This window comes from Acinetobacter sp. YH12142 (assembly GCF_013418435.1).
GTDB classification, from domain to species: domain Bacteria; phylum Pseudomonadota; class Gammaproteobacteria; order Pseudomonadales; family Moraxellaceae; genus Acinetobacter; species Acinetobacter amyesii.
The window spans coordinates 173,014-288,356 of record NZ_VPCB01000002.1; the positions used below are offsets into that span (position 1 = coordinate 173,014).

Annotated in this window: 121 protein-coding genes, 4 tRNA genes and 2 pseudogenes (1 of these 127 running past the window's edge); 37 read left to right on the forward strand and 90 right to left on the reverse strand. The window is 40.0% G+C overall.

Annotated elements, in window-relative coordinates:
• Positions 1–35 precede the first annotated feature (35 nt).
• Together FTU77_RS02570 and FTU77_RS02575 are read right to left on the reverse strand one after the other, a co-directional pair.
• Positions 36–815, reverse strand: a complete 780-nt coding sequence (locus FTU77_RS02570; RefSeq protein ID WP_180054486.1) for a TIGR03915 family putative DNA repair protein — start codon at positions 813–815, stop codon at positions 36–38.
• A gap of 9 nt (positions 816–824) precedes the next feature.
• Positions 825–2,084: a putative DNA modification/repair radical SAM protein gene (locus FTU77_RS02575; RefSeq protein ID WP_180054488.1), complete on the reverse strand. Its 1,260-nt coding sequence runs from the start codon at positions 2,082–2,084 to the stop codon at positions 825–827.
• Between the two features lie 213 nt (positions 2,085–2,297).
• On the opposite strand from FTU77_RS02575, the gene FTU77_RS02580 reads away from it, so the two are divergent.
• The gene (locus tag FTU77_RS02580) at positions 2,298–3,341 is read left to right on the forward strand and encodes a nitronate monooxygenase family protein (RefSeq protein ID WP_180027046.1); all 1,044 of its coding nucleotides are present in this window, start codon (positions 2,298–2,300) and stop codon (positions 3,339–3,341) included.
• Positions 3,342–3,561: 220 nt separating this feature from the next.
• Here the strand turns inward: FTU77_RS02580 and dusB are convergent, their stop codons facing one another.
• Positions 3,562–4,581 (reverse strand): tRNA dihydrouridine synthase DusB, encoded by a 1,020-nt coding sequence (gene dusB / locus FTU77_RS02585; protein WP_257222171.1) that lies wholly within the window; start codon positions 4,579–4,581, stop codon positions 3,562–3,564.
• A 128-nt stretch (positions 4,582–4,709) separates the two neighbouring features.
• On the opposite strand from dusB, the pseudogene FTU77_RS15935 reads away from it, so the two are divergent.
• A pseudogene (locus tag FTU77_RS15935) lies at positions 4,710–5,065 on the forward strand (site-specific integrase); the annotation flags it as partial.
• 16 nt (positions 5,066–5,081) lie between these two features.
• Here the strand turns inward: FTU77_RS15935 and FTU77_RS02590 are convergent.
• Positions 5,082–5,429 (reverse strand): hypothetical protein, encoded by a 348-nt coding sequence (locus tag FTU77_RS02590; RefSeq protein ID WP_168377460.1) that lies wholly within the window; start codon positions 5,427–5,429, stop codon positions 5,082–5,084.
• A gap of 563 nt (positions 5,430–5,992) precedes the next feature.
• Between FTU77_RS02590 and FTU77_RS02595 the strand changes: the two genes are divergently transcribed.
• Entirely contained in the window at positions 5,993–6,367 is a 375-nt protein-coding gene (locus FTU77_RS02595) for a hypothetical protein (RefSeq protein ID WP_180054490.1), read from the forward strand.
• 309 nt (positions 6,368–6,676) lie between these two features.
• On the forward strand, positions 6,677–6,847 hold the full coding sequence (locus tag FTU77_RS02600; RefSeq protein WP_180054363.1) for a hypothetical protein: 171 nt from the start codon (positions 6,677–6,679) through the stop codon (positions 6,845–6,847).
• A 92-nt stretch (positions 6,848–6,939) separates the two neighbouring features.
• Here the strand turns inward: FTU77_RS02600 and FTU77_RS02605 are convergent, their stop codons facing one another.
• Together FTU77_RS02605 and FTU77_RS02610 are read right to left on the reverse strand one after the other, a co-directional pair.
• On the reverse strand, positions 6,940–7,107 hold the full coding sequence (locus FTU77_RS02605) for an acyl-CoA thioesterase (RefSeq protein WP_373683444.1): 168 nt from the start codon (positions 7,105–7,107) through the stop codon (positions 6,940–6,942).
• 161 nt (positions 7,108–7,268) lie between these two features.
• Positions 7,269–7,451, reverse strand: a complete 183-nt coding sequence (locus tag FTU77_RS02610; RefSeq protein WP_168377709.1) for a hypothetical protein — start codon at positions 7,449–7,451, stop codon at positions 7,269–7,271.
• A gap of 276 nt (positions 7,452–7,727) precedes the next feature.
• On the opposite strand from FTU77_RS02610, the gene FTU77_RS02615 reads away from it, so the two are divergent.
• The 3 genes from FTU77_RS02615 (at position 7,728) to FTU77_RS02625 (ending at position 9,909) form a co-directional block, all read left to right on the forward strand.
• Entirely contained in the window at positions 7,728–8,933 is a 1,206-nt protein-coding gene (locus FTU77_RS02615) for a DUF1615 domain-containing protein (protein WP_180003816.1), read from the forward strand.
• A complete protein-coding gene (locus FTU77_RS02620) occupies positions 8,900–9,529 on the forward strand; it encodes an HAD-IB family hydrolase (RefSeq protein WP_180027043.1) in 630 nt (209 codons plus the stop codon). Before FTU77_RS02615 ends, FTU77_RS02620 begins: the two co-directional genes overlap by 34 nt.
• Positions 9,530–9,705: 176 nt before the next feature.
• On the forward strand, positions 9,706–9,909 hold the full coding sequence (locus tag FTU77_RS02625; protein ID WP_078188800.1) for a hypothetical protein: 204 nt from the start codon (positions 9,706–9,708) through the stop codon (positions 9,907–9,909).
• Positions 9,910–9,990: 81 nt separating this feature from the next.
• Here the strand turns inward: FTU77_RS02625 and FTU77_RS02630 are convergent, their stop codons facing one another.
• Complete coding sequence (locus tag FTU77_RS02630; RefSeq protein ID WP_168377711.1) at positions 9,991–11,085, reverse strand: acyl-CoA desaturase; 1,095 nt, start codon at positions 11,083–11,085, stop codon at positions 9,991–9,993.
• An 11-nt stretch (positions 11,086–11,096) separates the two neighbouring features.
• The gene (locus FTU77_RS02635; RefSeq protein WP_180022037.1) at positions 11,097–12,164 is read right to left on the reverse strand and encodes a ferredoxin reductase; all 1,068 of its coding nucleotides are present in this window, start codon (positions 12,162–12,164) and stop codon (positions 11,097–11,099) included.
• Positions 12,165–12,332: 168 nt separating this feature from the next.
• On the opposite strand from FTU77_RS02635, the gene fabR reads away from it, so the two are divergent.
• A complete protein-coding gene (fabR, locus tag FTU77_RS02640) occupies positions 12,333–13,007 on the forward strand; it encodes an HTH-type transcriptional repressor FabR (RefSeq protein ID WP_372491111.1) in 675 nt (224 codons plus the stop codon).
• 62 nt (positions 13,008–13,069) lie between these two features.
• On the opposite strand, the gene FTU77_RS02645 is transcribed toward fabR, so the two are convergent.
• Together FTU77_RS02645 and FTU77_RS02650 are read right to left on the reverse strand one after the other, a co-directional pair.
• Positions 13,070–13,867, reverse strand: a complete 798-nt coding sequence (locus FTU77_RS02645) for an alpha/beta fold hydrolase (protein WP_180054492.1) — start codon at positions 13,865–13,867, stop codon at positions 13,070–13,072.
• 106 nt (positions 13,868–13,973) lie between these two features.
• Positions 13,974–14,237: a PAAR domain-containing protein gene (locus FTU77_RS02650; protein WP_078193592.1), complete on the reverse strand. Its 264-nt coding sequence runs from the start codon at positions 14,235–14,237 to the stop codon at positions 13,974–13,976.
• A gap of 512 nt (positions 14,238–14,749) precedes the next feature.
• Here FTU77_RS02650 and FTU77_RS02655 point away from each other — a divergent pair.
• Positions 14,750–15,187 carry a hypothetical protein gene (locus tag FTU77_RS02655; protein WP_180054494.1) on the forward strand — a complete coding sequence of 146 codons (438 nt, stop codon included), beginning with the start codon at positions 14,750–14,752 and terminating at the stop codon, positions 15,185–15,187.
• 111 nt (positions 15,188–15,298) lie between these two features.
• Here FTU77_RS02655 and rapA read toward each other — a convergent pair whose 3' ends face one another.
• The 7 genes from rapA to FTU77_RS02690 all read right to left on the reverse strand — a co-directional run bounded on the left by rapA (position 15,299) and on the right by FTU77_RS02690 (position 23,402).
• A complete protein-coding gene (gene rapA, locus FTU77_RS02660) occupies positions 15,299–18,136 on the reverse strand; it encodes an RNA polymerase-associated protein RapA (protein WP_180003802.1) in 2,838 nt (945 codons plus the stop codon).
• Between the two features lie 141 nt (positions 18,137–18,277).
• The gene (locus FTU77_RS02665) at positions 18,278–18,922 is read right to left on the reverse strand and encodes an RluA family pseudouridine synthase (RefSeq protein WP_180003800.1); all 645 of its coding nucleotides are present in this window, start codon (positions 18,920–18,922) and stop codon (positions 18,278–18,280) included.
• Between the two features lie 133 nt (positions 18,923–19,055).
• The gene (locus tag FTU77_RS02670; RefSeq protein ID WP_180003798.1) at positions 19,056–19,760 is read right to left on the reverse strand and encodes a phosphopantetheine-binding protein; all 705 of its coding nucleotides are present in this window, start codon (positions 19,758–19,760) and stop codon (positions 19,056–19,058) included.
• Between the two features lie 189 nt (positions 19,761–19,949).
• The gene (locus FTU77_RS02675; protein WP_180003797.1) at positions 19,950–20,366 is read right to left on the reverse strand and encodes a heme-binding protein; all 417 of its coding nucleotides are present in this window, start codon (positions 20,364–20,366) and stop codon (positions 19,950–19,952) included.
• 102 nt (positions 20,367–20,468) lie between these two features.
• Entirely contained in the window at positions 20,469–21,767 is a 1,299-nt protein-coding gene (gene hemL, locus FTU77_RS02680) for a glutamate-1-semialdehyde 2,1-aminomutase (RefSeq protein WP_180003795.1), read from the reverse strand.
• Between the two features lie 35 nt (positions 21,768–21,802).
• Entirely contained in the window at positions 21,803–22,423 is a 621-nt protein-coding gene (thiE, locus tag FTU77_RS02685; RefSeq protein ID WP_078188828.1) for a thiamine phosphate synthase, read from the reverse strand.
• A 595-nt stretch (positions 22,424–23,018) separates the two neighbouring features.
• Positions 23,019–23,402 carry a DUF962 domain-containing protein gene (locus FTU77_RS02690; protein ID WP_180002975.1) on the reverse strand — a complete coding sequence of 128 codons (384 nt, stop codon included), beginning with the start codon at positions 23,400–23,402 and terminating at the stop codon, positions 23,019–23,021.
• A 321-nt stretch (positions 23,403–23,723) separates the two neighbouring features.
• On the opposite strand from FTU77_RS02690, the gene FTU77_RS02695 reads away from it, so the two are divergent.
• Together FTU77_RS02695 and FTU77_RS02700 are read left to right on the forward strand one after the other, a co-directional pair.
• Positions 23,724–25,184, forward strand: a complete 1,461-nt coding sequence (locus FTU77_RS02695) for an inorganic triphosphatase (protein ID WP_180003176.1) — start codon at positions 23,724–23,726, stop codon at positions 25,182–25,184.
• 224 nt (positions 25,185–25,408) lie between these two features.
• Complete coding sequence (locus FTU77_RS02700) at positions 25,409–25,840, forward strand: hypothetical protein (protein ID WP_168378945.1); 432 nt, start codon at positions 25,409–25,411, stop codon at positions 25,838–25,840.
• Between the two features lie 66 nt (positions 25,841–25,906).
• Here FTU77_RS02700 and FTU77_RS02705 read toward each other — a convergent pair whose 3' ends face one another.
• Together FTU77_RS02705 and FTU77_RS02710 are read right to left on the reverse strand one after the other, a co-directional pair.
• Positions 25,907–26,110, reverse strand: coding sequence for a hypothetical protein (locus FTU77_RS02705; protein ID WP_180054496.1), 204 nt, complete (start codon positions 26,108–26,110; stop codon positions 25,907–25,909).
• Between the two features lie 460 nt (positions 26,111–26,570).
• Positions 26,571–27,203: a hypothetical protein gene (locus tag FTU77_RS02710; protein WP_180054498.1), complete on the reverse strand. Its 633-nt coding sequence runs from the start codon at positions 27,201–27,203 to the stop codon at positions 26,571–26,573.
• 107 nt (positions 27,204–27,310) lie between these two features.
• On the opposite strand from FTU77_RS02710, the gene FTU77_RS02715 reads away from it, so the two are divergent.
• Positions 27,311–27,712, forward strand: coding sequence for a DUF3144 domain-containing protein (locus FTU77_RS02715; RefSeq protein ID WP_180007294.1), 402 nt, complete (start codon positions 27,311–27,313; stop codon positions 27,710–27,712).
• 172 nt (positions 27,713–27,884) lie between these two features.
• Positions 27,885–28,949: an amidohydrolase gene (locus FTU77_RS02720; protein WP_180054500.1), complete on the forward strand. Its 1,065-nt coding sequence runs from the start codon at positions 27,885–27,887 to the stop codon at positions 28,947–28,949.
• 81 nt (positions 28,950–29,030) lie between these two features.
• Here FTU77_RS02720 and FTU77_RS02725 read toward each other — a convergent pair whose 3' ends face one another.
• Positions 29,031–31,799 carry a pitrilysin family protein gene (locus tag FTU77_RS02725; RefSeq protein WP_180054502.1) on the reverse strand — a complete coding sequence of 923 codons (2,769 nt, stop codon included), beginning with the start codon at positions 31,797–31,799 and terminating at the stop codon, positions 29,031–29,033.
• A 149-nt stretch (positions 31,800–31,948) separates the two neighbouring features.
• Positions 31,949–32,770 (reverse strand): PhzF family phenazine biosynthesis protein, encoded by an 822-nt coding sequence (locus FTU77_RS02730; RefSeq protein WP_180054504.1) that lies wholly within the window; start codon positions 32,768–32,770, stop codon positions 31,949–31,951.
• A gap of 104 nt (positions 32,771–32,874) precedes the next feature.
• On the opposite strand from FTU77_RS02730, the gene FTU77_RS02735 reads away from it, so the two are divergent.
• Both FTU77_RS02735 and gloB read left to right on the forward strand, forming a co-directional pair.
• Positions 32,875–33,483 carry a flavin reductase family protein gene (locus tag FTU77_RS02735; protein WP_180054506.1) on the forward strand — a complete coding sequence of 203 codons (609 nt, stop codon included), beginning with the start codon at positions 32,875–32,877 and terminating at the stop codon, positions 33,481–33,483.
• Positions 33,484–33,592: 109 nt separating this feature from the next.
• Positions 33,593–34,324 (forward strand): hydroxyacylglutathione hydrolase, encoded by a 732-nt coding sequence (gene gloB / locus FTU77_RS02740; protein WP_180054508.1) that lies wholly within the window; start codon positions 33,593–33,595, stop codon positions 34,322–34,324.
• Positions 34,325–34,415: 91 nt separating this feature from the next.
• Here the strand turns inward: gloB and FTU77_RS02745 are convergent, their stop codons facing one another.
• A complete protein-coding gene (locus tag FTU77_RS02745; protein ID WP_171525918.1) occupies positions 34,416–34,640 on the reverse strand; it encodes a hypothetical protein in 225 nt (74 codons plus the stop codon).
• A 481-nt stretch (positions 34,641–35,121) separates the two neighbouring features.
• On the opposite strand from FTU77_RS02745, the gene FTU77_RS02750 reads away from it, so the two are divergent.
• Entirely contained in the window at positions 35,122–35,325 is a 204-nt protein-coding gene (locus tag FTU77_RS02750; protein ID WP_078188846.1) for a hypothetical protein, read from the forward strand.
• Between the two features lie 307 nt (positions 35,326–35,632).
• Here FTU77_RS02750 and FTU77_RS02755 read toward each other — a convergent pair.
• The 6 genes from FTU77_RS02755 to FTU77_RS02780 all read right to left on the reverse strand — a co-directional run bounded on the left by FTU77_RS02755 (position 35,633) and on the right by FTU77_RS02780 (position 38,528).
• Positions 35,633–35,717 (reverse strand) — tRNA-Leu (locus tag FTU77_RS02755).
• Positions 35,718–35,790: 73 nt separating this feature from the next.
• Positions 35,791–35,875: transfer RNA gene (locus FTU77_RS02760), tRNA-Leu, on the reverse strand.
• Between the two features lie 36 nt (positions 35,876–35,911).
• Positions 35,912–35,985 (reverse strand) — tRNA-Trp (locus FTU77_RS02765).
• A 37-nt stretch (positions 35,986–36,022) separates the two neighbouring features.
• Positions 36,023–36,107, reverse strand: a tRNA-Leu gene (locus FTU77_RS02770).
• 107 nt (positions 36,108–36,214) lie between these two features.
• A complete protein-coding gene (locus FTU77_RS02775; RefSeq protein ID WP_180054510.1) occupies positions 36,215–37,039 on the reverse strand; it encodes a protein kinase in 825 nt (274 codons plus the stop codon).
• Positions 37,017–38,528, reverse strand: a complete 1,512-nt coding sequence (locus tag FTU77_RS02780; RefSeq protein ID WP_180054512.1) for a DUF3336 domain-containing protein — start codon at positions 38,526–38,528, stop codon at positions 37,017–37,019. Before FTU77_RS02780 ends, FTU77_RS02775 begins: the two co-directional genes overlap by 23 nt.
• Positions 38,529–38,717: 189 nt before the next feature.
• Here FTU77_RS02780 and FTU77_RS02785 point away from each other — a divergent pair, with 189 nt between their 5' ends.
• Positions 38,718–39,596, forward strand: coding sequence for an ATP-binding protein (locus tag FTU77_RS02785; protein WP_180054514.1), 879 nt, complete (start codon positions 38,718–38,720; stop codon positions 39,594–39,596).
• Between the two features lie 153 nt (positions 39,597–39,749).
• Here FTU77_RS02785 and FTU77_RS15940 read toward each other — a convergent pair whose 3' ends face one another.
• The 3 genes from FTU77_RS15940 to tsaD all read right to left on the reverse strand — a co-directional run bounded on the left by FTU77_RS15940 (position 39,750) and on the right by tsaD (position 42,219).
• On the reverse strand, positions 39,750–40,634 hold the full coding sequence (locus FTU77_RS15940; RefSeq protein WP_373684060.1) for an esterase-like activity of phytase family protein: 885 nt from the start codon (positions 40,632–40,634) through the stop codon (positions 39,750–39,752).
• Between the two features lie 6 nt (positions 40,635–40,640).
• Positions 40,641–41,078, reverse strand: a complete 438-nt coding sequence (locus tag FTU77_RS15945) for a hypothetical protein (protein ID WP_252725838.1) — start codon at positions 41,076–41,078, stop codon at positions 40,641–40,643.
• Between the two features lie 124 nt (positions 41,079–41,202).
• The gene (gene tsaD / locus FTU77_RS02795) at positions 41,203–42,219 is read right to left on the reverse strand and encodes a tRNA (adenosine(37)-N6)-threonylcarbamoyltransferase complex transferase subunit TsaD (RefSeq protein ID WP_078193616.1); all 1,017 of its coding nucleotides are present in this window, start codon (positions 42,217–42,219) and stop codon (positions 41,203–41,205) included.
• A gap of 146 nt (positions 42,220–42,365) precedes the next feature.
• Here tsaD and rpsU point away from each other — a divergent pair, with 146 nt between their 5' ends.
• On the forward strand, positions 42,366–42,581 hold the full coding sequence (rpsU, locus tag FTU77_RS02800) for a 30S ribosomal protein S21 (protein WP_001136722.1): 216 nt from the start codon (positions 42,366–42,368) through the stop codon (positions 42,579–42,581).
• 39 nt (positions 42,582–42,620) lie between these two features.
• A complete protein-coding gene (locus FTU77_RS02805; RefSeq protein WP_078193617.1) occupies positions 42,621–43,067 on the forward strand; it encodes a GatB/YqeY domain-containing protein in 447 nt (148 codons plus the stop codon).
• Positions 43,068–43,181: 114 nt separating this feature from the next.
• On the opposite strand, the gene FTU77_RS02810 is transcribed toward FTU77_RS02805, so the two are convergent.
• The 14 genes from FTU77_RS02810 to FTU77_RS02875 all read right to left on the reverse strand — a co-directional run bounded on the left by FTU77_RS02810 (position 43,182) and on the right by FTU77_RS02875 (position 56,738).
• Positions 43,182–43,739: a GNAT family N-acetyltransferase gene (locus tag FTU77_RS02810; protein WP_180054516.1), complete on the reverse strand. Its 558-nt coding sequence runs from the start codon at positions 43,737–43,739 to the stop codon at positions 43,182–43,184.
• Between the two features lie 46 nt (positions 43,740–43,785).
• A complete protein-coding gene (locus FTU77_RS02815) occupies positions 43,786–44,145 on the reverse strand; it encodes a hypothetical protein (protein WP_111885700.1) in 360 nt (119 codons plus the stop codon).
• Positions 44,146–44,266: 121 nt separating this feature from the next.
• Positions 44,267–45,706: a M48 family metalloprotease gene (locus FTU77_RS02820; protein WP_180022454.1), complete on the reverse strand. Its 1,440-nt coding sequence runs from the start codon at positions 45,704–45,706 to the stop codon at positions 44,267–44,269.
• Between the two features lie 85 nt (positions 45,707–45,791).
• Positions 45,792–46,763 carry a D-glycerate dehydrogenase gene (locus FTU77_RS02825; RefSeq protein WP_180054518.1) on the reverse strand — a complete coding sequence of 324 codons (972 nt, stop codon included), beginning with the start codon at positions 46,761–46,763 and terminating at the stop codon, positions 45,792–45,794.
• A 20-nt stretch (positions 46,764–46,783) separates the two neighbouring features.
• Positions 46,784–47,431, reverse strand: a complete 648-nt coding sequence (locus FTU77_RS02830; protein WP_180054521.1) for a hypothetical protein — start codon at positions 47,429–47,431, stop codon at positions 46,784–46,786.
• Positions 47,432–47,603: 172 nt separating this feature from the next.
• Positions 47,604–49,493, reverse strand: coding sequence for a M48 family metalloprotease (locus tag FTU77_RS02835; RefSeq protein ID WP_180023879.1), 1,890 nt, complete (start codon positions 49,491–49,493; stop codon positions 47,604–47,606).
• Positions 49,494–49,584: 91 nt separating this feature from the next.
• Positions 49,585–51,123, reverse strand: coding sequence for an amidophosphoribosyltransferase (gene purF, locus FTU77_RS02840; protein ID WP_078193623.1), 1,539 nt, complete (start codon positions 51,121–51,123; stop codon positions 49,585–49,587).
• A gap of 24 nt (positions 51,124–51,147) precedes the next feature.
• Positions 51,148–51,735 (reverse strand): CvpA family protein, encoded by a 588-nt coding sequence (locus FTU77_RS02845; protein ID WP_078188866.1) that lies wholly within the window; start codon positions 51,733–51,735, stop codon positions 51,148–51,150.
• Between the two features lie 5 nt (positions 51,736–51,740).
• Positions 51,741–52,742, reverse strand: coding sequence for a quinone-dependent dihydroorotate dehydrogenase (locus tag FTU77_RS02850; protein WP_180054523.1), 1,002 nt, complete (start codon positions 52,740–52,742; stop codon positions 51,741–51,743).
• 90 nt (positions 52,743–52,832) lie between these two features.
• On the reverse strand, positions 52,833–53,312 hold the full coding sequence (gene gspM / locus FTU77_RS02855) for a type II secretion system protein GspM (RefSeq protein WP_180054525.1): 480 nt from the start codon (positions 53,310–53,312) through the stop codon (positions 52,833–52,835).
• The gene (gene gspL, locus FTU77_RS02860; protein WP_180054527.1) at positions 53,312–54,451 is read right to left on the reverse strand and encodes a type II secretion system protein GspL; all 1,140 of its coding nucleotides are present in this window, start codon (positions 54,449–54,451) and stop codon (positions 53,312–53,314) included. The genes gspM and gspL overlap by 1 nt, the downstream gene beginning before the upstream one ends.
• 27 nt (positions 54,452–54,478) lie before the next feature.
• The gene (locus tag FTU77_RS02865) at positions 54,479–54,934 is read right to left on the reverse strand and encodes a phosphoglycerate mutase family protein (RefSeq protein WP_180054529.1); all 456 of its coding nucleotides are present in this window, start codon (positions 54,932–54,934) and stop codon (positions 54,479–54,481) included.
• Positions 54,935–55,013: 79 nt separating this feature from the next.
• Positions 55,014–56,087: an NAD(P)H-dependent glycerol-3-phosphate dehydrogenase gene (locus FTU77_RS02870; protein WP_180007311.1), complete on the reverse strand. Its 1,074-nt coding sequence runs from the start codon at positions 56,085–56,087 to the stop codon at positions 55,014–55,016.
• 60 nt (positions 56,088–56,147) lie between these two features.
• Complete coding sequence (locus tag FTU77_RS02875) at positions 56,148–56,738, reverse strand: nitroreductase family protein (RefSeq protein ID WP_171525909.1); 591 nt, start codon at positions 56,736–56,738, stop codon at positions 56,148–56,150.
• Between the two features lie 212 nt (positions 56,739–56,950).
• Here FTU77_RS02875 and FTU77_RS02880 point away from each other — a divergent pair, with 212 nt between their 5' ends.
• On the forward strand, positions 56,951–57,340 hold the full coding sequence (locus FTU77_RS02880; protein WP_078188876.1) for a hypothetical protein: 390 nt from the start codon (positions 56,951–56,953) through the stop codon (positions 57,338–57,340).
• 129 nt (positions 57,341–57,469) lie between these two features.
• Here FTU77_RS02880 and rhlB read toward each other — a convergent pair whose 3' ends face one another.
• Both rhlB and FTU77_RS02890 read right to left on the reverse strand, forming a co-directional pair.
• Positions 57,470–58,621, reverse strand: coding sequence for an ATP-dependent RNA helicase RhlB (gene rhlB / locus FTU77_RS02885; protein ID WP_180003018.1), 1,152 nt, complete (start codon positions 58,619–58,621; stop codon positions 57,470–57,472).
• Between the two features lie 99 nt (positions 58,622–58,720).
• A complete protein-coding gene (locus tag FTU77_RS02890; protein ID WP_005014923.1) occupies positions 58,721–58,933 on the reverse strand; it encodes a cold-shock protein in 213 nt (70 codons plus the stop codon).
• A 415-nt stretch (positions 58,934–59,348) separates the two neighbouring features.
• Between FTU77_RS02890 and FTU77_RS02895 the strand changes: the two genes are divergently transcribed.
• The 6 genes from FTU77_RS02895 to FTU77_RS02920 all read left to right on the forward strand — a co-directional run bounded on the left by FTU77_RS02895 (position 59,349) and on the right by FTU77_RS02920 (position 62,897).
• Positions 59,349–59,543 carry a sulfurtransferase TusA family protein gene (locus FTU77_RS02895; RefSeq protein WP_078189214.1) on the forward strand — a complete coding sequence of 65 codons (195 nt, stop codon included), beginning with the start codon at positions 59,349–59,351 and terminating at the stop codon, positions 59,541–59,543.
• A 142-nt stretch (positions 59,544–59,685) separates the two neighbouring features.
• Positions 59,686–60,555: an RNA polymerase sigma factor RpoH gene (rpoH, locus tag FTU77_RS02900; protein ID WP_078188879.1), complete on the forward strand. Its 870-nt coding sequence runs from the start codon at positions 59,686–59,688 to the stop codon at positions 60,553–60,555.
• A 169-nt stretch (positions 60,556–60,724) separates the two neighbouring features.
• Complete coding sequence (locus FTU77_RS02905; protein WP_180054531.1) at positions 60,725–61,090, forward strand: DUF423 domain-containing protein; 366 nt, start codon at positions 60,725–60,727, stop codon at positions 61,088–61,090.
• A gap of 57 nt (positions 61,091–61,147) precedes the next feature.
• Complete coding sequence (gene thiS, locus FTU77_RS02910; RefSeq protein ID WP_111885686.1) at positions 61,148–61,345, forward strand: sulfur carrier protein ThiS; 198 nt, start codon at positions 61,148–61,150, stop codon at positions 61,343–61,345.
• A gap of 12 nt (positions 61,346–61,357) precedes the next feature.
• Positions 61,358–62,143, forward strand: a complete 786-nt coding sequence (locus tag FTU77_RS02915; RefSeq protein WP_180041316.1) for a thiazole synthase — start codon at positions 61,358–61,360, stop codon at positions 62,141–62,143.
• Positions 62,144–62,324: 181 nt separating this feature from the next.
• Positions 62,325–62,897: a hypothetical protein gene (locus FTU77_RS02920; RefSeq protein ID WP_180054533.1), complete on the forward strand. Its 573-nt coding sequence runs from the start codon at positions 62,325–62,327 to the stop codon at positions 62,895–62,897.
• A 66-nt stretch (positions 62,898–62,963) separates the two neighbouring features.
• Here the strand turns inward: FTU77_RS02920 and FTU77_RS02925 are convergent, their stop codons facing one another.
• Entirely contained in the window at positions 62,964–63,575 is a 612-nt protein-coding gene (locus FTU77_RS02925; protein ID WP_078188886.1) for a glutathione binding-like protein, read from the reverse strand.
• A 215-nt stretch (positions 63,576–63,790) separates the two neighbouring features.
• On the opposite strand from FTU77_RS02925, the gene FTU77_RS02930 reads away from it, so the two are divergent.
• The 3 genes from FTU77_RS02930 to trmB all read left to right on the forward strand — a co-directional run bounded on the left by FTU77_RS02930 (position 63,791) and on the right by trmB (position 68,355).
• On the forward strand, positions 63,791–65,233 hold the full coding sequence (locus FTU77_RS02930; protein ID WP_180054535.1) for a SulP family inorganic anion transporter: 1,443 nt from the start codon (positions 63,791–63,793) through the stop codon (positions 65,231–65,233).
• A gap of 289 nt (positions 65,234–65,522) precedes the next feature.
• The gene (locus tag FTU77_RS02935) at positions 65,523–67,463 is read left to right on the forward strand and encodes a sensor histidine kinase (RefSeq protein WP_180054537.1); all 1,941 of its coding nucleotides are present in this window, start codon (positions 65,523–65,525) and stop codon (positions 67,461–67,463) included.
• A gap of 175 nt (positions 67,464–67,638) precedes the next feature.
• Positions 67,639–68,355 (forward strand): tRNA (guanosine(46)-N7)-methyltransferase TrmB, encoded by a 717-nt coding sequence (gene trmB, locus FTU77_RS02940; protein ID WP_180023891.1) that lies wholly within the window; start codon positions 67,639–67,641, stop codon positions 68,353–68,355.
• A gap of 130 nt (positions 68,356–68,485) precedes the next feature.
• On the opposite strand, the pseudogene FTU77_RS02945 reads toward trmB, so the two are convergent.
• The 6 genes and pseudogenes from FTU77_RS02945 to FTU77_RS02970 all read right to left on the reverse strand — a co-directional run bounded on the left by FTU77_RS02945 (position 68,486) and on the right by FTU77_RS02970 (position 75,836).
• Positions 68,486–70,074: pseudogene (locus FTU77_RS02945) on the reverse strand (GMC family oxidoreductase).
• Between the two features lie 214 nt (positions 70,075–70,288).
• The gene (locus FTU77_RS02950) at positions 70,289–70,972 is read right to left on the reverse strand and encodes a class I SAM-dependent methyltransferase (protein ID WP_180054539.1); all 684 of its coding nucleotides are present in this window, start codon (positions 70,970–70,972) and stop codon (positions 70,289–70,291) included.
• Positions 70,973–71,034: 62 nt separating this feature from the next.
• Positions 71,035–71,811 carry a Rossmann-like and DUF2520 domain-containing protein gene (locus FTU77_RS02955; RefSeq protein ID WP_180054541.1) on the reverse strand — a complete coding sequence of 259 codons (777 nt, stop codon included), beginning with the start codon at positions 71,809–71,811 and terminating at the stop codon, positions 71,035–71,037.
• A 225-nt stretch (positions 71,812–72,036) separates the two neighbouring features.
• The gene (locus tag FTU77_RS02960; RefSeq protein ID WP_180003031.1) at positions 72,037–72,249 is read right to left on the reverse strand and encodes a hypothetical protein; all 213 of its coding nucleotides are present in this window, start codon (positions 72,247–72,249) and stop codon (positions 72,037–72,039) included.
• 348 nt (positions 72,250–72,597) lie between these two features.
• Entirely contained in the window at positions 72,598–75,207 is a 2,610-nt protein-coding gene (gene pepN, locus FTU77_RS02965) for an aminopeptidase N (RefSeq protein ID WP_180054543.1), read from the reverse strand.
• Positions 75,208–75,560: 353 nt separating this feature from the next.
• Positions 75,561–75,836 (reverse strand): hypothetical protein, encoded by a 276-nt coding sequence (locus tag FTU77_RS02970; protein ID WP_078193640.1) that lies wholly within the window; start codon positions 75,834–75,836, stop codon positions 75,561–75,563.
• 494 nt (positions 75,837–76,330) lie between these two features.
• On the opposite strand from FTU77_RS02970, the gene FTU77_RS02975 reads away from it, so the two are divergent.
• The 3 genes from FTU77_RS02975 (at position 76,331) to thiM (ending at position 78,781) form a co-directional block, all read left to right on the forward strand.
• A complete protein-coding gene (locus FTU77_RS02975) occupies positions 76,331–76,594 on the forward strand; it encodes a hypothetical protein (RefSeq protein ID WP_078193641.1) in 264 nt (87 codons plus the stop codon).
• 148 nt (positions 76,595–76,742) lie between these two features.
• Positions 76,743–77,900 (forward strand): hypothetical protein, encoded by a 1,158-nt coding sequence (locus FTU77_RS02980; protein WP_180054545.1) that lies wholly within the window; start codon positions 76,743–76,745, stop codon positions 77,898–77,900.
• A gap of 11 nt (positions 77,901–77,911) precedes the next feature.
• A complete protein-coding gene (thiM, locus tag FTU77_RS02985; protein WP_180054547.1) occupies positions 77,912–78,781 on the forward strand; it encodes a hydroxyethylthiazole kinase in 870 nt (289 codons plus the stop codon).
• A gap of 94 nt (positions 78,782–78,875) precedes the next feature.
• Here thiM and FTU77_RS02990 read toward each other — a convergent pair whose 3' ends face one another.
• The 3 genes from FTU77_RS02990 to FTU77_RS03000 all read right to left on the reverse strand — a co-directional run bounded on the left by FTU77_RS02990 (position 78,876) and on the right by FTU77_RS03000 (position 82,077).
• Positions 78,876–79,427 carry a DUF3828 domain-containing protein gene (locus FTU77_RS02990; protein ID WP_180054549.1) on the reverse strand — a complete coding sequence of 184 codons (552 nt, stop codon included), beginning with the start codon at positions 79,425–79,427 and terminating at the stop codon, positions 78,876–78,878.
• Between the two features lie 19 nt (positions 79,428–79,446).
• Positions 79,447–80,175, reverse strand: a complete 729-nt coding sequence (locus FTU77_RS02995) for a hypothetical protein (protein ID WP_180022471.1) — start codon at positions 80,173–80,175, stop codon at positions 79,447–79,449.
• 381 nt (positions 80,176–80,556) lie between these two features.
• The gene (locus FTU77_RS03000) at positions 80,557–82,077 is read right to left on the reverse strand and encodes a transporter associated domain-containing protein (RefSeq protein WP_078193645.1); all 1,521 of its coding nucleotides are present in this window, start codon (positions 82,075–82,077) and stop codon (positions 80,557–80,559) included.
• Positions 82,078–82,694: 617 nt separating this feature from the next.
• Here FTU77_RS03000 and FTU77_RS03005 point away from each other — a divergent pair.
• On the forward strand, positions 82,695–83,159 hold the full coding sequence (locus tag FTU77_RS03005) for a MarR family winged helix-turn-helix transcriptional regulator (RefSeq protein ID WP_180003047.1): 465 nt from the start codon (positions 82,695–82,697) through the stop codon (positions 83,157–83,159).
• A gap of 21 nt (positions 83,160–83,180) precedes the next feature.
• Here FTU77_RS03005 and FTU77_RS03010 read toward each other — a convergent pair whose 3' ends face one another.
• Positions 83,181–83,840 carry an SOS response-associated peptidase family protein gene (locus FTU77_RS03010; RefSeq protein ID WP_180007386.1) on the reverse strand — a complete coding sequence of 220 codons (660 nt, stop codon included), beginning with the start codon at positions 83,838–83,840 and terminating at the stop codon, positions 83,181–83,183.
• Positions 83,841–83,878: 38 nt separating this feature from the next.
• Here FTU77_RS03010 and FTU77_RS03015 point away from each other — a divergent pair, with 38 nt between their 5' ends.
• Both FTU77_RS03015 and FTU77_RS03020 read left to right on the forward strand, forming a co-directional pair.
• Positions 83,879–84,502 (forward strand): hypothetical protein, encoded by a 624-nt coding sequence (locus FTU77_RS03015; RefSeq protein ID WP_180054551.1) that lies wholly within the window; start codon positions 83,879–83,881, stop codon positions 84,500–84,502.
• Between the two features lie 207 nt (positions 84,503–84,709).
• On the forward strand, positions 84,710–84,865 hold the full coding sequence (locus tag FTU77_RS03020) for a hypothetical protein (protein WP_180054553.1): 156 nt from the start codon (positions 84,710–84,712) through the stop codon (positions 84,863–84,865).
• A gap of 82 nt (positions 84,866–84,947) precedes the next feature.
• Here the strand turns inward: FTU77_RS03020 and FTU77_RS03025 are convergent, their stop codons facing one another.
• The 5 genes from FTU77_RS03025 to FTU77_RS03045 all read right to left on the reverse strand — a co-directional run bounded on the left by FTU77_RS03025 (position 84,948) and on the right by FTU77_RS03045 (position 92,000).
• Positions 84,948–86,390: an aldehyde dehydrogenase family protein gene (locus FTU77_RS03025; RefSeq protein ID WP_180054555.1), complete on the reverse strand. Its 1,443-nt coding sequence runs from the start codon at positions 86,388–86,390 to the stop codon at positions 84,948–84,950.
• 111 nt (positions 86,391–86,501) lie between these two features.
• Positions 86,502–86,978: a hypothetical protein gene (locus tag FTU77_RS03030; protein ID WP_180054557.1), complete on the reverse strand. Its 477-nt coding sequence runs from the start codon at positions 86,976–86,978 to the stop codon at positions 86,502–86,504.
• 88 nt (positions 86,979–87,066) lie between these two features.
• On the reverse strand, positions 87,067–89,229 hold the full coding sequence (locus FTU77_RS03035; RefSeq protein WP_180054559.1) for a malate synthase G: 2,163 nt from the start codon (positions 89,227–89,229) through the stop codon (positions 87,067–87,069).
• A gap of 527 nt (positions 89,230–89,756) precedes the next feature.
• Positions 89,757–90,908, reverse strand: coding sequence for a cell division protein ZapE (zapE, locus tag FTU77_RS03040; protein WP_180054561.1), 1,152 nt, complete (start codon positions 90,906–90,908; stop codon positions 89,757–89,759).
• Between the two features lie 84 nt (positions 90,909–90,992).
• Entirely contained in the window at positions 90,993–92,000 is a 1,008-nt protein-coding gene (locus FTU77_RS03045; protein ID WP_111885051.1) for an AraC family transcriptional regulator, read from the reverse strand.
• Between the two features lie 157 nt (positions 92,001–92,157).
• Between FTU77_RS03045 and FTU77_RS03050 the strand changes: the two genes are divergently transcribed.
• Both FTU77_RS03050 and FTU77_RS03055 read left to right on the forward strand, forming a co-directional pair.
• Entirely contained in the window at positions 92,158–93,687 is a 1,530-nt protein-coding gene (locus tag FTU77_RS03050; RefSeq protein WP_180040271.1) for an NAD(P)/FAD-dependent oxidoreductase, read from the forward strand.
• 48 nt (positions 93,688–93,735) lie between these two features.
• On the forward strand, positions 93,736–94,644 hold the full coding sequence (locus FTU77_RS03055; RefSeq protein ID WP_180040244.1) for a lysine exporter LysO family protein: 909 nt from the start codon (positions 93,736–93,738) through the stop codon (positions 94,642–94,644).
• Positions 94,645–94,721: 77 nt separating this feature from the next.
• On the opposite strand, the gene pyrF is transcribed toward FTU77_RS03055, so the two are convergent.
• From pyrF to murU, 27 genes are all read right to left on the reverse strand, one after another.
• The gene (gene pyrF, locus FTU77_RS03060; RefSeq protein ID WP_180054564.1) at positions 94,722–95,402 is read right to left on the reverse strand and encodes an orotidine-5'-phosphate decarboxylase; all 681 of its coding nucleotides are present in this window, start codon (positions 95,400–95,402) and stop codon (positions 94,722–94,724) included.
• Between the two features lie 242 nt (positions 95,403–95,644).
• A complete protein-coding gene (locus FTU77_RS03065; RefSeq protein WP_078188931.1) occupies positions 95,645–96,010 on the reverse strand; it encodes a lipopolysaccharide assembly protein LapA domain-containing protein in 366 nt (121 codons plus the stop codon).
• A gap of 24 nt (positions 96,011–96,034) precedes the next feature.
• Positions 96,035–96,337 (reverse strand): integration host factor subunit beta, encoded by a 303-nt coding sequence (locus FTU77_RS03070; protein ID WP_067767464.1) that lies wholly within the window; start codon positions 96,335–96,337, stop codon positions 96,035–96,037.
• A gap of 162 nt (positions 96,338–96,499) precedes the next feature.
• Positions 96,500–98,179, reverse strand: a complete 1,680-nt coding sequence (gene rpsA, locus FTU77_RS03075; RefSeq protein ID WP_168378903.1) for a 30S ribosomal protein S1 — start codon at positions 98,177–98,179, stop codon at positions 96,500–96,502.
• 107 nt (positions 98,180–98,286) lie between these two features.
• Complete coding sequence (gene cmk, locus FTU77_RS03080; RefSeq protein WP_180022534.1) at positions 98,287–98,970, reverse strand: (d)CMP kinase; 684 nt, start codon at positions 98,968–98,970, stop codon at positions 98,287–98,289.
• A gap of 17 nt (positions 98,971–98,987) precedes the next feature.
• Positions 98,988–99,419, reverse strand: coding sequence for an SRPBCC family protein (locus tag FTU77_RS03085; RefSeq protein ID WP_180054566.1), 432 nt, complete (start codon positions 99,417–99,419; stop codon positions 98,988–98,990).
• Between the two features lie 26 nt (positions 99,420–99,445).
• Positions 99,446–99,997, reverse strand: a complete 552-nt coding sequence (tadA, locus tag FTU77_RS03090) for a tRNA adenosine(34) deaminase TadA (protein WP_180007334.1) — start codon at positions 99,995–99,997, stop codon at positions 99,446–99,448.
• Positions 99,998–100,004: 7 nt separating this feature from the next.
• Entirely contained in the window at positions 100,005–101,126 is a 1,122-nt protein-coding gene (locus FTU77_RS03095; RefSeq protein ID WP_180010307.1) for an enoyl-CoA hydratase/isomerase family protein, read from the reverse strand.
• Positions 101,123–101,836: a uracil-DNA glycosylase gene (gene ung, locus FTU77_RS03100; protein WP_168378900.1), complete on the reverse strand. Its 714-nt coding sequence runs from the start codon at positions 101,834–101,836 to the stop codon at positions 101,123–101,125. Before ung ends, FTU77_RS03095 begins: the two co-directional genes overlap by 4 nt.
• A gap of 36 nt (positions 101,837–101,872) precedes the next feature.
• The gene (locus tag FTU77_RS03105) at positions 101,873–102,469 is read right to left on the reverse strand and encodes a 6-carboxytetrahydropterin synthase (RefSeq protein WP_168378899.1); all 597 of its coding nucleotides are present in this window, start codon (positions 102,467–102,469) and stop codon (positions 101,873–101,875) included.
• 130 nt (positions 102,470–102,599) lie between these two features.
• Complete coding sequence (gene gspK / locus FTU77_RS03110) at positions 102,600–103,547, reverse strand: type II secretion system minor pseudopilin GspK (protein WP_180054568.1); 948 nt, start codon at positions 103,545–103,547, stop codon at positions 102,600–102,602.
• Between the two features lie 39 nt (positions 103,548–103,586).
• Positions 103,587–104,216, reverse strand: coding sequence for a type II secretion system minor pseudopilin GspJ (gene gspJ, locus FTU77_RS03115; protein WP_168378949.1), 630 nt, complete (start codon positions 104,214–104,216; stop codon positions 103,587–103,589).
• 46 nt (positions 104,217–104,262) lie between these two features.
• Positions 104,263–104,655 carry a type II secretion system minor pseudopilin GspI gene (gene gspI, locus FTU77_RS03120; protein WP_078188947.1) on the reverse strand — a complete coding sequence of 131 codons (393 nt, stop codon included), beginning with the start codon at positions 104,653–104,655 and terminating at the stop codon, positions 104,263–104,265.
• On the reverse strand, positions 104,645–105,202 hold the full coding sequence (locus FTU77_RS03125; RefSeq protein WP_180054569.1) for a type II secretion system protein: 558 nt from the start codon (positions 105,200–105,202) through the stop codon (positions 104,645–104,647). Before FTU77_RS03125 ends, gspI begins: the two co-directional genes overlap by 11 nt.
• 9 nt (positions 105,203–105,211) lie before the next feature.
• Complete coding sequence (locus FTU77_RS03130) at positions 105,212–105,826, reverse strand: TetR/AcrR family transcriptional regulator (RefSeq protein ID WP_168378896.1); 615 nt, start codon at positions 105,824–105,826, stop codon at positions 105,212–105,214.
• A gap of 42 nt (positions 105,827–105,868) precedes the next feature.
• Positions 105,869–106,642 carry a TatD family hydrolase gene (locus FTU77_RS03135; RefSeq protein WP_180054571.1) on the reverse strand — a complete coding sequence of 258 codons (774 nt, stop codon included), beginning with the start codon at positions 106,640–106,642 and terminating at the stop codon, positions 105,869–105,871.
• A gap of 31 nt (positions 106,643–106,673) precedes the next feature.
• Positions 106,674–107,015 carry a PilZ domain-containing protein gene (locus FTU77_RS03140; RefSeq protein WP_111885061.1) on the reverse strand — a complete coding sequence of 114 codons (342 nt, stop codon included), beginning with the start codon at positions 107,013–107,015 and terminating at the stop codon, positions 106,674–106,676.
• 15 nt (positions 107,016–107,030) lie between these two features.
• Positions 107,031–108,014, reverse strand: a complete 984-nt coding sequence (locus tag FTU77_RS03145) for a DNA polymerase III subunit delta' (protein WP_180054574.1) — start codon at positions 108,012–108,014, stop codon at positions 107,031–107,033.
• A gap of 13 nt (positions 108,015–108,027) precedes the next feature.
• Positions 108,028–108,789 carry a 3-deoxy-manno-octulosonate cytidylyltransferase gene (gene kdsB, locus FTU77_RS03150; protein WP_180054576.1) on the reverse strand — a complete coding sequence of 254 codons (762 nt, stop codon included), beginning with the start codon at positions 108,787–108,789 and terminating at the stop codon, positions 108,028–108,030.
• Between the two features lie 3 nt (positions 108,790–108,792).
• A complete protein-coding gene (lpxK, locus tag FTU77_RS03155) occupies positions 108,793–109,806 on the reverse strand; it encodes a tetraacyldisaccharide 4'-kinase (RefSeq protein ID WP_180054578.1) in 1,014 nt (337 codons plus the stop codon).
• 3 nt (positions 109,807–109,809) lie between these two features.
• Positions 109,810–111,537 (reverse strand): lipid A export permease/ATP-binding protein MsbA, encoded by a 1,728-nt coding sequence (gene msbA / locus FTU77_RS03160; RefSeq protein WP_180054581.1) that lies wholly within the window; start codon positions 111,535–111,537, stop codon positions 109,810–109,812.
• A complete protein-coding gene (locus FTU77_RS03165) occupies positions 111,537–111,959 on the reverse strand; it encodes a biopolymer transporter ExbD (protein ID WP_180022523.1) in 423 nt (140 codons plus the stop codon). Before FTU77_RS03165 ends, msbA begins: the two co-directional genes overlap by 1 nt.
• 13 nt (positions 111,960–111,972) lie before the next feature.
• Positions 111,973–112,614, reverse strand: coding sequence for a MotA/TolQ/ExbB proton channel family protein (locus FTU77_RS03170; protein ID WP_180054584.1), 642 nt, complete (start codon positions 112,612–112,614; stop codon positions 111,973–111,975).
• A gap of 31 nt (positions 112,615–112,645) precedes the next feature.
• Positions 112,646–113,533, reverse strand: a complete 888-nt coding sequence (locus FTU77_RS03175) for a ParB/RepB/Spo0J family partition protein (RefSeq protein WP_168378888.1) — start codon at positions 113,531–113,533, stop codon at positions 112,646–112,648.
• Positions 113,530–114,312, reverse strand: coding sequence for a ParA family protein (locus tag FTU77_RS03180; protein WP_078188958.1), 783 nt, complete (start codon positions 114,310–114,312; stop codon positions 113,530–113,532). The genes FTU77_RS03175 and FTU77_RS03180 overlap by 4 nt, the downstream gene beginning before the upstream one ends.
• A 24-nt stretch (positions 114,313–114,336) precedes the next feature.
• Complete coding sequence (gene rsmG, locus FTU77_RS03185; protein ID WP_168378887.1) at positions 114,337–114,969, reverse strand: 16S rRNA (guanine(527)-N(7))-methyltransferase RsmG; 633 nt, start codon at positions 114,967–114,969, stop codon at positions 114,337–114,339.
• Between the two features lie 84 nt (positions 114,970–115,053).
• Positions 115,054–115,343 carry the final stretch of an N-acetylmuramate alpha-1-phosphate uridylyltransferase MurU gene (gene murU, locus FTU77_RS03190; protein WP_180054586.1) on the reverse strand. 400 nt of this gene lie beyond the right edge of the window, so only the last 290 of its 690 coding nucleotides appear in the window; its start codon lies beyond the right edge, outside the window — the gene reads right to left on this strand; its stop codon occupies positions 115,054–115,056.

A 115,343-nucleotide genomic window follows, 5' to 3' on the forward strand; every position in this document is an offset into this window, starting at 1 on the left:
AATCATTATGCCCGAAATAGCCAGATGATTCGCACTTAAATTACTTTCTCATTCATATAACGCCAATAACGACGTGGCACATACTGCACATGTAATTTCATATTACGTCGGGCTTCAATATTGACACTTCTAAAATAATCTTTCCAAAGCTGATCATACAAAACCTCATCATCATCCAGTTCGATATTAAAGGATTGACTATGGCCTGATTGTATTTGCCTATCTATGGTTGTGGCATCCATATCCACTTGATGCACCAGTTTTAAATCATAATAAATGCCATAATTGCGTTTTTCATCGTAAATCAGCCAACGTTGATCTTGATAGCGTGATTTAAAATGCCGTTCGATCAAAGGCAATACATTAAAGTCAGGTGAGACTAAACTGATAAACAAGCCATCCTGACATTTTTTAAAGCGCACAAAAGCTTCCATTCGGTGCTTTTCACGCCCCACTTGCTTCGCCCATTGGCTCATCCCTAATACATCAGCATGACCATAGTTTTTAGACACATCACGCTGTTGCTGGAACACATAAATCGCAAAATTAAAACAATGTTGAAAAGCCTGCTGCTGCTCGGATAAAAACGCATAATAAAACTGCTTCAAAGCACTTTCAGATGCTTTAAGCTTTAATCCTTGCCATACCCGCTGTGCTTGTTCATCGTGACTAGCCACATCAATGACTTCGGCGAAAAGACCTGCCTGCACTTGCCCATCTGTACAAATCTGAATGTCAAATTGCTTAAATTGAAAGGCCCGAAAAACACAACTTAACAATCCTGTCATCGTGCCATCAAAGACATAAATACTCACGACTGTATCCTAAAAACCGAAGTTCAATTGTGGAGAAATTTGCTGCGTATATTTCGACTGGCCACTTTGCAAAATCTGCTGACGTATTTGATGTGGCTGTTGATCTCGAATAAATTTGGGAGAATCTTCACAGCGTATAAAATGTTGTGCTCTGTTGTAGGAAATACCCATACGTTTTAATTGGTCGATATGGATTTTCCCAAAACGTCGTGCTTGAACAATTTTTTGAGCAGAACGTACACCAATACCCGGCACACGTAAGATCATTTGATATTCAGCACGATTGATATCCACGGGAAATTGCTCGGGATGACGCAGTGCCCACGCTAATTTAGGGTCAATATCCAATTCTAAATTTGGATGCTCTTCATCGACCAATTCCGTCGCTTCAAACCCATAAAAACGCATCAACCAATCACTTTGATACAGCCGATTTTCTCGTAATAAAGGTGGCGCAGACCCCACAGCTGGCAGCGCACGCTCCTCTTCATTAATTGGAATATAACCCGAGTAATACACACGCTTGAGCTTAAACTCTTTGTAATGACGGTCTGCCATCAGTATGACATCACGGTCAGACTCTTGATGTGCGCCCACCACCATTTGCGTCGTTTGTCCTGCGGGTACAAATTTAGGAACTGTGCGTATTATTTTTCGTTCATCTTTGAATTGAATCAAACGATCTCGCACGATACCTAAGTCTTTTTGGACTTCGACATGACTTTTTTCAGGTGCAAATTTTTTTAAACCATCTTCTGTCGGCATTTCTAAATTAATGCTCATACGGTCAACATATAAACCTGCTTCGGTAATGATTTCCTGAGATGCCCCCGGAATGGTCTTCAGATGAATATAACCATTAAAATTTTCTTCTAAACGCAGCTTTTTCACCACTTGCAACATGCGCTCCATGGTGTAATCCGCTGATTTAAAAATCCCCGAACTTAAAAATAGCCCCTCAATATAGTTCCGACGATAAAAATTCATGGTCAAATCGACCACTTCCTGTACCGTAAATGCTGCGCGCTTTACGTCGTTACTTCGACGGGACACACAATATGCGCAGTCAAAAATACAGACATTGGAAAATAGAATTTTTAATAACGAAACACAGCGACCATCTTCGGTATAGCTATGGCAAATGCCGTTTCCAGTATTACCCAGACCTTTGTCTTTATTTTGGCGCTTACTACCACTCGAAGAACATGAGACATCATATTTGGCAGCATCGGCTAAAATTTGCAGTTTTTCACGGATACGTTCAGACATGGGAGAATTATAAATTTAAAGTGAACACAGCATTATTTTAAAAGGATCCACCTCAAAAGTCGGGTCATACATCATCAATACGACATGAGGTGTCGCTTAATTTTAAGCACAGCATTGGTGCAGGCTCCAGGCCATTTCGATATGAAATAACGAATATTATTTGCTTAATTTCACTCGCTTGGGCAAAGTAATTAGAGTGATTGGAGTATGCACATGACTTTATTAGAAAAACTTGGCATCAAACACCCTATATTTCTTGCCCCGATGGCAGGTGTTTCTACACCTGAGCTTGCTGCAGAAGTGTCAAATCAAGGTGGGCTTGGTTCACTGGGTTTAGGTGCAAGCAGTGTTGAGAATGCACGTCAGCAAATATTACAAACTCAAGAACTTACTGACCAACCTTTTCAGGTCAATTTTTTTTGTCATGACACTGTAGAACTCGATGAACAAGTTGCTGCTAAATGGATCATGCAATTTAAGTCACGCTTTGCCCAATATAATGCAGAAGCTCCAGAAGCACTCAACTGTATTTATCCAAGCTTTAAAGACAATGACCAGTTTCTAAACCTCGTATTGGAAACGCGCCCTAAAGCGGTGAGTTTTCATTTTGGTATTCCACATCCACATCAAATCCAAGCCTTGAAACAAGCGGGTATTTTGACTCTAGTTTCTGCAACCAACTTAGCAGAAGCTAAACTGATCGAAGCTGCAGGCATTGATATCGTGATTGCTCAAGGTATTGAAGCTGGTGGTCACCGTGGCATTTTCAATGAAAACTTTGATAGCAGCGTTAAGACTCGTGATTTGGTTCAGCTCTTGAAACGCCATATTCAATGCCCCGTTGTTGCTGCTGGCGGCATTATGAATGGACATCAGGCCTATCAAATTATGGAGTTGGGTGCAGATGCTGTTCAATTGGGCACTGCTTTTGTGCAATGCAAAACATCAAATGCAAATGAGGCTTATCGCAAAGCACTATTTGATGCGCCCATCACGCAGATTACATCAAGTATTTCAGGCCGGCCTGCACGTGGCATTATCAATAACTGGCACACAGATATTGATACGCCGACTCGCCCAACCGTTCCGGCTTACCCATATAGCTATGATTTAGGCAAACAATTACATGCAGCAGCCAGCAAGCATGGCGTACATGAATATGGTGCATTTTGGGCAGGAACTAATGTCTCTCAAATACGTGAATTGGAAGCACCCGACTTGATCAATCAATTGGTTTTAGAAATGCGCTTTAACTAAGACCTCGCTCAACGCATCATTTAAACATGAATGCCTAATAAAAAGCCCTCAACATTGAGGGCTTTTTATGTGCAATTTAGGCTGTCATCGATGCACAATTTAAATATTTGTTTTAGATCATTTGAATAAAGTTAGTTAAATCTATTTCAAATAAATCTAACTAGCTTAAATCGACTTACTTTGTATCACATTGCACAGATCCATTTCGATTGGCTTTAAGTTATTTGGTTTCAAGCAAATTGACCTGATCAACTTGAACATCACTCATGATCTGACCATGATCGAGTAAGTGATTAAAATAGTTTTCGACGACTTTATATTGATCTGCTGTAGATTCAACTTTATACATATTTTGGCGGAACTCATTACTAGAGCGTAAACCCTTTGTGTACCAAGCAATATGTTTACGTGAAATTCGACAACCTGAATATTCACCATAAAAACCATATAATTCAGACAAATGTCCGAGCAATACGTCACGAACTTCCATAATACTTGGCGCAGCCATATGCTCACCTGTCGTCAGGTAATGTCCAATTTCACGGAATATCCATGGGCGACCTTGAGCTGCGCGACCAATCATGACTGCATCGGCACCAGTATAATCCAATACATATTTGGCTTTTTCAGGTGTATCAATATCACCATTGGCAATCACAGGAATATTGATCAACGATTTCACATCTTTAATTAAGCTATAACGCGCCGTATTCAGATACATATCTTCACGTGTACGACCATGAAGCGCCAATGCAGCAATCCCAGCTTCTTCGGCACGTTTCGCAACGCGCATAATGTTTTCATGACCATTGAGATAGCCCAAACGGGTTTTTAAGGTCACGGGCACATCAACTGCATCAACCACAGCATCTAAAATGCGAGCCACTAAGTCTTCATCTTTGAGTAGTGCAGAACCTGCTAACTTATTACAGACTTTCTTCGCCGGACATCCCATATTAATGTCGACAATTTGCGCACCATTTGCCACTTGATAGCGAGCGGCTTCAGCCAGTTCAGCTGGATCTGACCCTGCAATTTGGGCAGAAATAGGCGCTATTTCACCATCAAAATTGGCACGATAAAGACTCTTTTTACTCATGCGTAGTGTCTTATCTGCCGTCATCATTTCACTGACCGCATGACCTGCACCAAAGTATTTGCAAAGTGTACGAAATGGGCGATCTGTAACCCCTGCCATAGGTGCCACCCACAGTTTTCTCTCGATGGGACGATCGAACAATTCTTGAATGACATTGTTTTTACTCAAAATCTTTAACCTCGTTTAACTTCGTTTAGTCGCTCCGTATTGACTTTTAATGCTCTTTAGTTGCACCTATTTGCATCACGAAATTTCAATGTTGCAAATTCATAGGTACAGTCACTAAGCGACAAACAAAAGACGGTACAACTCGGTATAGAGCTCAAGTCCGCGTACAACTTCAAGGCTACCCAGAATTCAAGCAATCCAAAACATTTAGCTAAAAGTCTTTGGCTGATGAGTGGATTAAACGCGCAGAGGCAGAAATTGAATTGCACCCTGAAAAAATGTTGAACCCTGAGGTGCAACTTAAGCAAAAACACTCAGAGAATTCATATTTCAGTATTTGGATGAGGCGGACAGTTTTGCTAGGACAAAAACAGGAGCACTACAGCATATCGCTAGTTTAGATATTTCTGAAAAGAATATCTATTATTTAACGCGACAAGACTTTTCTGATTACGCCGCTTCTTATAAAAGTATTAATCTTTCTGAACACCAACATTATCTGCATCAAATTCTAATGACATTTTCTCATATAGCTTGCTTTCAGCTGCATCTAAGCGAGCTTTTGCGGCAGCTAATGGTTTCCGGTAATAAAGATAGCTTTTCATATCTTTATCACAGCTATCCAGTTTTTCCTCACAATCACTATCATTCCTTTTGGCTTCTCTAGACTCTCTGATTATTCTGTTGTAATTATTTTTGGCTTCGTACCATTTAAATTCAATTACATTATGAGCATTTGATGGTTCATCTTTAGCATAGCAGTTCACTGATGCTAGGAAGCAAATTGTTATTCCGTTAATAATTTTGGTTAGATAATGCACTTTTGATGCTCGTTAAATTGGATGTTATTGTAAATAGTAACGTAATCTAACCCACCTGCCATAGGTGCCACCCACAGTTTTCTCTCGATGGGACGATCGAATAATTCTTGAATGACAGGATGTTGACTCAATGTTTTAACCTCTAGCTATATTTAGCAAATGATACCCGAACCACATTCGAAATCTTCCAAGCCACTTTTACAATGCAAAATTCAAATCTATGTTCGCAAAATCTGTTGAGCGTAAAAACGTTTCATGGCAATGATTACGCAATTGAATGATGACAATGAACATCAACATCGTTCAACGCTTAAATTGAGGAATTTGAAGCTTCGGAATTGGACGGCAAATTTGCAATGCGATAGTTTAGTAATTCCAAACAAAAATTTCTACGCTTTTGCTTAAGAGTCGTTGAAACTTATGCATCATCCATGTAGTTAACACACTATCGATTCAACATCAGACTTTCTGCGTATCTGCCCGTACAGGTGTTACTATAGAGGGATACTGCTAAAATCATTGAAAACTTAAATCTATAAATTCACATCAGTGAGTTGAACTTTATGAAAAAATTGAAAATTCTCTCTTTTATATTTTTCGCTACCATATTGACTGCCTGCCAACAACCCAATGACGATGCGGCTGCAGCTGAAAGCCAAAACGCTGATTTAACAACGGAACAAGCGACTCAACAATTTGAGCAGTCAGATGCGCAAATCAGTCAATACCTTGATGTTTTAGATGCCCCAAGAATATCGATCAAGGAAAAAACCCAAGTCTTATGTCATGACTACCCTCATGAATATAAAACCAACTATATGCCTGCCATGCTCAAACTCGCAGCCCAAGATTATACTCAAGATAAAATGTTAAATGATTTGAAGATTGCACAGGACTATTACAAAGTAAAACTCAAAATTGAATGCCCTGCTGAATAATCTCCTTTTCATCATGGCGTCATATTTCAGCGATAAATTGTAATTAAGCGAAAAGTGGGTAAGTTTCGCTGTAATAACAACGTAAAATATACTTCCCGATTTATTCGGGTTTTTCTTTTTAAAGCTTTCAAATAATAAATGGCAATTGAATGGCACATTTTATTTTGTGATGGATTTCAAGCCATTGATTTATTGTGATAAATTTTCGTCAAAGTTCACAATCTAGCCACATAACACCCATTTTAATTACACTTTTCTCATGATTAATACATTAAGTTGTTTTTCCAAAAATAGACTGAAGATTGAATCATGAAAACTTTAAATAAAGCACTTTTTGCTGCACTTATCTCGACGGCGGCTGCAACTACATTTGCTGCTGAAGAACAAAAAGTTGAAGCTGCTGCATCTGAAGCTCAAACAACTGAAGTTGCTCAAGACGCAACTGAAGCGGCACCTGCTTCTGAAGCTGTTGCAAAATAATTGAGCAAAAATTTAAAAGCCCACAGATAGTGGGTTTTTAAATTCACAGGCATTTTTAAGTCTTTCGCAGCTTTCAATGAATTTGACTTCAATTATTTAAAATATAAACGTTGAATTTGACGTGCCCGCCGGTTTAAACCCAATACTTTTTTTCTTTGTAAAATGTCTTCTTCACTAAATCCCAAGTGCTGGATTAATTCAGACATAGCTAAATCTGCATGTTCGATCAACACGGCATCTTGTTCAGTTGACCAAATCACGTTTGATACCTTTAATTTGTGCTGGCGTTTTAAATTTCTCATTTGCACAGTATAAAATACTTTAGACACATCAACAAAAAGCCCACCCGATGTGAGCTTTTTGCACAGACTGAGTATTCATCATCTATTGGATTGAAAAATAGATTTACTGAACGATGATGTTAAAGATTTTCATCCTTCGTGATCATCACTGAGGTTAAAATTGGAACAGCAAAACAAGGTAGTAAGAGTAAGATCCAATATTCCACCATCGGTTTAGCCACAACAAAGTTAATAATGATTGCCCCCAATACCATAACTAACGCAATCAAACCTAAGAAACGACTGAAAAATTTAGCTGGCATAATAATCCCCTTAAAAAATTATGGATTTCAGCTAGTATATACCTTCATTTTTTATAATCTGTTGAAAATGATATTGGAATATTCATCTATTTAGCTCAAAAAGCATTCTTTTTCCAATCATCCTGACAGAACTGCTTGTTTTTACACGCGTAGATCTCCATAAATAGATTGACAGTCCCCTATGAGGCATATACATATTTATTCATTACTTATGTATTTTGCATAGTATACTGCTCCTGCTTTGTCGCCCCCATATGGCTGAGTTTATTGGAAAATATGAACAAAACTTTTTCGACCACATTATGCTTTAAATCCCTTTCTGTACTGGCTTTATCCATTGGCTTGGCTGCCTGTGGTAATGGTTCATGGTGGAGCAAAGATGAACCCACTATGGAAGCAGAACAGATTAAAAAAGCCATTCCACCTCGCGTGAATGAACGTCTTTCATGGGCCAATGATATCTATGACATTAGTGATCAGCTCGGTATTCCGACCACGAAAGAAAATGTCTGTACGATTGTTGCTGTGGTCGATCAAGAGTCCAATTTTGTTGCTGACCCACATGTGCCGGGACTCGGTGAAAAAGCCGTTAAAGAAGTTCAAGATCGTCTTGAAGAAAAGTTTAAAGATAAATTGGGTGATGGCATCGGTGGTACAGTCGCTGGCTATTTCCAAGATGTGTTAAAAAATCAGCCAAGTCCAGAAGATAACTATTTGAGCCAAATGCGCCGTGTTCAAACTGAACGTGAACTAGACGAACTATATCGTGAAATTTTTGACTATATGTCTAAACATTATCACGTGAGTGCATTAACAGGCGCAGCGAAACTGGTTGGACAAGATATTGGTGAAAAGCTCAACCCAATTACCACTTTGGGTTCGATGCAAGTCCATATAGGCTATGCCAAAGACCACAAACGCCAAGGTGGAAATATTGCTGCACTGCGTACAGACATGTATAGCCAATATGGCGGTTTGTATTATGGCATCCACCGTTTAATGATGTATCCAGCTGAATATGACAAACCAATTTATCGTTTTGCAGATTATAACTCGGGTCGTTATTCGAGTCGTAATGCGGCATTCCAAAGCATGTTAAATGACTTAACCCCTGCTGAGCTCGGCTTAGATGGTGACCTCTTGCTTTATAATAAAGATGGTTCTCCACGTTCAGCAAAAAGCCAGTCTGAAACCGCGCTGATTGCCGTTTTTGCAGAAAACAATGTGATCGCGACGCCACGTCAAATTCGTTCAGATCTTAAAAAAGAAAAAGATCAGGACTTTGAAGATACTTTGACGTATAAAGCGGTCAAAAAATTGTACCAAGAAAAGACTGGTAAAGAACCGTTTTACGCCATGATGCCTGAAGTCGTAATTTCGGGGCCAAAATTAAGCCGTGATTACAATACCAATTGGTTTGCCACACGAGTCGATGGACGTTATCAAACATGCATGCGCCGCATCAAAAACCTAAAACTTTAGCCTTATTTGATTTTGACGGAACCCTGTGTAATAAAGACAGTTTTACAGGGTTCATCTTCTATTCCCTGCCTAAAAGGCATATCGTGCGCCAAGGGATTAAAATTCTTCCTTGGATTCAAGGCTATTATCTCAAGCTATATCCTGCACATGCAATGCGTCCTCGCCTATATGCCGCAATGTTTAGCCAAGCCAATCATGAGCACATTTTAAATCAAGCAGCGCAATATGCTGAACATTTGATGGCAGAACTCAATCCTTCACTGTATGAACAATTACAGCAACACCAAAAACGCGGTCATGAAGTCGTTTTAGTTTCGGCCTCCGTCGATTTATATCTTAAACCTGTGGCTGAAAAGCTCGGGGTCAAACTGATTTGTACCGAAACAGCAGCCAATGACCAAATACTGACTGGTTTGTATCAAACCTTAGACTGTAGTGGTGAGCAAAAGAAAATTCGCGTTTTGGAGCAATTTAACCTTCAAGACTATGAGCATGTTTATGCCTATGGAAATAGCGATGAAGACCTCGCCATGTTTGAATTGGCCACCCACCATTTCATGAATGGACAGGATAAGTGCCTACCAGAACTCGACTAAAGTCGAGTAATTTAGTTTGTTTTATTAATCAAAGTTAACAATCACAAACTTAAATTTAAGTCGCTCTAATATATGGGTAAATTTTGAAAATTCTGCTTTTATTTTGACTTTATAGTGTGCTATTTTTCTCATTAATTAGAAATAATGCGGTCAAATATTAAAAGCGGGAAAAGAATATGAATCAATTCAATCCACCGAAATATGTCAAAGGCCTCCATATTAAATTTGGCGAAAATCCATTTGTACTCCTTGCTCAATTTGCCTTCTCAGCCACTCGCCAGATGTGGACGAAAGAAGAAATTGAATTGGTCATTCGTATGGCTAAAAAAGGAAATTATATGAATTTGATTAAGATCCTCAAATTACATATCAAAAAGTAAAATAGATATTTCCCCAAAGTTAATATAAAAAAGCCATGCAATTGCATGGCTTTTTTTCCCGTAAATTTAGTGTAGCGTTTATTACTTTTTAAATGGAAATGCATATTTCACAATACGTTTTAGTACACTGCCGTACTGTTTCACTAAGCTTGCGTTGTTATAGTTCAAACCATATTTTTCACATACGGCCTGTACTTTTGGCGCCATTTTACGATAACGACGCGCAGGAACATCTGGGTATAAATGGTGTTCGATCTGATGGCTTAAATGCCCTGTCAAAATATGAAATGCTTCTGAACCGGTAAGGTTTGAAGAACCACGAATTTGACGCATGTACCAATGTCCACGGCTTTCATTTTCAAGTACTTTTTTCGGGAAAACTTCAACATCTTTGGTAAAGTGACCACAAAAAATAATACTAAACGTCCAAATATTACGAAGACCATTCGCCACTAGGTTCCCTGTAAGCACCGGTAATGCTGCAGGCCCTGCAATAAGCGGGAAGAACACATAGTCTTTAAATAATTGCTTGCCGATTTTGGCTTGCATTGGTTTCCATTCTTCTTTGGTTTGCTGTTTTGTTTTGCGACCTTTAAAGTATTTACCCAATTCAAGGTTTTGAATGGCAACACCCCATTGGAACAATAAGCAAAATGGAATGCTATAAATCGGTTGTAATAGATAGCCCGGCTTCCAACGCTGTTCTGGGAACAAACGAACGAGACCATAACCAATATCATCATCCATACCTTTAATGTTGGTATAGGTATGATGTTTAAAATTGTGAGTTTGGCGCCAGTTATCTGCTGTCCCTACGATATCCCATTCGTAGGTCTGACCATTGAATTTAGGATCATTCATCCAGTCATATTGACCGTGCATGACATTATGACCCAATTCCATGTTTTCCATGATTTTGGCAAAACCTAAAAGACCTGTGCCCAAAATCCACGCTGGTGGGAACCAACCTGCAAACAATAAAGCACGACCCGCCATAGATGAATAACGAACTGTCGAATACACACGGCGAATGTATTTCGCGTCTTTTTCACCTAAGTCATCTAAAACTTCTTGCTTAATCGCATCAAGCTCACGCGCAAGTTCGTCTAATTGCGATTGGGTTAACTCACGGTTTTTGGGATTTTTAAAATATTCAATTTTTACAGGCATGTTCATATTTTTCTACCTTATAAATCAATAACAAGATCTGACTGTGCTGAGTTCACACAAATTTTGAGTAAATTACCCGGCTCTGTATTTTGGCTACCATTGACCATATTTTTAGTCGAACCTTCCACTTTATTGCAGGCACATTTATTACAAATGCCCATACGGCAACCGTGATTTAGTTTGATATTTTGCTGCTCAAGACTGGCTAAAATTGATTGGCCTTTTGGAATACTGACGGTTTTATTGGATTGTGTAAGTGTGACATTCACAAAGCCAATCTCATCCGTTGCAATTGGGCTCATGCTAAATGCTTCACTCATAAAGCATTGTGCATGATCAAATAACGCTTCGGCCTGAGTGACGAAACCCGATGGACCACATGCAAACACAGTACTGTGCTCAATGTCGTCAATTTGAGCAGCGTGAGCGGCATTTAATCGTGGATCAGCAACTTCTTCTTGGGTAAAGAAAATTTGAAATTTAAAGTTTGGATATTGATTTGCCAAAGCTTCGAAGCGTAATTTGAATGCGGCATCATCGTGATACTTAACCCAATACATTAACTGAATTGGTTGCTCCGCAATTTTCTTGGTTTTGCTCATCGTTTTCAACAAACTTAACATTGGCGTAATACCACTACCCGCAGCCAATAGTAGCAACGGCGCAGAATTTGACACCAAAGTCATATCACCAAAAGGCTGACCAAATTCTAAGATATCGCCCACTTGCGCTTGTTCTACGAGCCAAGTACTCACAATACCCGTATTCACTTTTTTTACACTAAGCAATACGTGTTGATCATCTAACTGAGTCAAACTATAAGTACGTTCGTAACGGATACCATTTACGCGAGCAAAAACAGGATGATGCTGACCAGCTTCGCCAATTTTAAATAAACGGTTCACCTGTATGGTTAGGCTGACCATCTCATTTGCTGCATTTTCTTTTTGTACAATTTTGCCGAGTGCCTGATTACCAGACCATAACGGATTAAATTTCTGCAACCAGAAATTTACCGCATTGACGTCTACAACACTGTCTTTGATTGCGTTTAAAGGCTTTTTCGCTTTTTCGAGTACATGCATAATCAAATACAACTCATGGGAGGTTTTTAATTATTATACACATGTATATATATTTGTATATACGCTTGTGCATTTAATCGACATTTTCACAAAAGCTATTAGCAGACGCTATAATATGTTAATGTTTTTAATCTATTAAAAAATATGACTCAGTCTGCACAGACGAATATGGTTAACATGTACCAGGAAGAATTACATTCTGAAGCTGAAACTCCACTTGCAGTTCGCACTGTAGGCCGTAAAGCAACGATTACCAAGGAAGAACTGTTTCAGGCAGCGCTTAATTTAATTGGTCCACAAAAAAGTATTTCATCACTGAGTTTGCGTGAAGTTGCACGTGAAGCTGGCATTGCTCCAAATAGTTTTTATCGTCACTTCAAAGATATTGATGAATTAGCCATTGAGTTGATTGATCGAGCTGGCGGTGTGTTACGTCAAATTTTGCATGAAGCACGCCTTCAGGCATCACGCCAAAGCAGTATTATTCGTAGTTCAGTTGAAGTATTTATTCAGCAGCTAGATGCCGATGAAGGCAACTTAAGCCTGTTGCTTCGTGAAGGCTATACTGGTTCGCATTCCTATAAAAATGCAGTTGAGCGTCAACTTAACTATTTCCAACAAGAATTAAGAGAAGATTTAATCGTCCTAGAACGTTTAAATCAGAGTAAGTTGGCTCATCCTGACATCGTGGCACGTGGTATTACCCAATTGGTGTTTAACATGGGTGCAAAAGTCATTGATCTACCGACAGAACAACGCAAAGAAGTTGCCGAACAAACCATGATTATGATTCGTATGATCCTGGAAGGCGCTCGCCATTTAGATGAAGCACAGATTCGCTAAAAATTAGCGGTCAAAAAAAGGAGACGTTCAGGTCTCCTTTTTTATGAGCAAAATTTATTTTTCTAATGCTGTAAGTACTGCATGACGTGTAGCGCTGTCTGTTTCGGCTGCTCAAGTGGAAACATGTGCCCACCATCAACCACACTATAATCTATACCATAGGTTTTCTTCATTCCGTCAGGCAAACCTTGTTTATAAAAATGGCTGTTATCTGCCGTGATCAGGTGTACAGGCATTTGAGGGGCTTTTCGTGGAGTACGCCACCACCATGCAGGCACTGTACGGAAGATTTGCGCTTCCACGGCTTTTGGAATGCTGAGGGTCACGCCACCGCGTTTTTCATCAGCGCGAACACCTTGTGCAAAATAATCCTCAAAACATTGCGGATCAAAACTTTTAAATAAACGATTATTCCGTAGTGCCGTATAGGCTTCATCCAAATTTGGCCAATGGTCATTACGCTTCAATGTAATTGCCGCCGGGGTAAGTTTATCGACAGCTTTGAGCTTTAATTTTTGCATACCTTCAAAAATGGCAGACTTAGGACCGATTACGAAAGGTGGATCCATAATAATCAGTTGTGAAAACAAATCTGGACGTTTATAAGCCGCCATCAGGGTGACTAAAGAGCCAAAAGAATGCCCAAGCCCAATCACTTTTTGTTTTGGAAATTGGTGCTCGATATCTGCTATGACTTGATCGACCAAATATCGCCAATCTTTGGTGATCGGATAGCGCTCATCCATACCAATAAGCGGAATCACCTTCACATCAAATTGCGGTGCAAAGTAGGATAAAAACTTTCGATAACTTGCAGCAGGAATACCATTGGCATGGGTAAAATGGATCGCGCTTTTCATCTAAAACTCATCCAATCAACTGATGATGCCACATCATAAAGAGATCAATACGATTTAAACAGGACTCAATGAGTTTATCTAGATGACCTCAAAGTCAGTTTGCAGATTATTTTTGTGAACCGACCATTGATTGATTCGGTAAAAATGTTGCGCCACAAGTGGTTTTATCTCCAGCAACCACAACACCTCGCCCCTTTACCGTTGTACTTTGATCTGCCGCGATCGCAGCCACAGTCGAATTACATTTCGGGCAATAATGTTTCATGCCGTTTAAATGCACCGCAATACCATTAATCACAAATGAAGGTTCACATTCTGAAACCACACCACCGTGTGACGTTTTACTACCTAAAGTAATTAAGGATTTCATATTTTTATTTTCTTCTAACGAACCGCTGAAATTTGAAGCATTTTAACGGAACTGCCCTCAACTCGCCAGCATCGACGTATAAATTTAACCAAGCCAAAACTTTACTTAACTAAATCATCAAAACACGACATTAAGACAGTTCGTGATCAATCATTTAAGTATGATGCTATCGCTATATGTCCGAATACATTTAATAATTTCACTTTCATAATTCAATCGACACCAACAACGACAGTTTATGTCGCGATGCCGATTCTTTTACTAATCAAAGCATGTATATTGGGTCTAGCAATGAGCATGAAGCATAGCGCCCTATTTTACAATTTCAGTATTTAACTGAGCTTCGAATCAGAACAAGGTGTGTTTCTACACCATGATTAACTTTAGATCGTTCATAGATTGAACACATTATTCAAAACCATTTTTAGAAAATTTTAGATTCGATAAATAGCACCATTTCATTTTATAGCGCCGATAAATAAAGCATAACCATTCTATTTTCAGGAGGTTTTATGATTTTAATAAATGACTTTGATTTAACTCAACCGCAAAAAGTCATCGTGTTAGACCATACACTGGATGAAACAACCCTATTAACAGAAATACTGGCCTTGTGTAAGACCGCAGACCCAGAGCTGATCGTGGCGGCAAGCAAAGAAGCTGATTTAGTCTTACGTTTATTACCTGAAATACATGATTATTGCGGTGCCATTGCCTTAAAACAGCCGCTATGTAATGACATCAATTTTGATTTACTTACTGCTCATTATGCAACACGCAGCCAAGCAGAACGAAGTACGATCCAAATTCAGTTAGCAAAAAATCATCCGGACTATACAAAGCTCGATGGCATATTTTATATGTTGGATGAACATGAAGATTTTGATCAAGCTGTAGAATTGCTGAAGAATAGTTACTTTTTTTATGCCGATGTCGACAATTTAGATTAAAAATAAACAATACAAAACCTAGACTTAGCTTAAATCTGTCGTGATTGATTTTGTAGTTATAAATATAGCTATAAAAAAAGCACCCGAAGGTGCTTTTTTGAGAATTTAAAATTATGGCTTAACCACTACCATAATTTGAATCGCTTCTGGTGTAACCGCCAGACCATCAAGCAGCGTTAAACCTTCTTTTTGCAGTTTTTGTAAACGTGCAATTTCGTCTTCACGAATACTTGGGTTGAACTGCTTCAAATAAGTTAAACGGTCAATTTCATATTGCCATTTGCTACCGTAGATTTCTTTGGCTTGTTGTTTAAAGCCCGGTAATGCACCACGAGCAATTTCAAGCGCTTGCGTATAACGCTGTTCAATGACATCACGACGCGCCTTAACCACTTGGCGGCAACTGTTGCCATCAAGATGATGTAAATAAGGACGTAAAATTTCAGGTGCAATTTTTTGCGATAAATCCTGACCTTTTTCGCTCAGTAATACACGAACCAACTGTTGTGGCAAACTTGACGGCAAATTCAATGCTTTCGGTGCAACGACATCGACTTTAAACCACACTTCCATTAACACAGAACCTTGCGGTAAAGCGGCCGATTTCAATACAGCAACGTTGGTACTACCAAAGCCTTGCGTATTAATCATTTCCATCACACTTTCAGTGAATGGATGCTCAAGTGTTAAATATTGAGCATCTTCACGGATCTGTGCTTGGTCACGATAGAACGTCGCCGTCATACCTTCTTCGTCCAAAGTCAGACCTTGAACTTGCATTTGATCCGTTGGCTTGATGATCACGGTACCATTACTTTGCTCATCAAAATCAATGTTTGTAGACGCCATAAAGCGTTTCATAAACATTGGCAAAGTCGTGTTGTCATCATAATCTTCAAGTGCAGTCACAATTTCTTGTGCCACGATTGGACGGCAAGAGTTGTATTCAAGTAAACGGTCACGACCTTCTTGAAGTTCAGCTTCAAGCGCTTCACGTTGTACACTCACCGCTTCGAGCAGATCTTCAAACTCTTGGCCTTTATCTGCCAACAAACAATCTTTCAGATTGACGATGAAGTTTTCTTGTAAGGTTTGCGCAGTCGGCGAGATATTACAGAAAATATTTAATGCTTCGTTATACCAACGGAACATACGCTCTTGAGCAGTACCAACCAGATAAGGCACATGAATTTGAATACGATTTTCTTGACCAATACGGTCTAAACGACCAATACGTTGTTCAAGTACATCTGGGTTTGCAGGCAAGTCAAACAAAACTAAGTCCGATGCAAACTGGAAGTTACGACCTTCAGAACCAATTTCTGAACATAGTAAAATTTGCGCACCGTATGACTCTTCAGCAAAGTAAGCTGCTGCTTGGTCACGCTCTAATAAGCTCATGCCTTCATGGAACATCGCTGTACGAATACCCGCATGCAAACGAAGTACATTTTCTAAAGACTCAACCACTGGACCACTACGTGCAATCAATAACACTTTTTTGTGTTTCAGATCTGTACGCAGACGTTCCATCAACCACATCACACGTGGGTCGGTTTCCATCCACGAGCCATCAAGCTGCGCTTCTTCAGGCCACATTTGTTCACGTAGTTTGCCATCTTTAGACCAGTTTTCTGGTGCAGGTAATGGTGCAGGCTGACAGTCACGACCTGGGAAGCCTTGAATCGCTTCACGGGTATTACGGAATAAAATACGACCAGTACCATGACGGTCTAATAATTCGTGAATGGCACGGAAGCGTTGTTCTGGCTCGTCAGTAATTCGATGACCTAATAGGCTTTCAATCGCTGCCAAATGCCCTTCTTCGAGTGGGAGATCAGACATAAGCACTTCAGCAATTTTAGCTGTTTGGTGATACTGCTCTTCTTCATCCAAGAAACGATCAAGCGAACTAAAACGTTGTGGATCAAGTAGACGTAAACGAGCAAAGTGACTTTCCACACCTAATTGTTCAGGTGTTGCGGTTAATAACAAGACACCCGGAGTTTTTTCAGCAAGTTCTTCAACAAGGTCATAACGGTCATTGCCGCCTTCTTCTTCTGACCACATTAAATGATGGGCTTCATCGACCACGAGCAAATCAAAACCAGCTTCAAGCGCTTGTTCACGCAAGTCATCATGGTCGATCATCAAATCGACACTCGCAATGATGCATTGTTCAGTTAAGAATGGGTTGAGGTCTGGATCGTGTTCTTTAATCGAAGCTGTACGCGTCAAGTCAAATAATGAGAACTCAAGATTGAAACGACGACGCATTTCAATCATCCATTGATATTGCAATGAATCAGGTACTAAGACCAAGATACGTTCTGAACGACCCGTTTTGAGTTGCTGATGAATGATCAGACCGGCTTCGATGGTTTTACCCAGACCAACTTCGTCAGCAAGTAATACACGTGGAGCAAAACGTTTACCCACTTCATGCGCAATATACAGTTGGTGTGGAATGAGACCCACACGTGAACCTACCAAGCCACGTAGAGGGCTAGACTTCATATTGGCTTGAAGAAGCAGTGCTTCGATACGCAGGTCATACCATTCTTTATAGTCCACTTGGCTTGCAAGCAAACGATCTAATGGTTTTGCTAACTGAATACTTGCACCAATACGTGTTTCATTCAGTGCTTTACGCTCTTCTGTGCCATCGGCAAGTTTACGTACCGCGTTATAACGAACCACACCACCACGGTCTTCAAGAGATTCAACAGTCCAAATTTGACCTTCTTGGTCTTGGACTTCGTCATTTACATTGAAAACAATACGAGATAAAGGTGCATTGTGACGGGCATAGACACGAGTTTCATCACTTTTCGGGAATAAAATGCTGACCGATCGCTCATCAACATCAATAAGAACACCTAAACCCAGTTCCGTTTCTGTATCTGATAACCAACGTTGACCAATAGCAAACTGCTGCAATTTTTCCACCTTTTTCTCAAGTTCGGTCTGAAAATATTATGCTCAAACTGTGAACGTTATTTGAGCAAAAATCTAGACCATAAAGCAATATATTTTGACATAAAGCCCACTAAATAGTGAGCAGAATTCTTAGGGATTTAAATGATTTTCCTAAAATGGTACGGGACAGTGAAATTCCACTGTTTGCTCAGTTTCAGGATGGTTAAAACTCAAGCGCTCAGCATGTAAACATAAGCGCGGCATCAGCTGCTGTTGCTCAGGTGTTGCATACAAAGTATCACCTACAATAGGATGACCTAAATATTGCATATGAACACGAAGCTGATGTGATCGACCGGTAATAGGCGTTAACACTACACGTGTTACGGCTTGCCCCTGAATCTCAAAATGTTCAGTGGCTTTCCAATGCGTAAGCGCAGGCTTATTGTGTGCAGGATCGGCAATATGCAGTGGCGGATGTTCTGGGTCATATATGACCGGTACATCGACAGTACCTTCACCTTCGAGCGTACCCGCAACCAATGCCTGATATGTTTTTGAAGTTTGACGTTCTTGGAACTGGCGTGAAATTCGATTTTGCCCTTGACGGGTTAATGCAAAAACCAAAATACCTGAGGTATCACGATCCAAACGATGGATGAGCAAGGTATTCGGTTCAATTTTTAATAATCGATTGATAACACAGTCTTGTAAATCTGCTGTTTTTCCCGGAACTGTGAGTAAACCTGCTGGTTTATGGATCACCATAAAGTCAGTGTCACGATGTATCAGGTGTTCGGTTAGAAAATTACTCAAAGTTCAATCCAGTTCTGATCTCGAAAAACAAGGCGGCAATAATAAAAAGCTTAGCCAACAATTACAATGCACAAAGGCATATTTCCCGACGTATTTTCCGATTTAGAACAAAAATAATTCCAATTGGCTTTGTTTAGTCTGTACTGAGCAATTTTTCTAGCAATGCTTTTAGACTTGCATCATCTAAAAAGTCTTCATAACGGATGTTAGCACCATTGGCACGCCACAACCCAATTAAGCTGACCATGGCAACGGAATCTAGTCCATAACTGCGTAAATCCAATAAGGGATCTATTTCCAATGCCTCCATATCTAGCTGTTCTGCGATAGCCAATAATATGCCTTTGGCTGACAAGACGAATTCAGTTGGTGCTGACAGATTCCAAAGCCGCATCAAATTATAACTACTCATGTGATGAATCCCTTGGCCTGACATGGAGTCCACCCACTGAATATGCTGCTCCTGATTATTCATCGCAATCGCATCATCAACGATACAGATTTGCTCTGTTACGCTATATAGATGCGGCAAGATCTGTTTCAGCATAGGCGTGATTTGCCCTGCAAAGATGAGCTGCGGGTGTGTTGTTGCATATTCACCGAGCTGCGGCATGCCTTGAAGTAAATCATCACCATATAAATCGACAATAGGAATCTCTAAGGCTTTGGCTTTATTGGTCAGCTGGATAATATTTTCCATCAGCTGCGTATCCTGTATACCCTGCTGCATGCGTAGATTTTGCAGTCCTGCTAATACCAATACTGACTGTGTTGAAGACAGCTGCCATTTTGCTTGAGATGGTGAAAATTGGATTTTTTTAGGCATGGGATAAAGCATGGGAGGCTCTAAAAAATATTTAACGATTCTATGGATAGGCTTTGTTGCATAAATATGTAAGCATCTGATTTAAATAAATTTAATTTTGGATCAAAAAATAATCAAAACCTTTAAAATCATATAGTTATGAAATCTTTGTGCAACAAAGCCGATAAATTGCTAAAATTCAATTTAGTTAAACTAAAACAATCATCCTGCTTGCATCAAAAACTTCTCAATCGCCTGCTGTGCAATTTCTGCATCCTGAAATGACTTTACCCCAGACACGCCCATTGCACCCACCAATTGCCCTTCGTACATAATCGGCTCACCGCCTTCCAGCATGCCTGAAAAGGTATCCATGGTCAGAAAACCCATCTGACCACTTTTGATGATGTCTTCAAATAACTTTGAAGGACGACGGCTAATGGCTGAACATTTGGCTTTTTCTAAGCATAGATTTGCTGTCATTGGCGATGCACCATCCATTCGTTTCATCGCCAATAAATTGCCTGTATCATCCATTACCGCAATGCTGACATTAAAACCATTTTCTACTGCATAAGTATGTGCTGTGTTTAGTAAAAATTCTGCATCTGCTAAAGTTAAATAATGCTTGGTTTTCATTTAAAAATCCTTTTCTTAAAAAACTGAACTTATAACAACAAAAAAGCCCACAGCAGGCTGCGGGCTTTATTCTAAAGCAGAATTTACCGATTTAAATGAAAATTACTTCATTTCAGCAAAAACTTCTTTCGCCATTTCAATTGTAAATGCGATATCTTCATCGCTATGCGCGCTTGAGAAGAACCCTGCTTCAAATGCAGACGGTGCAAGGTTAACACCACGTTTCAGCATGCCATGGAAGAAAGCGCGGAACGCATCTACATCACATTTCAAAATTGAATCAAAACCAGTGATTTCAGTTTGATCTGTAAAGTAAATACCAAACATTCCACCTACTTGCTGCGTAAAGAACGGAATGCCCGCTTCGTCTGCAGCTACCTGTAAACCAGCAAGCAAACCTGCCAATTTTTCAGTCAAAGTTTCATAGAAGCCCGGCTGACGCAAATGTTTAAACATCTCAATACCGGCACGCATAGCCAATGGGTTACCAGACAATGTACCTGCTTGATAGACTTTGCCAAGAGGTGCAATGCATTCCATCACTTCACGCTTGCCGCCAAATGCACCCACAGGCAGGCCAGCACCAATAATTTTACCTAAAGTGGTTAAATCAGGTGTTACGCCATAATGCGCTTGCGCACCGCCAAGACCTACACGGAAACCTGTCATTACTTCATCAATGATAAAGACTGAACCATGCTCATCACACACATCGCGAATTGCTTGCAAGAAACCATCTATCGGTTTAACCAAGTTCATGTTGCCTGCAACTGGCTCGACAATTACACCTGCAATTTCTGAACCGAATTTTGCAAAGCATTCTTTCAGCATGGCGATGTCATTGTATGGCAGTGTTAAAGTGTGTTTGGCAAAATCAGCCGGAACACCTGCAGAAGTTGCTTCACCCTCACCCTTTGTCAACAAGCCTGAGCCTGCTTTCACTAAAAGCGAATCTGAGTGACCGTGGTAGCAGCCTTCAAATTTTACAATCTTGTCACGGCCAGTGTAGCCACGAGCAAGACGAATTGCTGTCATGGTTGCTTCTGTCCCTGAGTTGGTCATACGCACCAGCTCAATAGACGGCATAATTTCGCAAATAATATCCGCCAATGTCGTTTCATGCACAGTTGGCGCACCAAAACTTAAACCATCAACAGCCGCTTCTTGAACCGCTTTAATAATGTCGGGCTGCGCATGACCTAAAATCATTGGGCCCCAAGAGCCGACATAGTCGACATAGCGTTTTCCGTCTACGTCATAGAGATATGCGCCTTGCGCTTTTTCGATAAATACCGGTGTACCGCCTACACCATTAAATGCGCGTACAGGAGAGTTTACGCCGCCAGGAATATGCTTGCTGGCTTGTTTAAATAATTGTTCTTGCTTAGCAGATAAGCTCATAAAAATTCTCTACTTATTCAATCTAAAAAATAAAATTAAGCTTGTTCAGCAAAAAGCTCAGACCATTCATAAACACGACTGCTTACAGCAGACATTGAACGACCTAATACATCACTAATCACAGCACAAAGATCAGCACCCGCTTCAATCACTTCAGCAGAATTTTCTACAGTTAAACCACCAATTGCACAAATAGGTACATTTAGTTTCGCTTTGGCTTGTTTTAGCGTTTCTAAGCCAATATTGCCTGCTTCAGGCTTAGTTTCAGTCGCAAAAATGGCGCCAAAAGCCACATAGTTTGCACCGTCTGCAATCGCCTGCTCAGCCAGTTCTAAAGAATTATTACAGCTTCGACCGATCAAAACATTTTTAGGTAAACGTGCTACAGCTTCAGCAATTGAACCATCATCTTGCCCTAAATGTACACCCACACCATATTGAACTGCAGTTTCTAAATCGTCATTAATAACAAAAGGCACTTTGTACTGATTACACATATTTTTCATGTATTCAATTTCATAAGCCTGATCTTCTTTTGCCACTTTTTTACGGCGATATTGCAAAACAGCGACTTCATAAGTCGCCATCGCGCCTTCAAGTTTGGCTAAAAGCAATTCGATAGGATCATCATTGGTAATGAGGTATAAACCACGCATAGTTCAATCACAACTTAAAACTTTTGAATATTATAGCGATTAGGTCTATGAAATGTTGCTTGGGGCATAAAATTTTAATATTTTCCCGCTGTGAAAGTTATATTCCTTTTCACAAGACTGCTTATATAAATGTTTAATTGAATTGTCTGTAAAAAATGGCAAAAAATACCTATTTTCAGGTATAGAACAAAACTGATACAAATTATTTAATACTGCAACAGAAGAACACAAAACGCAGCGCATAAAAACACAACACTTTATAAAAATAATAATGAGTAACCTATTAGACTTTTTGGTGCTTGGTAAGAAACGTTTTGGGGAGCGTTCAGAGCATCAAAAAGTCTAGCCTATTTTTTTTGTGAACATTTTTGTGGTTAAATCTTTCAAACAATAGACCTTTTCTAAGGCCATAAAAAAAGCCTAGAGAAGGTCACTCTAGGCTTGGAAAACTGGGGTTTATCGTCTATTTATCTTTCAGATAAACAGTGAATAAACAATATGAACATTATTAGACTAATCACTCTAAACTTACAAGTCATTTACCCAAAAAACTACACCAAAATCAATAAAAATTAAACGTTTGATTAATAAATAATTAACTATCAATCTTATCTAAATTACGGTCTTTTAAGCTTAAGTTCCCCTTCACAATATCAGACAGCATGCGCCAATCGGAAATAAAGCTGTATAAAGGCTGCTTGAAACTTGCCGGCTTATTTTTTTCAAAGAAAAAATGTCCGACCCATGCACAGGCATAGCCTGAAACCAGACCATAAGCAAAATACTTTGGTTGTTTTTTTAAAATTGCTTTCGTGAAGAAATAGAGTCCTATACTGCTGCCTGTGGCATGTAAACGTCGGCTCATGATATTTCGATGTTCAGTCAAATAAAATCGATAAAATTGCGAGTAGTCACGAATAGGCAACTGAAATTCGGGCTTTAAATCTCGATTAAACTCGGGTTGTACTTGTGAATTCATGTTGTGCTCATCCTGAACTTATTTTAATCAACATAGCTTAAAATTCGTCCGCGTTAAAGGCGTAAAATTTTATTTTGATCCCATGAAAGTCGAACCATTGTGAATTATACAATTGATGGAATATCCATCTTTTAAAACTTTTCTTAGTCCAAAAGCAGAGTTTTCAAATCCGTCAAGTCTTACTTCTCAACTGTTTTTCGCTACAATCGATACGCGTTTAACTCATAGAAAATTTACGCACATTTTAGTTTTTCATTTTTATAAAAATTTAAAGATCGCTTCATGCCAGATCATGAAGTTGTGACATCAGGACAGAAAACCATGGTTGAAGTTGAATTAAAGTTCCAGATTCCAGAAGCACGTCGAACTGCATTATTAAAAGCACTCGATCCAAAAAAATCGGAACAAATTCAACTTAAAGCTAAATATTTTGATACCCCAGATCGACAAATGGCCCAGCAGCATGCAGCCTTGCGTCAACGTTTAGAAGGAACGCGCTGGATTCAAACCTTGAAAGCTGCTGGTAAAAGTCACATTGAACGGTTTGAACATAATTTAGATTTGGGTGAACTTGAACAAGCCCCTGCCCTAGATTTATCTGTTTATAGCAATGAAGCTGAAGTTCAGTCGGTTTTAAAAACCACTTTAGGTGATCAGCAAGATTCGCTACAACTTCAGTTTGAAACTGAGATTCTGAGAACTTATCGCGTCATAGAGTTTGAAGATGCCAAGATCGAAGTTAGCTTAGATATCGGCTGTATCCGTAGCAACAATACAGAAACAGAGGTTCACGAAGTTGAATTTGAACTTAAAAGTGGCTCTATTCAATCACTCCTTGCCTTTAGTTTTGAATGGGTTAAAAAGTACCATTTGTGGTTAGATGTTCGTAGTAAAGCTGAAATTGGAAATTTGCTGGCATTGAATCAAACTGTGAGTCCAGCAGTTGAGGCTAAAGAATTTCAACTCAGTAAAAAAGACACTGCCGCAAAAAACTTACGACTTTTAATTGCACAGGAAATGCAGCACCTTCTGCCTAATATTGCCGCAATTTCTGCAGGTGTTGCTCAGGCCGAGCACATTACACAAGCTCAAAAAGCACTCCATCATTTACAATTAACCATTTCGCTGTTTAAAGATTGGAACAGCGATATCGTTGAAAAATGGGCTGTGCAATTGGGCGCATTTAAACAGCAGTTTGAACAATTACACCATTTTGAGCACATGCAAAATACCTTGGGTGGCTTTTTACAAAACCCAACGACCTCAGAAAATTTAACCAAAGATATTTTGTATGCCAAAGAGAAGTTAGGCAATTTGGTTAAATCGACTCAAAATGTGCATCATTATCTTGAGCTTTTAATGTTTAGTTTGAAAGTCGATGAAGCACCGCAACAACATGATTTTAAATGGTATGCTCAAACTACCCTTCAAAACCAATATAAAGCCCTGCAAGAGGCTTTAAATGATGCCGACATTAACAATTTTGAAAGCTTAGATGTGCTTTCTCAGCGCATACAAGAGCTTAAATTTAGCTTCCCAATTTTGACGTCTATTTATGATGTAAAAAACTTGCAGAAATATAGTAAAGCGCTCAATGATGCACAAGTCGCGGCTCAGGAATATCAAGTCCTTTCCTCTTCTGCACAATATATTCAGCAAACAGAGCTGGAAGCTAGTGATTGGTTTGTTCTCGGCTGGTTGACTGCAAAACAAGAGGTTTATGCAGATAAGCTATTAGAAGCGACCGAGCAATTCCTTGTCAGTCGAAAACTCATTAAATAAAACCTAAGGGAGATTCAATGAGTCTCCCTTTTTTATTTGTATCCTACATTGTCATATAGATATTCATTTGTTGAACATTCAGGTTCATAGTCGGCTATTTTCAATTCATCATTTCCTTAGTTTGACTCAGTTACATTGAAATATTTTGAGAACCTATTATTTTTGTTTTCTGGATAAAAACTTTTAAAATAAGCTATCTGAAAACTTAGATTCAGGGTGGTTTTATGTTGAAAAGTCACATACCTGTAATTTATCCCCTATTTTCATTTTCACTTATTTTTATATTTTTCCCAATACTGAGTGCTTGTAGTGAACAACATAAGCCTGTGCAAAGTACCGAATTAAGGCGCACGGCATCCTTACAAGTCGAAAAGCCGCTTTCTCCAACTCAAAACTTTGATCAGACACGACGAACCTTTAAAGTCCTGCGCAATAATAATGAGGACTATGGTGATGAGTCTTACCAAATCAAAACCGATGCTGGCACACTGAGTATTTACAGCATGAACTTGAATCCGCAACAAGGTCAGTTACTGTCAAGCGTCAAGTCTGGAGAATGTCTCACCCTATCGAGTCAAAGCGACAATTTGATTGCGGTTGATGGTTATATCAGTGTGATGGAATTGGGTGACATTAAAATTCACCCTTGCAAATGAACTTCAACTTAGTATTTGCATAATAGTCATTCAAAAAACTAAGAAAATTGCCTTAAGGCTACGCTGCTATTGGGGGTTTAATTCATAATCTATACTGATTTGACCTTGTGCTAATAACCCCCATGATTTCATCGCATTACTCACCATGCGCTGTAATTGTGTCAAGGCCATACCGTCACGTGCTTGTATGGTCATCCCTTGCAATAAGGTCATATAAAAATCAGTCAATTGCTCTGCATGAGCCAAACTTTCAATTTCGGCATTTGCCATAGTGGCTATTTTCACATTAGGGCGTGGATTACATAATCCAAAGCATCCTTGTGCAGCGAACTAAATTCACGTTCTAAGTAATATCGTCAACATATTTAATTAACTGATGTTACGCACGTAAAAGTAATTACGCATTTTTAAAATGATTTTTAAGTCTATTCGACGGAGTCTTACATCTAGGGTTTAAATAAAGGGATTAGCCTTCGGCTGGAAGTACTTTTGTTTCGGCAAAATGAGAAGCGAAGCTTCGCAAGGAAACCATCTTGCGGAGCAATGCTCCTCACCGCAAAACTCGTTCACTAGCGTCTACTTATTCAAAGTATCGCAAAAACATCTTTAAATAGATGTAGTTCTGTCTCAAACACTTGCGGATGACGTTGCCGCGTATCGCTCTTTTATTTGAATCAAATGGCGCTTCTGATGTTACTGCGTAACATCAGTAATTAACGATATTTATTAATTAACGATATTTCCCAAAGATTTTCCACGTATTGTTATCTGCTAAAGGGTCACTATAGCTATCACTACGGGCTTTACGTGGTTTGTCACGGGCATCCACCAATTTAAAGTCGTTTTCGACACTGAGTACAATGCCATTCACATAAAAACGGGTACGGGTATAATCACTTTGCCCATGTTGAAATACATAGGTTCTGAGGTCAATAAATTCACGGTGTGCGACTAAAGCTGCCGTGTCATCGCTGTCCAGCCATAGTCGCATCGCTTGAATTTGATCAGCTTCAAACTGCCCACATTTTTCAACTAAGCTGGCAATACCCCGAAAGGTTTTAGATTCTTTCGCCCGTGTTTTGTTGATTCGAATACGATCCACATGAAAATAAAAAAGCGGCAGATTCAAATGACTCGGCAAATGGACTGCATCGAGGACTTCATCTTCCATAAAGGGCTGAAATAAGTCCTGAGCACGTTCAATTAAGCCAGTCCACTGCGCATAATATTCGGCTACTTCAGACGCTGTACCATAATAAATGGGCAGCCCTTCTACATTGGCTAAGGTTGAGGGCGGCCAAACATTTTGTCGAAGTAATCCAATATCACTTTTCAGACTTTGCACTGCGATTGCATCTTGCATGAAGCATTCCATTTTACTTAGGCTATTTTTTAGATTAAGTCAAAGGTTTAGTTTCTGCAAGGCTTTGCCTATAATACTGCATTAGATTTTTATGCTAGGACACATTCATGGTTCAAAAGATTGAAGCTACTGATGTAACCGAAGAAGAAGCGTTGAATGCAGCTTTCTTTGAACGTGCGGATGAATTTATTAAACAAGCCAATGAATTTTGTCGTGTTGAAAAAGGTTCTCAAGTTAAACCTGCAGAAATGCGCGGCCAAGTGAGTGCTGCCATGTTATTTGGTACTGCTCGCTTTAATACTTGGGTTGCTGCAAATGGCTTCAAAGATGGCAAAGAAATGCGTGATGCCAAAGATCAAGTGATGTCTTATATTCTTCAACAATTTCAAATGATGCTTGAAGATAATTATGATGAATATTGCGAACAGTTTGAAAACTATCTTCGCTTCCGTCATAACGAAGAATTCCATGCAAATAAGCATGATGACCACCACGATCATCAGCATTAATCAAAAGCCCTTCGGGGCTTTTTTTATACAACTTCTCTTTCACAAAGCTTTGATTTAATATTCAGTCATAACGTTGTATTTTCATCATTCAAACTATTTTCAGTACCTTGCGTATTCGGAAATACAATGAAATACGCAAGAAATGGACATGGTTTTAAGGACAAGGATAGCAATGCAGACGCTCGATTTTGCCATCGTGGATTCACATATACATCAATGGGATCCATACAATACCCCACATGCCGCTTCACTTGCCGTGAAATTATTGGGTAAACATCCCTACTTGCTCGACAAAATGATGCGCTTAGTTAAGCCGCAAGAGTTAATTGACACAGTTGGTTTAACCAAACATGTGACGACACCGTATTTGCCTGAAAATTATAAGCAAGATGCAGGACATTATCTGGTCGATCAAATCGTACATGTAGAAGCGAGCTGGCATGACCATAAAGGCAAAGGGGTGGTTGGTGAAACAAAGTTTATTGAATCTTTAGACTTTAATGCTCAAAAGATTAAACTTGGCGCCATAGTCGGCACTGCAGACCCATGTGACAGTAGTTTTAAGAAAATTCTTAAAATGCATAAACAAGCTTCCCCACATTTTCGTGGCATACGAAAAATGGCAGCTGTACATGAAGACCCAAAAGTTCATGCATGGACCAATGAGCCCCATCTCTATACCAATAAAAAATTTATGAAAGGTTTTGAAGCTCTTGCTCAAATGAATTTAAGTTTTGATGCATGGGTTTATTCAGACCAAATTCGTGATTTAACCGCTTTAGCACGTGCTTTCCCTGAAACATCTATCGTTCTGGATCATTTTGGGACACCTGTCGGTGCCTTTGGACCTGTCGGCTCACATACAGGCTTAACCCAAACTTCACGTGACAATATCTTGTTTCGTTGGAAAGATGATTTAGCTGAACTGGCAAGTTGCCCAAATGTTTATACCAAAATGTCTGGATTATTCATGCCGGTGCTGGGTCATCAGTTTCATAAAGAACAACGCCTTGCATCCAAACAAGAGATTTTCGATTGCGCCTTTCCGCTTATTTCTCATGCTCTACAATGCTTTGGGAAATACCGTGTGATGTTTGGCTCTAACTTCCCGATGGATAGTGTGAGTGCATCCTTGGTGAATATTATTGACGCCTTTTCAGATGCGGTCGCGAGTTATGATCATGATGCACTGACTTTAGTCTTCCAACAAAATGCCCGTCAGTTCTACCGCCTATAAGTTCGTTAAGATAATCTTACAATCAAGTCATACAATGCAGCTCAAAAAAAATCCTCCAGATGGAGGATTTTTTTATTAAGTTTATTTTTGAGTAGATTTTACAGCTTGACCATATTGGTCAGCCATCACCTCAACCAAACGCTCAGGTTGAATATATTTTTTGATGACAGCATTAACATCCGCTTTGGTCAAACTAGCAATGCGTTGATCACGCTTTTCACGATAGTTTAAATCACGACCTTTTTCTAACTGTGGAATCAACATGCTATGAATGCGACGGTCATCTTCAAGTGCAGTTAAACGCTTTTTCAAAATACTGGCTTTGGCTGCTTCTACTTCCTGTTCCGTCACGCCATTTTTCAATAAGTCTTGCAACACTTTATGAACAGACTGAGAAACTTGTGCTGATTTACCCGCAGTGTAGTTTGCATCAATACTCAGTACACCTGAATTCACCCATTCATCAAAATTAATGTCTGCACTAAAACCATAAACCAGTGCATTCTTTTCACGTAACTCTTGAGCTAAACGTGAAGACAACTGTGAATCACCAAGTATGTGGCGTAATACTTGTAGTGCAGGAGAATCGGTATGCTCTACACCTACAGGTAGAGTCATAATGGCTTGGTAACTACCAAACTCACGCTGTTCAGACAATGCATGCACTTTCTGTGCAGGATACGCTGTAAATGTAGACTCTAAGCGTTGATATGGCTCGCTGGTTTTCCAATCTGCAAATTCTTTTTTCAGAATTTTTTCTATTTGCTTGGTATCAAAATCACCTGTTACCGCAATTTGTGCATGCTGTGTTTTAAAGAATTTTTGATGTAACTGCTGCACTTGATCACGTGTAGCCGACTCAATTTGTTTTTTCGCAAGTTCAGGTTCGAAGTGATAACGAATATCCCCCGGCTGATAGATCTCGACAATACGCGACAGTGTCATTGCAGCAACGGTATCCGGCTCTGTATAAGGTCGATCCAAACTCGATAAACTTTGCGCTTTAATTAAATCAAATTGTGACTGTTCAAATGCTGGATTTTTAATAACATCAATAACATATTGCAAAAAATCAGCAAATTTTTCTTTACGTGCAACCACCTGAATCATGAGACCATTATCATTTGCACTAACCGTTGCACCACCACCGACATCAATAATTTTATCGGCAATTTGCTGCAAACTTTGATCTTTAGATGCACGGAACATGAGATAAGCTGTCAAATCTAGCAACTCACCTTTATTCATTAAGCTTTTCGCTGTACCAAAATCCAATGCAATCGTAGCATAGGTCTTGTCGTCACGTGTTTTAGTTGGAAACAATGCATACTGAATGCCGTTTTTAAATTTAGCTCGTAGAATCTGTTTTTCTTTCTGATTTAAATATTGCTTAGACTCTGCAACATATTGCTTCACTTCAGCACGATAAACACTCGCATCTTTCAATGGCTCTTCTGCAGGCGCTTGCTGATCTAAAGTTTCAGCAGGTTTTGACGCAGCCTGTTGCTGTGCTTTCTTTTGATCTTCAGGTGTAGGCAGAATATTTCCTGTGACACGGTATTCGGGCTTTAGAAAGTCCTTATACACCTGATTCACGTCGCTTACATTCAGCTTTTGTACTTTATCTAAGTCTCGGAAATATTGAGACCAGTCCCCGTTATAAGCCACAGTATAAGAACTGAGACGTTCGCCAAGAGCCGTAGCGCTATTCTTAACATTGTCAGCCATATTTCGAGTCAAGCTTTTAACACGGTTTAGCTCGACGTCATTAAAGGCTTTATTCTGCTCTACACCTTGTGCCAGACTGGTTGCCACTTTGTTAGCATCATGACTTGGGCCATATATCGCCCCCATAAACACCAAATTAAAATCTTTATCTAACCATGTGGTGGATTGAACTGCGGTTGCTGTCCCTGTTTCCACCATGCTTTGATACAAATGCCCACTTGGCTGTAAGGTATACAAAGTTGGAGATACCGCCAAAGCGGTTTTAATCGGTTCGACTGCACCATTTAAATAAATATTAAATTTACCAAAGTCACTGCCCTTATGAACTGTAAATTCGCGTTGCTTTAATTTCGTTCCATCTAATTTAGGGACTTTGGCCTGTTCAGGAATTTGGCGTGCGGCAATTGGGCTAAATTGTTGATCAATTTGTTTTAATACAGCAGCTTTATCAAACTTACCAGAAATCACCATCACTGCATTATTTGGCGCATACCAACGGCGATAGAACTGGTTTAATTCGTTCATATTGATGGATTGAAGTTCTTTCAAATCACCTATCGGTAAGCGGCCTAAAGATTGATTGCCATAGGCTTCTTTTAAAACTTGGTCGATTAACACTGAAAATGGCTGATCTAAACGAATTTCACGTTCACGCTTAACGATATCAATTTCTGTCGGTACAAATTTTTCCTGAAGTACCAATTTGTCCATCCGTTCTGCTTCTAAATGCAAAACTTGATCGATTGAACTTTGTTCAGGACGAATCACATTGGTGTATTTCGTTGAATAATAATCCGTACTGGCATTGGTCATCAGCGTGAATTGGTCTAAGCGACGCTGAAATTCATCACCTTTGACATTTTCAGTGCCTTTAAAGGCCAAATGTTCGAGCAAATGTGCCAAACCACCTTTGTCCGCAGGGTCATTTAAAGAACCCGTGAAATACACCGTATTCATAAACACTTTGCTTTCTTTATCGTTTTGCGCCAAAACCACACGAAAACCGTTATCTAATTTATATTCTTCAATGGCTTGTTCAGTTTTAACCAATACAGGTTGAGCAAAGAGGCTTGTACTTAAACCTGCAAAAAAAAGTGAAAGCGTTAAATGTTTAATACGCATGTAATTCAAGTGTCCTTTATATTTAGTATCGATCAGCGCAGTGCTGTCGATCAGATTGGTTTTGATTTTATGCTGAGCTTTTCAGGATTAATAGTTACTTTTTATTAAATACATGCCGCAGATTTCGACAGCATGTATTTGATTTATGTTCAGATATAAATGTCCGACTGCATATACAAACACGCATAGCCTGAGATTTCTATACGGTCATTTTCAAGCATTTGACAGTGTAGTTCACCACCACGACTTGATGCTTGATATGCCAAGATCTGACTTTTTTGTAGACATTCTGCCCAAATGGGCACAATTCCGGTATGAATAGAACCCGTAACAGGATCTTCATTGATGCCATTACCCGGTGCAAAATAGCGTGAAATACAGTCATATTGCTGGGCTGCCGCAGTGATTGCAACATCAGTAATCGTACCCGGCGCGGTAATTGCGGTGCGGATTTTGCCGAGTCGTTTTAAAATTTCAAAATTCGGTTGTTCATCCAAAACCTGTTGAGCCGTTTCATATTCCACGATATACGCCTGCGCATTCAGATAAACCTGCTTAAAAGGTTGACTCAACCCTAGACGTAGCTCTTCAGGATATTCGCTCACGACCTGTGCCCGACGCACAGGGAAATTCATCAGAATTTTTCCATCTTCAGCTTTATTTACGCTAAAAATACCGAGATTTTTGACATGAAATTGGATGTTTTTTTCTACAGTATAAAACTCAAAAAGCACATAACTGCTGGCCAATGTCGCATGTCCACAAAAATCCACTTCAGTGGTCGGCGTAAACCAACGAATTTCATAATTGCTGCTGTCGATTTTTTTCACAAATGCAGTTTCAGACAGATTATTTTCCAAAGCAATCTGTTGCATCAAGTGTTCATCTAACCATTCATCCAACACCAAAACCGCCGCTGGGTTGCCTTTAAATAACACTTGGGTAAATGCGTCCACTTGATACATTTTCATTGATAGAACTCCTGATTTAGTGATTTATATTAAAGGCTTTTGAAAATATTTCATGCGTTATATGCTATGTAACAACACTTTTTAATAAAACATCTAAGTTTTAGATGCACTTAAATATAGGTACAATTTTGAAAACGCATATTCACCCTGTTCCTTTAGAAAAATCATACCGACTTTTAAATCATGGGCCGACTGTGCTCGTCTCTGCTCAGGATCAAACCCATACTGGTGTCATGACTGCAGCATGGGCATGCGCCTTAGAGTTCAATCCTGCAAAAGTGACGGTAGTACTGGATAAATCAACTAAAACACGTGAGATTATTGAAAATTCAGGTTATTTCGCCTTACAAGTACCGACACTGAAACAACTCAAACTGGTCTATGCACTTGGCATGATGAGCCAACGTGATGCGCCAGAAAAATTACGCCAATGTGGCGTGGAATTATTTCAATTTAATAACTCAAATATTCCTGTGGTTGAAGGTTGTGCTGCTTGGCTACTGTGCAAACTTATTCCTGAGCCGCACAATCAACAAGCGCACGATCTGTTTATTGGCGAAGTCATTGCTGCCTATGCCGACGACCGCGTCTTCCGTAACGGACATTGGTATTATCATGAAGTAGCAGATGAATGGAAAAGCCTACACCATGTTGCTGGCGGGCACTTTTATACCATTGGTAATCCCGTATCTGTAGACGAGACACCAGACTAAAATAGTGCTATGAACTCTGTCGTTTACCTAAGGTTGAAAATCAATAATCATCCGTTTTGAGCATTTTCATGCTAACTTTAACTTAATTTTAAATATTGAATGAATGGATATGGCGTTTAAAATACATACATTGGATGTCAAAAATTCACTGCAAAATTATATTTGGCTGCTTGAACACACCGAAAGCCATGATGTCATTGCGGTAGATCCTACTGAAGCTGCCTTGGTCGAGCGCTATTGTCAGGAACATCAACTCAATCTTACGCAAATTTGGCTAACGCATTGGCATAAAGATCACGTCGGTGGCGTACCAGAACTTATTCAGGATAAAAACATTGCTGTTTACGGTCCCCGTGCAGAATTGAGCCGTATTCCATGGGTGAATTATCCTCTCGATCATAATGACCGTTTTGAATTTCATGGTCTTGAAGTTGAAATAACAGCAACGCCCGGCCACACCCTCGGTCATATCGTATATTTTATCGATGACATTCATACACTTTTCTGTGGCGACGTATTATTTGCTATGGGCTGTGGACGTGTATTTGAAGGTACTTTTCAACAAATGTACGATTCATTGAACCGTATTGCCGCATTCCCTGCAGAAACTCAAGTGTATTGTACTCACGAATACACCCTGTCGAATGCGCAGTTTGCGCGGCATGTTGAACCCGACAACCTTGCCATACAACAGCGTTTTGATGAGGTTGAATCCCTACGCATGCTTGGACAATGTACTTTGCCAAGCAGCATTGAATTAGAACTAGAAACCAATCCATTTTTACGCGCAGAAAGTGTTGAAGCGTTTCAGCGCTTAAGAGAACTCAAAGACAATTTTTAATTGGATTGCGAGTTATAAGCATTTTAGATTTCATCACAAATAAACTGTTTTATTTGTGATGAATGTTTCGGGTCGATTTATCATTTTATATTTATAAAATTTGATTGCTTGCAGCAAATTCGTCCAATTCAGCTTGAGTCACAACTCGAACCGCTTGCATTTCATCGATACGCACCATCAATAAGCCACCTAATGCAGGCTGATAACGTCGCGCACTGCCAAAAGGCGTATATGCCACTTTGGATTGCTCCGAAAAGACCAACCAATCTTCATGTCCAAGCATCACCGCAATAGGCGTCTGCCCCGCTTGTTGCATCTGTTCAATTTTTGCTTTGACATCGTGCTCAATGTTTTGCATGCATTCAATCTATTTATATCGATGGGACATAGTATAAAAGCATTTCGACAAATCTTGATGAGAAATAGCTTTGCAAGCTCACCTATCCAGCGAATTAGGCTTTGAATAAGCCGCATTTTTGCAATCAATACCGCACACCTTATCCACTGTGATTTAAGTTAAGCAATCGATTATTTTGCGCACAGCTTCTCTATGCACATAGGACAGATTTTAAGCCAGCAGTTAAAAACCAAATTTTTAAAATACGTTATATTTACTTACATTAAGTTTAGCTTTTTATAAAACAGCAAGTTAAATGAGTTTATACAGTTTACAAGCCGATAATCTGTTTATTTATCCATCAAAATTTCATATTTTAAATAAAAGTTTTCCATTTCCCCTTTAAAAAATATTTTGACACCCCTATTTAATATTTTAATGATTGATAAGGAGTTCGCTCGTGAAAAAAGTGGTTAAAGCAAAAAATTTAGTTGCCTTCCGTCTTTGGTTAGAAAAGTTAGGATATTCTGTTCGCACATTGGCAGATAATCGTGGATTTACATTCAGTTTTAAAAAAGAATATGGTCTAGTGACTGTAGATTTGTCTGGTAATGCTTTGGCCATGCAGCTCGGTGAAGAGTTTGAAGATCATTTAAAGGCGTAATCTTCTCTATAATTTATTCGAACGATTTGAAATAAATGATTTAATTCGATTGATTCGAATCCACATTTCAAAATTTGCCCGTATATTCGGGCTTTTTTTCACCTTTGATGTTGCTGACACATTTTTATTGATTTAAATTTCAGACAATAAAAAAGCAAGATTAGACATCTTGCTGTATCTCCTGGTTCATCATCTTTCATTAGATTTTATTATTAGAATTAGTCTTCAAAAAAGACCATGTTTAAGACACTGATTTTTTCGCATTTCAAAAACAAAAAAGCAAGGTATAAAACCTTGCTTAATCTAATGGTGGGGACGGAGAGACTCGAACTCTCACACCTCGCGGCGCTGGAACCTAAATCCAGTGCGTCTACCAATTTCGCCACGTCCCCAACTCGGGTGCTGACAATGTCAGACTTTAATTTGTTTTAAAAACCTGTTTATTTGGCAACTTAATAAATTAAGTGGTGGGGACGGAGAGACTCGAACTCTCACACCTCGCGGCGCTGGAACCTAAATCCAGTGCGTCTACCAATTTCGCCACGTCCCCAACAGGGTTGCTGACAATGTCAGACTTTTTAAAACTTGGCAGAGGATCAAGGATTCGAACCTTGACGAACGGTTTTGGAGACCGTCATGCTACCATTACACCAATCCTCTGTGACCTTCATTACCAAACTCATGTTTAGTAATTCAGTGGTGGGGACGGAGAGACTCGAACTCTCACACCTCGCGGCGCTGGAACCTAAATCCAGTGCGTCTACCAATTTCGCCACGTCCCCGATGGCTGTGTATATTATAGAGATCACCCCTACATGACAAGCCTTTTTTATAAAAAAGCATCTTGTTTGTTTAAATAAAAAACAATAGTGCTTTTTTTGTATTTTTCTTAAGCAAATTCAGCAACTAAGTCGCTTTTTAAGCGATAAAAATCCACCAATCTGTCATTTTTTTGCTTCATCAACATGTGTTGCAATAGCTGACTAAACCCTTGATATTGCATTGGCAGATCAAGCTTTAAGCGTTGGCAATGTAAATAGGCCCAATCTTGATAGTTTTTTGCCTCCAAACGCTGTGATGTCAGCCATTCCAAGAAAATAATCCCCAAAGCGTAGATATCACTGTGCAAAGATTTTGCTTGTCCATGGAAAAGTTCTGGAGCCATATAACGTGGTGTCGCAGTTAAGGCATTTTGTTGGTCAACAGCCAACGGGAGCGCTTGCTCAAAATCGATGAGCCTGCACTGCCCCTGCCAATTCACAAAATGCTCTTGTTTTAAATCTGCATGTATCCAACCGTGCAAGCTTAATCGTTCAACCACATCGAGTGCTTGCCATAGCACTTGCCTCACCTGCGCAAGGCTCAAATTCGATGCAGGCTGTACGAACCAAGGCTCGGCATTCGGGAGTATTAATAGGCGATCAATAGACTCTTGCTGAATACTGAGATGCGACTGTTTTATCACTTGAAAAGGTAGCGTGATGCTGTTTTGTGTAGACGCTTGACTAAATAGTTGGTACAGCTCAATTTCACGACCAAAACTAGCTACATGTTCAGGACTGCTGTCACTGACTTGCGCCTTGAGCCAATAACGTTGTTGATTGAATTGAAATTGATATAGACGACGCCCAAAAACCAAACTTTTAGATTTGGTTTTTGGCTCATAAATGATTTGCGTTAAATCTGTGGATTTAAACCGCAATAAACTCTGCATGTCGTTGGCTGGGTTCATTTTGATAATTTAATAATTCCAAACAATGCTGAATGGTCTTACCGATACGGGCTTGCGTTTCGATTAATGAAATCTTCGGCCATGTGGCTCTTTCACCTTCACGTTGCAATACCTTAAACAGATAAGGTCGAGGATTTTGCAACATATAACTATAGTGTCTTAAGCCATATTTCCCCACAATATTGACATCACCATAGTAACGCTGATCCATCACGCCATAACCATGATCAAGCAAACGTCTAACAGGTGGAATACTTCCTGCGCGCTCACGGGCAAAATCCATAACCCCTTTACTAATCACCTTACCTTGACGACGAACGATCCGCTCAGGCCAACTCAACATGCTTTTACGAAAGCGTGCAGCATCATCCTGCATAAACGGCACAATATGCGGATTGACCTGACTGGCGATACTATAATTAATATTATATAGACGTGCCATTTTCTCCTGTGGGAAATCACTGCGCACACTACCATCTACCCAACGTGTTGCCGACATATATGGCGTAAATTGCCCGTCATAACGCTTACTTGTCAGTCGTACCGGTGGAAATAGAATGGGCACTGCACATGATGCCAGCACTGCACTCCATACCAACAAATCGGGTGATGTATAGGCATTCATAATTCTTGCATCTTGTGATGCATCATAAGGCGCAACTGCCACATTGATATGCAGACCAGATTGCTTATAGGCTTCGGAAAAAGTTAAGTCACCTAAGTTTTCAACCAAAAACTTTTTCAGATATTTTACATCCGCCAAGCCGCCATTACCCTGCACTAACTCAGTCAATTTCCGAAAGTGAAATGCCTCACTAAAGAAGTTTTGTCCGTTTAATAAATTGGTAAATTCTGACGGTTTAGATACACCCAACATCCCTGTCATAATGGCGCCAGCACTGGAACCTGACAAAACTTTTGGCATGAGGTCTTGTTCCATCAGCGCTTTACACACACCGGTATGAAACAAGCCTAAAGTTGAACCGCCGGAAAACATCAATACAGGTTGTCCATAGGCTTTTTGGCTTTGTTCAAAGAATTCAATTTTTTGTGCAGCATCAAGACAAACGCATTCTTCAGATGCGATAAAAGCCAAACTTTGACTCACCTCATCAACATAGTCTTCAATAATTTTTTTGGTGCCGACGTAGGCTACTGTAAACAGCAAGGGATGGGCAATATTGCCCACATCATAAGTTAAACCTTCACTTAAAATATACATCAAATCTCGGGTACGTTTCTGAGCACGATATCGTCTCAGTAACCCTAAACGATGAGTAATAATTTCTGCATCAAAATACGGTGAACTATTATCGAGTTTCCATTCTTGCGCACCCGATTCTTCATCTATTTTAAGTGCGATATCTTTCCATTCTTCATAACATTCAGCACAGTCGAGCTGACGCTTTAATTTTTTTATCCGATATGCCTGATGCGGATTAATACTTTTTGAAAACCCTGTAAACAACATGACTATCCCTCAGCACACTTTAAACTGTTCCCTCAGCTAGATTTATAACAACTTTTTGGTTGTTCGAATAGCGCATATCTGCCTGAACAATCATTAAACTTTGACATATTTCAGCGATTATAACTGCATTATTGATGTACACTGCTGTCATATACCAACCAACAACAAGACACGACACGCTGACTTATCATGGCTACAATTGATTTACCTGACAATATCCTTCAATCGCTATCTACTGTACTCTTAAAACTACAGCACAGTTTGCCTGAGCTGAAGCAAGCACCCGATTTTTCGAGTATCGCGTTTAAATGGCAAGATAAACAGCTTAAAGCCATTCAACAGCCCAAAGTCATGTATTTAGAAGATTTAAAAGGAATTGAACGTCAAAAAGAAAAAGTGATTCAAAACACTTTACAGTTTTTAAAAGGCTTACCTGCCAATGATGTTTTACTCACTGGCTCTCGTGGTACAGGTAAATCATCCATCGTCCGTGCTCTGCTCACCCATTATGCAGACCAAGGTTTACGTTTAATTGAAATTGAGCGTGATGATCTATCTGATTTACCAGAAATCCAAAATTTAATTAAAAATCGCCCTGAAAAATTTATCGTATATTGTGATGATTTGGCATTCAATGCTGAAGATGAAAACTATCGCAGTTTAAAAAGTGTTTTGGATGGTTCATTACAATCAGGTTCAAGTAATTTTATTATTTATGCTACCAGTAACCGTCGTCATTTATTGCCAGAATTCATGCATGAAAACACACCTGTAACCAAGGTAGATGTGCCTCAATATACTGAGCTCCATCCACAAGAAGCTATCGAAGAAAAAATATCTCTTTCTGACCGCTTTGGGATGTGGCTGTCGTTTTACCCAATGGATCAAAATTTATATCTCGAAATTGTGGAACACTATCTTGCCAAGGCTGATTTAGCCATGACCAGCGAAGTTCGTGCTGAAGCCTTAAGATGGTGTCAGTCTCGTGGGCAGCGTTCAGGCCGTGCTGCTTATCAGTTTTCAAAGCATTGGATTGGGTCTGAAAATCTAAAGGCTTTGGAAAAATAACGTCTACAATATTTTTATGATCTGAAAATATAAGTTCTGCAAAGCCAGTCAGACAATTTCAGCTAAAAGCAGCCACATCCTCGTTGGCTGCTTTTAAATGCTAATAAACTCTTGATTGAACCAATTTCTTGAAAATCATTAAGAACACACCACTTATGGCGCTAAATTGAGTTGACCAATCACATATAAGGTATTGCAATCAATCACATTTTTCTCCGCATCAAGGTATTTTTGCTCCAAGATCCCATCCGTTTCTGTAAAACCATAATCATCATTTATAATTGCCAAATGCTGTTCATCAATCACCCACAAGCCTTCAACTTTATCGTGTGGATAATGTAAAGTTTCGACTAAATCGACAACTAAGCTCTTTGCCACAGGCAAAATATTTAATTTTTTTAGCGCCTCCCACCCCTCATTAAGCACATATTGTTCAGGTGTTTGCCCATCAATGAGCAATCCTAAAGATTCATTTTGCTGAAAATGATCACTTAGTTGAACTTTTTCTAGGTTTGTCGCCGCATCGAGATATATTTTATAGATTCGTTTAAAAGCGTTTGGATTATCTTTATAAAAATCATCATCACGTTCAGCCACTAAAAAACATGTTTCACTCAGCGCGACAATGGCTGTATTTGAGTTTGACTTAAGTTCTTGCCGATATAGATATTGTTCAATTGACCCATCGTCTAAATTGACCACCACAATACGAACCAAGTCCGATGTTGTGACTGATGAATCTGGATTACTCATCGTCGATTGCATGATGCCGACCAATTTTTTTTGATCAGGTGTAATCGTCAGACCTTCCATCCCCCGATTTTGCTTACGGTTGGCAAATTCATTTGGAAGAAAATAACCCGACTTGCAACGCTCATCTTGTTTGTATGCATTAATACGGTCTATTTCCAAGCCTTCACTATTAAAATGAACAAGATGAGGCCCATATTCATCACTCACCCAAAAAGTGCCATCTTTTAATGCAACTAAGCCCTCAGAATCTAAACCATATTCATCTGTGCCAATTGCTAAAACCACACCATTTTAATCATAAGCCACTTCTTTTGTTGCACCAAAATGCCGATTTGGCAAACCTGTTATAGGTCTCCCAGTTGGATCTTTGAGTAAGATTTCTTTCAATTTTTTAATCGATCCATCGAACTGCAATTCAAAAAGCCCGATTTTTGGCGTATAGCTTGGATCTAAGAATATCTTGCCTTTATCTCCATTCACATCATAGGTCGTATTCGGACCTCGATCCGTAAGAGCATAAAATTGATATTTTTGAGTGGGATGTGGTGAAATTTCCGAGCCAAAACCTCCACAACGAATTTCGATAAAATGGTCTTGTTTTGCCCCATCTGGAATATTATGGATATCCAAAATTTCATAGGGTAAAGAAACACCTTTGTAAAATTTCTTTAGGTCAATATGACTTTGATTTGGTTTTGATTGATCCAAAGCTTCATTATTTTTTGTCATTATTTCACATGGCTCTAATTATTTATTGAGCCATCATATCCACAATAATGATCTAAAACCACAATCTCTTTTTTGAAACACACAATAAAAAAGAGGCTAATTTAGCCTCCTTTTTAAACGATTTTTACGCTTCGTTTGGATTACTTAATTCCGTCATCGGCCAACGCGGTGTAGTTGTAACAGACAAACCATCATGCTGACCCGCTTTAAGACGCTGATAACCAGCAAACGCAATCATTGCACCATTATCTGTACACAGCGCAGGTTCTGCATAAAACACATTTGCACGGATTTTTGCCAAGTCAGCTTCTAAGCGCTCACGTAAACGCTTGTTTGCACTTACACCACCGGCAATAACTAAACGTTTTAAACCAGTTTGTTTTAAGGCCTTCACTGATTTTTTCACCAATGTATCAACCAACGCTTCTTGGAATGATGCAGCGATATCCGCCTCACGACCTTCGCCTTCAACTTTTTTCAATTGAACTGAAACGGCAGTTTTTAAACCACTAAATGAAAAATCTAAACCTTGGTGTAGCATTGGACGTGGAAATTCAAAGGCATTGATGTCACCATTGATCGCCAATTTCGAAATATTTGGACCACCTGGGTATGGTAGACCCATCATTTTAGCGACTTTATCGAATGCCTCACCTGCTGCATCATCAATCGACTCACCCAATAATTCATATTGACCAATTCCATAAGCAGCCATCAATTGAGTATGTCCGCCAGAGACTAAAAGTGCCACAAATGGAAATTCTGGTGGAGTTTTAGACAACAAAGGCGCCAACATATGACCTTCCATATGATGTACACCAATTGCAGGTTTATTCAGTGCAAATGCCAACGTACGACCAAACAATGCGCCTGTCATTAATGCACCCATCAAGCCCGGCCCGCGAGTATATGCGATGGCATCAATTTCAGATTTATCAACTTTACTTTCTTCAAGCAATTGTTTTAATAACGGAATTAACTTACGCACATGGTCACGTGAAGCTAATTCAGGTACCACACCACCATATTCTGCATGCAGTTTGATTTGGCTATACAATACTTGTCCGCGTAATCCTTGCTCACTATCGTAGAGTGCGAGTCCTGTTTCATCACACGAAGTTTCCAAGCCTAAAACGATCATTAAACTGCCTTTTGCCCATTTCAAAATATTGCGAAACCTATTATAGACTTGTGATATGAGATGTAAATGAGTAAAATACTGACCTTCACTTGTGATCAAGGGTAATTCGACCCGAGATCTTATCCATAACTTAATGAGGATTCTTCATGCCACAAGTTAAATTGAAAGAAGGCGAACCAGTAGACGTAGCTATCCGTCGTTTCAAACGTTCATGCGAAAAAGCGGGTGTTCTTGCTGACGTTCGTAAACGTGAATTCTACGAAAAACCAACTCAAGAACGTAAACGTAAAAAAGCTGCTGCTGTTAAACGCTACCAAAAGAAATTGGCTCGCGAATCAGTACGTACTACTCGCCTTTACTAAGATTAATTTGTGATTGATTGACTAACCTGGACAAGATAAATGACTACTTTAAAAAACCAAATAACTGAAGTTTTAAAAGCCGCTATGCGTGCTAAAGAAATGGACAAGTTAACGGTAATACGTAGTCTACAGGCAGCAATCAAGCAAATCGAAGTCGATGAGCGCATAGAGCTTGACGATAAGCAAGTTCTTGCGGTCATTGAAAAGCAAATCAAACAACGCAAAGAATCGGTTAAAGCCTTTTTAGGTGCAAATCGAGATGATTTAGCTAGTAAGGAACAAGCCGAGATTGAGGTGTTATCTCAATTTCTACCAGAAGCTATGACTGAGGAAGAACTTGATTCCATCATTGCGCAAACAATTACTGCGCAAGAAGCTACTAGCATGAAAGATATGGGTAAGGTGATGAACTCTCTACGTCCGCTCATAGCCGGACGTGCCGATCCTGCACAAGTTTCAGCTAAAATTAAAGCGAAACTCTCTTAATCTTTCATCTATATTGTTTGATTTGGTCTATTTAAGTTCGCTGATGACTTAAATAGCCAAATTATCCAAATTCAAAAATAATTCAAATCCATACATCATTTATTTTTTTCTTTATTATCTAACGATTTCATACTTACAAATATCTCGCCAACTTCCATCTACTGGATTTTGAATTGCAGCTTGTTCGATTTCAATCAATTTAAAATTTGCTCGTTCACATAGACGTCGCGCTCGCTTGTTTTCCACATCTACAAAAGCGTTTAATTGCTGAAATCCTAGACCATTTAATAATTGATCCACAAATAACTGCAAGGCTTCAGTCGTCAAACCCTGCCCTTTAAATTCAACATTTCCCCAAAATCCAACGGCAGCTTGATTTTCCATCCAATTGATTTGATGAATATCCATGACACCTAAAAAGTTATGCGACTGTTGCTCACGAATCACATAAACAAAATTTTCCTGATTTAACGCTGCCAACACCCTCGAATCACAAAATGCCAATGAAGCATCCAAACTAGGTTCTTGTAAGGACCAAAATAAACTTGCAGGAAACATTCGTAAGATCTCTATACTTTGACAGATCGCTTCATAAAGTACTTTTGCATCGTGACGCTGAATCAACTGAAGCGTGATTCTGCCATGGCTTATATCAAAATCATCGAGTTTCATTTTTTTCAGTTTCTCGCAATGATTTAAAATGTTTGTAAAACCAATTTTAATTTAGGGCACACTGCACATTATATTTTTTTAATAATTGCATCTCTTTTGATGCGATCACCTGCTGAATCACATCCTGCTTATTCATATTACGGTACTCACGATCTAAAAATGCACGATTTTCGTCTGCAGCACGATAAAGATCATTCACATAAGTCTGAACAATACCGCAGTATTTCACTTGCTGGTCTGCTTTAAATCCCTGTTGCTGTGGGTCTAACTGACTAAAAAATTGTCGCACATCGGTTTTATATTTTTCGTTAATATCATTCACAGCAATCACATATTGCTCTGCGCTCGCTGCTGCAATATTCGTTGCTAAGCCCAACAGACAGGCCGCCAAAATCATATTTTTCATTTGTAAGTTCTTAATCATAAACATTTTACATCCAGCTAGTTTACACTGATTTATCTAAGCCACTAAAACTACAATTTGCACTTTATAATCAACATAGATAAGTGCATCACAGTTGAAATCTTTATATTTTTAATTTCCGTTCATTTTGCATTTCGTCCACACGCTGCTTGATTTTCGCAGAAAGACTTTTCGAGTCTTTGGCGATGCGCTGCGCCTGTAGCAAAGATTTAATCGCTCGCTCTTCATCCCCACCCCAATACTCTACTTCAGCTCGATATCGCAGCACATTGACCGAACGGAAGCTTGCATCTTTGTCTGCATCAGCCATTTGCAACATCAGTCGCCAACCAGTCAAGTCAAGCGGATTTGCTTGTAAAAATCGCTGTAGAATCAGTTGTGCCTGGGCATATTCTTTGTTTCGAATCAAAGCCTCTGCATATTTATAATTTAATGCCCGATTTTCAGGCATGATGATTGCCGAACTTTTCACAGCGTTCACAGCATCGGCTGTTTTGTTTTGTCCCAACAGCACATCGGTCTGTAAAATAATAAAAAGTGCATGCGATGCATTTTGTTTTGCCGCTTCATTTAATAACTTTTGGGCAGCACTAAAGTCACCTTGCTTGATATGTAAACTCACTAAAGCCAGCTCAGCTGCATAATTCTTTTGCGCCACCATTGCATTTAATTGCAATTCAGTTGCCTGACCTGACAGTACTCGACTATACCAACGCAGAATTTCAAAATCTTGATCAACCAAACTGGTTTTAACTTGAGGCAACTGATTGGCACGTAAGCGCGCTTCGCTCATACGCTCCGTGGTTAGAGGATGCGTCAACCAAAAATCAGGCAGAAAGCTCACTCGACTCGTAGAGCGATGCATCACTTCAAAGAAGTCAGCCATGCTCTGCGGATTGTATCCAGCACGGTACATATACTGCATCCCAATACGGTCTGCTTCACGTTCTTGGTTTCGGCTATAGGTTAGCTGTTTATCCATCAAAGCAGCTTGTGAGCCCATCATTACAGCCGCACCGACATCACCATCTGCCTGCGATGCCACCAAGGCTCCGACCAAAATACCAGCTAGTGACAATAAACCTTGCCCTTTAAAGGCTTCTTGCGAACGACTGTAATGACGTTGTGATACATGTGCAATTTCATGCGCCATCACCCCTGCCACTTCATCCATGTTACGTGCTGAATTAATTAATCCTGCATTTAATGCAAATAAACCGCCAGGTACAGCAAAAGCATTAATTTGTGGATCATTAATTAATAACAAACCGACCGGTTGATTGAGTTGAGTTTGACTCAAAATATGCGTAAAAACAGATAAAAGACGATCCTCCATCCACGGATTTTCAGTCACAGGGAGTTGTCGATGCACCTCACGATACACCTTCTCGCCAATGGCACGCTCTTTTTGTTGATCCAACAAGCCGACGCCACTACCTATTTCAGGCACAGAAAATTGTGGGAATGAACTAAAATCTACGGACTGCGTCTGCGCCAATGTCGAACAAAGCCCGAGACCACATGCCAGTAAAATCTTTTTCAAAGTCTATTCTCTAAATTTCATATTCGTTCTTCATCGAATATAGCATTGAATTTTGGTGAATTATGGAGAAAACTGTTGTGATTGTTTATTCAAATTTTGGATTAACCACATAGCGTGGCGCGCGTTCATGTACCAAAACATCCACTAAATTTTGATAAGCCAACTCTGCCATACGTTTACGGGTTGCCGCTGTTGCTGAACCTACATGGGGTAATGTCACGACATTGGCTAATGTAAATAAAGGGGATTCTTGAAGTGGCTCTTGCTCATACACATCTAAGCCTGCTGCAAATATTTGACCACGACTTAATGCATCGATTAATGCGGCTTCATCAATCACTGAACCCCGTGAAATATTGACCAATACCGCATGTGATTGCATCAAGGCCAACTCACGCTCACCAATTAAAGCTTTCGATTCTGCATTTAAATCCACTGCAACGACCACAAAGTCAGCACGTTGCAACAAATCATCCAAATCGCAATATTGCGCTGATAACGATTCAGCCAATTCAATTTTTTCTCGGCGATTATGATAGAGTACATTCATATTAAAGCCGTAGCGAGCACGACGCCCAATGGCTGCTCCAATATGTCCTAAGCCAATAATTCCGATGGTTTTAGCAAAGATATCCATGCCAAATTGCTCATGACCCACTGTACGCTTCCACTGCCCTTGTTTGGTCCATTGATCCAATACAGGCACTTTACGTGCTGCACTCATCAATAAGGTAAATGCTAAATCTGCTGTAGTTTCCGTCAACACATGTGGTGTATGACTCAACCAAATATTTTTTTGATTTAAAAATGCTAAATCATAGTTGTCATAGCCAACACTTACACTTGAGATAACTTTTAATTGTGAGGCATGGGCTAAATTTGAGGCATTCAACAAACGTCCCGCACCAATCATGGCGTCAGCATCTTTTGAATGCTCAAGAATTTGCTGATTCACATCGCCCAATTTAGGACTAATTTGGAAAACTTTAAATTGCTGTTCTAAACGTTGGATTATTTCTTGATCTATTTGACTAAAAACCACTACTTTTTTTTGCATAAATTTTCCATTTACGTAATTTAAGTATTTTGTCCTGCCTTATTTTGCATAAATTGCCATAGGCGTTTTTTCAATAAAGGCTGTTCAATCATTTGCTGTAAAGATGCCAATGGATACACCTTCGCATGCTCTAAATGCGGAATATCGCCTAGGCAAATGACATTTTTATCCAAGCTCATCGTATCGATAAAACCCTGTACATAAGATGCTGCACCACGACCATCTTGCAAATTCACCCAACCAAATGGCCACTGTAAAGTAAAGAAATCAGCACTGACTGCGCGCTGAATATTGCTCCACAAAACTTGCTGCTCTGCAGTTAATTCGGTGGCATCAATAACAATGACACAGTGCATTAAGCAGATGGCTTCTAAGTTAAACGAAGGGATTTGAACAATTGGACGAACTTCAACAGTTTCAACAACCTTTGGTTCATCTTTTGGTGCTTCTACAGGTTGATTTACAACAACATCAACGTTTTTTTTAAGCTCAGTCTGTGATGGAACAGGCGTTGGCTGAGGCGCATTTTTGAGTAGTATTTCAGAGACTATTTCAGGAGCCGCCTGATCTCGCCAAATATTTGAGCTAAATTGCTGACACGGTGCTGCCTGAGGAATCCATATATCAATTCCCATTGCCGCCATTATGCTTCGCTGATGCCCAATCATGCTTTCATTTTCACCTATTCAAGGCTTGATATTCTAACGGGATTCACTCTGTTTTGCTGAACTTTTATAAATCAATTAGATCATACTATTTCTTTAAAGATTCTGTAGACTTGCTCAGATTACTTTTCATTGACACTTTTAATCTATTCATAAATCAAGCCGCTATAAATAATTATACGATCATTAAACTATTTTTCTTTTGCATTAGTTCAACTATCTCAGCTGATTCAAATCCAATACGCCAATATAGTAGCTGCAAAACATCCAACTCATCTTGCGTGATAATTCGATCATTCCATAAACATATTTCAGCAACCCCAAGAATGCTTAACCGCTCACGCAGCAGCAGCCCAGAAATATCATTTAGGATTTCAGCCAAATCAATTGGCTCATCAGATATATCGCGATAGAACTCTAGTTCTTCTTTCGTTAAGATTCGATTGAGGATTTTTTCACGCACTTCGAGTTGGTTATCACTGTTAATTTGTTGCACATGCAACAAGGCATCAATCAAACGCACAATACTCGGTTTTACATCTTCTAAAGATGTAGGTGTATGTGCAGGCAACAGATTTAACTCATATTTGACTGTTTCAAGTAGTAATGCATCGAGCAAACCAATTTCACCATCTTCCTGAATAATTTTGGCCAGCTTGGTTAAGAACTGCCGTGAAATTGTTGCTGGCATGGTACCAATATTTTTACATGCCTCATGAAAAATTGAGATATGCACACGACCATCAAGATTCAATAATGCATCTACAATCGCACGACTCACTTCAGCTTCAGTCGGAATAAACTCTCGATACTGACGAATCATTAAAATCGCAACCATCACCTCACGCGAACCGGTTGCAGTTTGCAAGGCACGTTGGATCAATTCAGGCCGCTGCCAATTTTCACGAATCTCGGGGTTCAACGGTTTAATTGCATCTCGTATCGCAAAACTGATCGGTGACAAGCGCAGTAAAGGTAATGGTTGTGGCGAGTTCCATGGAGTTGCAACATCTGGACTGGCTTCTTCTAGTGAACGGAACAAATAAAATAGCGGTTGGTTTCGCAGTTTTTTTAAATTTTCTAGTTGCAGGTCATGAATGAGCGCCGGATTTAATTCAAAAATGCGCTGTTCAATACTTGGGTGAATATTCATCCAGTTTTGCGGACTGAGTGAGTTTGCAAAACACATATGAGAAATCGATTCTGCATATTCACTATGAATTTGCGAACCTGAATGATGCACATAAATCCTTAATAAGGTTTGAATATTGGCATCATTTTGAATCAGACGTTTGGTTTTCTGATCATTGCGATAGGTTCGAGAACCCAAAGAGATATATTTAATAAAGCGGGAAATCAAAACACCCAAGCTTCCGATCAACCAAATGACCGCGCCAATCGCTACAAAGAGCGTTTCAAACTTATTGTCCCGTGCTTGTCCATTTTTATAGAAACCACGTTTTGCAATTTTACTGCCCCACTGACTAAAGGTCGTCAAACCGCTATATAAGATTTTCAAACGGGTATTTTCAGCAGCTTCCCCCGACAAGATCTTATTAAATTCATGGCTCAGCAAACCATACATTTCCATCTCATCTAGGGTTTGTAAGGCACCCCAGGTTAAAATGATCGATGTATCTCGAGGGCTAAAACCAGCGGTGAGCGCATTCACACCCACTTCATCAGGTAAGACATAAAGTGCAGGAGTATCGATTAGAAAGGTATCTGCCAGTTGCTCCGTCATACGCAGTGCAACACTTTCTTCAGGAATACTTTCAATGAGACTCAGACGTCGCGCACCTAACTGTTTTGCAAGTGAATAGCCGCCTAAGCGAAAGGTGTAAAAATCATAGAGAACTGAAACCAACATAATCAGCAGTACAGTAGCCACTAAAAATGGGCTAAGGACATGCCAATAGATAGACTGAGTGGAATCATAATAATCCACAATTAAACCGACAATTACATTAATAATTGCGACGGTCAAAAACACTGCCGCCATACACATGGTGACAGGCCAAAACATATTTTTGTTTTTTATAAAATCATAACCCACACGTCTCAATGTAATACCCTTAAGCTACATTGTCTTTTGTTTGCTCATCATAAATGAAAAAAGCGGGAAATTCCCGCTTTTTCAGTGTGTTTTCAGCAGATTATTCTTCGCGAACACCTGTTAAATCCACAGAAGCTGCATCAATGTTAACATCAATATAGGCTGGCTTTTCATTTTTTGCAGAGTCATTACGCTTACGCTCTAAAGCTGCCAAATATTCAGCATCAATACCGCCTGCCACATATTTACCATCAAATACCGAGCAATCAAAGTCCTGTAACTCAGGGACTTTCTTGGTGCGTACTGCAGATTTCAAATCTTCCAAATCTTGGAAAATTAGGCGATCAGCACCAATGATTTCACGAATTTCTTCTACACTTCGTTCTGACGCAATCAGTTCAGATTTGGCTGGCATATCGATACCATACACGTTTGGATATTTCACCATCGGTGCAGCAGATGCAAAGAATACTTTTTTCGCACCCGCATCACGCGCCATTTGAATGATTTCATTACAAGTCGTACCACGTACAATCGAGTCATCGACCAATAGTACGTTTTTGCCTTGGAACTCTAGCTCTACAGGGTTTAGCTTTTGACGCACAGATTTCTTACGAAGTTGCTGACCCGGCATAATGAAGGTACGACCGATATAACGGTTCTTCATGAAGCCTTCACGGAATTTCACACCTAAGGTATTTGCAAGCTCGAGCGCAGAAGTACGTGAAGTATCAGGAATTGGGATCACGACATCGATATCGTGCTCATCACCCCATTCACGTAGAATTTTCTGAGCAAGTTTTTCGCCCATTTTCAAACGTGCTTTGTAAACTGAAATACCGTCAATGGTTGCGTCTGGACGCGCAAAATATACGTATTCAAAGATACAAGGACGATATTCAGGGGCTACTGCACACTGCTTGGTCGACATCACGCCATCAGCAGTAATATAAATTGCTTCACCCGGTGCAATATCACGCTCAACCTTAAAGCCGAGCGCTGTAATTGCGACAGATTCAGACGCAATGATATATTCCATACCATTTTCAGTCTCACGCGAACCGTAGATCAATGGGCGAATACCATTTGGATCACGGAAACCAACAAGGCCCTGACCGGTGATCATAGCAACAACCGCATAACCACCTTTGCAACGTTCATGCACACGTGAAACCACGTGGAATACATCTTCAGCGCTTGGTGTAAGTTTTGCGCGTTTTTGCAATTCGTGAGCAAATACGTTTAATAATACTTCTGAGTCTGAATCGGTGTTCATATGACGTAAGTCAGTCTTGAACAAGTCATCATGAATTTCAGCAGCATTGGTTAAGTTACCGTTATGTGCAAGCGTAATGCCATAAGGTGAGTTTACATAGAATGGCTGAGCTTCAGCACTGCTAGAAGAACCCGCAGTTGGGTAACGAACATGGCCAATACCATAATTACCCTGTAATGCACGCATATGACGTGTGTGGAACACATCACGTACCATACCCGTATCTTTGCGCAGGAATAAACGACCATCCTGACAAGTTACGATCCCGGCTGCATCCTGTCCACGATGTTGTAACATCGTTAACGCATCAAACAACATTTGGTTAACAGGTGATTTACCAGCTATACCAACTACTCCACACATAGCAACCTCGCAGACAAGCTAGGGTTAATAAAAAGGATTATTTGTTGACTCACCTGATCCAGAACGTCCGTGCTTGTTCTGCGACTCAGATGGTAGGTCTGAAGATTTCTGAGCATCTTCAGACTGAATATGATGAAGTGCTTGATTTGCAGCATCTTTGGACAATTCGGTTGCCCAAGGCGCATATGGCAATAATGACTGAACCATTTTAGATTGTTTCCAATGTGGTGAACTTTCTACCCAAGGACCTAGCCCCTGCATAGTGATCAGCACCACCAACAATCCTTTTAAGCTTCCAAAAACACCACCCGCCAGTCGATTTAAAGGACCAAGCTTTAATGTTTTCAAAATACTGTTCAATAACCATGTCGCGACCCAAGTCATGACTACAATCAACAATACAATAAATGCGAACGCGGCAATCTTTTGTACCACTGGATCTGTACTTAAAGATGTCATCGAAGGTGCAAGGACGGTTGCATACTTTGCCGCAATGACAAGTGCAAGAATCCATCCAATGAAGTTCGCAAAGGCTTTTACAAATCCTTGACGCAAACCGTTAAGCCCTCCAATGAGCAAAATAATCAGTATAAAGATATCAATGGTATTCATGATATTTACAATGCGTCTACGCAGTCTTTTACAAGTGTCGGACCTGTATATATGAGGCCACTATACACTTGTACAAGGCTTGCTCCTGCTTTTTGTTTCGCAACAGCATCTGCGCCCGACAAAATACCACCCACACCGATCAATGGAATTTGACCGTTTAATACTTTAGCAAAAGCTGCCAAACATGCCGTACTTTTTTCAAAGACTGGCGCACCGGATAGACCACCAGCTTCATCACCAAATGGAAGGCCTTCAACACCTTCACGTGACAAAGTCGTATTGGTGACAATCAGACCATCAATTTTAAATTTTAACAATTGTTGTGCAATAAAATTAATGTCTTCTGGTTCTAGATCTGGTGCAACTTTAAGTACTAAGGGTACATAATGTTGATTTTCATCCGCCAACTCGAGTTGACGTTTCTTGAGTGTCTCTAACAGTTCAGTCAAAGCATCACCGCTTTGTAAGCTGCGAAGATTTTTAGTGTTAGGAGATGAAATATTAACCGTAATATAAGAAGCGTAGCTATAAACTTTTTCTAGACAAATCAGATAATCATCAACTGCTTTTTCAACAGGTGTAACTGCATTTTTACCGATATTGATCCCAAGTACACCCTTAAATTTTGCAGCTTTGACATTTTCGATCAACTGATCCACGCCATCGTTGTTAAAACCCATACGGTTAATAATGGCTTTTGCTTTCGGTAAACGAAATAAACGAGGTTCAGGGTTCCCTGATTGTGGAAGGGGTGTAATTGTACCAATTTCAATAAAGCCGAAGCCCTGGCTCGCCAGCGCATCGATATAAGCACCGTTTTTATCAAGACCGGCTGCTAAACCAACAGGATTAGGAAATTCGATTCCCATACATGTCACTGGTTTAGACGCCACGTTTTGACGCATCATTCCCATCTTGTGAGAAGATTTCAACAGCGATAATGTCAGCTCATGTGCACGCTCTGGTGCTAAAGTAAACAACAAAGGGCGGGCTAGAGAATACAACATATCTATAAAAGTCTACTGCTTTTTAAGTCGGCATATTATAGGCACAGCACAAATAAAACACCATGCTTAGCAGATCTTTATTTTTACCGATTATTGTACACTCGCTGTTAATTTGACCTGTCCCGCTTCAGAACTTAACTCCATCTTTTCAATACTTAAGCCCATTTGAACCAATTGCGTCAAAAAATTGGCCAGAATTGCATAATTTTCATGCATCACTGCAATCTGTATTTGCTCACCGACTTGTTGCGATGCTACTGACAAGCCCTGTTGTTGCGATACACGCTGAACTTTTTCCAACGCGCTCAGTTGTGTATCACCTGCTGGTTTCATCGTGACGGCATTACTTTGCATCCAAACAACAGTATCTTTGAGTTCATTCACGCGCTTTTGTTGAAAATTTGCAGCTTTGTTCATATAAAACAGTGCCGAACCAATCGCTGCCACTACAACAAAAATCGTGGTAAAGACCACCATGACTCGTTCACGAGTAGAAAGTTGGTCTAAATAATCAGTGATGCGCTCAATTTGCCCATCTATACGTTGCTGTAGGTTTTCCATTTTTGTCATTATTGTATTTTCACCAATCCAATCGCGCCGTTGGCACTTGGTTGAATATTCCCTAATTCAACTTTAAAACCTTGTTGTTTTAATTGATTGGTTAGGGTTTGTAGTACTTCTGCCGAATTGGCTTTTAGCTCCATATTCAACATCGAGGCTTCATAGCTGACACGATTTGCAGAAATTTGGTTTTGCATTAAAACTGGCCCGACACGGCTCAGTAAAGACAAAGCCTGCGCATTGCCTGTTTGACTCTGACGCAATTGTGATTCGAACTGGCTTTTCAGCGTTTGTTCAGTCACAGGATAGCTTTGACCAAACCAATATTTAAACTGATCAATCGCTTGTGACGCAGTGATATTTGCCACTTTTTTGTATTGATACCAACGAACTGCATCATAGCTAAACTGTGTAATTAAAGCCGCAACCAAAACTGCTGCACATGCTTTCCAATAACCACTCACACCCGTATTGGCTTTGGCTTTCGGCAAAACATTCAGTGGATGTTGTTTCGGTTTTTTTATATTGGGTAGTTCATAATGAAAAGATTCAATGTAATCATGCGTTACAGCGGCTTCAAGACTATGCGTCTGATCTGAACTTAGATTTGAAATCTTATAGTTCGGCTGACCAATTTGATAATCTAAATACAATGCCAAATCATCAACAGACTGACCGACATATTCATTATTTCGGACCAATAAATGACCGCTGACATTTGCCAAAACATGTTGCCCAGCTTCTGGGCTTGGCAAGACCAAAAAGTCAGGTAATAACGAAATGACTTTTACAGGAATTAGCGTCAAAGCATGCTGCATCGTTTCGACTGTACTATGCGCAATCCCCATGACCGTTAATTCATCCGGACTTTGAAAATGATGCAATACTTTCATTGCATCCAAAGGCAAAATGACATATTCCTCAAGTAAATATTTTACGCCGTCTGGGCCAAGTTTTTTATATTGGTTTTTTGGAAAAATTTGCTGAATGATTTGTACATCACGACTTGGAAAGAAAACAACCGCTTCCTTTCCCGCATGTGGCTGAATTTCCTGAATCAATTGTTCAAGTGTCGATGACTGCTTCCAGAAATCCCCTTCTGACCATTGCCAAACCCCATTGGCTTCGGGCATCCATAAATACAACATTAATTTTTCTGCCGTTTTAATTGGTTTTTATGTTGATGGTATAAACGTTTTAATTTGTGTCGATAACCCTGGAGCAATGACCGCTTGTTCATAAATGCGCGCTTCTGCCAAAGCATAGGGATTAAAATATTCTGAGACCAAAACACTGGCCATATGTGCCACAACGTTCATATGGCACACCACCACAATAGACTCATAGGGTAAATGTGACAACCATTCCACTGCAACTTTGGCATCATCTTCCGGTTTGATGGCATTACAAATAACCACAGGTACATGTGGAAAATGTTTTTGCAAAGATGAAAGTGTTTGCTGCGCACGCAGTAGCGGACTCACCACAAATACGTCTGGTTGAATTATATCTTTCAAATATGCTGCAGTTTCTGCCGCTTGAGTTTGTCCGCGCGCTGTTAAAGGACGCTTTTCATCATTCCCCATCACAGGCAGAGCAGCTTCGCCATGCCTAACCAATGTCAGTTGCATAAAATTTCCTTATTCTATTCCGCACATTATATACAGCCAGTATGACAAAGCTATGTGTATTACATATTAATCTGCAAACTTAAACTTGCTGATGTGGTAAGACAAATTCAACATCACTACGATGGCCATTTTTCATCAATGACAATGCAATATTCAGTGCCGGCGCACCTTCAAAAATCACTTCGTACAATGCACTGGTAATTGGCATATATACACCCAACTCCTCAGAGCGTGCGCGTACTTGCACAATAGTATTAATCCCTTCTGCAGTTTGTCCTAGTTCTTTGGTCGCTTGTTCTAAACTTTTACCACTGCCGAGTGCAAAACCAACCTGGTAATTACGACTGAGCGGACTACTACAAGTTGCAAATAAATCACCGACACCAGATAAACCTAGGAATGTTAATGGGTTTGCCCCTAATTTCACAGCAAAGCGGCTCATTTCGGCCAAAGCACGTGTCAAAATCATGCTCTTAGTATTTTCACCGACACCATAAGCCGCAGCCAGACCCATCGCGACTGCATAGATATTTTTCAGAGCACCGCCCAATTCCACGCCATGCACATCGTCACTTGCAAATACACGGAATAAAGCACTGTGTAGCGCTTGTTGAACTGCATAACGAACCAGCTCAGATTGGCTTGCGATCACTGTTCCCGCAGGCTGTCCCGCAACAATTTCCTTCGCCAAGTTTGGCCCTGAAAGTACACCATAAGGGACTTCAGGAAGTTCTTCACGAATAATATCGCTCATAAAACTAAAGGTATTGGCTTCAATACCTTTGGTTAAAGACACCACTGCTTGTGAGGTGATAAAAGGTTTGATCTGCTGTAAAACACTACGGAAAGAATGGCTCGGAATAGCCACTAAAATAATGTCACGATTACATACTGCTTGTTCTAAATCTGAAACAGCGAGCAAACCTGCTTCTAATTGAAAATCTGGCAAGTAACGTTTATTGATATGTGTTGCATTGATATCCGCAGCCACCGCCTCATCACGAATCCATATCATGGTGTCACAGCCATTACGTACTGCAGTATTGGCCATCGCAGTACCAAAACTCCCACCACCCAAAACCGTAACACGTAGTGCAGTTTTTTGGTCTACTGACACAGGGCTAACAAGACTTGCAAAATCAAGTTCTGACATTGTTCTTTTATCCTAATTTCTTTACTGATCGATCTTGATCAATCGACCTATTTTTCACTTTTATTGGTTTGCTTTATGCCAATGGCTTACAAAGTCAGCAGACTGTATTTCAGCACGCGGTGGAATGGCTTTCACTGCTGTACCGATATAAATAATGCCTGAAATCAAATCATTTTCCGTTAAGCCTAAGGCTTGTTTAAACAATTTAGATTCAACCACCGCCCCACTACGCCACATGGTTGAAAAGCCCTGTGCTTGTAGAGAGAGCAAAAAATTTTGTACTGCTGCGCCTGAACTTAAGATTTGTTCGAAATGCGGAACTTTGGGATGATCTTGTAATTGAGTTAAGGCCAAAACCAATAGTGGCGCACGAAATGGATGGTGTTTCACACGTTCCAACTGCGCTTCTTCTGTTTGTCCAGTATCGGCTAAGGCATGTGAAAGCAACTCACCAAATGCCTCACGTTCAGTTTCGGGAATAATCACGAAACGCGTAGGCTTAAGACGATGATGATCTGGCGCCGTTAAAGCGGCTTGAAATGCATTTTCCAATTGCTCAGCATTCGGCGCAGGTTCAATTAAATGACCAATCGACTGACGCTGATGAATATTTTGATGAACTGTATCAACTGCTGATTTTAGAATTGACATCTATACACTGTACTTTAAAACGTTTGCTCAAGATTAGCATATTCTCAATAACTTACTCTAGAATGTTTACATCAGACTCGGTGCTTATTTGTTAAGTCAGCTTTATTCACAGATTTACTATAAAAAAACCGCATAACTTGTACAGCAGTTCCCTGTTCTATAAGAAATTTTATGTTCAAATAAATCAAATTGTTTCTAACTCGGGGCACCGCATGAAAAAATTCAACAAAACTGTTGCCATTGTTAGCACGCTAAGCGCAACTGTGCTTTTAGCTGCATGTACATCTACGCCAACAAAATCTTTAGCGATTCAAAAACCGAATAATCAATATGAAGTGACTGCCGTAGGTAAAACCAGTTTAGCGGCAAAAAATAATGCAATTGCAGCAGCAAATAGTACCTGTGGTAAAAATGCGACCCCTGTTGTCGTGGATGAAAAGCAAGAATACAACGGTGTTTTAAAAGGCGTGGTCGATGAAAAGACAGGTCAAATGATTCAGGCTGCGGCTGGCGTACTTGGCACCATTACAGGAAATAGCGGCAGTATCAGCAAAGATGATGATTACCAAACTGTACTGACCTTTAGTTGCCGTGCCAACTAAAACGTTAGTCTGTGATGTCGTTTTGTCATTAACTCAAAATGAAATTATCGTCATGAAATAATTGTTATGAAATAGTCGAGATGAAATAAAAAAAGCCTGCAAATCTGCAGGCTTTTTTAGAAGCAAAAATTAGCAATAACCGTCTAAACGGGTTAAAGGTAATTTTTGACCAATGGCTTTTTCAATTTCAGGTAATGAAAAAGCATCATCTTCAGACAAGAAACTGATACTCACACCACGAGTACCCGCACGACCTGTACGACCGATACGGTGTACATAATCATCAGACTGTTCAGGAAGTGTAAAGTTCACGACATGAGAAACGCCATCGACATGGATACCACGACCTGCAACGTCTGTTGCAATCATGATGTTATGTTGACCATTTTTAAACTGATCAAGCATTTTCAAACGCTTATCTTGAGCGATTTCACCTGACAACATCACCACTTTATAACCGTCTTTTTTGAGATGATCATAAAGTTTACGCACTTGATCACGACGGTTGGCAAAGATCATGACCTTTTCAATTGGTTCATCACGTAAGATGTCTTCCAATAATTTATATTTATCAGACTTCGCCACCATGTAGACACGTTGCTCAACGTCTGCGTTGGTTTTCTTTTCAGGCTCAATTTCAACTGTAACGGGTTCAAACAACCACTGCTGTGCAAGATTGAGCACGTCATAACTAAACGTCGCAGAGAACATTAGCGTTTGGCGTTGTTCTTTACGTGGTGAAAAACGCACAATACGTTTAACTGAAGGAATAAAGCCCATATCTAAAAGACGGTCAGCCTCATCAATCACTAAAAATTCTATTTGATCGAGCCAAACTTCTTTTTGTTCAACAAAGTCAATTAAGCGACCAGGGGTTGCAACCATAATGTCGACAAAATTACGGTTTAATAGATTTTTTTGTTTATCGAAATCTACTCCACCCAATAAAGTCATGACATTAAGATCAGTGTATTTCACTAATTCTTTGGCATCACTTTCAATTTGCAATGCAAGCTCACGGGTTGGTGCAAGAATCAATGCACGCGGCTCACCACGATAACGCTGTTCCTTAATTGGATTATTCAACAAGTCATTGATCACACTGACCAAGAAAGCCGCAGTCTTACCAGTACCAGTTTGAGCACGACCAATAGCGTCATGTCCAGCCAATGTAAATTTTAAAACCTTTTGCTGAATAGGCGTCATATCCTTAAAACCTAAAGCATCAATGGCTTTTTTAAGGTTCGGATGTAAATTTAAGGTTTCAAAACCTGATGACATATAGATGTGCCCTAATTGAATAATCACAAAATTGCTGAAGCATTATAAACAAAAAACGCCCCAATTTACATTGGAGCGTTTTTGAGTACATTCAGACGATTAGTCTAAAGGTTGTACTTCTTCAGCTTGGAAGCCTTTTTGACCTTTAACAACGCTGAATTCTACGCGTTGGCCGTCACGAAGTGAACGGTGGCCTTCGCCCATAATTGCGCGGAAATGAACGAATACGTCGTCGCCGCCGTTACGTTGAATAAAGCCAAAGCCTTTAGTGTCGTTGAACCATTTAACAACGCCTTGTTCACGAGCTGTCATAAGTTAATCCTTATCGTATTTAAAAAAGAAGGACCACCCGGTGTTGCAAACAGCAGACCAAACAAGGTTAAAAAAAATATTTTTATTTCTAAGCTTGTAATCATTCTGTAAAACTATCAACAAAATCCCGGTTACATCCAAATATATCAAGAGTTAAGAGGCTTCACAGCCAACAAAAATCTTAACAACGCAACGAGCTTAACACGGGTTTACCGCAATTAATAGATTTTTTTGATCTATTTTCCTTTTGAATATTCTTATTTTTTCACATCGTTTGAGTTATAAATCACAAAGGATTTTTACCTATTTTAGGTTGGGATTTGGCACTGTATTTGCTAATATTTCCATTGAAATGTAAACATGTTGGATCTGCTTCGTGAGTGACAGCCAAAATTCGCTTTTAACTGTAGATGCAATGGGTAAACCTTGCCCGATGCCACTATTGATGCTCAAAAAAGCTTTAAAGAAAAGTCCAGATCAATCTTTATTGTTAAAGTCATCCGATCCGCACAGCCAACAAGATGTATCACGATACTGTCAAATACATCAGTTAAACTGTGAAATGCGCAAAATTTCCGATTCTGAGTTTCATTACTTAATTGAATCTTAAAAAGATTCAGTTAAACTAAATTGCTTCATAATTGAATAAAAGTTTACATTTCTATACCCAATTTTCCATAATTTACGGAAATATTGGATTAAGATGAATCTTAGTTATTGGGCTTACCCATTTTAATTCTCAAGGAGAAAACATGAGTGACAGCAGCAATCAATTGATGCCCCTGTCATTATCGGCACCTGGGGTGAATCTTGGTGCTTATATTAGTACTGTTAATCAGATTCCAATTTTATCGGCCGAACAAGAAAAAGAGCTGGCCGAACGTTATTATTATGACCAAGATTTAGACGCAGCTAAAATGCTGGTGATGTCACATCTTCGTTTTGTTGTGCATATCGCACGTAGCTATGCAGGCTACGGCTTGCCACAAGGTGACCTGATTCAAGAAGGTAACTTGGGCTTAATGAAAGCGGTAAAACGTTTTGACCCAAACATGGGCGTACGTCTCGTATCTTTTGCTGTGCATTGGATTAAAGCAGAAATTCATGAATATGTGATTCGTAACTGGCGTATTGTCAAAATTGCGACCACTAAAGCGCAGCGTAAATTATTCTTTAATTTACGTAGCTTAAAAAAGTCATCTAAAAAATTAACTTTGGCTGAAGCACAGTCGATTGCCAATGACTTAAATGTAACACCTGAACAAGTCTTGGAAATGGAAGGCCGTTTAACTGCTTATGATGCTGCCTTTGAAGCTCAAGGTGATGATGACGATGAAGGTTCGACCCATGTCGCTCCTGCCCTTTATCTCGAAGATAACCGTTACGACCCTGCGCGTTTAGCGGAAGATGAAGATTACGAAGAACAAAGCACTTCAGCTTTACATGAAGCCATGGATCAGTTGGATGACCGTTCGCGTAACATCTTACAACGTCGCTGGTTAGATGACGAAAAGTCGACGCTGCATGAATTGGCGGCGGAATATAATGTATCTGCTGAACGTATTCGTCAGTTAGAAAAAAATGCGATGGAAAAAATTAAAGTCGCAATGTCCTCAAACTAAGTTGAAAGCTTTTCCTAGTCATCCTAAAAAAGAGCATTTCGATGCTCTTTTTTATGTCTGAATAGTATTGAATGACAAACTACAACACAAAAACTTTGGGCATTTTTGCTTTAACCCTGCGCGCTAAATATGCTATGGTTATGCGCAAATTTTGTTAAGGTGAATGCACATGTGGATTGCCATTTCCGCACTTAACTTAGCTTTTGCTGTGATGCTTGGTGCCATTGGTGCACACGGATTAAAAGCGCGCGCGACTGAAGCCCAATTGGCTTGGTGGCAAACTGCAACGGACTATTTCTTTTACCATGCACTAGGCTTACTTGCCCTCGCGATCTTATCCAAAGTCATTCCCCAACTTCCAATAAAAGCTAGTTTCCTCCTTATACAAGTTGGTATTTTCTTCTTCTGTGGTTCTTTATATGTGATGGCTCTAGGCTTACCACGTGGTCTCGGTGCAATTACCCCGATTGGTGGAGCGTTGATGATTGCTGGATGGCTCATATTGGCCTGGAATGCATTTAAATACGCAAAATAATTAACAACAGATTTTGGCCTTATTCAATAGGTAAGGCAGCAAGAACGGAATCCAAAAATGCAAATCTATTTAAACGGCGAAGCTACACAAACCGAATGTGTCAACCTCTTGCAATTGGTTCAACAATTACAACTGGAAGGCAAACGCTTCGCTGTTGAAAAAAATGAAATGATCATCTCGAAAAGTAAATTGGAACAAACCCCAATTGCAGAGCAAGATCATATTGAAATTATTCATGCCGTAGGTGGCGGCTAAAATGGAGCTCCCATGGAAGATACACCCCTAATCATTGGTTCACGTACATTTAATTCACGACTTTTAGTTGGTACAGGCAAGTACAAGGACTTAACGGAAACTGACCAGGCCATTCAAGCCAGTGGTGCTGAAATTGTGACCGTTGCCATTCGCCGTGTGAATATTGGTCAACATCCAGACCAACCAAACTTGCTTTCTGTAATTCCACCTGAAAAATATACAATCTTGCCAAATACAGCAGGTTGTTTCGATGCGAACAGTGCGGTCCGTACTTGCATGTTGGCGCGTGAACTATTAGATGGTCACAATCTGGTTAAACTTGAGGTTTTAGGCGATGAGAAAACCTTATATCCAAATATTACCGAGACTTTAAAAGCTGCACGTACATTGATTGACGATGGCTTTGAAATCATGGTTTATACCTCAGATGACCCAATTGTGGCACAAGAACTCGAAAGCATGGGCTGTGTAGCCATTATGCCTTTAGGTAGTCTTATTGGTTCAGGTTTAGGTATTCTCAACCCACACACCATTTCGATCATTAAAGACAACGCCAAAGTACCTGTTTTGGTCGATGCCGGTGTAGGTACAGCAAGTGATGCAGCGATAGCGATGGAATTGGGCTGTGATGGCGTATTAATGAATACAGCAATTGCAGCTGCACAAAACCCTGTTCTGATGGCTTCAGCGATGAAAAAAGCAGTTGAAGCAGGTCGTGAAGCTTTCCTAGCAGGACGTATGCCTCGTAAACGCATGGCAAATGCCAGTTCACCTGAAACTGGATACTTCTTTAAATAAGAACTCATTCACGGTATAAAAGAGGACTCTATTGAGTCCTTTTTTTGATTTTGCAAACCTGATAATAATGAAAATATCCCATATATTTTGTACTTTGAGTCTTTGTGCCGCATCTAGTTGGTTGTCTGCCCAAGTGCCGAGCACAGCCAAATCACCTGCGCCTCCAGGTTGGAACATTTTGATGGCTACGACTGGCGACCTAAACAAAGATCAAATGCCAGATATTGCGATGATCGTGGAAAAGCAAAAAGTCGATGTAGCGACCTATGATGACGATGGCAAAGTCGTTCATAACCATCCACGAAAACTCATCGTGTTTTTTAAAACCGCAAAGGGATATCAACGTATCGTTGAAAACAACAGCATCCCAGTCGCTCAGCAGCCCAATTCATGCTTACTTGACCCACTTGCTGAAGCAGAAGACATCCAAATCAGTAAAGGCAATTTACTCGTTCATTTTAGTTATTTTATGGCTTGTGGTGGCTGGGAATGGCCCCGACATAGTTATACCTTCCGTTGGCAAAATCAACACTTTGATCTGATTGGTTTTGACTACAATAGCTTTCACCGAGCTTCTGGTGAAGAAACATCGAAAAGCTATAATTTTTCGACCTTAAAACGTAAGGAAATTGTAGGCGGTAATATGTTTGAAGATGCCAAAACTCAGACCAAATGGTCAACCTTCAAAGCACCGAAGCAACTGACGCTTAAAAATATTAACTTTGATGATTTCTATACACAGTTCGAGTATTAAGCTAAACCTGAGCAATAAAAAACCGCCAATTTCGGCGGTTTTTTTAATTCAATTTGAATACACAACTTAAGGAATCAATCCTTCATCACGCATCGCAATTTGAACTGATTGGCGCTCTGCAACTTTGTTTCGTAATGCAATGATATTTTTATATGGCGTTAAATCATGTCCGATGCCATTTGACCAATTTGTCAGTACAAAGAGATAGGCATCCGCTGGGCCGAAGTTATCATCGACTAAATAATCGTTATCCGATTCACCAATCGCTTTATCGATATATGTCAATAAACGATCAATTTCTGCATAGGCTTTTTCTTTAGCGTCTGCATCTAGTGGAGCACCAAAGAATACGGCATAAGCATCATGTAATTCTGAGTTCAAATAGCCAAGCCATTCTAAAACTTTGGCACGACCTAAACCTGATGGCGGAATCAAGTCTTGTTTTGGATCATGCTGTGCAAGAAACGGTAAAATGGCCACGTTCTCGGTCAGGATCAAACCTGGGTTAATTTCTAATGCAGGTACATAACCTTTTGGGTTGATCTCGTAATAATCCACCCCTTTTTCTGTTTTATGGTTTTTTAGGTCAACACGGACCAAATCAAAATCGACATTAATTTCATTTAAAATTATATGTGATGCTAATGAACATGCACCTGGAGAATAATAAAGCTTCATATCTGATCCTTGTTATGTACTATTCAATGTTTTAAATCTCTTCTGTCAAACTTTCAAGTGATCAAACCTGTAAATTGCAAAAAAGCGTAAATGCTGAAACACATATACTCATTGACTATTGTCCATAATCAAGAAGATTTCAAGTCAATCTGTTATGCATTTTTATACTCAGTTGTTTTAACATAGCCGCGTTTAAGATTTGATGAAAAGTTACCGTGTTACAACTTAAAAAAGAACAATGGTTTTCCAATATTCGTACCGATGTGCTTGCAGGCTTGGTGGTTGGACTGGCGCTAATTCCAGAATCGATCGCCTTTTCAGCCATCGCTGGGGTTGATCCGCAGGTTGGTTTGTACGCTTCGTTTTGTATCGCCGTCACCATTGCCTTTTTTGGTGGTCGTACAGCAATGATTTCGGCTGCTACGGGTGCGATGGCCTTACTTATGATCACATTGGTCAAAGATCATGGTTTGCAATACCTTTTGGCTGCCACGGTTTTAACTGGTGTCATACAAATTATTGCGGGCTATTTTAAAGTCGCAAAACTTATGCGCTTCGTCTCGCAGTCGGTGGTGTATGGTTTCTTAAATGCACTCGCGATTTTAATTTTTTTCGCGCAGCTACCTGAAATGTCAAAGATGGATAGTTTGGGCTATGTGTTTATGCTTTTAGGGCTTGCAATTATTTATCTGTTTCCATATCTACCTAAAATTGGCAAAGCCATTCCATCACCGCTGATTTGCATTATTGTCCTCAGTGGCTTGGCATTATTTTTAGGTGCTGACCTGCGTACTGTCAGTGATTTGGGTAAGTTTCCAGAGACTTTACCTATTTTCTTGATTCCTGAAATTCCTTTCAATCTTGAAACCCTCACGATTATTTTTCCCTATTCCATCACCCTTGCAACAGTTGGACTATTAGAGACCATGATGACCACGACAGTGATCAATGAAGTCACTGGAACTGAAGGAGATCGTCATCAGGAATGTCGTGGTCAAGGGATTGCCAATATTGTCAGTGGCTTTATGGGCGGCATGGCTGGATGTGCCATGATTGGTCAGTCGATTATTAATGTCAGCTCTGGTGCGCGAACTCGCCTCTCCACTTTGGTTGCAGGTGTATTTTTGTTGTGCTTAGTGGTGTTCTTAAAAGACTGGTTGGCCTATGTCCCAATGGCTGCCTTAGTCGCAATTATGGTTATGGTATCGTTTACCACTTTCCAATGGAATTCAGTCAAGCAATTTTCAAAGCATCCAATGTCTTTTAATGTCGTGATGATTACTGTGGTGATCGTGGTGCTTGCAACACATAACTTGGCGCTTGGCGTATTGGTCGGCGTGCTCCTCTCTGCATTGTTTATTATCAATCAACTGGAAAGCTCGGTAAAAGTTACATCAGAACTTAAAAACAACATCCGTAGTTACACGGTCTATGGGCAAATTTTCTTTAGTAACTCTGAGAGTTTTTATCAATTTTTTGATTTTCAGGAGACGGTTAGTCAAGTGCGAATTGATCTGAGCCATGCCCATATTTGGGATATTACTTCCGTTAATATTTTGAAGAATGTCGTACAAAAATTTGAGTCAAAACAGATTCAAGTAGAGGTTTTTGGCTTAAATGAAGCAAGTAGCACTTTACTTGACCGTGTCAGTGACTAATGGACTTTTGAAGTATTCACTTAGATTCAAATCAATTTTCAATAAAGTGTGACCTATTGAAACCCTATGCAGGATGTATATAGCAAAGGGTTTCAATAATCAAAGTCTCATTTGTAATGACATTACATCAAATACTAAGCCTATAAAAAAGAGAAAAATTCACCATTCATTCGATTTAACTGTATAATTCATCTCATAAAATTATAACTATCAAAAATTAAACAAAGATTTGATGTGACTTTCTATTTATTTTTTTAAATTATGGATACACAAAATTGGGGGAATTTTGATGGTATGGTTTTGGTCACGACACTGCATTCAAGCAAATCGGCTGCTGATTTTAGCGAGTCTATTTTGCCTGCTATGTTGTATCGCTTTACCCACTTTTGCCAATCCCACGCCACAGATCACAAGTAGTCATTGTCCTGTTGAAATCACCCATATTGCCACAGCTAAAAGTGCTGTCGAGCAAGAGCGCCCACGTACAGGCTGGCAAAATCTGCAAAAGCTTCCAGACACTTGGAATAAACGTTGGCCGGATTATCATGGTATCGCTTGGTACAAAATCCAATTTAAGTTAAACTGTGACCTCCATCAGTTAAATCAACCCATTGCTATCGCCATACAAGGCATCACCCAAAGTGGACGGGTGTACATCAACGATGCCCTACTTTGGCAAGACTATATTTCAGCAGAACATTTTTCACGAAGCCAACATCAACCTAGACTATTGAACTTGCCTAGCTCGAGTTTAAAGCAAGGTGTAAATACCATTTGGGTGCAAGTGTATGGTTCGGTGACCCAAAAATCAGGACTCAGTTCAGTTCAAATTGGGGAATACCAGCAAGTCTATGACACCTTTAAAATTTGGTTACTCGAACAACGACAATTAGGCGAACTCAATACGATGATTAATTTCGTCGTGGCTGTGTTCTTTTTTTTAGCATGGCTCGCCAATCGTAATGAAAGAGCTTACTTATGGTTAACCATCACAGGCATGGCTTGGGTATTTTATAGCCTGTGTATTATTTTTAATGGGCCAATTTCATTTCTAACCACCGTACAGGTCGACCGCCTACAAAATATCATTTTCTGTTTTTATACGGTTTTTGGCTGTATTGGTGCGTGGTATTTTGCAAACCATCCTTTCCCGAAAATTCAAAAGCTGTTATTAAGCCTTGCCACTATCGCAGCACTCTGTATCGGTTTTGCACCAGAGGCTTATTTAAAGACCGTCATCCAAATTTGTTTTAGCTTCTTTGTTTTGGTCTTTGTGGCCAAATGTATTAGCTATCCGTACTTGGCGTATAAAGCCAAAATGGCTGAAACCTATTTGCTTGCAACGCTGTATCTGATTTATTTACCAATTGCGGTACATGATGCGCACTTTATGATGACCATGGAAGGCCATGCGCTCTCACCATATACTGGCCCACTAACCACCCTCGTTTTGGGCGGCGTACTGGCTTTGCGTTTAGCTCGACACACCCGTCAAATTGAGCGTTTTAATAAGACCTTAACTGAAAATGTACAACGAGCTGAACTGAAACTCGCTACCTCACTTGGTCAACAACATCAACTCGCGCTTGAAAATGCACGACTTCAAGAACGAATTCATTTATCTCATGACTTACATGATGGTTTAGGCGGATCAATTGTCCGTTCAATTTTACTGTTAGAACAAAATGACAAAATTGAAAAACCACAAATCATGTCGATGCTTAAACTGTTCCGTAATGATTTAAGACAAGTTATCGATTCGGGTTCAAGTATAGGGACGAAAGTTCCAGACACCCCGATCGAATGGGCGGCGCCGATTCGCCATCGCTTTGTACAGCTCTTTGAAGAATTAGACATGAGCTCGAGCTGGAAAATTGCTACCGAATGGATTCACTCACCCTCTGCGACCCAATGTCTCAATTTGACTCGTGTCGCAGAAGAAACCCTGACCAATATTCTAAAGCATAGTCAGGCTAGCAAAGTTCAAGTCAGTTTGTGCGAAACAGAGACTCAACTGATATTACGAATTGAAGATAATGGTATAGGCTTCAACCCTAATGATGTTGAACAAGGTCTACATGTTGGTCTACATAGTATGCAAACACGAATCCATCGTATCGGTGGTGAATTTAAAATACAGTCACAGCCGGGTTATACCGTTCTTGAGGCCATTTTGCCATTTAATCCTGATGGTGCTGACAGTGAAGATCTTGATGAAAAAACTGCTTAGGTTAATGTTAATTCATGACTTTTGAGCTAAGTAATTCACTGTACATTGCAAATGCTCAGCACGGCTTCAGTCGGTGATATTGAGTAAAAAGCGGATATATTCACGGTAAAAAATTTGACTTGTGCAACTCAGGACTTAAAATACCGCATTCGAATTTTTTACATTTGCCAAAGTTATGTCGAACGATCAATTAGACCAGCACGCTGTAGATCTGGATAACCTAAACGAACACCGTGAAATCGTGACGTTTATGCGCCGCTCTGCGCCACTTAATACTTCGCAACGTACTGCGCTGGAACAATATGGTCATCTAATTTTGGAATACCCTGTTGGTGATTTACGTCAGCATTTTGAGCACCCTGAACGCCCATTAACTGTAGAGATCGGTTTTGGTATGGGCCGCTCTTTGGTACTAATGGCAAAAGCAAACCCAGAGCGAAACTTTGTCGGCATTGAAGTGCATGTTCCGGGTATCGCTCAATGTGTGTATGAAGCCGGTCTTGCAGGTTTAACTAACCTTCGAGTATTGGATGCTGATGCCATCCAAGTGCTACGTGAAATGCCAGACAACAGTATTAACACTGTGCAATTATACTTCCCAGATCCATGGCAGAAGAAACGTCATTTCAAACGTCGTTTTGTATCTCATGACCGTATGCCATTGGTTGAAGAAAAATTAGAAATCGGCGGTACATTCCATTCAGCGACTGACTGGGAACCGTATGCTGAATGGATGATCGAAGTACTTGAAGAACGTCCACGTCTTGAAAACCTTGCAGGTAAAGGCAATAGCTACCCTCGTCCAGACTGGCGTCCGCAAACTAAGTTTGAACGTCGCGGAATTGAAGCAGGCCATAAAATTAATGACTTCATCTTCAAAAAAGTATATTAATTTTTGAATGAAGCAAAAAACCACCGTTAGCGGTGGTTTTTTATTGCTGTTTTTGATCTAAGATTTATCTGTGTTGTATCAAATCACATAAAATGAATAACCACTAAGCTACTTGCGCTTGGAGCTGACTTTATCGAATCATATCCACGGCTTTTTCAGCAATCATCACTGTCGGTGCATTGGTATTGCCATTTACCACAGAAGGCATGATAGATGCATCGACGACACGAAGGTTTTGAATGCCGTAGACTTTCAATTCAGGGTCAATCACAGACATCTCATCTACGCCCATCTTACAACTACCGACAGGGTGATAAACCGTATCCACACGCTGACGTAAGATTGCACGTATATCATCATCCGTTTTGACCAGTGAGGTAAATAAATCTTGCTGATAATGACTCGATAAAGACGGCGACATCATTAATTGCTGCATCAACTTAAAGCCTTGTACCAAATCTTTAAATCCTGTTCATCCCCTAAAAAGCTTGGATCAATCAATAATGGATTATTGACACTAGAACCACTTAGTTTGATCGTACCGCGACTTCTTGGATTGAGCAGACACACATGACACGACAAACCATGACTTGCATGAAATTTCCGTGCATGGTCATCTACTAACGCCACGATAAAGTGTAATTGCAAATTTGGTATTGCCAAATTGGGTGAAGACTTTAGAAAACCACCGCATTCTGCAAAATTTGAAGCAATCATGCCCCGCCGTTCCTTACGATAGCGACTGATCTGCTTGCACATATCAATTGAGCCGGGTAAGGACACGCCAAATGTGCCTTGGTATTCTTTGACTTTATAACCAAAAATGAAATCGGGATGATCGTGGAAGTTCTTTCCTACACCCGGTAAATGGTGCTTCAATTCAATGCCATGAGCTTGGAGTTCGCTCTGGTCGCCTACTCCAGACAACATTAAAATCTGTGGTGACTGCATCGCTCCGGCACTGAGCAAGACTTCACGTCTGGCTTTTAAGTGTTTCATTTGCCCTGCATGTTGTACTTCTACGCCAGTCGCGACTTGATGCTCTATGGTAATTTTATGCGTTGTTGCTTTGGTCAATACAGTTAAATTTGGTCGGTTTAAATGCGGAAACAAATAAGCACGCGCCACACTACAACGCTCTCCATTGATATGTGTTACCTGATAAATCCCTAAGCCTTCTTGTTCTGCGCCATTAAAATCATCAAGGACTTTATGACCTTGTGCACGAGCCGCTTCGGTATAGCGTTGATGGAAAATATTATCGCTTTGTACATCTGTGACGGAAAGAGGGCCGTCATTACCGTGAAATTCATTGTGTATTCGGTTGTTATTTTCCGAGCGAATAAAATATGGCAAGACCTCGTCGTATGACCAGCCAGTATTGCCCTGTGCCGCCCATTGATCATAGTCATTTTTATGTCCACGAATATAAATCATGGCATTAATACTCGATGAACCACCAAGGCATTTTCCACGTGGTTGATAGCCTTTACGACCATTCAAGCCAGCTTGAGGCACAGTTTCAAAGGCCCAATTATTGAACTTAGTCGGTAAACTCACCACGCATGCAGCTGGAATATTGACCGTCCACTGATCACCTTGCCCACCTGCTTCTAATAAGCACACAGATATATGTGGATCTTCACTGAGGCGTGCAGCAAGTACGCACCCCGCACTTCCACCACCAATCACAATGTAATCAAATTCCATTTTTGACATTATTTTCATCCAATTGATTATTTTTATAAATGTACAATAATGGATTTAACGCTGACAGAAAAGTTTCTTTCTTAAAATAATGAGCGCGATACCGAGCAAGAAAAATAAGACTATTGATCAAAATTTTGATGCAAGTTTCACTCATGCAACGTAGTAACTATATCGGTGAAAATGATCGATAAACTTAATACACTCAAACTTGGTCTTTATTCTTTTAATCCATAGCCGTTTTAAATGCACTGTAAGCTGCATAGCTAAAGATTTGACTGAAACAATAAATTTGATCAAAGCCTATTTCCGTCAGTAAGCTTTGATAGTGCTGCTGGCTAATCAGTTCAAAATCATCTTCTAAACGCTGCATCATTTTTGTCGCTTGCGCAGCAGATAAACCTTGCATTTGGCAAAATTCAGGCAGTATATGCTGCTCAAAACGCGAATGAGTTTGCATCAAGTCAAAACTTACAAAAATGCCCTGCGGTTTAAGCAATTCAAAAGCTTTTGCTAAAAAGTTAGTTTTCTCTGACAACAGAATGAAATGCGTCACCAAGATACTCAGCGCCGCATCAAAACAACTCGCCTGCTCAAAAGTAGTGTGACTGCCCAAAACAAATTTGACGCGATGCAACTGTCCAGCAGCTTCAACACTTTGCCGTGTTTGATTCAGCATATTTTCAGATAATTCTGTAACGGTAAATGACCATGTTGGATTCAAGGCCATGAGATAGCCCAATTCATAGCCCGTCCCACATCCAATAATCAGTACATGGGCATCTTCAGCGACATAGCAATTTAACACCGCCTGAATCTGTTGATGGACAAGTTCATAACCGGGAATTAATTTACGTATATGTGCATCATAACTTTCGACCACTTGTGGGCTATTAAAATCTTTTGCCATGTAACATCCTGTTTGACATGTATGTCTAAGCTAATAAATATTCATTATTCTATATGGATTGTTTATTTCTGATGATGCCCAAGAATCTGCTGACTCAACATTTCATAGACCGCTTTCAGATCGACTTGATCAGCTTGCTCAAGCATATTGGCATGCATCTGCATGATATTTTGATCCCCACGCATTGCAGGGCCTGTTTGCATGTTACGTGGTTCAGCCTGAGTAGCTTTATTGGCTGTCTCTAAAATCAAAGGATAAAGTAAGCTAAATTCGACTTGTTTTGCATCAACAATCTGCTTTGCCATGTCATAACAATAATTACTAAAATTACAGGCAAACACCGCAGCAAGATGCAGACTCAAGCGCTGTGCCGAATCATATTGATAAACCCTTTGGCTAATGCTGTTTGCTAAATCTGTAAGTGTCGTCAAATCTGCAGAGTCGGCCGCTTCTACAAAGATCGGTGTCGACATCCAGTCCACATCTCGATCTAAACTAAAGGTTTGTAAAGGATAAAACACCCCTGCTCGCGAATGCTGTTGGGTCAGTACCGTGATATTGGTGCTACCTGACGTATGCACAATCAAAACTTGTGGCAAATAAGCTTTCACTTGATGAATAACGGTTGCAATCGATTGGTCGCTCACCGCAATGATCAAAAGATCAGTCTCAGCATTCAACTTATTTGGGGTATGAATGGCTTCGGCACCTACACTTGCTGCAAGTTTTTCTGCCTTATCAAGATTTCGCGCATAAACTTGCACAATGTGATGTTGTGGATGAAGTACTTTGAGCAAATGATGTGCAACACGACCTGCACCCACAATACTGATTCGCATATAGTTTTAACTCATTTTCGATGGCTACAGCATGTCAGGAAAATATCGGACGTGCAAATCGAGTTGTATCGATAGAATGATTTATTTTCAATTCTTCACATTAGTTTCGCTCAGATAAGCACAAAAAAAGGGATGCGTTTCATCCCTTTTGCTAGACGTCAATCTAAGTCTAATGCATATCATATCGCTTTCAATCTAGACAATATTCGATATGCACTTTAGCTTTTACGATTTACCAATGATTTGATTCAGAGTCTGTAGGTATTGTTCTGCGTCACGGCGCGCATTGAATTTCTTTTCAAATACACCTGTGTTTTGCACACTGTTCGGTGTGTATTCTACCGAAACAACAAAGGTATCAAGCAAATCTCTATTAATCCGAATTGCAATAATATGATGTGAGTTTAAATAAAAACCATCATCAACCTTAACTAACATGACTCGCCTCAAAAATCTTGCATAATGAAATAGATAAAAATATCTAAACATTCATAAACTTGGATGCCTTACCGCATACAGTTATAAATAGGATAAACCGAAATCATTGTAACGCCATTATGTGATTTGTATTGCAATTATTATGCAATTTAAATGAATAATTAGAGAAAATCATTCAGTTCCAGTCATCTAAACATGATTGATTTTCAATCCTAGCTAAAGATTGGATAAAAAGACTGGATATAAAAAAGACTGGATATAAAAAAGCCTGCTGCCATAGCCATGGCAATAGGCTCATTTCAGTACGACTGATTTAACTCAAATCAATCGTACAATGTGGTTGAACGATTAAACACTCAACATACTGTTTAATGTTTCTGACACATTCTTCGATTTCACAACAGGTTTAAGTGCTTCAAGTTTTGCTTTGACTTCACTACGCTGCGGTTCTGCCAAAGTGTACCAACGGGACAAAATTTGCAGTAACCGTGAACCGACAATTGGATTCTTCTCATCGAGGAATTTTGCCAATTCAACAATGTGCTGCACACCAAAGCTCCATGTATTAACAGGATTGCTATTTAAACCGCCTGTAACCGCACGAATACGGTTCGGTACTTTCAAGTCATAGTCAGGATGAGCAGTAAGTGCTTTGATGGTTTCCGCAGTTGCTTTCGGATGAGCCGCTTGCAACATAAACCATTGGTCCATCGACAAAGCTTCATTTTTAAAGCGTGTATAGAAGGTTTCTAAAGCTTGCTGTGCTTGTGGTGCATCATTCCAAACCAATACTTTTAAAGCACCAAGGCGTTCAGACATATTTTGCGTGGTTTTAAACTGTTCAAAGGCTAAATCAAATACTGACTTATCCCCCTGACGCGCCATCATATTCAAAGCGATATTTTTCAGCGCGCGCACACCCATTGCCTGACTGAACTCTGCAGGCGCTTCTAATGTTTGATAAATATTTTTCCAGAAACCGGTAAATGACAATGCAACAGCGGTAAGTAAAGCATTGCGCTTTTCTTGGATCATGGCTGGATTGTAGTTCTCATCAATACGGCTGCCCAAATAGCCCTCAGCCGGAACATCCAGCAAGCGTGAAGCCAATAACGGATCTTTGCAGACCAATTGAGGCAGCAGCTTAGGCGAACTGATCGCATCTAAATAAATTTGCGCATCATGATCTTTCAGCAGAATGTTTTCGACCAGGCTCTGCGCCGCCTGCCATTGGTTAAAGCCATTGGTTTCATACTGCAGAAGGAATGCAAGCTCTTCATCTGAATAGTTAAATTCAAGATTAACAGGTGCAGAGAAGTTACGTAGTAAAGAAACAACAGGCTGAGTTTTTACACCGCTAAATGTAATGGTTGCAGTATCGGTATCAAATAAATACACGCCATCTTTGATGCCATTTTCAACCAATGCATCTGAGCTGAGAACTAACTGTTCACCACTCGTCGCATCAAACAATGCCAAAGCCACAGGAATAGGCACAGCTTTTAAATTTGGATATTTCGGATGAGCTTTTAAGCTTTGTTTCAAGCTTAAAGTATAGGTTTGATTTGCAGCATCGTACTCACCTTTTGCTTCAAGTTTTGGTGTACCCGGTTGGTTATACCAAATCAAGAAACTCGACAAATCTACACCAGAACCCGCTGTCAGAGCTGCTACCCAATCTTCAACAGTCACAGCTTGACCATCGTGGCGTTTGAAATATTCGTCAGTACCTGCACGGAATTTTTCTTTGCCCAAGAGTGTCGCCATCATGCGGTTAATTTCCGCACCTTTTTCATACACAGTTGCGGTATAAAAGTTATTAATTTCAACAAAATGATCTGGACGCGGTGGATGTGAAAGCGGGCCTGAATCTTCTGGGAACTGATGAGCTTTTAACACAGCAACGTCATCGATTCGTTGTACCGCAGCAGATTGTAAATCTTCTGAGAACGACTGATCACGGAATACCGTCAAACCTTCTTTTAAGCAGAGTTGGAACCAATCACGACAGGTAATACGGTTACCCGTCCAGTTATGGAAGTATTCATGTGCAATCACAGACTGAACGCGCATGATCGCAGCATCAGTGGTGTATTCTTCATCAGCAAGCACACAAGAGGTGTTGAAAATATTCAAACCTTTGTTTTCCATTGCACCCATGTTAAATGCACTGGTTGCCACGATCATATAATTGTCTAAATCATAAGGACGACCATAATGTTCTTCGTCCCAACGCATCGAATGTTTTAAAGCTTCCATGGCAATATGACATTTTGGAATGTCTTTTTCTTCTGCATAGATTTCTAAAGCAACATTACGACCTTCAGACGTCACATAAGTGTCTTTAAGTACTGCCAAATCACCAATCACACAAGCAAATAGATACGATGGTTTTTTGGTTGGATCTTGCCAAACGGTATAATGACGACCTTCACCGGTTTCACCCGCTTCAATCAAATTACCATTGGCAAGTAATACAGGGAATTTTTTATCCGCTTCGACACGTGTGGTAAATACCGACAACACATCTGGACGGTCAGGATAATAGGTAATTTTACGGAAGCCTTCAGGCTCGTTTTGAGTAACGAATAAATCGCCTGCCGCTTGGTATAAACCTTCGAGTTGAGTATTGCTTTCAGGATGAATCACGACTTCGGTTTCAATGACAGCTTGGTCAGGTGCATTTGAAATCACCAGTTGTTCTGCATCTACAACATAGGCATCTGCTGGCAAAACTTGACCATTTAAGCGAATTGATTTGAGTTCCAAATCACGACCCAATAACACCAAATCTCCAGCCGTTTGACGCTGCATCACTAATTTTGCATTTACATTCGTATGCTTATCAAAGACTTGAATATCAAGATCGATACTATCTACGACAAATGATGGTTTTTGATAATCTTTTAAATAAACAGTTTGGTCTGCTTCGACCACTGGATTTGCCGCAATATTCATATCTCGTCCTATTCCTTAGTTATTGCTTCATCAGCTTTTTGAACACATTGTGAATGACTTGATCATACGACAAGATGCATAAGCTGTCTTCGCATTTACAATGATTTATATATGGGCTCAGCGCATGTTGTTTTCAATCATCTTTATAGAATAATTTAAAGGCTGGCACATATTTTCGCCATGTTTAAGCAAAATAAATGCCTGAGTTGAGTACAGCTATAACAATGTGCAAATTTTTTATCTACCTAAAATAAATAAAGCGCCTATATACTAGACAGAGAAAGTACAGGTGCTTAATCCATCTGTACGTTCAAATTATTGCGCTCAAACTTACCTGCTTAAGACTTAGAGGATTATTGATTTGCAAAAATTAAATCGAGTGCGCTGTCATAGTCTGCAGCAAAGTAAAATTGAAATGCCGTGACTTTTGAGGTGAGGAATTGCTGAATTTCTTCCGTCGCACCCGCCACATAAATTTTAGATACTTGATGTTGCTGCGCCAGGCCCAATAACTCGATCGTCTTTTCCAGTGTTTGATCATGCCCAATAATCAGCGCACCAACCGTACCCTGTGGCTGCTTATATAATTGCATACGGGTGATATTGCTGTTTTTAAGTGCGTCTGACATATGTATTCCATACAAAGAAAGGATAAAAAAAGATCAAAACCTTTAGAAATCCAGCTGAATCATACTATGTATCAATTTCAGTAGATTCCGCTTTGTTTCAGTCCTGCAAGTTAAGATCATTAGAATTATAAGCTCAATATATACAAATATACTTTTCAAATCCAATCGCTTAGACGATTCCCTCCAAAAAGCACCTAAGCTCTCAAATAATCTCAGTCTTCTAATTTGGATTTGATTGCATACTTCTGTTTAAACCATGCACCAAGATGTTTCTTTTTCAACAGTTTAAGCATTTTGAGAATTCATTAGACATAGCCATACGCATCAATATTATTTTGTTACTTTTAAATTAATAATTTATTTTCAATATCTTAGTAAATAATTATAAAGTTTATCTGCTTTAAAATGTCTACTCAAAACATTTGAGCATGCGTTTTGCATCTACTTAATTGCCAAAAGCAAAATCATCAGGCTAAAACAAAAAGAGGTGCATTATGTTTATTAAAGAACACATCATCCGTATTGAAAATATGAAGACCCTGCAAGCGCTTGATGCTGCAAATATCGACCATCAAGTAATTGCAATGTTTATGACTTGCGAAGGGATTCCACTCAAAGCCTTTGAGGTCAGTTCATTACTTAACTCATATAGTGCATTAGGCACTAAAAAAGTCGCGTCTAAAAAAGTGCAAGCTTTAATACAAGCCAAACAACTTGGAGAGGAGGACGAATCGATCCCATGCCCAGCCGCCTATTAATAATCCATTCTGACTAAAAGCTGCATCATCACTATGCAGTTTTTTTATTTGTCGACATATCGCCTGAGCTGCCGCAACTGAAATTGCAAACCCGTCTTCAAACAGAGATGTGTATAATCAATTTAACCTTTCAAGAAACGCTGGCAACATGTTCAATATTCTACGCAAACAAATGGATGAAAGTACGCAATGCCCGTTGTGTCGTGCATCAATGTATTGGGTAGATGCTGAAAAATTAGATGAGCAAGAATTTAATTTTTATCAGTGTAGCCACTGTCATCATCAAATATTTCCAGAACAGCAATACAACTGTCATTGTGAAAACTGTCAGGCTGCGCGAAAAAAACTACTGAAAGAAACCCGTTTACAAGAACAGCGTAAACTCAAAAATAAAGATATCGTTGAACGTGAATTAAGTGAACTGAGTTTTTTACAGAAACTCTTTTTGCTGGCTTTATTGGATAATCACGTCCAAGAACATACGGCGCATCAAGAATTTATCGACTGGGACGCTATTAAGTATCATAACATCAGCCCGAATTATTTCTTCCAACAATCACTCAAAAAGCATCTCGTGCATGAGCAAATTTTGATTGTGAAAGATGATGCGCTACAAGCTGAACAGTTTTATATCAATGTCCGTCTGGATGGCTATTCGGAGCCCAGTCTTTTTAGCGTAGCGCAGCAACTCCGCCATTGGTTTTATGAAAATTTAGCCTTGGGTGTCCCGTTTAAAAGCGCTGACGAAGTGAAAGAATGTTTGTATCTCCTACTGTTTCAAGAAATTGTGCAATTTATGCAGTTTTACTGTAAGACATGGGGCATTCAAATTGCAGGGAATAAAAGCTTTCAAGTGTTCTGTTATCGCCTACTCGACCATCTTGCGGTTGGGCAGATTTACTATATGATTCAGTCAGCACTCGAATACCTACATAAACAAAAAGCTCTGCAAGTGCGTAATGAAAATTTCATTAATACAAATCTGTTAAAAAAGACCTTACAGCAATATCGTGAACGTGGCTTACAGGAAAAATGGGAAACCTTTACTCTACCTCGTCCGCCACAACTCCCCTTTAGTAAAATGAGTGAAATTTTGCTCTTTCACTTTTTAGGACTCGATGAAAGTATCTTTGTGCAACCGATACGCCATGCTTGGAAAAAAATCGAACCTCGCTTAAATTTTTATTCCACAAAGCGCTGCATGTACTGTGGTTCACAAGAGCTCTCTGTCGATTATGATGCCGCAGATTATGTGACCCTGTTCTGCCGTAATTGTAAACATCAAGACCATTACTTCACCCGCTAAGGGAGAAACCGATGAATCAATCTGAAAATTTTGAAACGACCATGAACAGTGAATTGACTGACTTAAATAGCCCGCTTTTGCAAAGCGTCATTAATGCGTGGATTGAACTTCAATCCAAACAACCTTTGGTGCACATCATCACCAATGCAGTTGCGAGCAATTATGTCGCCAATGTCCTTTTGGCTGCGGGTGCTTCTCCTGCAATGATTGACAATCCCTTTGAAGCCGAAAGCTTTGCCTCGATTGCCAGTGCATTGAATATCAATTTAGGTACGCCAACGTCTGAACAAATGCAGGCCATGCAAATTACTGCACAAACAGCACAAAATTTAAATAAACCTTGGGTGCTTGACCCTGTCGGTTATGGCCCCGTTTTGCCGTGGCGATCTGAAATGGTTGACCAATTACTCCAATACAAGCCAAGTATTATTCGCGGCAATGCATCAGAAATCAGCTGTCTTGCAGGTAATCAAGGTGAATCCCGCGGTGTCGATAGCACGCTCAATAGTGCCGAGATTTATTTAAATGCTGTGCCCTTGTTAGAACACTGTGAATGTGTGGCAATTTCAGGCGAATCAGATTTCATCTTATCGAAAGAAATGAATGCAGTGATACAGATTAATGGTGGGTCTTACTTACAACCCAAAGTGACGGCTTCTGGCTGCGCTTTAGGTGCGCTAACAGCAGCTTATTGCGCCGTAAGTGAATCACTAACTGCTGGCACGGTCGCAGCACATTTGCACTTTGCGATTGCGGGTCAAAAAGCCTATGAAATTAGCTCAAGTGTCGGCAGTTTTAATGTTGCATTTTTAGATGAAATTTATAATCTCAATGAAGATGATTTCAATCAACTTGCCAACATGCAAATTTATGCACTATGAAGCTACGATAGCTTGAGAAAAAAATAGCTTGAGTAAAAGACTCAAGCTGTTCAGGGTTTCACGCTGTTTTTTATAATTAGAACGCGTCAAAAGCTTACTGTGCCGTGCTGTCACTTGCAGCATTAGCATCAAACATTTCTGAATCTTCGATCGTTTCTGTTGGATTACTCAAAATCATGTCGAGGTCATAGTCCCCCGCATAAACAATATTTTTGATTTTTGAACAGTCGCCATCACTCATTTCATAATTTAATACTTTGGCTTCATCGCCAATTTTAAACTCAGCACGAACGACGTTTTTATTTTCATCAAAACTCAGTTTAGGCTGAACGCCTTTTTTCGAATCTTGCTGCGGATCTTGGCTATCCGTGAAAATATCAAAATCCACATTACACGCTTGTTGCGACTGCTTACAGTTAATTTCTTCTTGCATACGTTCCGCTAACGATGGCTCAAAATAGGCAGTAAGTTGATCTTTACTCAAAGCATGTAACTTCAACTCTTGGTCATAAATTTGTTTGACCAGTTTTTCCGGTGCAACACATTTCTGCGATTGCTCCTGTACTTTTTGCTCTGCTGGCTGACAAGCCGTTAAAAAGATTGCCGCGCCGAAACCGAATAATCGATATATCGTCATTTGTCGCATAACACATCCATGTCCGTCATTAAACTGCCCGCCCAACTGCCAGATTCATACTTGCTTCAAAAATAGTTGAAACATTTAATTTACAAATACACATTAACCCCATGCCATCAAAATAATCTGGCACGTGCTGCATAAAAAATTGAACATGTTCATCAGATTTTTTCCGTAGCCGAACCAATTGCTCAGGCGTCACCTTCGGTAAATCACAACGATGAACAAAAATATCCTCAGCCCGATGCTGCACATCATGCTGACGGATTTTATAACTATTTAAAACATCCATATACTCTGTGGGCATCGGGACACCATGTCTTGGATAAAACTTAACAGAGCGCGAGGCAAATAATGTATATACCTTTGGTTGTGCCAATGTAGCCACAAACCACATTGGAATCGCTGGAAAACGAATCTGATACTGCATTGCCACTTTAATCGCCGAGTTTAAGGTCAGGTTTTTCCGACGATAATCAACCAATACCCCTGCCCGTGAATTAAAAATAAAAATCGGCCGATTGTTATGCATAATTTTTAATATACGCACAATGTTTTGCCCAATCAGTTTTTCCTGTTCAAAATACTGAATGATTGGTAAGGCAACAATATCGGGGTCATGCATGTATTGATAGAGTTGCTCAATCTTAGAAGTTGGGAAAATACATTGATCAAACTCCCAGAGCCGTTGAAACAACTCATGTTTTTCTTCAGTCGTGAGTTTACTAAAATCAATGATATTCTCAGTGATCGCCATACCAACACCCATTTTTTTAATGGATTAACTTTGAATTTCTTCAAAGTACCTAGTTATAAAGTTTTCCGAAGCGGTATTTAAATGAAATAAAATTATTCATAGATCATCAATGATGATTAAAACCCCAAGTTAAAAATGAATCGCTATTTAACCTCATGCTTTTTTAAAATCAACCCTATCAATATTTCTTACTTTTGAACCGTTTTAGCCATCTAATAACTCAAAAGATATAGCGTTCCTTGACTGTTACATCATGTAAATATGATACGTTTTAACATCGTGAATTGCAGCCCCTGTTATATAGGATTTCTTATACTTTCTAGTCATACAAAAAAGACAGCTTCGAAAAGCTGTCTTAGGGTCATTTTTAATATTTGAGCATTAGGCCTGGTAATAGATATCAACCGTTTTAATGCGGTTTTCATCCATTGCCGTGACTTTAAATTGAATGCCTTTAAAATCAACCACAGTACCGACTTCTACATTGCCGTGGGTCTGATCTAAAATAAGACCTGAAACACTGATATAACCATCATCTTCTTCGATCAAATCCAGCATTTCCAATTCAAGTTCTAACTGATACAGATCGAGCATGCCTGAAGCTTTCCAATGTTCATCATCGATTTTAATCAAATCAAGTTGTTCATCTGCATCAGGGAATTCACCAGCAATCGCTTCAAACACATCGAGTGGTGAAATCAGACCTTGTACCGCACCAAACTCATCCGTAACCAGTACCAAAGAGCCTTTAGAGGTACGCAAGGTATTAATCGCATCAATCACCTTCATCTTTTGGAAAATAAAGATCGGACGATGACGTTTAATCAATGCTTTTAGATCATCTTCACTATCTAGAACATCAATAAGCTCTTTCGCACGGACAATACTAATCACTTTATCCAAGCTACCACGACACACAGGGAATAAACTGTGCGGCACTGAAAGGACTTGCTCACGAATTTGCTCAGGTGTGTCATTTAAATCCACCCAAGAAATTTGATTACGGGGAGTCATGATCGATGCAACTGAACGCTCTGCAAGCGTCAATACACCACCAATCATGTAACGCTCTTCGTCTGCAAAGGTTTCTTGCGCTTGATTACCGACTTGATCGGCTTCTAAGCGCCCACCCATCAGCTTTAAAATACTGTCCGCAGTACGGTGGCGTAATGGAATTTTCGCTTCGTGTTTTTGAGCATTACGCTGACTAAACTGGTTAAAGGCTTCGATGACAATCGCAACACCAATACCTGAGTAGATATAGCCTTTCGGAATATGGAAACCAAAACCTTCTGCTATCAAACTAATACCGATAAGCAATAAGAAGCTTAAACATAGGATCACGACGGTCGGATGTCGGTTTACAAAAGCCGTTAGCGGTTTAGATGCAAGTAACATCACTGCCATTGCCACAATCATTGCAGCCATCATGACATAAATGTTGTCGACCATACCGATCGCTGTAATGACAGAGTCTAAAGAGAAAACCGCATCTAAGACAACAATTTGCGCAACTACTGCTGTAAAGCTGGCATATGCCACTTTTGTTGTCACTTGAACTTCCGGTTTACCTTCTAATTTCTCATGCAGCTCTGTGACCGCCTTATAGACTAAGAACAATCCACCGAACAATAATATGAGATCTCGACCAGAGAATGTCCAATCAAAAACGGTAATCAGGGGCTTTGTTAACGTGACCAACCAAGAGATTGCAAATAACAATCCTAATCGCATAAATAATGCGAGTGAAAGACCAAGTACACGGGCTTTATCACGTTGTTCTGGAGGGAGTTTTTCTGCCAAAATGGCAATAAAGACTAGGTTATCAATCCCTAGTACAATTTCTAAAATAATTAATGTAAGTAAACCAACCCAGATTCCGGGATCTAACAAAAATTCCATTAGCTCTCTTCCTCATTCTGGATTGTAAGAATATCTTCAATCAGACCAACGCACGGCGACGGATCCATAAATTTAACCTGTGTAACTATAGACCATTCCATTATGCATAATCTTGCGCATTTGTAATGTATTCAAGCATATTTTTTCGCATCAACAATATGACAAAATGTTAAAAGCGCTTAATGCGTTGCCGATTGAATGGGCTACATCAAATATAAATCTAGATCGTAATACTGACTTTTATAGATACATGCCAACGCTGTTAAAAAGATTGATTTCATCTAACTTTTTAATTAAATATTATTAAATGCGTTGTATAAGATTGTATGACAAATCTAATGAATTATTTATTTCAACCTTTTGGTAAAATATATTAATATTCAATTTGAATTAAAAACTTATTTATTTCACTACACTATCTCTCTATAGCAAAAATTACTTTTATTCTTTTTTAATCGCTTGGACAGAATATCAATATAATCTATTAAGATAATCTAAAAATGAGATATCTTCTACTTTCTATTTTTTTATTGTGAACTCTTGCTATTACCCTCTATTTTTCAATAGAATGTTAAAACATTAAATAAAATTAAAACAAATATTCAGGGGACTTCTTCATGACAAAAAAGTATTCAAAATTTTTACCATCCACCGATGACTTTAGCTTAGAAAATTTTCCTTTCTACTGGGTCACTCAGGTTCATGCTCAATACGTTTTAAACGTTGACCATGCGTTGAAAAAATATGGTGTTGATAATTCACGTCGCCGTATCCTTCTCGCACTCAAGTCTAAGCCACATGCGAGCGTTTCGGATTTATCTGAAATGGTCGTGTCTAAAATGTCGACGACAACCAAAATTGTTTATCGCTTAAAAGATGAAGGCTTAGTAGATACCTATTCTTGTGAAGATGATGCGCGTATTACCCGCGTCGTGTTAACCGATAAAGGCACTGCAATGACGCAGAAGATTAACGATCTAACGAATGTCGTTCTCGAGCAATCTTTTGAAGGCTTAACACCGCTACAAATTGAAAAAACCATGGAAAGCTTAAAGCACATCTTCAAAAACTTAGCGCGCTAAGCATTCTGCATCACCGAAGTATTAATCGAAAAAGTTCAGTTGGGGACTGATTTTTTCGATTTTTATTTTAGGTGCATGCGCGCATTCAAATTCATCAACGGGAAAACCCTGTACAAAACTTTGGATATTGGGTGATTTCCAGCTTAACCATTCCTCTAATCGCGCATGCGGAATCACAATCACCGAGCGTTTTATATTTCCTGGCTCATGAAAGTGTTTCATCATTTCATGATCGATAGCATCCATCGTAATCATGGTTGCAGAACGTACAATCTCATCACCTTGCCGACAAATGTCATATAAGGCAGCGATATAAAACGCTTCTCCATCTTTGCGTTTAACACTCCAACGCTGCGGTTTATTGTCGATATACATAGACTCATAAAATTCAGACACTGGAATTACGCCAAACTTACATTTTGAGATCGCATTGATAAAAGACGGCTTTTGATACAAAGTTTCATTTCGGGCATTATAGGTTTTTAGTGCAATAGATTTGTCTTCGGCCCATTTAGGCACCATGCCAAAACCCACTTTTCGCCACTCTAGCCCTTGCTCAGACTTAAAGAGCAGCGGTAAATCATAATTTGGATAGACTTCCTCAGGATATTCAAAACTGATTTCAGGCAAGTTTTGCGACTTTAATTGCGCTAAGGTAATCGGTTTGAAATTGGCACACATATTTGCCATAATCCGCAAAAATTCAATCTTTATAATAAATGAAAAATCTAGACCGAAGTCGCTTTATCGTTTTAATTCTAATTTCAAGCCTATATTCAACCGCACATGCCGCAAAAGTTTCTGTACATACCGTTTCATTTCTACCTTTTAGTCTCGACGCGCTCTATCTCAATGAATATCCATTTAAACAAAGCCTGATCAATGAAATCGAGATCCCTGCAGGCAAATACCGCATTCAATATAAGCATTTTCGCAATCAGCAAATGATCAGTACACATCATTGGGTTACGGTCAAAAATCTTCCCAATACCCAAGAACAACAATTTTCATTGGTCATCTTGCCTGATGGTGAAGTAATCAATGTCTCTGATTTTAAAATTACATCTCCAGAGATGTTTCCTGAAATCCGTTTTGCAAAACGTGCTCAAAATAGTTATCGCTTGATGCAAAATCAGCAAAGACAAAGAGATCAGTTTGGCGTGATTCTTCCTGACGTAGATGAAGCCCATACGACAGAATTAGAAGATCAATTTGGCTGGTTTACGGTAAACTCAGATGAAGGCCGTGTCAGGACTTCTTGTACTGGCACGTTTAAAATCAACCCTCAAGATGCGCTCCCCTATTTCACTACTGCAAATTCAGCTCTTCAGTTTAATGATTAACAAGGAAACCAAAAACATAACGCATATTTAGCGTTTAGTGATAACAATCCGCTTATTCCAATCGAAGATCGAACAATTCATGAGGCAACGGATTACAAAAATAGCTTGAAGTTTGATGTCTATATTCACCATATCCAAAAAATGAAAACCGAGACTATTTCTTCTAATTATTCAATCTACAATTATAAGGTTCAGGTCAAGCTGTATATGACGGCTTTGCAACGTAAGCCCATGCTGTTGATGAATCAGCAAATGCACTATCAGGATAATTGTTCAAGTCAGGATATTGGCGCTTTTCTGTATTACAAAACACGTTGGAGTCGTTTTTGGGACTATATACTTCCTGATATTTCATGGAAATAAACTAGAGAGGTCCTGCTCCTGCGCAACAGAACCTGTTGTGAAGTCTATTGCACAAGATAAAATAGACTTCATTTTGTGTATTTTAAGCGGGGAAAGTCTGCCAATGGGTGCGGGTAAATTCCTCAAATATCCACTCACCATTAAAACGGCCAAGGCCTGAATTACGTTCACCACCAAAGGGTGCATTAGAATGATCCGCCACACTGATGCCATTGATATGCGTCATGCCTATATCGAGTTTGGCAGCAAACTCTCCGCCGCGCGCTAAGTTTGACGTACATACCGCACTCGATAAACCAAATCGGGTTGAATTCGCCAATTCTAGTGCATGTGCTTCATCTCGCGCTTTTAAAATCGGCAAGATTGGCCCAAAGCTTTCTTCCAATGCAATATCAGCGTGTGCATCCACATGGGTAAAAATATGCGGTGCAACCAATTGACCTTCAATGCCGCCTGCATAGGCTAAAATTGCATCTTGCTGAATAGCATTTTGAATAATGGTTTTTAATTTATCAACCTGCGCCTTGTTGATGATAGGCCCTATGAGGGTTTCAGTAGCATTTGGATCACCGACGACAATTGTTTTTACTCGCTGAATAAGCTTATCCACATAAGCATCATGTATAGATTCATCCACAATGACGCGGTTCGTACTCATACAGATTTGACCTTGATGCAAAAACCGCCCCATTACAGTCAATTCAACAGCTAAATCTAAATCTGCATCATCCAAAATTACCAATGGCGCATTACCACCCAACTCTAGTGCAAGCCGCTTAATTCGTGAACTTGCCAAAGCTTTCACGCCAACTTGCTTACCGACTTCTGTAGAGCCAGTAAAAGAAATCATTTTAGGTACAGAATGTTCTACAAAATAATCCCCAATTTCACTGCCGCTGCCTGCAACAACATTCAATACGCCATGCGGCAAACCTGCTTCTTCAAATAATTTGCCGAGTAATGTACCACCTGTGACTGGCGTGTCACTTGCAGGCTTCAACACCACACTATTACCGCAGGCAATCGCAGTCACCACAGAACGCATCGATAAATGAAATGGAAAATTCCACGGGCTAATCACCGCAATGACACCCAAAGGTTTGCGCAGTACAAAACTTTTTCGGCTCGGGTCTTTACTCTCTAGCTCCACGGTTTGCATTTTTTTAGGAAAACTCAGCGATTCTTGGATAATGCCAACCGCTGCATCAACTTCAATATTGGCTTTTAAACGTGTACTACCAGATTCATCAATCAGCCATTGAATAATTTCTTCTCTTCGTTGCTGAATGGTATGAGTTAATTTAGTGATGACTTGCTGACGTACTTCAATGGACTTGGTTATTTCTGATTTAAAGGCAGCTTCTGCAGCACTATAAGCACTGTCTACATCGACACTGCTTGCAGCCTGCAATTCAAAAATTTCTGCTTGGCTAAAGGGATTGATATTCTTGATGTGACGCGTTGAAGTCCCTGCTCGCCACTGTCCACCAATATATTGCAAATCTAATGCGGTATATGCTGACATCGTTTCCATCCCATTTTTATCATTCATTCCAATGTAAAGGCTTCAGCATCGAAAAGCTATGAGAAAAACAGGAAGAAACTTTATCCATAATTTATTGTACAACGCTACAACTTAAATAGGATGATTAATCTGCTGCATCGCTTTATAGATTCGCCAATAAATATAACAGCTAACCAAAACTTCAAAACTCAGGTCTTTAACTGTGGTGAGTTGCTCAAGTGCAGCCTCCTCCATGTTTACGGTCAACATGGGTAGTAGCGCTTCGATGACAATGCCGATGGCAATAAAGAGAACTAAACTCTGAATGGTCACGGGTAGATACAATGCGATAAAGCGCTTTAAAAAATCTCGGCCTTGCTCGCCGCCATTGGCTTTAAATATGGCATTCACCCAGCTAATCAGCAGACCAACTTGTAAAACAAACGAAGCCCAAGCTTCTGTAGGTTTGGATTCTGGGGTTAAGGTCAGTGCTAAGTAGCTAAAGAAAATCAATATTGAACTGGCAATATAGTAGTTTTTATAATGGGTTTCAGAGACTTTATTCAGTCTTATATCATCCACCAACCGATTTACATTCCATAAATACATGGATTTTCCTTTTCATTTTTTATGTCGACATTCTAACTTTCTAAAGTAATAAAAAAAGCCTCCGAAGAGGCTTTTTTTGATTTACAGATTAGTCACCTGTATAACCTTTTAATTTTAAACGGTAAGCATGAAGAAGCGGCTCTGTATAACCAGAAGGCTGCTCGCCACCTTTGAATACTAGGTCATATGCAGCTTTGTATGCATAGCCATCAAAGCTTGGTGCCATTGGCGTGTAGAGTGGATCGTTGGCATTTTGCTCATCTACAACTTTCGCCATGCGCTTAAATACTTCTTCAACTTGCTCAGCAGTTACGATACCGTGACGTAACCAGTTCGCAACGTGTTGAGAAGAAATACGTAAAGTTGCACGGTCTTCCATCAAACCAACGTTGTTGATGTCTAGAACTTTTGAACAACCTACACCCAAATCAACCCAACGAACCACATAACCCAAGATACCTTGAAGGTTATTTTCGAGTTCTTTGGTTTTCTCTTCTTCAGACCAGTTTGTATCTGTCGCTAAAGGCGGTGTTAACAAGTCATCTAAAGATAGCGGTTGAGTATTCAACAACTCTTTTTGACGCTCAGAAACATTGCACTGATGGTAATGGATCGCGTGAATAACAGCACCAGATGGAGACGGAACCCATGCACAGCTTGCGCCAGCTTCTGGATGCTCAATTTTCGTTTTATACATATCAAGCAACATATCTGGTTTTGGCCACATGCCTTTACCGATTTGCGCTTTACCACGTAAGCCTGCTTGTAGACCGATCATCACGTTACGGTTTTCATATGCAGGGAACCAGATTTGAGACTTCACTTCGCCTTTACGAACGAATGGACCTGCTTCCATGAAAGTATGGATTTCATCACCCGTACGGTCCATGAAACCTGTATTAATAAAGATCGTACGATCTTTCGCTTGCGCGATACAGTTTTTCAAGTTCACAGAAGTACGACGTTCTTCGTCCATGATACCGATTTTCAAAGTCTTCGCAGGTAGACCAAGCGCTTGTTCAGCACGCTCAAATAATTCAACTGCAAATGCAACTTCTTCTGGACCGTGCATTTTTGGCTTAACGATATACATAGAACCTTTACGAGAGTTCTTGTTTTCGTTTTCGCCTTTAATATCTGCAAACGTCAATAACGGTGTGATCAATGCATCCATGATGCCTTCGTAGATTTCAGCACCATCTACAAGGATCGCAGGGTTTGTCATCAAATGACCCACGTTACGAAGCAACATCAATGAACGACCGTGAAGCGTAGTTTCACCACCGATTAAGTTTTTGTGCGTACGATCTTTATTTAATGTACGCGTGATGATCTTACCATTTTTCTCGATTGACTCAGAAAGTGTACCTTTCATTAAGCCTAACCAGTTACGGTAGCCTTCAACTTTCTCTTCAGCATCAACTGCTGCAATTGAGTCTTCTAAGTCTTGAATTGTGGTTACTGCAGCTTCAAGAACTAAGTCTTTAACGCCCGCAGCATCAGTTGAACCAATTGGGCTCGTCGCATCAATTTCAATGATTACATGCAAACCATTGTTTAAAAGTACGATTTCAGTTGGCGCAGCTTCGTCACCATTAAAACCAACAAACTGAGCTTCTTTCGCTAAAGTTGCAGTTGAGCCATCTTTTAGGCTTACAACTAACTTTTTGCCTTCTACTGCATATTTAGTTGCATCTGCATGCGAACCATTAGCTAGCGGGAAAGTTTCATTTAAGAAGTTTTTAGCAAATTCGATAACTTTTGCGCCACGAGCTGGGTTATAGCCCTTACCTTTTTCCGCGCCGCCTTCTTCAGAGATCACGTCAAAACCGTAAAGAGCATCGTAGAGTGAACCCCAACGTGCGTTCGCAGCGTTTAAGCAGTAACGTGCATTACGCACAGGTACTACCAATTGCGCACCAGCCAATAATGCGATTTCTTCGTCTACATTTTCTGTGCTGATTTGGAAATCTTCTACTTCTGGTAATAAGTAGCCAATTTCAGTAAGGAAAGCTTTGTAAGCTTCGAGTTCAAATTTGTTGTTGCGGTGCCATTCATCAATTTTAGCTTGAATGTCGTCACGCTTAGCCAATAGTGCTTTGTTCTTTGGGCTAAGATCGACAACGACTTGTTCAAAGTTTTTCCAGTAAGTTTCACTGTCTAAACCTGAACCCGGTAGTGCTTCATTTTCGATGAAATCGTAAAGTTCTTTAGCAATCGCTAACTTGCCTTTTTGAATACGTGCAGTCATTGTCTTTCCTGATATTGCTATTTTTTATAACAAGAGATTCTAGTATACCCATTTATACTTTGCTGAATAGTACTATCACATTCCTAAATAATGATCATTTTCTATGTAATGAAATACCCTCATCATTCAACATAATAAAGATCAGAAATACGACGTCATCATCAGCCTGAATACCTTTTTACAGTGTATAAAGTTTTTGAAATGTCGAAATTAGACTTAAGTGCAGAATTTTGTTCTAAAACTGAACAAATAGACCCAAGCCTCAAACAAACTCACTCGATTAAGCCATGAAATGCTGCCAATGTCGATGCTACAACTTCAACCAATCAGTTTAAATTTAACGCTTTTATCGATGAATTATTATTCAGCCTAGCTTCTTATTAAATGATGCTTTTATCTTGAGACTTGGCTTTAACTTCTATTGTTCGTTCCACAGCTTTTCTTAATTTATACATGTTATCTAAAACAAAAAATCAAAAAAAAAAGAACGCCATTAAGACGTTCTTTTTTTATTCCAACAAAAACGCTTAATTTTCTGCTGTAGATTCTGTTGCATTGATTTGGCGGTGAGAGGTATGTAGATAATCATCAGATTGCATTTCCAATAAGCGCGAACGTGTACGCTCAATTTCAAATGCCAATTTTTCACCTTGATATAATTCAATAATCGTATCTTCTGAAGTAAGCAACAACTTCACCCCACGGTCATAAAATTCATCAACCAAGTAGATAAAACGACGTGTCCCTTCAGACAAATAATCCGTCATGTGCGGCACATTACTCACCAAGACCGTATTATAAATATTGGCAATTTCAATAAAGTCCGCTGGGCTACGTGGTTTTAGGCAAAGCTCAGAATATTCGCACCACAGTACATCTTCGGTATGACCAATGGTTTCCACAATACGCTGATTAATAATAATTGGCTCTTGTGAAACCGTTTGGGTTTGCGTTAATGCTGTAAAACGCTGTGCCATCCACAACTTATGTTCATGTGTTAAAGGCGACTTAAACAACTGCGCTTGTTTCAATACACGTAAACGATAGTCTACGCCTGAGTCTACATTTAAAATCACACAGTTCTTTTTTACCATTTCGATGGTTGGGATAAAACGGTCACGGTGGATCCCGTTTTTATATAAACCATCTGGTGCGATGTTAGATGTTGCAACAAGGGTGATCCCACGCGTAAATAATTTTTGGAATAGATCACTCAAAATCATCGCATCTGTGACATTGGATACAAAGAATTCATCAAAGCAGATCACGACTGCTTCTTTATAAATTTGGTCGGCAACAAGGTCGAGTGGATTACGCTGACCTGAAAGCTTATTTAATTCACGGTGTACGTACTGCATAAAGTGATGGAAATGCATACGTGTTTTGCGTCGAAATGGCACAGAATCATAAAACTGATCCATCAGCCACGTTTTACCACGTCCTACACCGCCCCACATATACACCCCTTTCGGTGCAGTTTGACGACGGAAACGACGAAACGCTTTTTTAGAAGCCTTAAAACGTTGGATTAATTCTTGCCAAACTCGATCCAACTCATGCACCGCTTGCGCCTGTTCCTGATCTGGTAAAAACTGACCAGATGCTAAGGCTTGAGCATAACGCTCAGCCGGTGAAATCGGAGTAAATGCGGTGTTGTGTGGTGACTGAAAATCTGACATATCATTAAATACTTTTTGGGGCTAAATGAATTATAACGAAGAATAAACTCGAAGATATAACACTTTGGCAGTAAAGCGCATTGGCTATTTATTATATTGTCTCGGACTATGCCCAAACCAACGTTTAAACGCATGATTAAACGCCGCAGGTTCTGAATAGCCGAGCAATTCTGCAATCATTTCAATTGAATATTCATTATATTCAATCATACGGAGTGCTTTATCTTTAATAATATCTTCACGAATTTGCTTATAACTGGTATTTAACTGTTGCAGTTGATGACGCAAAGTTCTTTCAGGCAAGTTCAACGCTTGAGCAGTTGCTGCCATACTTGGCATCGCACCACTTTGTAATTCCAAATAATCTTGCACACGTTGAACCAATGATGGCGCATCTTCATCGGCGCTTAAACGTTCTAACTCCGCAATACATTTCGACTCATATAATCGAAAAGTAATAATATCTGCGGAAGGGATCCGAATATCTAAAACATCTTCATCAAACCAGAATGCCGCAAATGGCGCACCAAATCGAACTTGTGAGCCATAATAATCAGTAAACATTTTTAATTTTTCAGGATCTTTGGGTTCAGCAAACGGCAAATCAATTTGAACTTGCGGTGTAGATAGACCCATCATTTTGTACAGATCACGGATAAATTTATACGTTCCAGAAATTTCCGACTGCGCCAATAATGCACCCAGTGGTGCATACACATCTTGGGGTTGATAACATAAGGCCACTTTATGCTGACTGATTTGCAAACTCAAACGCCCAGTTAGATGCGTCAACTGTTGAAAGCGAATTCCCTGATTTAAAGCTTGGCGTAAAGTATCACTGGTGACCAATAACATCAGCAACGGGCCATAACCCGCCAATGTATAATGCTGACCAATAAATAACCCTTGCTCAGGTTCTACATCTTTACCAATGACTTTCAGTACATCCCACTCCAAACTCGGATGAATCACTGAAGTTGGATCGAGTGCATCGACACGCAGCCCAATAGTTTGCAAACGTTGATCGACATCTACGCCTGCTTTACGCATTCCTTGTACTAAATACATCAGGCTTAGAATAGATCGTTTCATAAATCGTAAAATGACATTAAATTTCTTCTTTTTTACTACAAATTTGCAATTATGAACATTGCCGTTTCGATCAATTTTTCTGTCACCTCAATCATATTGTTCTGGTTATGAACTCAAGTATGCTTAGCCTGTAATCTCGCTTGGAATTAAAAAAATGATGCAGGAAGCGCAAACAAAAACAGTGCAAACCCCAAAAGCCAATTCTGAAATACATACGCAAATCGCCATCATCGGCGGTGGTTTTGGTGGTATTGCTATGGCGATCCGACTTTTACAACAAGGCAATCAAGATTTTCTGATCCTCGAAAAAGCCAATGATTTTGGTGGAACCTGGCGTGAAAACCGCTACCCTGGCGCTGCCTGCGATGTGCAATCACATATGTATTCACTTTCTTTTGCACCCAAAACAGATTGGTCAAAGCGTTACGCCGAAGCGCCGGAAATATTTGACTATATCCAACATGTCACCCGTGAATATAATTTAAAACAATTCTGTCGCTTTAACAGTGAAGTGCTTTCAAGCCAATACAATGAATCAACCTGCGACTGGCATTTAGAACTCAAAGATGGCGTTAAAATTACCGCTCAATATGTGATTTTTGCATCTGGCCCGTTACATGTCCCACAAATTCCACATATTCCAGGCATTGAAAAATTTAAGGGTAAAGTGTTCCATTCTTCTCAATGGGATCATCAATATCCATTAGCAGGCAAAAAAGTCGCATCGATTGGTACAGGCGGCAGTGCCATCCAATACATTCCAGAAATTGCACCACAAACACAGCAACTTTATGTTTTTCAGCGTACAGCGGCTTGGGTCATTCCACGAGATGAACGTAGTTATCATGGTTTAGAAAAATCATTATTTAAAAAATATGATTGGTTTCGAAAAATTCACCGTGCTCGACTGTATTGGACCAACGAATCACGTGTCGTGCCAATTGTTAAGCCGACCACCATGAAGTATGCGCAAAAACTTGCAGAACTGTATATTAAGTATCAAGTCAAAGATGCTGAACTCGCCAAGAAACTAACCCCAAACTACATCATGGGTTGTAAACGCATTTTAATTTCTAATAAATACTTTCCAACCTTTAATAGACCTAATGTGGAATTGGTCAGTGATGCAATACAAGAAATCACTGAAAATGCCATTATTACCAAAGATGGAAAATCCCGTGAAATTGACTGCTTAATCTATGGGACTGGCTTTATTACTGACCCACGTATTTATCTCAAGTCCTTTGAATGTATTGGTGAAAATGCTCAAGAACTCAAACAAGTTTGGCAAGCTGGCGCAGAAAGTTTTTATGGCATTTGCACCAAAGGCTTTCCAAATCTGTTCCAATTATTAGGCCCCAATACCGTACTTGCGCATAATTCAGTGGTATTTATGATTGAGGCACAAGTCGATTACATCTTACAAATGATGCAATTGGTTTCAAAATCTAATGTTCAAGCCATCGCTGTCAAAGATCAGGTGCAAGATCAATTTAACACTCATGTACAAGACATGCTTGATGGCACGGTATGGCAATCAGGCTGCGTGAGCTGGTATCAACAAAATGGCGGTAAAAATTTTGCACTGTGGCCAACTTATACATGGAAATATTGGCTCGCTACTCGAAAAATAAATCCAGCTGATTTTCGACTCCTAAGTAAAACAAAATCTAGTCATGCAGCTTAAGCAATAACAGGTCATAATAGGCAGGTATTCATTATCTGCCTATTTTTTATGCAATCTTTCTGGCTGATTTTCCAGCTCTTGACCTGTTTAGGGCTTGGTTTTATTCTTGCACGTCGCCTACCCACTTGGCTTGAAAAAATCGCCTTTAAACTCCTGCCGTACTTTACTTATATTTTGTTATTTGCGATTGCGATCGAATTTTCTGAAACATTACACACTATTCCAGCACCTCTGCAAATCCTCTCTTCATCAGTACTTATTGCACTATTGACCTCAATGGGTGCTTTTATTTGCTGCTATATTTTGTTTAAGCTTTTAGGCTATAAACCCAGTCATGGCAAAGTGTCCATGCAGTTAGTGACAAGCTCACTCATCAATATTAGCTATGCTTTTATTGCATTAGGTTTAGGTTATGCTTTTGCCGAAATTGCAGCACATTTTAGTCTTCAGCCACATATTAGTACTTGGGATCTACTTTTAGTCTTCATGTTTCTGATTGGGCTTGATCTCGCCTACTCACCGCTCGATCGTTCTTGGTTAAATTGGAAAATTCTACTTGTTCCACTCGGCTGTATCGTCGGTTCACTTTTGGGCGCTTTTGCTGCTGCCTATCTATTGCCACAAATCAGTTTGAAAGATTTGATTATGTTGTCACAAGGCTACGGTTTCTATTCGATGACAGGCATCGTCGTGACTGAATTAAAGAATGCGCATCTAGGCAGTATCGCGCTGATGAATGATTTATTCAGAGAAATTTTTGCGATTGTGTTTATGTATATTATTGGCTGGCGTTACCCACGCTCTGCCATTTCATCTGCGGGTGCAACAGCTATGGATGTCACCCTACCTATGGTCAAACAAGCCTGTGGTAATGATTTTATTCCACATGCAATGGTCAGTGGCTTTATCCTTTCTGTACTCGCACCAATATTGGTGAGTATATTGGCGGCTATCTAACCCCTCACCTAAATCCTCGCCCAAAGGCAGAGGACTTTCTCTCTCCCTTTGGGAGAGAGTTAGAGAGAGGGTAAATATTAAAGTGTCGCCAAAATATCTTTTAAAGTTTGACGCGGATTTTCAGATTTGGTAATTGGACGACCAATCACCAAATGTGTAGAACCATCTAGCATGGCTTGTTTAGGTGTCACAATTCGTTTTTGATCATCAGCAGCAGAACCCTCAGGGCGAATACCCGGTGTCACCAATGCAAACTCTGAACCCAAAGTTTCACGCAGCATTTTCGCTTCTTGCGCCGAACACACCACCCCATCCAAACCACTCTCTTTAGTTAATTTTGCTAAACGCTTAACTTGTTCAAATGGCTCAATATCCAGTCCAATATCGGCTAAATCCTCACGGCCCATCGAGGTTAATACCGTTACTGCAATCAGCTGAGTATTGTAATTACCCGCCTTTAAACGCTCAACACAGGTTTCCATCATTTTACGACCACCTGAAGCATGAACATTCACCATCCACACTCCCATATCTGCGGCAGCACATACTGCTTGCGCAGTAGTATTGGGAATATCATGGAATTTTAGATCTAAAAAAACTTCAAAGCCTTCACCGTGTAAAGCTTTAACAATCGAAGATCCTTCATGGGTAAACAGCTCTTTACCAACCTTAACTCGGCATAATGCAGGGTCTAACTGCTCTGCCATTTTTAACGCGTCAAATTGGCTTTTAGCATCTAGTGCAACAATGATACTCAAGAGACTTACCCTTCATTTTTACAAAATTAGTGCATTATAGATGGATTCAACTTGATCAGAAAGCTATAAAACTCATGTTATTTGAAATGATTAATTTGAATTGAGCTATCTCTTTATTTTATTTGAGATAAGCATTTTATTTTTCACCCCCATAAAAAAACACCCCGATGATCCCACCAGAGTGTTAAATATAAAAAATTAAATCTACTCATAAAAGTAGTGAATTTACTTCAAAAACCCAATTATAACGGGTTAGAAGGACGCTCATTTGCATCAATATCTAAAACTGTCTTTTCATGACGCGTATGTGCAGCCGCTTCAGCAGCAGCCAGTTGAGCAGTTTGAATTTGCTCTTTACGTAGGCGGTCAATATCTTTACGTAGACGTTTAATTTCCCAGTTATTTTGAAATACTCGGAATACTTGCACTGCCAATAAAAGACCTAAAACTAAACCTAAAGACAAGGTTAATAGCAATAAAAGCCCTAAACGCATTGCAGGCACTTGTGTAAATAACAAATCGACTGAAAGTTCAGTTCCGTTTTGCAGAACCAAAGCCAATGAGTATCCAAATAGAACCAGTAAAATTACGACCAATACGTAACGCATAAACACCCCTAACAATGTTTTGAATTAGTTTGCAGATTCGTTTACCGCATCACGTAAAGCTTTACCAGGTTTAAAGTGCGGTACAGCTTTTGCTGCAACTTCTACTGATTTACCTGTTTTTGGGTTACGACCCACACGTGGTTCACGGTGATGTAATGCAAAACTACCAAAACCACGGATTTCAATTCGGTTGTCTGTAGATAACGCTTCGATCATTTGATCGATCATTATCTTAACGGCCTCTTCCACTAAGGGTTCAGCTAAGTGTGGGTTTTTAAGAGAAATACGCTCTATTAAGTCAGACTTATTAAGTGCTTCAGTAGTCATCTGCGACCTCTTTAATTATCAAGCTACCTAGGATCAGTTTCCTGATAATAACCTGTTTAAATACAAAACGGTAGCGTAATAATCACTTACTACGCTACCGTTACAGTAATTGTGTAAAAAATATTAATTAATTTACATTAATAATACAATTCAAACACTTACTTAGTGGTTCATTTGAGCTTTGATCAAATCACCAATAGTCTTAGGACCATTGTCTGAAGATGCTGTAGCTGTCTTGTTCAAGTTAGCTACCGCTTCTTTTTCTTCAGCTTCGTCTTTCGCTTTGATAGACAAGTTGATAGAACGTGATTTACGGTCTACGTTGATGATTTTAGCTTCAACTTCTTGACCAACTTCAAGGAACTTAGTTGCATCTTCAACGCGGTCGCGGTTGATTTCAGATGCTTTAAGAGTCGCTTCAACTTCGTCAGCTAACTTAACAGTAGCGCCTTTAGCGTCAACTGCAGTTACAGTACCTTTAACAAGCGCACCGCGTTCGTTAGCAGCTAAGAAATCGTTGAACGGATCGCTGTTCATTTGTTTGATGCCAAGGCTGATACGGTTGCCTTCAGCGTCTACTGAAAGGATAACCGCTTCAACTGTGTCACCTTTCTTGTAACGACGGATAGCTTCTTCGCCTTGTTCGTTCCAAGAAATGTCAGACAAGTGAACTAGACCATCGATACCGCCTGGTAAACCGATGAAGATACCGAAGTCAGTGATTGACTTGATCGTACCTGAAACTTTTTCACCTTTGTCGTGTTCTTTAGCAAACTCTTCCCATGGGTTAGCACGAGTTTGTTTGATACCAAGAGAAATACGACGACGCTCTTCATCAACTTCAAGAACCATAACGTCAACTTCGTCACCGATCTGAACAACTTTAGATGGGTGGATGTTTTTGTTAGTGTGGTCCATTTCTGAAACGTGTACTAAGCCTTCAACGCCTTCAGCGATTTCAGCGAAGCAACCGTAGTCAGTTAAGTTAGTTACACGAGCTTTAACGATAGAACCTTTAGGGTAACGGTTCATGATCGCTAACCATGGATCTTCGCCTAATTGTTTAAGGCCTAAAGATACGCGGTTACGTTCGCGGTCGAATTTAAGTACTTTAACAGTAACTTCTTGACCAACTTCAACAACTTCTGAAGGGTGCTTGATACGTTTCCAAGCCATGTCAGTGATGTGAAGAAGACCATCAATACCGCCAAGGTCAACGAACGCGCCGTAGTCAGTAAGATTTTTAATAGTACCAGTAACTGTTTGACCTTCTTCAAGCTGAGCAAGAAGAGCTTCACGGTCAGCTGAAGATTCAGCTTCCATAACAGCACGACGAGATACAACAACGTTGTTACGTTTAGCATCAAGTTTGATTACTTTAAATTCTAACTCTTTACCTTCTAAGTGAGTAGTATCACGAATAGGACGAGTATCAACTAAAGAACCTGGAAGGAACGCACGAACTGGACCGATGTCAACAGTGAAACCGCCTTTAACCTTACCAGAGATAACACCAGTAACGATTTCGCCGTCTTCAAAGATTTTTTCAAGTTTAGTCCAAGTTTCAGCACGTTTCGCTTTTTCACGTGATAAAACTGTTTGACCCATACCGTTGTCAAGAGCTTCAACAACTACGTCAACAGTGTCGCCAACTTGAACTTCAAGTTCACGTTGTTCATTTAAGAATTCAGCGCGGTCAACAATACCTTCTGATTTAAGGCCAGTGTCAACTGTTACCCAGTCAGAGTCGATATTTACTACAACGCCTTGGATGACAGCACCCTTTTCAACGTTGAGGTTTAATTCGCTTTCTTCAAAGAGGGCTGCAAAAGATTCGGTCATGATATACCTAGTAAAGTCAGCGGTCTTGGATCAGACAAGGCCGGTTTAATTAAGCGTCTACATAGTCCGTATAAGACTGATCAAGCTATGCTTCTGCTGAAAATTCTTTAGTTTGCTAATTGCTGATCGATGTAATTCGTCATCAGCGTAAATACTTCATCAATACTCAAAGTTGAACTATCAATGAAATAAGCATCTGGCGCAGGCTTGAGTGGAGCGACTGTGCGTTCCATATCTCGCTTATCACGCGCTTCGATATTAGCTAAAATGTCGTTTATTTTAACATCCACGCCCATAGCCTGCAACTGATTTACACGGCGCTCCGCACGGGACTGAGCAGAAGCCGTTAAATAAATCTTGGCTTGGGCATTTGGAAAAATCGTTGTTGCCATATCACGGCCATCTGCAACCAAACCAGGTGCTTGGGCAAAGGCATGCTGACGTTCTAAAAGCGCAGTTCTAAGTACAGGAATTGCAGCAACTTTTGAGGCATACTCTCCGACTCTCTCTGTACGGATAACTTTTGAGACATCTTCACCGTCTAAAAGCACTGAAACACCTGTTTCATTTGTCACAAATTGTATGTCTAAATTTGTTGCAATTTTTACGCACTCATCGAGCTTTGAGTCTAATGCATCAATTAAGTCTTGCTTATGCAATGACAATCCCAACAGACGATATAACGCACCTGAATCGAGTAAGTGGAACTGATAATGTGCCGCAATTTTTGCTGCCAATGTTCCTTTACCTGAGCCACTTGGGCCATCAATTGTAATGATTTGAACTGTCATTGCTCTTCCACTTTTGTTTATACGGTTTTTGCAAGTTTTGAAAAACCAATTTTAATCGCTGACTTCAGTTGCGCAAGGATTAATTGACTAACGAATGGCGCACGCGCCTGTAATTCAATCGTATAAGTGACTAAAGTACGCGCAGCATCGATCGCTTCGAATTGAATCACACCCAAATGATGTTTCACCAATGGGTTTTTAATAATCTTATATTCAATGCGTTGGTTTGGCTCAAGTAAGGTAATTTGCTCTTGTAACGGCTTCACTGGCCCAAAGCCCATTCGGCGCACTGAACCCACACCATCAAGACGCTCAGGATCTGCTGAATCTTTGACACGCACCACTTGAATCGGTGCAAAAGCCACGTTATAGGTCGAATGTTTTGAAAGTAAGTCAAAAACCTGCTCGACTGGTGCATTAAATTCTTTTTTTACTTGGATCGATTTCATGGTGTACCCTATTTTATTTGACAATATTAATTGTCAGTAGAGTTTACTTGATTTTTTAAATGAAGTTCAGTCAAAGTGGCTTTTTCCTGTAACTTCATCAGTCGTTTTTGTTCACGACGCATTTTAAAAAAATCACTTAATTGTTGGGAGCATTGCGCTTGCAGGCAACCATGCTCAAACTCAAAGATATGGTTATAGTAGCCTGAATTTAATAATTGACGCGAACTGACCAAAGAACCTGCTTTAGGCTCAGTCGTCGCAAATACGACACGCTTAATTCTCGAATGAACCAAAGCACCCACACACATTGTGCATGGCTCCAATGTTACATATAAGGTTGCATCATCGGGTAAACGGTAATTATCGATATTTAAACAAGCTTGACGCAAAGCTTGTACTTCCGCATGTGCGGTGGGATCTTTCAGAGAAATCGGCGCATTAAACCCTGCACCTATGACTTGATTTTGACTCACAATCACTGCGCCTACAGGAATTTCTTGCAATTCTGCAGCTTGTGCAGCCTGCTCGAAAGCCAGCTGCATCCAGTGTTCATCACTATATAAGTTTGGTTCAGACATCAATTAATTAAATTACACCATACTGTCTTAACAGTACATTCCAACTGTCAATATTGGTTACAGGAGGCTCATCAGCCAGAATTCCTTTGAGGGAAAGATCTGTACCTTTTTTCCATTCTGGAGACAGGTCTTTATCGACTAGACGGGCGCGCACACCTTCAACAAAGTCCGCGTGACGAATTTTCCAATCCGAAATTTGGGTTTCTAGTTCAAACACTTCATTCCAAGAATGCACTTGCTTACCCCACTGCCACAACAACCATGTTAATGCGGCGGTTGCAGGTGAACCTTTTTGTAGATTTTCACTGGCTTGACGTAACCAATCACTACGCGCATCACTTAAACCAATAATTGATTCATAGTCATGTTCAAAATTGTGCCCACGGCACACACTCTGAATCACATCTAATGAATTTTGTAATGGGCCCGGCCCCACAGGACGATGCATACTATTTAAAGTGTCATCGATGGCACGGAAATCGCCCGCTGGATAATGATCCCAATCAATATTGATGACAGTTTCAAGTACGTTATCACGCTGTGCATCGCAAATGTGGGTTGCCCAGCCGATACCATAAGCACCTGCTGCGGTCATAATCGAGCCTGTTAATCCCGTAAACAAACCAATAGCACCACGGTCAGCTAGGAAACGCGTCGCACCTACATCTGGATACAAACCGATATTAATTTCAGGCATTGCTAAACGCGAATAAGGTGTCACCAAACGGAAAGGTGCGGCCATAAATAGACCTAAACCACCACCCATGACATAACCTTCGCCCCAAACCAAAATCGGCTTTGCATAGTTATGCAGCAGCAAATCTAGGGCATATTCTTGTTCAAAGAATTTATTCGCCGTTTCAACTTCATCATTGACCACCAATTGTCGCAATTTGCGTACATCGCCACCTGCACAAAATGCTTTCGGCGTAGTGGAATCCAACCAAATCGCTTTAACAGCATCATCATGTTGAAAGTCCTGAAAGACTTCAAGCAATGCTGTACAGATAGATTCATCTAATGCATGAAGCGATTTTGGGCGATTCAGGCGAACAATGCGCCAGCCCTTTTTCGCTTCTTCCACAATCAGATCTGGGTGATAATTTTTTGAAACGGGAGAATAAGTCATGCGTCCAGCTGCCAGTCTATTGGCTCAATGCCATTTTGTTTAAGATAATTATTACTTTTTGAGAACACCTTACAACCAAAAAAACCACCGCGGTTTGCAGCCAAAGGAGATGGATGCGCGGCTTTTAGCACCAAGTGCTTATTTTGGTCAATGCGTTGTCCCTTACGCTGTGCATATGCCCCCCATAAAATAAAGACAATATGCTCACGTTGCTCATTTAAAACATCAATCACATGGTCTGTAAAATCCTCCCAGCCACGTTTTTGATGTGAAGTTGGTTGCCCAGCCTCAACAGTCAGTACCGCATTTAAAAGCAAAACACCTTGTTCTGCCCAGCGTGTTAAGTCCCCATGTTTTGACACAGGCACCCCAAGGTCGGTATTTAACTCATGGAAAATATTACGTAAAGAAGGTGGTAATGCAACCCCCTTTTGTACCGAAAAACTCAAGCCATGTGCCTGATTTGGCCCATGATACGGGTCTTGGCCTAAAATCACCACCTTTACATTCGCCATAGGCGTCGTGTTTAAGGCATTAAAAATCAGCGGATTCGGTGGATAAATCACTTTATCCTGTTTCATTTGTTGTAGCAGAAAGTCTTTTAACTCATCCATGCGGGGGCTAAGCAAAAACTCACTTAGGCCATATTTCCAGCTAGCATCAAGCTGCACTTTAGCGAGTTTTGCTTGTTGCTCTTCTGTTAAAGACATCACTGTTAACCAATCCTAATAAAACCAAATATTTACTTAAATTTTAACTTGTAAATCAACTGCAGGGTTTAAAAATTTTTGACCCTGTTTTAATTTTTCATACATCTGGGAATCGTTCCATTCCGACTGAACCTGTTCGGAAAAGACGATTTGATCTAACTGCAACAGCCCCATTTGTGCGTTGTCGATATCTTCTAAAAAGCTTTGCGCATAGCCTGTGTCCGTCTCATGTACGATCACAGAATACACTTCAACATCACCCTCACCATTTTGAGTTTCTGTTGATTTTAGAACTTGTTGTGCCAAGTAAAAGAAGATCCGTGAAAACTGTTCTGCTGAAGGCGATACGGGTAGTTCAACCCAACGTGCGCTGAACTGCTTGCAGGCACGAATATACTCGGCATCATCATGTTGCCAAAAACAAATCGCATGATCAAAACTGTCAAATAAGTCTTTAATAACCCCTTTGAGCAAACCGAAATCGTAAACCATTTGTCCATGGTCAAGTTTCGACGCTTTGAGTAATAGTTCGACTTTATAACTGTGTCCATGAATGGAACGTTTGCAGCGGTCTGACGTGCAATTACGCACGATATGCGCGTTTTCAAACTTAAATAACTTACGAATTAACATATGTCGTAATGCAATCAAATAATCTATGGGTTCTCAGAGATTATAATGCAAAAGTCTAACAAGAGGCATTAATTTTGCTGTTCAGCACAATTGGGAAAAGGCATCATGAAAATTTAGCGATATTTAAGACCTAAAATGGTGCCATACTGCGAAAAGCCACATATACATCTTTATCTTTTCGCACTAACTCACTGGTAAATTGACGCTTTCTTTCATTTAAAATAATTTCAATTTGCGCTTTAAAATAGTTCGACTGCACACCCAATTGTGAGTTTAAAACTTCTCGATTTTCTGTGCTCACCTGTGCAAATGGCTCCATTGCCCATAAATCATTGATATTTTCAAAATGTTCAAATTTGGCAGCTTTTTGTTGCAAAGCTTGTTCGACTGCATTGACATCTAAACGATCATCCATGGTTGCCAACAAAAATGCAGGAGCGGTATTAATGTTTACCGTTGTTTCATGCGAGGGCAAGCTACTCACATAGGGTGCAATCAGTTTATATTGAGCACCTTCAAAACCACGGACTGATTTCAACTCTTCCACACTATGAAATTTTGCATTTGGCGGTAGTGCCGCATTATTTAAACTACGATAGTACGCCAGTTCAGCTCCCATCGGGCCAGAGGTCTCATCATCTTCATCTTGCCAATCGATCACAGCTTGACTTAATTCTGCGGGTAAACCAACACGCTGCAATATTTTTTCAAACCATAACTTTGCTTTGTCATTTACCACACCCTCCTCTGAAACCAAACTATTGAGGTTAAATTTGCCAGATTCATCTTGGAGCACACCTGCAACAGTTCCACCTTCCACTGGAAAGGCTGGCATAGGCTGAGCCCAATTTTCTTGGAGGTGATCCACCTGCCCTGCATTTTCGGCATCATTCACCAAAAGTTCAGCAAAAAATGCTTCGGCACTTTTCGCATATAACAACGACTGATTTTGGCGCATCACATAAGCGGTATTTTCAGAAGTATTGGCTTGTTGTTTTGCGATGCCTGCTGCAACTATGGTTGCCAAAGCTACCATCATCAGGATAGTTAACAAAGCGATGCCGCGTTGCTGTTTCATACGCAACTCCGAACTTCAAATGACTCCACTGCCTGACCGTTAACCATTCTTATTTTTATCCAATAAAAAATCAGTATTTAACAAACTGAATAACCATTCGTAGTTTGTCCCATCAACTGTGAGCTGCATCCTGATACCCCGTGGTAACAGTTGTATGGTTTTTTCATTATTCAAATCAGCGGCAGTATCTGGCCAATTCTCTAACTCATTTGGATTGAGTACCGTGATTTTATATTGTTCAATATTATCCAGTAAAACACTCGAATCTGGCTGATCATGCCCCGTTTGGTTGAGATTTTTAAATTTTAGCCGATACAATTTTTTTTCATCAGCTTTGTATTGATATTCCACTCGCTCGTCAGGTGCAATGCCCTGATTTAATGGATCAGTGACACCTGTCTTACTGAAATTAAATCGGCCATTTTGCAATACTAACGCTGGTTGAATATCTCCATTAATATTGGCAGTTAAGGGCACAGCTTGTACTGTGTCTCTGAGAATTTGCTGATGGGCATCTTGCAACTGACTAAGCCTTGCCTCATGGGTTGCGTTTCGTTCCTTCACTTTCGAGACATAATCAAAAACCTTCCAACCCAAAGCAGACAGCACTGCGAAAATAGCAATCGCAACCAAAAGCTCAACTAAGGTAAATCCTGCTTGATTCTTCATTCCTTGCTGTACAAGCACAGGCATATCTTGAGATGTACGTTTTTTTCTAGTTATTATTTTCATCCAACGGAGCCTTATAGTTAAAGAACACCAAACTGCTAATCCCTGCTTCAACATCGCCTGTTTCAGCATTCATCAAACTCACTTGGATATCAATCCGTTGTACATTTGGACTAATGGTGGCTTGGGCTTTTTTGTCAATTTGCCATTGTTCGCCTTGTTCAGTGACTTGTTTAGATGCAGTACCCGTCATCCATTCACGATTGATTTCCATCTTAGCGATTTCATTCAACGCGACAAATTGTGCTTTATTTCTTAAAATTGCGTGTGCTGTCGACTGTGTATATTGCATCGCAACATTAGACAAAGCCATTGCCGCAGTCGCAAAAATCGCCAATGCCACCATGACTTCAAGTAGCGTAAACCCTTTAGCCCGCATTGACTTTCCCTAAATGATCGATTTCGATTTCATTACCAATGGGACGTTCTTCAAAATAAAACTGTATACGCACAGGCTTTACCTCACCATTGCCCAACCAAATCAACTTGGGTGCATTGGTATTTAACAAATCATCATTATTGGCATTTGCATACTGCTGATCTAAAGGCTGAATCGTAAAAGAGACATTTTCAGGTAATACTCGGGTTTCAAAATCTTTATAGTTTTGCCATTTATTATTCTGATTTAAAATACTATTTTCTACACGTTTTTGTTCTAGTAAATATTCTTGTACCGCATAGCTTTGCGTGTTGACATCCGTTCCAGCGTTTTGCTGTAAGGCCAATATCAAAGCTTGATCATTTGCATCGCGTAAAATTCGTTTCAGATCCATCACAAACACTTCGCGTGCTTGCATGGCTTTGCGTTGATCTGTTCCACCGATATTTAAAAGCACCAATGAGGCCATAATGCCCATAATCACAATCACCACCATCAATTCTACGAGGGTGAATCCACGAACCGATGATGGTGATGCACTTTTCATAAGCAGCCTTTAAGCGAATTGAGCAACCGCATGCACTTGTTTTGGTAAGGCCAAGGCTTGATCAATATAAGCAACCCGCAAGGTGTCTCTTGAACCCAAATAACGCTGATAAAAACTAGAGTTCAAAATTGCTGCAGCACCATGTGTAAGTGACCAAATCGAAGCAAGATAATCACGTACTGGCATGCTACTTTGAATCGACTCCAAGTAACGCTCAGTCATACGAATGATCAATCGTAGGCGTTGTTTGCGCACTTGATATAGTTCACTAAACAAGTGCTGAATACCCACACCCGTTGTCGATAAACGCTCTTCAATTTGGTGAAACAACACTGTACGTTCTGGGTGATGTAAGTGATGCAACATAAAGAAAGCAAGGTGTTCAGGAAAAGCTTTGTCGGTGTCTTTAATCATTTCCAATAACATGCGTTCATTACGAATAATGAGCAACATATATAGTTCATCTTTACTTTGGAAATGTTTATATAACGTCCCTTTTGCCAAGTCGAGTTCTGCCGCTAGCGCATCTAGTGTCATCCCTGCTTCGCCATTTTCCAATAGCAGTTGCTCTGCCACTTGGAAAATTAATGCTTCTCTTGCTCTAAACTGAGCTTGACGATCCATCTTCACCCTATACTCTCTTACTCTTATATCAATTCAAATTATTTACTTAAGATTGAGGAGATTTTCAAAGTTTTGCATTGTAATGAAAGCCATCTCTTCAATTGACTTATCATATACATCACTTAAGGCTTTGGCTACATAAGGAACGTATTTTGGTTCATTAGACTTTCCTCTATAGGGCATCGGTGCAAGGTATGGGCTATCTGTTTCAATCAGCACGCGATCCAGTGGCACTTGCTTGGCTACATCACGCAAATCTTGTGCGTTTTTAAAAGAAACAATGCCTGAAAATGACACGTAATAACCACAATCTAAGACCGCTTTTGCCGTTTCCCAATCTTCAGTAAAACAATGCAAAATACCGTGAGTGGATTTCTCTGCACGGATAATATCCACCGTATCATGCTTTGCAGAACGGGTATGAACAACCACTGGTTTTTTTACGGCTTGTGATGCGTGAATATGGCGGGCAAAGCATTCTTTTTGCTCTGCAATAAAGTCTGTACTATGAAAATAGTCCAGCCCTGTTTCACCAATCGCCCAAACCTTTTCAGCTTGTGCTAATTCAATGAGATATTCTTCTGTTGCCCGAGCCATCGTTGCAGGATCTTCACATGGGTGTACCCCAACGGAATAACCTACATCGGCATGACGTGCAGCAATTTTTGAAAGTTCGATATGGTCATCTAGATCAACCGAGATACTCATAAATTTTGAGACCCCGGCTTGACGAGCCTGATCCAATGCAAGATCTAAATTACCCTCATAAGGGCTGAGGTCGAGCATGGTTAAATGGCAATGGGTATCTACAAACACAATATGTACCTACAAGTCTTCACAGTTGTAACTACATAGTGTAACTTCTACGCCCCTCAGATTTAAGCCCTGCAAGTAAACGTTCTGCTTCTGTTTTAAAATAAACGCCTTTTTCGCCGCTTAATTGAATCCCAAAGCCTTGTGGTTTAATACCATTTTGCTTTTGCGAAATCCAAATTACTTTTCCTGTCAAAGGAATTTTTATACTTTGTTCAGGCAAAGTCGCCAATAAGAAAACCTCATCACCCATTTTCACAGCTTGCTTTGATGGTACAAATAAACCGCCACCAACGACATAAGGCATGTAGCTCGCAAAAAGTGTTTCCACATCTGGAATATTAGCGTGAACGATCCCGCCCATACGTGGTTGCATGATGTTTCCCCTTAATTAAACATTCATCAGTTTGATGCAAAGCTCATCTACGGCCAGATTCCCCTGTACGTTCTGCTCGATGAACCGCTTAGACTGCTGTAATTCTGTATAAATCCCAAAGAGTGTTTCGAGCGAATATTGCTCTGCCAACACCCCAAAATCCAAATCTATATTTTTTATGGATTGATTTAGCTTGACACAAATTATATCGGACAACAAGTATTCAAACATTTGACTAAAATCACTAAAACTCAGAGCTTTATTCCACTTGGTCGCAATTGCCATCGGCATGTTTTTTTGTGTCACAAGTTTTTGCCAATCTTGTAGAAACTCTTGGCGCATATTTAACCATTCGCTACTTGCCAATGAAATCGCTTGTAATGGCATTTGACTGGCTAAGTTCATGAGAACTTTGCGCTGGGTTTCACCACTATCAGGCAAATGCTGCTGTAAATATTGCTGTGATTGTTCCGGTTCAATACGATCCAATGCATAGTGCTGCATTCGACTGCGAATGGTTGCTGGCAATTTCAAATAATGCTCTGCCAATAACATAATCACAATCCGCTCGCCCGGCTCTTCCAGTGTTTTCAGCAATGCATTTGAAGATGCAATGTTCAGCGCCTCAGCAGGCTCAATCAACACAACTCGCCAACCGTCTACGGTTTGCTGTACAAAAGGCAATAAATCACGAATTTTTTCGATTTTAATTTTGGCATTTTGCTTTTTATTGTCTTCATCTGTACTGATGTGGACAAAATTTGGATGTGTATCTGACTTTAACCACTGGCAACTCCCACACTCACCACATGGCTCAGTTCGCTCATCACGTTTTTGACACAGCACCCAAGCAAGAAATTGTTTTGCAAATGCCTCTTTACCACAGCCTTTTTTGCCATACAAAAGCACGCCATGTCCCAGTTGTGGAAAACGGCTGGTTAATGTATTCCATGTATTTTGCTGCCAAGGGTACACTTGCGCCACAATGTCATTTTGCATAAATCGTTTAACCTTATTCGAAGTTTGAAACATCCATTTGGTTCAAACGATCAAGGTCAGCTTGAGTGTCTACGCCCGGTGGTAGGTTCGCTTCTGCCACAGCAATGGCAATACGGTGACCATTTTCCAAAACGCGTAATTGTTCAAGGCTTTCTAATTTTTCTAGCACCCCCATATCCCAAGTGACATATTCTTGAAGCAGTTTTACGCGGTATGCATAAAGACCTAAATGACGATAAGCCTGATCATGCAAGGTTTGTTCAGCTAGCTTTGCACAATCACGGTCATACGGAATAGTCGCACGACTGAAATACAGCGCTTGATTGTGCTTTGACATCACCACTTTGACGATACTGTCACGTTGAAACTCATCTAGACTATGAATCGGCTCGCAGAGTGTCGACATTGAACATGTCGGCTGATCAACGAGTAATTGTGCAACTTGCTTTACCAATTGAGCGGGAAGCAAAGGTTCATCACCCTGCACATTGACAATAATGTCATCACTTGCCCAACCTTTGATACGCGCAACTTCACTTAAACGATCTGTCCCAGATGGATGCTCTGTAGAGGTCAATACCACATCAACCCCTTCCGCACGACACACTGCGGCAATACGTTCATCATCTGTAGCAACACAAAGATCATCGAATCCTGCAACTTTTTTGGCTTGATCGACTACACGTAAAATCATCGGACGGCCGTGAATTTCAAGCAATGGCTTACCTGGTAAACGTGAACTTGAAAAACGTGCAGGAATAACAATATGTTTCATAAATTAAATGCCTTCGGGAAGTTTCAGACCCAGTTGTTTCAACTGTGCATGCAAAGTTTCATAACACGCAGGTGATAACACTGCATCAACAGGAACAACCCATATTTCTCTTTTAAAATCTGGATTATTTTTGAGGATCGCTAAAATTTTAACTGCATCTTTTTCAGTGGTAATGATGGGATTGGCATCTTCAAACTGCAAATCACTCAGTTCATATTCATAATGATCTGGGAATTCATGACATTGAAATTGATGAATCCCCATATTTTCTAAGGTTTTATAAAAGCGTTGCGGAAAGCCGATACCCACCACAGCATAAAAATCTTTATTTGCATCAAATGTCGTCACAAGATCTTTATTGAGCAAATAAGGCTGCGCCGCTTCTAAGTGCATATTCAGTGGAGAACTTGGATCTGCTGAATGTTCAATGACCGTCCCACTGGCAAGGCGCTTTTTCGGTTCACGCAAATAACCTTCAGGTAATAATTTTTCATTGCCTAAACCACGGTTATTATCCAGTACGATCCACTCCAACTGGCGTTGAAGCGCCCAATGCTGTAAACCATCATCGCAGATAATCAAATCCAATTCATGCTTAGACAGCAGCAATTCAATACTCTGCTGGCGGTTTGGACCGACTGCCATCGGCACGCCAGTAGATTGAACGATTAAGCTCGGTTCATCACCCACGATTTCAGCCGTCGAGTCTAAATCCACATAGGCCGGAAATGGTCCTTGACCACCATAGCCACGACTGATCACACCAACACGCAGCTTTAAGCTATTCAAATAACTGACCAAATGAATGAGCAATGGGGTTTTACCACTTCCACCCACTGTGATGTTTCCAATGACCATGACTGGAATAGGCGCTTTATAGCTTTGCTTAATACCCGATTGATAGAGTTTTTTATTGAGTAAAAAGCCGCCACGATAAAGCCATGACAAAGGTCTAAACACAACGAGCCACTTTGCCTGTTCATTCCAAGCATCCTGAATCAATTGTGCAAAAAACATGACTTAATTTTCCTCAAAATTACGCTGATGAAGTTGGTAATATGCACCACGTTGTGCCATCAATTCCGTATGCGAACCTTGTTCAATAATACGCCCTTTATCCATCACTACAATACAGTCTGCATTTTCAATGGTCGATAAACGATGTGCAATCACGATCGTGGTACGATCTTGCATCGCAGCGTCAAATGCTTGCTGAATATAAAATTCAGATTCGTTATCCAGCGCACTGGTCGCTTCATCTAAAATTAAAATCGGTGCATTTTTCAAAATGGCACGCGCAATCGCAATCCGTTGACGTTGACCACCGGACAGATTTAAACCTTGCGCACCCAATGGCGTGTCATAACCTTGCGGTAAATCCATTATAAAATCATGCGCAAATGCAGCTTTGGCAGCAGCAATAACTTGCTCATCTGTTGCATGCTCGAGCTGTCCATAAGCAATATTTTCACGCACTGTTCGGTTAAACAAAACCACTTGCTGATTGACCATCGAAATCTGAGTACGCAAGCTATTAAGTTCTATGTCGTGAATATCATGCTGATCAAGCAACAATTGGCCTGAGGATACCTCTTGGTAACGCACCAACAGATTGACCAGTGAGGTTTTACCTGCACCCGAACGTCCAACCAATGCAACGGTTTGTCCTGCATTCACTTTTAAATTGAAGTCATGAATCGCATGGTGACCATCGGCATAGATCAAATTAACATTTTTAAATTCGACATCACCTTTCAAAGCAGGCTTAAGCGTGCCGTTATTTACTTCTTCAGGCATATCAAGCAATTCAAAAACTGAATAAGCTGCTGCCATGCCTCGTTGTAGTTTTTCATTGACATCCGTTAAGGTTTTAATCGGCTTACTCAACATACCTGCGGCAGTGATATACGCTACAAACTCACCTGCTGATGTATCTTGTAAAATCTCTGGGCGTAGCGCGATATACATCACGATACTGAGTGCAATCGACATGATCAACTGAACAATTGGGCTATTGAGTTGTTGCACCACAACCATTTTTAAGCCGCGGCGTAAGTTCTCCATTGAGCTTTCATAAAAACGTTTTTGTTCATAATCTTGCCCTGCAAAGCCCTTAACCACTAGGTTGCCTTGCACTGTCTCTTGCACCACATGGTTAACATCACCCATGGTACTTTGCACTTGCATGGATAATTTACGCATGCGCTTGGATGCTTTACGGATAATCAGCCCAATAATTGGACCAAAAATCAAAATACACAGAGTTAAACGCCAGTTGGTATAGAGCAAATAACCCAATAATGCGATGGTAATCAGACCCTGTTGTACAATCGTTTTCAGTGACTCAGATGATGCTGCCGTCAACTGTTCAACGTTATACATAATTTTTGCAGTGATATGACCGCTCGAATTATCTAAATAATATTGCGAAGGCAAACGCATGAGTTTTGCGAACACTTGCTGACGAATATTAAAGATTAAGTTTCGAGAAATCACTGCGGTAAAATATCCCCCCATGAACAAACCGAGTCCACGGAAGAACATCAATAAAACCACCAAGAGTGGAAATAAGGTTGTAAAGCTTTGATCTTTGTTTTGAATGGCTTCAATAATGCGTTCCAATAATTTTGCGACAGAAACTTCTGTCGCAGCATTAATACCGAAACCAAGCAAAACCAGCAGGCCGATTCCCCAAAAAGGTTTTAAATAACTTAATAGGCGTAAATAGACCTTAAAATCGTGCTTCACTAATAACCTCGAGTTGGAACTTTGGTACTGATGTTGATATTCACAAATCCAAGTTGACCTGCAACATCCATCACCCGAATCACATCTTGATGTGTTGCTTTTGCATCTGCGGCAATCACAAACATTAAATCACGACGATCATTGGCTGTCTGTTTAATTGCAGTATTCAAATCAGAGACTTCTTTACTGGCCAATGACTGACCATTGACAGAATAATGGCCTGATGAATCCACCACAACTTCAATTTTTTGATCATAGTTTTTAGGTGGAACACCTTGTGCATCTGGCAAAGTGAGGTTCATTCGACTCATCTGATTAAAGGTAGTCGAGAGCAACAAGAACACCAAAATAAACATCAAACAGTCAATCATCGGTGTGAGGTTGATATGAATATCTTCAACCTGACGACGTTTAAATTTCATGCGCAGTCTCCACTCAGCTGGCTTTCTGAATGTCCTGACTTTCTACTTCAGGTGTTTTTTTATAAAACAAAGCGGCATGAAACAATGTCGACTGCTGTTCTAACTCAGCCACATATTCCTGAACCAAACGTTGGAAATAGCGATGCGCAAATAATGCAGGCACAGCAATTAACATACCGGCAGCAGTGGTAATCAAGGCTTTAGAAATACCCGGCATCATCAACACTGGATCACTATTGGTACCAATATCAATCATTAAGAATGCTTCAATGATACCGATCACCGTACCCAACAAACCTAGTAACGGTGCAACAGCGCTTAAGGTGCCCAAAAAGTTGATATTTTTTTCTAAATAACCAATTTCTTGTGACGCTGTGACTTCCATTTGCGCACGTGCATATTGCTCGTTTTGATCTTTACTGGCAAAACCTGCGCCCAATACACGACCCAATGTACTTTGCTGTAAAGTTGGACTTTGCTTTAGCTGCTGCACCACATCTTTCACCGATGTGTTTACATTCATCATCAAGTCTTTTGGTAACACCATTGATTTCTTTAAACGAATAAAACGCTCAATGGTAATGGCTACCGTAAAGATCGAACAAATGACGAGCGGGATCATTAACCACCCGCCCGCTTTGACTAATTCCCACATTTGATTTTCCCCAATAAATCGAATTTAAAAATTATTCAGCTAGACAAATATTTAAAATGCCATCTAGCTCTTCAAGAGTATGGTAGCTAATCACCAGCTTGCCTTTCCCTTGTTTATTATGATCAATTTTCACATCTGCACTGAAACGATCAGAGAGACGCTGTGTCAGTTGCTGAATGTCTGATGAAACACTTGGTTTCGCTTTTTGTTGTTTTGGTGCATTCAAATCACGAACAAATTGTTCGGTTTGACGTACAGACATACTTTTTTCAATCACCATTTCAGCAACTTTAAGCTGATCTTTGGCTTTTAACGTCAAGATCGCACGTGCATGCCCCATATCGAGCAAACCTTGCTGCATAAAGTCTTTGACTTGATCCGCTAAAGACAACAGGCGTAGCAAGTTACTAATCGTGGTACGTGCTTTACCGACCGTATCGGCAATCTCTTGATGACTTAAACCGAACTCGTCATGGAAGCGTTGTAAAGCCATAGCTTGATCAATTGGGTTCAGATCTTGACGTTGAATGTTTTCAATCAATGCCAAGGCAATTGCCACTTGGTCACTCAAGTCACGAACAATGGCTGGAACTTCGGTTAAACCTGCAAGCTGAGCCGCACGCCAACGACGCTCACCTGCAATAATTTCGTAGGGATGCTTTTCATCTTCTACAGGACGAATCACGATTGGCTGCATGACGCCATGCTTTTCAATCGATGCAGCAAGTTCTTGTAAATCTTGTTCTTTAATGAAACGACGCGGTTGATACTCGCCGCGTTTCAATAAATGCACATCAATTTGTTTTAACTGTCCATGATCTAAAGCTTTTGCTTCGAGCTGTAGTTTTTCTTTTTGGATTGAGCCGAGTAAGGCATCCAGACCACGACCTTTAGCCAGTCCGCGTTTTTTTACGGTCATGCTTTAGTTCCTTTTTTTACTTTGGTTTTTTTTAACATCTCAGCTGCCAAGTTCAAATAAGCAACTGCACCCTTCGAGCTTTTTTCAAAATAAATCACTGGTAAACCGTGCGCAGGCGCTTCAGCCAAACGAATATTACGCGGAATGACCGTGTCATAAAGTTTCTGACCGAAGTATTGTTCAAGCTCAGCAGACACATCACGTGTTAAGGCATTACGCGCATCGTACATGGTACGAAGCACACCCACGATCTCTAGATCTGGGTTCAATGCTTGCTGAATACGGTCAATGGTTTGGGTTAAATCAGCCAAACCTTCCAAGGCATAATATTCACACTGCATTGGAATCAGCACCGCACGTACCGCTGCAAGTGCATTGACAGTGATCAAACTTAAACTTGGTGCACAATCGACAATAATATAGTCGAAGTCTTTTTCGACGCTTGCCAATGCTTCACGTAAAATAAACTCACGACCGTCTTGATCCGCAATCGCCAGTTCAACACCGGCCAAGTCACGGTTTGCACCTAAAACCTTATAGCCCACTTCCGCTTTATAAATAGCAGTTTCAATCGGCACTTCACCAAGTAAGACATCCGTGACTGAATACAACAAATCATTTTTTTGAATGCCCGAACCCATCGTGGCATTGCCTTGTGAATCCATGTCCACAAGTAAAACTCGTTTTTTTAATATGGCTAAAGATGCAGCCAAGTTCACAGCCGTTGTGGTTTTACCTACGCCACCCTTTTGGTTTGCAATCGCAATAATTTGAGCCATGGTAACCCCAGTCCTTTGAAAATTTTAAATACGTTTAAGAAAAATTAAATGACGCTGCTCATCAAGTCGTGGAACTTTTAATGCAACGATATCAATCTTGAAATCACTTTTCAGTGTTTCAACTTCTTCTTCAGGAATTAAGCCTTTCATCGACGCAATAATACTTTGCTCATGCATATACGGTTTAGACGCATCCACAAAATCGGTTAACGATGCAAAAGCACGACTGGTAATCACATCAAACTGACCCAGTTCATTAATGCTGTCTTCATTTTCGACACGTGTTTGTACCGCAATGACATTTTTTAGTTTTAAGTCAGCAATAAATTGTTTTAAGAATCGAATTTTTTTACCGTTGGCATCTAAAAGCACACATTCACGTTCAGGCTGACACAGTGCAATGATCATGCCCGGCATGCCACCACCCGTACCGATATCCAATAAACGACCTGCAGGCAAATCATTTAGGATACTTAAGCTATCCAATAAATGCTTAACCAACATTTCTTTAGGATCACGAATAGCGGTCAAGTTATACGCTTTGTTCCACAGCACTAGGGCATCTTGGTATTTCAGCAATAGATTTAATGCTTCTTCACTCAAATCTAAGCCAAGCTTTTGACTACCTTGCTTTAAGTCTTGAAAAAAAGGATGCATAAAGAAGACATCTCAATAAAAATTAACTGAAGTATACCGATTTCTAAGCCGTGGAACAGTAGCTAACGCTTAGCGAATATGCACTTAATCGTACATGCCTTGGCGAATCTGTAGATCTAGATCACTTAAACGCTCAGGTGTGCCAACATCAACCCACGCAGTTTGCATTTTCTCTGCAGAAATTTTTCCATCCAACATGGCTTGTTTCAATAATGGTGCGAGCGGACGCTTACCCGCTTCCAATCCATCAAACATGTTTGGATGTATAACTGCGATCCCGCTATAGGTGAGTGCCTCGCCTGTATGTTCTTGCTCAAAGGTATAACTACGCCCTGCATCCAAGATAAAATCACCCTTTGGATGTTGCGTTGGGT

What these genes read in the sequence shown, in the direction of transcription:
- FTU77_RS02615 (WP_180003816.1), top strand. Translation starts at nt 7,728, where the DNA reads ATGAACAAAACTTTTTCGACCACATTATGCTTTAAATCCCTTTCTGTA.
- FTU77_RS03050 (WP_180040271.1), top strand. Translation starts at nt 92,158, where the DNA reads ATGCAGGAAGCGCAAACAAAAACAGTGCAAACCCCAAAAGCCAATTCT.
- FTU77_RS03140 (WP_111885061.1), bottom strand. Translation starts at nt 107,015, where the DNA reads ATGCAACCACGTATGGGCGGGATCGTTCACGCTAATATTCCAGATGTG.
- FTU77_RS02890 (WP_005014923.1), bottom strand. Translation starts at nt 58,933, where the DNA reads ATGACAGCTCGTGAACAAGGCGTTGTTAAATGGTTCAACGACACTAAA.
- FTU77_RS03125 (WP_180054569.1), bottom strand. Translation starts at nt 105,202, where the DNA reads ATGAAAAGTGCATCACCATCATCGGTTCGTGGATTCACCCTCGTAGAA.
- hemL (WP_180003795.1), bottom strand. Translation starts at nt 21,767, where the DNA reads ATGAGCTTATCTGCTAAGCAAGAACAATTATTTAAACAAGCCAGCAAG.
- FTU77_RS03180 (WP_078188958.1), bottom strand. Translation starts at nt 114,312, where the DNA reads ATGGCTCAAATTATTGCGATTGCAAACCAAAAGGGTGGCGTAGGTAAA.
- kdsB (WP_180054576.1), bottom strand. Translation starts at nt 108,789, where the DNA reads ATGAAACATATTGTTATTCCTGCACGTTTTTCAAGTTCACGTTTACCA.
- FTU77_RS03010 (WP_180007386.1), bottom strand. Translation starts at nt 83,840, where the DNA reads ATGTGTGCCAATTTCAAACCGATTACCTTAGCGCAATTAAAGTCGCAA.
- fabR (WP_372491111.1), top strand. Translation starts at nt 12,333, where the DNA reads ATGGTTAACATGTACCAGGAAGAATTACATTCTGAAGCTGAAACTCCA.
- FTU77_RS02785 (WP_180054514.1), top strand. Translation starts at nt 38,718, where the DNA reads ATGGCTACAATTGATTTACCTGACAATATCCTTCAATCGCTATCTACT.
- FTU77_RS02620 (WP_180027043.1), top strand. Translation starts at nt 8,900, where the DNA reads ATGCATGCGCCGCATCAAAAACCTAAAACTTTAGCCTTATTTGATTTT.
- FTU77_RS02955 (WP_180054541.1), bottom strand. Translation starts at nt 71,811, where the DNA reads ATGCGAATCAGTATTGTGGGTGCAGGTCGTGTTGCACATCATTTGCTC.
- FTU77_RS15945 (WP_252725838.1), bottom strand. Translation starts at nt 41,078, where the DNA reads ATGACAAAAAATAATGAAGCTTTGGATCAATCAAAACCAAATCAAAGT.
- FTU77_RS03145 (WP_180054574.1), bottom strand. Translation starts at nt 108,014, where the DNA reads ATGCAAAATGACATTGTGGCGCAAGTGTACCCTTGGCAGCAAAATACA.
- FTU77_RS03170 (WP_180054584.1), bottom strand. Translation starts at nt 112,614, where the DNA reads ATGTGGGAATTAGTCAAAGCGGGCGGGTGGTTAATGATCCCGCTCGTC.
- FTU77_RS02915 (WP_180041316.1), top strand. Translation starts at nt 61,358, where the DNA reads ATGGAAGATACACCCCTAATCATTGGTTCACGTACATTTAATTCACGA.
- FTU77_RS02655 (WP_180054494.1), top strand. Translation starts at nt 14,750, where the DNA reads ATGATTTTAATAAATGACTTTGATTTAACTCAACCGCAAAAAGTCATC.
- gspJ (WP_168378949.1), bottom strand. Translation starts at nt 104,216, where the DNA reads ATGAAGAATCAAGCAGGATTTACCTTAGTTGAGCTTTTGGTTGCGATT.
- FTU77_RS02970 (WP_078193640.1), bottom strand. Translation starts at nt 75,836, where the DNA reads ATGTCAGACGCACTTAAAAACAGCAATATCACCCGTATGCAATTATAT.
- FTU77_RS02950 (WP_180054539.1), bottom strand. Translation starts at nt 70,972, where the DNA reads ATGGCAAAAGATTTTAATAGCCCACAAGTGGTCGAAAGTTATGATGCA.
- FTU77_RS02735 (WP_180054506.1), top strand. Translation starts at nt 32,875, where the DNA reads ATGCACTTAAATATAGGTACAATTTTGAAAACGCATATTCACCCTGTT.
- FTU77_RS02815 (WP_111885700.1), bottom strand. Translation starts at nt 44,145, where the DNA reads ATGAAAAATATGATTTTGGCGGCCTGTCTGTTGGGCTTAGCAACGAAT.
- FTU77_RS03025 (WP_180054555.1), bottom strand. Translation starts at nt 86,390, where the DNA reads ATGTCAGCATATACCGCATTAGATTTGCAATATATTGGTGGACAGTGG.
- FTU77_RS02675 (WP_180003797.1), bottom strand. Translation starts at nt 20,366, where the DNA reads ATGAAAACCAAGCATTATTTAACTTTAGCAGATGCAGAATTTTTACTA.
- FTU77_RS02600 (WP_180054363.1), top strand. Translation starts at nt 6,677, where the DNA reads ATGAAAACTTTAAATAAAGCACTTTTTGCTGCACTTATCTCGACGGCG.
- FTU77_RS02720 (WP_180054500.1), top strand. Translation starts at nt 27,885, where the DNA reads ATGCAGACGCTCGATTTTGCCATCGTGGATTCACATATACATCAATGG.
- FTU77_RS03165 (WP_180022523.1), bottom strand. Translation starts at nt 111,959, where the DNA reads ATGAAATTTAAACGTCGTCAGGTTGAAGATATTCATATCAACCTCACA.
- FTU77_RS02725 (WP_180054502.1), bottom strand. Translation starts at nt 31,799, where the DNA reads ATGCGTATTAAACATTTAACGCTTTCACTTTTTTTTGCAGGTTTAAGT.
- FTU77_RS02705 (WP_180054496.1), bottom strand. Translation starts at nt 26,110, where the DNA reads ATGGCAAATGCCGAAATTGAAAGTTTGGCTCATGCAGAGCAATTGACT.
- FTU77_RS02925 (WP_078188886.1), bottom strand. Translation starts at nt 63,575, where the DNA reads ATGAAGCTTTATTATTCTCCAGGTGCATGTTCATTAGCATCACATATA.
- rpsU (WP_001136722.1), top strand. Translation starts at nt 42,366, where the DNA reads ATGCCACAAGTTAAATTGAAAGAAGGCGAACCAGTAGACGTAGCTATC.
- FTU77_RS02645 (WP_180054492.1), bottom strand. Translation starts at nt 13,867, where the DNA reads ATGAAAAGCGCGATCCATTTTACCCATGCCAATGGTATTCCTGCTGCA.
- rpsA (WP_168378903.1), bottom strand. Translation starts at nt 98,179, where the DNA reads ATGACCGAATCTTTTGCAGCCCTCTTTGAAGAAAGCGAATTAAACCTC.
- FTU77_RS02695 (WP_180003176.1), top strand. Translation starts at nt 23,724, where the DNA reads ATGGTTGAAGTTGAATTAAAGTTCCAGATTCCAGAAGCACGTCGAACT.
- zapE (WP_180054561.1), bottom strand. Translation starts at nt 90,908, where the DNA reads ATGTCAGATTTTCAGTCACCACACAACACCGCATTTACTCCGATTTCA.
- gspM (WP_180054525.1), bottom strand. Translation starts at nt 53,312, where the DNA reads ATGACAAAAATGGAAAACCTACAGCAACGTATAGATGGGCAAATTGAG.
- FTU77_RS02710 (WP_180054498.1), bottom strand. Translation starts at nt 27,203, where the DNA reads ATGCAAGATGCAATCGCAGTGCAAAGTCTGAAAAGTGATATTGGATTA.
- FTU77_RS02845 (WP_078188866.1), bottom strand. Translation starts at nt 51,735, where the DNA reads ATGAATACCATTGATATCTTTATACTGATTATTTTGCTCATTGGAGGG.
- FTU77_RS02870 (WP_180007311.1), bottom strand. Translation starts at nt 56,087, where the DNA reads ATGTCAGAACTTGATTTTGCAAGTCTTGTTAGCCCTGTGTCAGTAGAC.
- FTU77_RS03035 (WP_180054559.1), bottom strand. Translation starts at nt 89,229, where the DNA reads ATGACTGCACGTATTCAAAAAGGCAAGTTAGCGATTGCTAAAGAACTT.
- FTU77_RS03000 (WP_078193645.1), bottom strand. Translation starts at nt 82,077, where the DNA reads ATGGAATTTTTGTTAGATCCCGGAATCTGGGTTGGTTTACTTACATTA.
- FTU77_RS03055 (WP_180040244.1), top strand. Translation starts at nt 93,736, where the DNA reads ATGCAATCTTTCTGGCTGATTTTCCAGCTCTTGACCTGTTTAGGGCTT.
- FTU77_RS02960 (WP_180003031.1), bottom strand. Translation starts at nt 72,249, where the DNA reads ATGTTAGTTAAGGTTGATGATGGTTTTTATTTAAACTCACATCATATT.
- FTU77_RS03005 (WP_180003047.1), top strand. Translation starts at nt 82,695, where the DNA reads ATGACAAAAAAGTATTCAAAATTTTTACCATCCACCGATGACTTTAGC.
- gspK (WP_180054568.1), bottom strand. Translation starts at nt 103,547, where the DNA reads ATGAAACAGCAACGCGGCATCGCTTTGTTAACTATCCTGATGATGGTA.
- FTU77_RS02690 (WP_180002975.1), bottom strand. Translation starts at nt 23,402, where the DNA reads ATGAATTCACAAGTACAACCCGAGTTTAATCGAGATTTAAAGCCCGAA.
- FTU77_RS02830 (WP_180054521.1), bottom strand. Translation starts at nt 47,431, where the DNA reads ATGATTGGGCATCAGCGAAGCATAATGGCGGCAATGGGAATTGATATA.
- FTU77_RS03175 (WP_168378888.1), bottom strand. Translation starts at nt 113,533, where the DNA reads ATGACCGTAAAAAAACGCGGACTGGCTAAAGGTCGTGGTCTGGATGCC.
- FTU77_RS02810 (WP_180054516.1), bottom strand. Translation starts at nt 43,739, where the DNA reads ATGAAACTCGATGATTTTGATATAAGCCATGGCAGAATCACGCTTCAG.
- gspI (WP_078188947.1), bottom strand. Translation starts at nt 104,655, where the DNA reads ATGCGGGCTAAAGGGTTTACGCTACTTGAAGTCATGGTGGCATTGGCG.
- FTU77_RS02875 (WP_171525909.1), bottom strand. Translation starts at nt 56,738, where the DNA reads ATGTCAATTCTAAAATCAGCAGTTGATACAGTTCATCAAAATATTCAT.
- FTU77_RS02850 (WP_180054523.1), bottom strand. Translation starts at nt 52,742, where the DNA reads ATGTTGTATTCTCTAGCCCGCCCTTTGTTGTTTACTTTAGCACCAGAG.
- lpxK (WP_180054578.1), bottom strand. Translation starts at nt 109,806, where the DNA reads ATGTTTTTTGCACAATTGATTCAGGATGCTTGGAATGAACAGGCAAAG.
- FTU77_RS02730 (WP_180054504.1), bottom strand. Translation starts at nt 32,770, where the DNA reads ATGAAAATGTATCAAGTGGACGCATTTACCCAAGTGTTATTTAAAGGC.
- cmk (WP_180022534.1), bottom strand. Translation starts at nt 98,970, where the DNA reads ATGACAGTTCAAATCATTACAATTGATGGCCCAAGTGGCTCAGGTAAA.
- FTU77_RS03030 (WP_180054557.1), bottom strand. Translation starts at nt 86,978, where the DNA reads ATGTATTTATGGAATGTAAATCGGTTGGTGGATGATATAAGACTGAAT.
- FTU77_RS02990 (WP_180054549.1), bottom strand. Translation starts at nt 79,427, where the DNA reads ATGCGACAAATGACGATATATCGATTATTCGGTTTCGGCGCGGCAATC.
- FTU77_RS02630 (WP_168377711.1), bottom strand. Translation starts at nt 11,085, where the DNA reads ATGAACATGCCTGTAAAAATTGAATATTTTAAAAATCCCAAAAACCGT.
- FTU77_RS02935 (WP_180054537.1), top strand. Translation starts at nt 65,523, where the DNA reads ATGGTATGGTTTTGGTCACGACACTGCATTCAAGCAAATCGGCTGCTG.
- rsmG (WP_168378887.1), bottom strand. Translation starts at nt 114,969, where the DNA reads ATGCATCCTTTTTTTCAAGACTTAAAGCAAGGTAGTCAAAAGCTTGGC.
- FTU77_RS03065 (WP_078188931.1), bottom strand. Translation starts at nt 96,010, where the DNA reads ATGCGTTACGTATTGGTCGTAATTTTACTGGTTCTATTTGGATACTCA.
- FTU77_RS02595 (WP_180054490.1), top strand. Translation starts at nt 5,993, where the DNA reads ATGAAAAAATTGAAAATTCTCTCTTTTATATTTTTCGCTACCATATTG.
- thiE (WP_078188828.1), bottom strand. Translation starts at nt 22,423, where the DNA reads ATGCGTGGTTTATACCTCATTACCAATGATGATCCTATCGAATTGCTT.
- FTU77_RS02995 (WP_180022471.1), bottom strand. Translation starts at nt 80,175, where the DNA reads ATGGCGATCACTGAGAATATCATTGATTTTAGTAAACTCACGACTGAA.
- FTU77_RS03070 (WP_067767464.1), bottom strand. Translation starts at nt 96,337, where the DNA reads ATGACTACTGAAGCACTTAATAAGTCTGACTTAATAGAGCGTATTTCT.
- FTU77_RS03020 (WP_180054553.1), top strand. Translation starts at nt 84,710, where the DNA reads ATGACGGCTTTGCAACGTAAGCCCATGCTGTTGATGAATCAGCAAATG.
- FTU77_RS03105 (WP_168378899.1), bottom strand. Translation starts at nt 102,469, where the DNA reads ATGTTAATTCGTAAGTTATTTAAGTTTGAAAACGCGCATATCGTGCGT.
- FTU77_RS03045 (WP_111885051.1), bottom strand. Translation starts at nt 92,000, where the DNA reads ATGAAACGATCTATTCTAAGCCTGATGTATTTAGTACAAGGAATGCGT.
- rpoH (WP_078188879.1), top strand. Translation starts at nt 59,686, where the DNA reads ATGAGTGACAGCAGCAATCAATTGATGCCCCTGTCATTATCGGCACCT.
- FTU77_RS02650 (WP_078193592.1), bottom strand. Translation starts at nt 14,237, where the DNA reads ATGAAATCCTTAATTACTTTAGGTAGTAAAACGTCACACGGTGGTGTG.
- ung (WP_168378900.1), bottom strand. Translation starts at nt 101,836, where the DNA reads ATGTCTTTAACAGAAGAGCAACAAGCAAAACTCGCTAAAGTGCAGCTT.
- FTU77_RS02700 (WP_168378945.1), top strand. Translation starts at nt 25,409, where the DNA reads ATGTTGAAAAGTCACATACCTGTAATTTATCCCCTATTTTCATTTTCA.
- FTU77_RS02975 (WP_078193641.1), top strand. Translation starts at nt 76,331, where the DNA reads ATGTTTATTAAAGAACACATCATCCGTATTGAAAATATGAAGACCCTG.
- FTU77_RS02865 (WP_180054529.1), bottom strand. Translation starts at nt 54,934, where the DNA reads ATGCAACTGACATTGGTTAGGCATGGCGAAGCTGCTCTGCCTGTGATG.
- FTU77_RS02980 (WP_180054545.1), top strand. Translation starts at nt 76,743, where the DNA reads ATGTTCAATATTCTACGCAAACAAATGGATGAAAGTACGCAATGCCCG.
- trmB (WP_180023891.1), top strand. Translation starts at nt 67,639, where the DNA reads ATGTCGAACGATCAATTAGACCAGCACGCTGTAGATCTGGATAACCTA.
- rhlB (WP_180003018.1), bottom strand. Translation starts at nt 58,621, where the DNA reads ATGTCATCAGGTTTTGAAACCTTAAATTTACATCCGAACCTTAAAAAA.
- pepN (WP_180054543.1), bottom strand. Translation starts at nt 75,207, where the DNA reads ATGAATATTGCGGCAAATCCAGTGGTCGAAGCAGACCAAACTGTTTAT.
- FTU77_RS03095 (WP_180010307.1), bottom strand. Translation starts at nt 101,126, where the DNA reads ATGACTTATTCTCCCGTTTCAAAAAATTATCACCCAGATCTGATTGTG.
- FTU77_RS03015 (WP_180054551.1), top strand. Translation starts at nt 83,879, where the DNA reads ATGAAAAATCTAGACCGAAGTCGCTTTATCGTTTTAATTCTAATTTCA.
- gspL (WP_180054527.1), bottom strand. Translation starts at nt 54,451, where the DNA reads ATGTTGTATTTATGGATGCCCGAAGCCAATGGGGTTTGGCAATGGTCA.
- FTU77_RS03085 (WP_180054566.1), bottom strand. Translation starts at nt 99,419, where the DNA reads ATGAAATCGATCCAAGTAAAAAAAGAATTTAATGCACCAGTCGAGCAG.
- FTU77_RS02905 (WP_180054531.1), top strand. Translation starts at nt 60,725, where the DNA reads ATGTGGATTGCCATTTCCGCACTTAACTTAGCTTTTGCTGTGATGCTT.
- tsaD (WP_078193616.1), bottom strand. Translation starts at nt 42,219, where the DNA reads ATGATCGTTTTAGGCTTGGAAACTTCGTGTGATGAAACAGGACTCGCA.
- FTU77_RS02575 (WP_180054488.1), bottom strand. Translation starts at nt 2,084, where the DNA reads ATGTCTGAACGTATCCGTGAAAAACTGCAAATTTTAGCCGATGCTGCC.
- FTU77_RS02880 (WP_078188876.1), top strand. Translation starts at nt 56,951, where the DNA reads ATGAAAAAATTCAACAAAACTGTTGCCATTGTTAGCACGCTAAGCGCA.
- thiS (WP_111885686.1), top strand. Translation starts at nt 61,148, where the DNA reads ATGCAAATCTATTTAAACGGCGAAGCTACACAAACCGAATGTGTCAAC.
- purF (WP_078193623.1), bottom strand. Translation starts at nt 51,123, where the DNA reads ATGTGTGGAGTAGTTGGTATAGCTGGTAAATCACCTGTTAACCAAATG.
- gloB (WP_180054508.1), top strand. Translation starts at nt 33,593, where the DNA reads ATGGCGTTTAAAATACATACATTGGATGTCAAAAATTCACTGCAAAAT.
- FTU77_RS02580 (WP_180027046.1), top strand. Translation starts at nt 2,298, where the DNA reads ATGACTTTATTAGAAAAACTTGGCATCAAACACCCTATATTTCTTGCC.
- FTU77_RS03130 (WP_168378896.1), bottom strand. Translation starts at nt 105,826, where the DNA reads ATGGATCGTCAAGCTCAGTTTAGAGCAAGAGAAGCATTAATTTTCCAA.
- FTU77_RS02780 (WP_180054512.1), bottom strand. Translation starts at nt 38,528, where the DNA reads ATGTTGTTTACAGGGTTTTCAAAAAGTATTAATCCGCATCAGGCATAT.
- FTU77_RS02610 (WP_168377709.1), bottom strand. Translation starts at nt 7,451, where the DNA reads ATGCCAGCTAAATTTTTCAGTCGTTTCTTAGGTTTGATTGCGTTAGTT.
- FTU77_RS02920 (WP_180054533.1), top strand. Translation starts at nt 62,325, where the DNA reads ATGGCTACGACTGGCGACCTAAACAAAGATCAAATGCCAGATATTGCG.
- FTU77_RS02670 (WP_180003798.1), bottom strand. Translation starts at nt 19,760, where the DNA reads ATGCTTTATCCCATGCCTAAAAAAATCCAATTTTCACCATCTCAAGCA.
- FTU77_RS02715 (WP_180007294.1), top strand. Translation starts at nt 27,311, where the DNA reads ATGGTTCAAAAGATTGAAGCTACTGATGTAACCGAAGAAGAAGCGTTG.
- FTU77_RS02625 (WP_078188800.1), top strand. Translation starts at nt 9,706, where the DNA reads ATGAATCAATTCAATCCACCGAAATATGTCAAAGGCCTCCATATTAAA.
- FTU77_RS02635 (WP_180022037.1), bottom strand. Translation starts at nt 12,164, where the DNA reads ATGCATGTACTCGAAAAAGCGAAAAAGCCTTTAAACGCAATCAAAGAC.
- tadA (WP_180007334.1), bottom strand. Translation starts at nt 99,997, where the DNA reads ATGTCTGAACCAAACTTATATAGTGATGAACACTGGATGCAGCTGGCT.
- FTU77_RS02825 (WP_180054518.1), bottom strand. Translation starts at nt 46,763, where the DNA reads ATGCAAAAAAAAGTAGTGGTTTTTAGTCAAATAGATCAAGAAATAATC.
- FTU77_RS02775 (WP_180054510.1), bottom strand. Translation starts at nt 37,039, where the DNA reads ATGCAGAGTTTATTGCGGTTTAAATCCACAGATTTAACGCAAATCATT.
- FTU77_RS02895 (WP_078189214.1), top strand. Translation starts at nt 59,349, where the DNA reads ATGGGTAAACCTTGCCCGATGCCACTATTGATGCTCAAAAAAGCTTTA.
- thiM (WP_180054547.1), top strand. Translation starts at nt 77,912, where the DNA reads ATGAATCAATCTGAAAATTTTGAAACGACCATGAACAGTGAATTGACT.
- FTU77_RS02745 (WP_171525918.1), bottom strand. Translation starts at nt 34,640, where the DNA reads ATGCAACAAGCGGGGCAGACGCCTATTGCGGTGATGCTTGGACATGAA.
- FTU77_RS02805 (WP_078193617.1), top strand. Translation starts at nt 42,621, where the DNA reads ATGACTACTTTAAAAAACCAAATAACTGAAGTTTTAAAAGCCGCTATG.